This window comes from Streptococcus sanguinis, assembly GCF_050225395.1.
Classification (GTDB): Bacteria; Bacillota; Bacilli; order Lactobacillales; family Streptococcaceae; genus Streptococcus.
In genome coordinates, this window is sequence record NZ_CP071431.1 from 1,438,971 (window position 1) to 1,554,313 (window position 115,343).

Annotated in this window: 91 protein-coding genes, 1 pseudogene and 1 other annotated feature (2 of these 93 cut by a window edge); of the genes and pseudogenes, 15 read left to right on the forward strand and 77 right to left on the reverse strand. The window is 43.8% G+C overall.

Going from position 1 to position 115,343, the window contains the following annotated elements; translation table 11 throughout:
• The 28 genes from J1C81_RS07095 to J1C81_RS07230 form a co-directional block, all read right to left on the reverse strand.
• On the reverse strand, positions 1–776 hold the 5' portion of the coding sequence (locus J1C81_RS07095) for a hypothetical protein (protein ID WP_002915431.1). The gene continues 568 nt to the left of window position 1, outside the view; the window shows 776 of its 1,344 coding nt (coding positions 1–776); its start codon is at positions 774–776; its stop codon lies beyond the left edge, outside the window.
• A complete protein-coding gene (locus tag J1C81_RS07100; protein ID WP_032909734.1) occupies positions 767–1,396 on the reverse strand; it encodes a hypothetical protein in 630 nt (209 codons plus the stop codon). The genes J1C81_RS07095 and J1C81_RS07100 overlap by 10 nt, the downstream gene beginning before the upstream one ends.
• Before the next feature lie 265 nt (positions 1,397–1,661).
• On the reverse strand, positions 1,662–2,225 hold the full coding sequence (locus J1C81_RS07105) for a hypothetical protein (RefSeq protein WP_002915433.1): 564 nt from the start codon (positions 2,223–2,225) through the stop codon (positions 1,662–1,664).
• Between the two features lie 322 nt (positions 2,226–2,547).
• The gene (locus J1C81_RS07110) at positions 2,548–3,138 is read right to left on the reverse strand and encodes a hypothetical protein (protein WP_002915434.1); all 591 of its coding nucleotides are present in this window, start codon (positions 3,136–3,138) and stop codon (positions 2,548–2,550) included.
• Positions 3,139–3,296: 158 nt separating this feature from the next.
• On the reverse strand, positions 3,297–3,950 hold the full coding sequence (gene phoU / locus J1C81_RS07115) for a phosphate signaling complex protein PhoU (protein WP_002895767.1): 654 nt from the start codon (positions 3,948–3,950) through the stop codon (positions 3,297–3,299).
• A 14-nt stretch (positions 3,951–3,964) separates the two neighbouring features.
• Positions 3,965–4,723 (reverse strand): phosphate ABC transporter ATP-binding protein PstB, encoded by a 759-nt coding sequence (pstB, locus tag J1C81_RS07120; RefSeq protein ID WP_009660526.1) that lies wholly within the window; start codon positions 4,721–4,723, stop codon positions 3,965–3,967.
• A gap of 75 nt (positions 4,724–4,798) precedes the next feature.
• Positions 4,799–5,602 carry a phosphate ABC transporter ATP-binding protein PstB gene (gene pstB, locus J1C81_RS07125; RefSeq protein WP_002900574.1) on the reverse strand — a complete coding sequence of 268 codons (804 nt, stop codon included), beginning with the start codon at positions 5,600–5,602 and terminating at the stop codon, positions 4,799–4,801.
• A 10-nt stretch (positions 5,603–5,612) separates the two neighbouring features.
• The gene (gene pstA, locus J1C81_RS07130) at positions 5,613–6,497 is read right to left on the reverse strand and encodes a phosphate ABC transporter permease PstA (protein WP_002913666.1); all 885 of its coding nucleotides are present in this window, start codon (positions 6,495–6,497) and stop codon (positions 5,613–5,615) included.
• On the reverse strand, positions 6,487–7,404 hold the full coding sequence (pstC, locus tag J1C81_RS07135; protein WP_002895771.1) for a phosphate ABC transporter permease subunit PstC: 918 nt from the start codon (positions 7,402–7,404) through the stop codon (positions 6,487–6,489). The genes pstA and pstC overlap by 11 nt, the downstream gene beginning before the upstream one ends.
• Positions 7,401–8,282, reverse strand: coding sequence for a phosphate ABC transporter substrate-binding protein PstS family protein (locus J1C81_RS07140; RefSeq protein WP_002897767.1), 882 nt, complete (start codon positions 8,280–8,282; stop codon positions 7,401–7,403). Before J1C81_RS07140 ends, pstC begins: the two co-directional genes overlap by 4 nt.
• Before the next feature lie 131 nt (positions 8,283–8,413).
• Entirely contained in the window at positions 8,414–9,718 is a 1,305-nt protein-coding gene (locus J1C81_RS07145) for an RsmF rRNA methyltransferase first C-terminal domain-containing protein (RefSeq protein ID WP_002915435.1), read from the reverse strand.
• Positions 9,719–10,489 carry an inositol monophosphatase family protein gene (locus J1C81_RS07150; RefSeq protein ID WP_032909735.1) on the reverse strand — a complete coding sequence of 257 codons (771 nt, stop codon included), beginning with the start codon at positions 10,487–10,489 and terminating at the stop codon, positions 9,719–9,721. It lies immediately after the preceding gene.
• Positions 10,479–10,757 (reverse strand): UPF0223 family protein, encoded by a 279-nt coding sequence (locus J1C81_RS07155; RefSeq protein ID WP_002915437.1) that lies wholly within the window; start codon positions 10,755–10,757, stop codon positions 10,479–10,481. Before J1C81_RS07155 ends, J1C81_RS07150 begins: the two co-directional genes overlap by 11 nt.
• A gap of 2 nt (positions 10,758–10,759) precedes the next feature.
• Positions 10,760–11,161, reverse strand: coding sequence for a Spx/MgsR family RNA polymerase-binding regulatory protein (locus tag J1C81_RS07160; protein WP_002906786.1), 402 nt, complete (start codon positions 11,159–11,161; stop codon positions 10,760–10,762).
• Between the two features lie 111 nt (positions 11,162–11,272).
• The gene (locus J1C81_RS07165) at positions 11,273–12,202 is read right to left on the reverse strand and encodes a bifunctional riboflavin kinase/FAD synthetase (protein WP_328284756.1); all 930 of its coding nucleotides are present in this window, start codon (positions 12,200–12,202) and stop codon (positions 11,273–11,275) included.
• Between the two features lie 247 nt (positions 12,203–12,449).
• Positions 12,450–13,328 carry a tRNA pseudouridine(55) synthase TruB gene (gene truB / locus J1C81_RS07170; RefSeq protein ID WP_002915439.1) on the reverse strand — a complete coding sequence of 293 codons (879 nt, stop codon included), beginning with the start codon at positions 13,326–13,328 and terminating at the stop codon, positions 12,450–12,452.
• Between the two features lie 177 nt (positions 13,329–13,505).
• Complete coding sequence (locus J1C81_RS07175) at positions 13,506–14,303, reverse strand: hypothetical protein (protein ID WP_032909736.1); 798 nt, start codon at positions 14,301–14,303, stop codon at positions 13,506–13,508.
• A gap of 78 nt (positions 14,304–14,381) precedes the next feature.
• Positions 14,382–14,573 carry a hypothetical protein gene (locus tag J1C81_RS07180; protein ID WP_002915441.1) on the reverse strand — a complete coding sequence of 64 codons (192 nt, stop codon included), beginning with the start codon at positions 14,571–14,573 and terminating at the stop codon, positions 14,382–14,384.
• A 30-nt stretch (positions 14,574–14,603) separates the two neighbouring features.
• Positions 14,604–15,047 (reverse strand): GNAT family N-acetyltransferase, encoded by a 444-nt coding sequence (locus J1C81_RS07185; RefSeq protein WP_002915442.1) that lies wholly within the window; start codon positions 15,045–15,047, stop codon positions 14,604–14,606.
• Positions 15,048–15,056: 9 nt separating this feature from the next.
• Positions 15,057–16,328 carry a DUF2130 domain-containing protein gene (locus tag J1C81_RS07190; RefSeq protein WP_032909737.1) on the reverse strand — a complete coding sequence of 424 codons (1,272 nt, stop codon included), beginning with the start codon at positions 16,326–16,328 and terminating at the stop codon, positions 15,057–15,059.
• Positions 16,329–16,525: 197 nt separating this feature from the next.
• Entirely contained in the window at positions 16,526–17,500 is a 975-nt protein-coding gene (locus J1C81_RS07195) for a hypothetical protein (RefSeq protein ID WP_002915444.1), read from the reverse strand.
• Between the two features lie 97 nt (positions 17,501–17,597).
• Positions 17,598–19,343 (reverse strand): ABC transporter ATP-binding protein, encoded by a 1,746-nt coding sequence (locus J1C81_RS07200; RefSeq protein ID WP_002915445.1) that lies wholly within the window; start codon positions 19,341–19,343, stop codon positions 17,598–17,600.
• A complete protein-coding gene (locus J1C81_RS07205; protein WP_002915447.1) occupies positions 19,336–21,102 on the reverse strand; it encodes an ABC transporter ATP-binding protein in 1,767 nt (588 codons plus the stop codon). The genes J1C81_RS07200 and J1C81_RS07205 overlap by 8 nt, the downstream gene beginning before the upstream one ends.
• Before the next feature lie 18 nt (positions 21,103–21,120).
• A complete protein-coding gene (locus tag J1C81_RS07210) occupies positions 21,121–21,732 on the reverse strand; it encodes a TetR/AcrR family transcriptional regulator (protein ID WP_002915448.1) in 612 nt (203 codons plus the stop codon).
• A 322-nt stretch (positions 21,733–22,054) separates the two neighbouring features.
• Complete coding sequence (locus J1C81_RS07215) at positions 22,055–22,471, reverse strand: GNAT family N-acetyltransferase (RefSeq protein ID WP_002915449.1); 417 nt, start codon at positions 22,469–22,471, stop codon at positions 22,055–22,057.
• Positions 22,472–22,521: 50 nt separating this feature from the next.
• Positions 22,522–23,187 carry an ABC transporter ATP-binding protein gene (locus tag J1C81_RS07220; RefSeq protein WP_002915450.1) on the reverse strand — a complete coding sequence of 222 codons (666 nt, stop codon included), beginning with the start codon at positions 23,185–23,187 and terminating at the stop codon, positions 22,522–22,524.
• Positions 23,188–24,249 carry an ABC transporter permease gene (locus J1C81_RS07225; protein WP_002915451.1) on the reverse strand — a complete coding sequence of 354 codons (1,062 nt, stop codon included), beginning with the start codon at positions 24,247–24,249 and terminating at the stop codon, positions 23,188–23,190.
• A 67-nt stretch (positions 24,250–24,316) separates the two neighbouring features.
• Positions 24,317–24,925 (reverse strand): TetR/AcrR family transcriptional regulator, encoded by a 609-nt coding sequence (locus J1C81_RS07230; RefSeq protein ID WP_002915452.1) that lies wholly within the window; start codon positions 24,923–24,925, stop codon positions 24,317–24,319.
• A 109-nt stretch (positions 24,926–25,034) separates the two neighbouring features.
• Here J1C81_RS07230 and J1C81_RS07235 point away from each other — a divergent pair, with 109 nt between their 5' ends.
• Complete coding sequence (locus tag J1C81_RS07235; RefSeq protein ID WP_002915453.1) at positions 25,035–25,760, forward strand: hypothetical protein; 726 nt, start codon at positions 25,035–25,037, stop codon at positions 25,758–25,760.
• Between the two features lie 90 nt (positions 25,761–25,850).
• Here J1C81_RS07235 and J1C81_RS07240 read toward each other — a convergent pair whose 3' ends face one another.
• Entirely contained in the window at positions 25,851–26,888 is a 1,038-nt protein-coding gene (locus J1C81_RS07240) for a zinc-binding dehydrogenase (protein ID WP_032909738.1), read from the reverse strand.
• A gap of 180 nt (positions 26,889–27,068) precedes the next feature.
• Positions 27,069–27,539, reverse strand: coding sequence for an SP_0198 family lipoprotein (locus tag J1C81_RS07245; RefSeq protein ID WP_002915455.1), 471 nt, complete (start codon positions 27,537–27,539; stop codon positions 27,069–27,071).
• 234 nt (positions 27,540–27,773) lie between these two features.
• Here J1C81_RS07245 and J1C81_RS07250 point away from each other — a divergent pair, with 234 nt between their 5' ends.
• Positions 27,774–28,241: a GNAT family N-acetyltransferase gene (locus tag J1C81_RS07250; RefSeq protein WP_002915456.1), complete on the forward strand. Its 468-nt coding sequence runs from the start codon at positions 27,774–27,776 to the stop codon at positions 28,239–28,241.
• 132 nt (positions 28,242–28,373) lie between these two features.
• Entirely contained in the window at positions 28,374–29,519 is a 1,146-nt protein-coding gene (locus tag J1C81_RS07255; protein ID WP_032909739.1) for a cobalamin-independent methionine synthase II family protein, read from the forward strand.
• A gap of 124 nt (positions 29,520–29,643) precedes the next feature.
• Here the strand turns inward: J1C81_RS07255 and J1C81_RS07260 are convergent, their stop codons facing one another.
• The 9 genes from J1C81_RS07260 to trpX form a co-directional block, all read right to left on the reverse strand.
• Positions 29,644–30,471 (reverse strand): alpha/beta fold hydrolase, encoded by an 828-nt coding sequence (locus J1C81_RS07260; RefSeq protein ID WP_002915458.1) that lies wholly within the window; start codon positions 30,469–30,471, stop codon positions 29,644–29,646.
• A gap of 150 nt (positions 30,472–30,621) precedes the next feature.
• Positions 30,622–31,014 carry a YbgA family protein gene (locus J1C81_RS07265; RefSeq protein WP_002915459.1) on the reverse strand — a complete coding sequence of 131 codons (393 nt, stop codon included), beginning with the start codon at positions 31,012–31,014 and terminating at the stop codon, positions 30,622–30,624.
• A 171-nt stretch (positions 31,015–31,185) separates the two neighbouring features.
• Positions 31,186–33,591, reverse strand: a complete 2,406-nt coding sequence (gene pheT, locus J1C81_RS07270; RefSeq protein WP_002915460.1) for a phenylalanine--tRNA ligase subunit beta — start codon at positions 33,589–33,591, stop codon at positions 31,186–31,188.
• 246 nt (positions 33,592–33,837) lie between these two features.
• Positions 33,838–34,347: a GNAT family N-acetyltransferase gene (locus J1C81_RS07275; protein WP_002915461.1), complete on the reverse strand. Its 510-nt coding sequence runs from the start codon at positions 34,345–34,347 to the stop codon at positions 33,838–33,840.
• Positions 34,348–34,392: 45 nt separating this feature from the next.
• Positions 34,393–35,442 (reverse strand): phenylalanine--tRNA ligase subunit alpha, encoded by a 1,050-nt coding sequence (gene pheS, locus J1C81_RS07280; RefSeq protein WP_002915462.1) that lies wholly within the window; start codon positions 35,440–35,442, stop codon positions 34,393–34,395.
• Positions 35,443–35,723: 281 nt separating this feature from the next.
• Positions 35,724–36,458, reverse strand: a complete 735-nt coding sequence (locus J1C81_RS07285; RefSeq protein ID WP_002915463.1) for an ABC transporter permease — start codon at positions 36,456–36,458, stop codon at positions 35,724–35,726.
• Positions 36,455–37,204 (reverse strand): ABC transporter ATP-binding protein, encoded by a 750-nt coding sequence (locus J1C81_RS07290; protein WP_002915465.1) that lies wholly within the window; start codon positions 37,202–37,204, stop codon positions 36,455–36,457. Before J1C81_RS07290 ends, J1C81_RS07285 begins: the two co-directional genes overlap by 4 nt.
• Positions 37,205–37,424: 220 nt before the next feature.
• Positions 37,425–37,724 (reverse strand): AbrB/MazE/SpoVT family DNA-binding domain-containing protein, encoded by a 300-nt coding sequence (locus J1C81_RS07295; protein ID WP_002915466.1) that lies wholly within the window; start codon positions 37,722–37,724, stop codon positions 37,425–37,427.
• 110 nt (positions 37,725–37,834) lie between these two features.
• Complete coding sequence (gene trpX, locus J1C81_RS07300; RefSeq protein ID WP_002915468.1) at positions 37,835–38,842, reverse strand: tryptophan ABC transporter substrate-binding protein; 1,008 nt, start codon at positions 38,840–38,842, stop codon at positions 37,835–37,837.
• A gap of 125 nt (positions 38,843–38,967) precedes the next feature.
• Positions 38,968–39,201: a binding site (T-box leader), on the reverse strand.
• Between the two features lie 172 nt (positions 39,202–39,373).
• On the opposite strand from trpX, the gene fbpA reads away from it, so the two are divergent.
• Entirely contained in the window at positions 39,374–41,023 is a 1,650-nt protein-coding gene (gene fbpA / locus J1C81_RS07305) for an Rqc2 family fibronectin-binding protein FbpA (RefSeq protein ID WP_002915469.1), read from the forward strand.
• Positions 41,024–41,207: 184 nt separating this feature from the next.
• Here the strand turns inward: fbpA and J1C81_RS07310 are convergent, their stop codons facing one another.
• The 12 genes from J1C81_RS07310 to J1C81_RS07365 all read right to left on the reverse strand — a co-directional run bounded on the left by J1C81_RS07310 (position 41,208) and on the right by J1C81_RS07365 (position 69,133).
• Positions 41,208–49,220 (reverse strand): GEVED domain-containing protein, encoded by an 8,013-nt coding sequence (locus J1C81_RS07310; protein WP_002915471.1) that lies wholly within the window; start codon positions 49,218–49,220, stop codon positions 41,208–41,210.
• Positions 49,221–49,559: 339 nt separating this feature from the next.
• Positions 49,560–59,435, reverse strand: coding sequence for a CshA/CshB family fibrillar adhesin-related protein (locus J1C81_RS07315; RefSeq protein ID WP_002915472.1), 9,876 nt, complete (start codon positions 59,433–59,435; stop codon positions 49,560–49,562).
• Positions 59,436–59,605: 170 nt separating this feature from the next.
• Positions 59,606–60,097 (reverse strand): flavodoxin family protein, encoded by a 492-nt coding sequence (locus tag J1C81_RS07320; protein ID WP_002915473.1) that lies wholly within the window; start codon positions 60,095–60,097, stop codon positions 59,606–59,608.
• A 74-nt stretch (positions 60,098–60,171) separates the two neighbouring features.
• Positions 60,172–60,891 carry an acetolactate decarboxylase gene (budA, locus tag J1C81_RS07325; protein WP_002915474.1) on the reverse strand — a complete coding sequence of 240 codons (720 nt, stop codon included), beginning with the start codon at positions 60,889–60,891 and terminating at the stop codon, positions 60,172–60,174.
• 171 nt (positions 60,892–61,062) lie between these two features.
• Positions 61,063–62,292: a tetratricopeptide repeat protein gene (locus J1C81_RS07330; protein WP_002915475.1), complete on the reverse strand. Its 1,230-nt coding sequence runs from the start codon at positions 62,290–62,292 to the stop codon at positions 61,063–61,065.
• Positions 62,279–63,457 (reverse strand): AI-2E family transporter, encoded by a 1,179-nt coding sequence (locus J1C81_RS07335; RefSeq protein WP_002915476.1) that lies wholly within the window; start codon positions 63,455–63,457, stop codon positions 62,279–62,281. The genes J1C81_RS07330 and J1C81_RS07335 overlap by 14 nt, the downstream gene beginning before the upstream one ends.
• Before the next feature lie 170 nt (positions 63,458–63,627).
• The gene (locus tag J1C81_RS07340) at positions 63,628–65,001 is read right to left on the reverse strand and encodes a sensor histidine kinase (RefSeq protein WP_002915477.1); all 1,374 of its coding nucleotides are present in this window, start codon (positions 64,999–65,001) and stop codon (positions 63,628–63,630) included.
• Positions 64,998–65,654 carry a response regulator transcription factor gene (locus J1C81_RS07345; protein ID WP_002915478.1) on the reverse strand — a complete coding sequence of 219 codons (657 nt, stop codon included), beginning with the start codon at positions 65,652–65,654 and terminating at the stop codon, positions 64,998–65,000. The genes J1C81_RS07340 and J1C81_RS07345 overlap by 4 nt, the downstream gene beginning before the upstream one ends.
• Positions 65,655–65,675: 21 nt before the next feature.
• On the reverse strand, positions 65,676–66,893 hold the full coding sequence (locus tag J1C81_RS07350) for an ABC transporter permease (RefSeq protein ID WP_002897806.1): 1,218 nt from the start codon (positions 66,891–66,893) through the stop codon (positions 65,676–65,678).
• Positions 66,894–66,905: 12 nt separating this feature from the next.
• On the reverse strand, positions 66,906–67,580 hold the full coding sequence (locus J1C81_RS07355; protein WP_002895848.1) for an ABC transporter ATP-binding protein: 675 nt from the start codon (positions 67,578–67,580) through the stop codon (positions 66,906–66,908).
• Positions 67,567–68,832 (reverse strand): efflux RND transporter periplasmic adaptor subunit, encoded by a 1,266-nt coding sequence (locus J1C81_RS07360; protein ID WP_002915479.1) that lies wholly within the window; start codon positions 68,830–68,832, stop codon positions 67,567–67,569. The genes J1C81_RS07355 and J1C81_RS07360 overlap by 14 nt, the downstream gene beginning before the upstream one ends.
• A gap of 28 nt (positions 68,833–68,860) precedes the next feature.
• Complete coding sequence (locus tag J1C81_RS07365; RefSeq protein WP_002895853.1) at positions 68,861–69,133, reverse strand: hypothetical protein; 273 nt, start codon at positions 69,131–69,133, stop codon at positions 68,861–68,863.
• A gap of 242 nt (positions 69,134–69,375) precedes the next feature.
• Here J1C81_RS07365 and J1C81_RS07370 point away from each other — a divergent pair, with 242 nt between their 5' ends.
• Positions 69,376–70,386, forward strand: coding sequence for a lactonase family protein (locus J1C81_RS07370; protein ID WP_002915480.1), 1,011 nt, complete (start codon positions 69,376–69,378; stop codon positions 70,384–70,386).
• A gap of 68 nt (positions 70,387–70,454) precedes the next feature.
• Complete coding sequence (locus J1C81_RS07375) at positions 70,455–70,646, forward strand: hypothetical protein (protein WP_002900625.1); 192 nt, start codon at positions 70,455–70,457, stop codon at positions 70,644–70,646.
• A 47-nt stretch (positions 70,647–70,693) separates the two neighbouring features.
• Here J1C81_RS07375 and mgtE read toward each other — a convergent pair.
• A pseudogene (gene mgtE, locus J1C81_RS07380) lies at positions 70,694–72,059 on the reverse strand (magnesium transporter).
• 350 nt (positions 72,060–72,409) lie between these two features.
• Positions 72,410–73,714, reverse strand: a complete 1,305-nt coding sequence (gene eno / locus J1C81_RS07385; RefSeq protein ID WP_002915484.1) for a surface-displayed alpha-enolase — start codon at positions 73,712–73,714, stop codon at positions 72,410–72,412.
• 208 nt (positions 73,715–73,922) lie between these two features.
• Between eno and J1C81_RS07390 the strand changes: the two genes are divergently transcribed.
• On the forward strand, positions 73,923–74,372 hold the full coding sequence (locus J1C81_RS07390) for a YueI family protein (RefSeq protein ID WP_002915485.1): 450 nt from the start codon (positions 73,923–73,925) through the stop codon (positions 74,370–74,372).
• 1 nt (position 74,373) lies between these two features.
• Positions 74,374–74,712, forward strand: a complete 339-nt coding sequence (locus J1C81_RS07395; protein WP_002915486.1) for a nuclear transport factor 2 family protein — start codon at positions 74,374–74,376, stop codon at positions 74,710–74,712.
• On the opposite strand, the gene J1C81_RS07400 is transcribed toward J1C81_RS07395, so the two are convergent.
• The 11 genes from J1C81_RS07400 to J1C81_RS07450 all read right to left on the reverse strand — a co-directional run bounded on the left by J1C81_RS07400 (position 74,709) and on the right by J1C81_RS07450 (position 88,057).
• The gene (locus J1C81_RS07400) at positions 74,709–75,827 is read right to left on the reverse strand and encodes a glycerate kinase family protein (RefSeq protein WP_002915487.1); all 1,119 of its coding nucleotides are present in this window, start codon (positions 75,825–75,827) and stop codon (positions 74,709–74,711) included. The genes J1C81_RS07395 and J1C81_RS07400 overlap by 4 nt on opposite strands.
• A gap of 9 nt (positions 75,828–75,836) precedes the next feature.
• Positions 75,837–76,484: a phosphoserine phosphatase SerB gene (gene serB / locus J1C81_RS07405; protein WP_002915488.1), complete on the reverse strand. Its 648-nt coding sequence runs from the start codon at positions 76,482–76,484 to the stop codon at positions 75,837–75,839.
• Positions 76,485–76,580: 96 nt separating this feature from the next.
• Positions 76,581–77,267 carry a hypothetical protein gene (locus J1C81_RS07410; protein WP_002912175.1) on the reverse strand — a complete coding sequence of 229 codons (687 nt, stop codon included), beginning with the start codon at positions 77,265–77,267 and terminating at the stop codon, positions 76,581–76,583.
• A gap of 75 nt (positions 77,268–77,342) precedes the next feature.
• Entirely contained in the window at positions 77,343–78,011 is a 669-nt protein-coding gene (locus J1C81_RS07415; RefSeq protein ID WP_002915489.1) for a hypothetical protein, read from the reverse strand.
• 93 nt (positions 78,012–78,104) lie between these two features.
• Positions 78,105–79,829, reverse strand: a complete 1,725-nt coding sequence (gene ezrA, locus J1C81_RS07420) for a septation ring formation regulator EzrA (RefSeq protein ID WP_002912173.1) — start codon at positions 79,827–79,829, stop codon at positions 78,105–78,107.
• An 86-nt stretch (positions 79,830–79,915) separates the two neighbouring features.
• Positions 79,916–81,865: a DNA topoisomerase (ATP-hydrolyzing) subunit B gene (gyrB, locus tag J1C81_RS07425; protein ID WP_002915490.1), complete on the reverse strand. Its 1,950-nt coding sequence runs from the start codon at positions 81,863–81,865 to the stop codon at positions 79,916–79,918.
• A gap of 12 nt (positions 81,866–81,877) precedes the next feature.
• Positions 81,878–82,444 carry an HAD-IA family hydrolase gene (locus J1C81_RS07430; protein WP_032909807.1) on the reverse strand — a complete coding sequence of 189 codons (567 nt, stop codon included), beginning with the start codon at positions 82,442–82,444 and terminating at the stop codon, positions 81,878–81,880.
• 222 nt (positions 82,445–82,666) lie between these two features.
• Positions 82,667–83,215 carry a DJ-1 family glyoxalase III gene (locus J1C81_RS07435; RefSeq protein ID WP_002915492.1) on the reverse strand — a complete coding sequence of 183 codons (549 nt, stop codon included), beginning with the start codon at positions 83,213–83,215 and terminating at the stop codon, positions 82,667–82,669.
• 72 nt (positions 83,216–83,287) lie between these two features.
• Positions 83,288–84,520, reverse strand: coding sequence for an FtsW/RodA/SpoVE family cell cycle protein (locus J1C81_RS07440; RefSeq protein WP_002915493.1), 1,233 nt, complete (start codon positions 84,518–84,520; stop codon positions 83,288–83,290).
• 12 nt (positions 84,521–84,532) lie between these two features.
• The gene (locus tag J1C81_RS07445; protein ID WP_002915494.1) at positions 84,533–85,513 is read right to left on the reverse strand and encodes a YeiH family protein; all 981 of its coding nucleotides are present in this window, start codon (positions 85,511–85,513) and stop codon (positions 84,533–84,535) included.
• Positions 85,514–85,612: 99 nt separating this feature from the next.
• Positions 85,613–88,057, reverse strand: a complete 2,445-nt coding sequence (locus J1C81_RS07450) for a bifunctional DnaQ family exonuclease/ATP-dependent helicase (RefSeq protein WP_002915495.1) — start codon at positions 88,055–88,057, stop codon at positions 85,613–85,615.
• Between the two features lie 135 nt (positions 88,058–88,192).
• Between J1C81_RS07450 and J1C81_RS07455 the strand changes: the two genes are divergently transcribed.
• Positions 88,193–88,831: an MBL fold metallo-hydrolase gene (locus J1C81_RS07455; protein ID WP_002915496.1), complete on the forward strand. Its 639-nt coding sequence runs from the start codon at positions 88,193–88,195 to the stop codon at positions 88,829–88,831.
• 69 nt (positions 88,832–88,900) lie between these two features.
• On the opposite strand, the gene ftsX is transcribed toward J1C81_RS07455, so the two are convergent.
• The 3 genes from ftsX to prfB all read right to left on the reverse strand — a co-directional run bounded on the left by ftsX (position 88,901) and on the right by prfB (position 91,652).
• Positions 88,901–89,827, reverse strand: a complete 927-nt coding sequence (gene ftsX / locus J1C81_RS07460) for a permease-like cell division protein FtsX (RefSeq protein ID WP_002895888.1) — start codon at positions 89,825–89,827, stop codon at positions 88,901–88,903.
• A complete protein-coding gene (ftsE, locus tag J1C81_RS07465) occupies positions 89,820–90,512 on the reverse strand; it encodes a cell division ATP-binding protein FtsE (protein ID WP_002895890.1) in 693 nt (230 codons plus the stop codon). The genes ftsX and ftsE overlap by 8 nt, the downstream gene beginning before the upstream one ends.
• A 44-nt stretch (positions 90,513–90,556) precedes the next feature.
• Positions 90,557–91,652, reverse strand: a protein-coding gene (gene prfB / locus J1C81_RS07470) for a peptide chain release factor 2 (protein ID WP_097677707.1) whose coding sequence is annotated in 2 segments (ribosomal slippage) — positions 90,557–91,579 and positions 91,581–91,652 — 1,095 coding nt in all. Because the reading frame shifts where the segments join, the coding sequence is not laid out codon by codon here.
• A 310-nt stretch (positions 91,653–91,962) separates the two neighbouring features.
• On the opposite strand from prfB, the gene J1C81_RS07475 reads away from it, so the two are divergent.
• Entirely contained in the window at positions 91,963–92,823 is an 861-nt protein-coding gene (locus tag J1C81_RS07475; protein ID WP_002915497.1) for a metallophosphoesterase, read from the forward strand.
• A 153-nt stretch (positions 92,824–92,976) separates the two neighbouring features.
• On the opposite strand, the gene J1C81_RS07480 is transcribed toward J1C81_RS07475, so the two are convergent.
• Together J1C81_RS07480 and J1C81_RS07485 are read right to left on the reverse strand one after the other, a co-directional pair.
• Positions 92,977–95,673, reverse strand: coding sequence for a cation-translocating P-type ATPase (locus J1C81_RS07480; RefSeq protein WP_032909741.1), 2,697 nt, complete (start codon positions 95,671–95,673; stop codon positions 92,977–92,979).
• Positions 95,674–95,956: 283 nt separating this feature from the next.
• A complete protein-coding gene (locus J1C81_RS07485) occupies positions 95,957–96,343 on the reverse strand; it encodes a DUF1934 domain-containing protein (RefSeq protein ID WP_002915500.1) in 387 nt (128 codons plus the stop codon).
• Positions 96,344–96,458: 115 nt separating this feature from the next.
• On the opposite strand from J1C81_RS07485, the gene J1C81_RS07490 reads away from it, so the two are divergent.
• Genes J1C81_RS07490 through J1C81_RS07505 form a run of 4 tightly spaced genes read left to right on the forward strand, consistent with a single transcriptional unit; the run spans position 96,459 to position 101,035 of the window.
• A complete protein-coding gene (locus tag J1C81_RS07490) occupies positions 96,459–97,760 on the forward strand; it encodes an HD domain-containing protein (protein WP_002915501.1) in 1,302 nt (433 codons plus the stop codon).
• Position 97,761: 1 nt separating this feature from the next.
• Entirely contained in the window at positions 97,762–98,571 is an 810-nt protein-coding gene (gene yidA / locus J1C81_RS07495) for a sugar-phosphatase (RefSeq protein ID WP_002915502.1), read from the forward strand.
• Positions 98,571–99,785 (forward strand): aminoacyltransferase, encoded by a 1,215-nt coding sequence (locus J1C81_RS07500; RefSeq protein WP_002915503.1) that lies wholly within the window; start codon positions 98,571–98,573, stop codon positions 99,783–99,785. Before yidA ends, J1C81_RS07500 begins: the two co-directional genes overlap by 1 nt.
• A gap of 14 nt (positions 99,786–99,799) precedes the next feature.
• Positions 99,800–101,035, forward strand: a complete 1,236-nt coding sequence (locus J1C81_RS07505; protein WP_002897834.1) for an aminoacyltransferase — start codon at positions 99,800–99,802, stop codon at positions 101,033–101,035.
• 33 nt (positions 101,036–101,068) lie between these two features.
• On the opposite strand, the gene J1C81_RS07510 is transcribed toward J1C81_RS07505, so the two are convergent.
• The 8 genes from J1C81_RS07510 to pcrA all read right to left on the reverse strand — a co-directional run bounded on the left by J1C81_RS07510 (position 101,069) and on the right by pcrA (position 114,041).
• Entirely contained in the window at positions 101,069–105,250 is a 4,182-nt protein-coding gene (locus J1C81_RS07510) for a GBS Bsp-like repeat-containing protein (protein WP_002915504.1), read from the reverse strand.
• Between the two features lie 65 nt (positions 105,251–105,315).
• On the reverse strand, positions 105,316–106,074 hold the full coding sequence (tpiA, locus tag J1C81_RS07515) for a triose-phosphate isomerase (protein WP_002904207.1): 759 nt from the start codon (positions 106,072–106,074) through the stop codon (positions 105,316–105,318).
• A 280-nt stretch (positions 106,075–106,354) separates the two neighbouring features.
• A complete protein-coding gene (rfbD, locus tag J1C81_RS07520) occupies positions 106,355–107,209 on the reverse strand; it encodes a dTDP-4-dehydrorhamnose reductase (RefSeq protein WP_002897839.1) in 855 nt (284 codons plus the stop codon).
• 261 nt (positions 107,210–107,470) lie between these two features.
• Positions 107,471–108,955, reverse strand: a complete 1,485-nt coding sequence (locus tag J1C81_RS07525) for a glucosyltransferase domain-containing protein (RefSeq protein ID WP_002915505.1) — start codon at positions 108,953–108,955, stop codon at positions 107,471–107,473.
• Entirely contained in the window at positions 108,952–109,878 is a 927-nt protein-coding gene (locus J1C81_RS07530; protein ID WP_002915506.1) for a glycosyltransferase family 2 protein, read from the reverse strand. The genes J1C81_RS07525 and J1C81_RS07530 overlap by 4 nt, the downstream gene beginning before the upstream one ends.
• Before the next feature lie 100 nt (positions 109,879–109,978).
• Positions 109,979–111,259, reverse strand: a complete 1,281-nt coding sequence (locus J1C81_RS07535) for an O-acetylhomoserine aminocarboxypropyltransferase/cysteine synthase family protein (protein WP_002915507.1) — start codon at positions 111,257–111,259, stop codon at positions 109,979–109,981.
• A 98-nt stretch (positions 111,260–111,357) separates the two neighbouring features.
• Positions 111,358–111,756 carry an NUDIX hydrolase gene (locus tag J1C81_RS07540; RefSeq protein WP_002915508.1) on the reverse strand — a complete coding sequence of 133 codons (399 nt, stop codon included), beginning with the start codon at positions 111,754–111,756 and terminating at the stop codon, positions 111,358–111,360.
• Positions 111,753–114,041, reverse strand: a complete 2,289-nt coding sequence (gene pcrA, locus J1C81_RS07545) for a DNA helicase PcrA (RefSeq protein WP_002915512.1) — start codon at positions 114,039–114,041, stop codon at positions 111,753–111,755. The genes J1C81_RS07540 and pcrA overlap by 4 nt, the downstream gene beginning before the upstream one ends.
• 258 nt (positions 114,042–114,299) lie before the next feature.
• Between pcrA and J1C81_RS07550 the strand changes: the two genes are divergently transcribed.
• Positions 114,300–115,343, forward strand: partial view of a cation diffusion facilitator family transporter gene (locus J1C81_RS07550; RefSeq protein WP_002915513.1) — the 5' portion only. 144 nt of this gene lie beyond the right edge of the window; only the first 1,044 of its 1,188 coding nucleotides appear in the window; the start codon lies at positions 114,300–114,302; its stop codon lies off the right edge, out of view.

Genomic DNA, 115,343 nt, shown 5'->3' on the forward strand with positions numbered 1-115,343 from the left:
TTAAGTTTTGCAATCTTTTTGACTTGCTTTTCGGTCATGCCAGAGCAGAAAAGACCATTTTTTTCATACCATTCAAAATCTGGCCTATTACCTTTAATCTTTGGTAACCCAGCATTATGATGTTTTCCCTCTACAGTAAATACTTTTCCATACGGAATGTTCCCTCCATGACCATCCCAACTTGTTAAATCTTTCCCTTGATCACTGTATGAATGTAAGTGTTTATTAATATATGCTAATTCTTCATCACTAATACCTCTATAGTCGGCTGTATTTTTTGTCAACGAATTCCACGCACCCCAGTCCATGAAATTTGTAATCTTTTGGACTTTCATTTCCGCAGCTACTTTAGCAACTGCTGGTCCCGCTTGACTAAATCCCGACATATTACTGATATCAACTTCTTGTCCTTTGCCAGCCATTTTTTTAGCACTAGCTAATGATTGATTATAAAATTCTCGAACGTCCTTTGTCTGTTCTGTTAATTGATTTCTTGCCAGTACCGCATTAAATCCAGATTCTATAACATGGTTATTATTTTCGTTATTAGGTGATTGAGTACCAGCAACCACGATGGTCGTTTGACTGTAGTCTGGTTGTCCTTGCTTATTAAGAGGCGCAACGGCAATGGCTTGGGTGGTTTCGTTGACTTCGTTGATTAAGACATATTTTTGTCCTCCCCTTTTTAACGAAAAATCTTCACCAACATCATGGTCTTTAATTATTTTTAGAACTCTTGTTTGCAATTGCTGTACCTGTTCATCATTCAACGCCATTCCCACTCATTTCCTTTCCTAATTTCTGTATTATAGGCAACTTCTGCTTCTAGGCTGCCTTTTTCACTTTTAACCACATCTTTTAGTTGTCCATCTTTAACAAGTGCTTCAATATTTTCATCCATTGCGGGGTTGATTGTTAATTTAGCTTTTGGAGGCAAACTTTTGTAATTCGTTATATCAAGAAATTTACCATCTACATCAATTTCAATCACTTCCTCATCAAAACCATTAAAATCTAACCGTAGATCTCCTAAAAGACCGTAGCTTGCATATCCATGCTTACCAACTTTTCGCCCTAAATAAGCCTTATTCCCATGATTGTCATAAATTACGGGAACGATATTAGCATCGAACATAGTCTGCCCATCCCCACCTTGCACAAAAATTGGTGAAAACTCAATTTTACTAACTCCTGAATAGTGTTCTTTTATATAAGTTGCTAGTTGTTCTTCCAACAAACGAAATCCGCGTTTGTAAAGTTTTACTCCTTTATCGTCTAAAACATCACTAACATTATACGGCGAGTTTTGATGTTCAATCCATTTTGTCATACAGTATCCCCCTCCTGAAACTAAGGTAATTAATACAGCTATAATTGCAAGTTGTTTTTTCTTCATTAACTGTCACCTCTATATCTAAATGAAAACGAATCCATTTTTTCTGTTTATAGTACACAATATTGTATTTTTTGCCGAGTACTTCTGCCATATTATCCATAAACAGAAACCTCCCCATTTAATCAAAGATTATCCCCATTCTGAATAACTCCCTCTTTTAATTTATAAGTTGTAGTCTAATTTCGGCATTCGGACTTCCTACATCTGATGCCTTAACATCTTTTAGCCTTACTAAGTGTTATTTAATATAAACAATGCCATTCTGTCAACGCCATTCCAAATGGTCTCCTTTCCTAATTTCTGTATTATAGAGAATTTCCGCTTTTTGACTACCTTTTTCACTTTTTACCACATCTTTTAGGTGACCAGCATTGACAATCGCTTCAATATTTTCATCAATTTCTTTAACAGAATTAAGTTTTGCATTTTCAGGTAAACATTTACTATCAGATATATCAATAAATTCACTACCAACTCTTATTTCAATGATTTCTTCATCCCAGCCATTAAAATCGAGTCTAATACTACTAAAATCATCATAATGAGCAAATGTTTGATTTCCAATTTTTTTACCTAAATACGCCTTATCTCCATATTCATCATAAACTATAGGAACAATATTGGCATGAAACATATATCGTCCGTCACCTCCTCGAACTAGTATAGGTGAAAATTCTATTTTAGTGACTCCGGAATAGTGCTCTTTAATGTAAGTTGCCAGTTGTTCTTCCAACAAACGAAATCCTCGTTTGTAAAGTTTCACTCCTTTGTCGTCTAAAACATCACTAACATTATATGGAGAGTTTTTGTGTTCAATCCATTTTGTCATACAATATACTCCTCCTGAAATTAAAACTACAAGAACTGCAATGAGCGCAAATTTTTTTTCTTCATTATTTACCTACCTCACACCTTTATGAAAACGCTTTTATTTTTTAATTATAGTATATCATAATATTTCTAGTCATACCATTATTTCTGGTCTCATTCATTTTTTATAAAAGCGCTCTCAATTATCTGTTTATAATATCTGGATTCTTTTACATAAAAAAGTTTTATTTCAAATCCTATAAATAACTTCGCTTTCATTCTTTACGTCTTTCTTAAGATCTAACTACATTCTTCGAACCTCTTGATCAGACAAAGCCATATCATTCTTCCTCTTTACTTAGCTTAACATTGTAAAAGATTTTAGCTTCTGGGCTTCCCTTTTCATCCTTAATAACATCCTTTAACTGACCGTATTCAACTAATAATTCCATATTCAAATCAATCCCTTTAGCTCTTGTGAGTTTAGCTTCATCAGGTAAATGTTGCGCGTTAGAAACATCAATGTTATTCCCGTTTGAGTCCTTTAAATCTATAGCTTCATTTCCACCTCCATCAAAATTAAGAATTATATGTGAGACGATACCAAAGCTACTTGGATACACATTATTAACTTTAGTGCCAAGAATGGCTTTATTTCCATGCTTATCATAAATAGTTGGACGGATATAGACATTTGAGAAAGTTGACCCTTCCTCAGTAACGTAGATTGGGGAAAACTCAATCTTTTCAAGCCCTGAGTAATGCTCTTTTATATAAGTTCCTAGTTGCTCTTCCAGAAGTCTAAAGCCTCGCTGATAGAGCTTGGTTGTTTTGGGGCTAAAGTTAGGTTTGGTTAGTTTGTTGTATATATAGATTCCGCCTGAACCTAACATGACCAAAACAGTAATCATTATAAGGATCTTTTTCTTCATAAATATTCTCCATTATGTACCCATATAAAAATATATAAATTTTAACTCTACTCTTGTAGTATAACATAGTTAGTTGTAAGTTAAAACACAAAACAGAATGCTAACCATACTTGAGATTATACAAAAAAGACACGAAATAAATCGTACCTTTTTTATCATCACAACTCAATAATTTTACCTGTTTCAAAGTAAACAACCCATTCACAGATATTCTTGGCATAGTCGCCGATTCGTTCCAAGTAAGAGATAACTTGGAAGTAGTCACGGCCAGTCACAATCAGCTCTGGATTTTGTTTGATTTCCTCAGTAGCGAGATCGCGAATATCATCAAAGTATTGGTTGATTTTCTCATCCATAGCTGCTACAGCATAGGCTTGGTCTACATTTCCATTGAGGTAGACGTTCAGGGTTTCTTCGACGAAATTCTTAACATCGCGCCCCATCTTGCTGATGGCATCTTCTACGGACTCAATGCGAACTTCTCCCTTCATCCGAACAGTAGCTTTGGCGATAGATACGGCGTGGTCACCCATGCGTTCCAAATCACTGCTGGCTTTCAACACGGTAATAACGGTCCGCAAATCCTGAGACACAGGCTGCTGCAGGGCTATGATTTCTAGAGATTTCTTCTCCAGTTTCACCTCGTATTCATTGACTTCAGCATCGTCTTCAATGACCTGACGAGCCAGTTCACGGTCATGCGTGACAAAGGCACGAACCGTTCGGTTAATCTGCGATAGTACTTCGTTTCCCATCGCGTAGAATTGATTATGAAGTTTTTCTAAATCTTCTTCAAATTGTACTCTAAGCATAAGATTCCTTTCTGTTATCCGAATTTACCAGTAATGTAGTCTTCGGTCTCTTTGTGGGCTGGATTAAGGAACATCTTCTTGGTTTCATTAAATTCAATCAAGTCTCCACCAAGGAAGAAGCCGGTCTTTTCAGAAATCCGAGATGCCTGCTGCATGGAGCGAGTGACCAAAAGCATGGTATATTTGTCTTTCAGACTGTAGAGAGTTTCCTCGATTTTCCCAGCTGAGATTGGATCCAAGGCTGATGTCGGCTCGTCCAAGAGAATGATCTTAGGACTAGTAGCTAGCACGCGAGCCACACAAACCCGTTGCTGCTGACCACCGGAAAGACCGATAGCGGAATCATGCAGACGGTCCTTGACCTCATCCCAGATAGAAGCGCCAATAAGGGAACGTTCTACTGCTTCGTCCAAGACGGCCTTGTCCTTAACACCATTAATCCGAAGTCCATAGACCACATTTTCATAGATAGTCATAGGGAAGGGATTAGGCTGCTGGAAAACCATTCCGATTTCTTTGCGAAGCTCTACCGTATCTGTCCTCGGACCATAGATATTGTGACTGTTATAAATGACCGTTCCTGTAGTCGTTACTTCTGGATTCAGGTCGCCCATTCGGTTGATTGCCTTAAGCAAGGTTGACTTACCTGAGCCTGACGGTCCAATCAAAGCCGTAATCTCATTTGGCATGAAATCAAGTGAAACGCTATTAAGGGCTTTCTTTTTATTATAATAAACCGACAAGTCCTTGACTTGCAAAATAGGTTCTGTCATACGTTTTTCCTTCATTTTATTTTACATTCAACCAAAGACTAAGCTTGTTGAATCGTGATGAATACGGACGGCAGCTTAACCAAAGTGGCCTGAAACATAGTCATTAGTGGACTGAAGCTTGGCATTTTGGAAAATATTAGCCGTCTTATCATACTCAATCAAGTCGCCCAGATAGAAGAATCCAGTGTAGTCACTAGCACGGGCAGCCTGCTGCATATTGTGGGTCACAATGATAATGGTATAGTTGTTCTTAAGCTCAAACATGGTTTCTTCCAGCTGCATGGTCGCAATCGGATCCAAGGCTGACGCTGGCTCATCCATGAGCAGAATGTTTGGTTTGACTGAGATAGCACGGGCAATGCAGAGCCGCTGCTGCTGACCACCAGAGAGTGTCAGGGCTGACTTGTGCAAATCATCTTTGACCTGTTCCCAAAGAGCTGCTTGCTTAAGTGAGGTCTCCACAATCTCATCCAAAACCTTTCTATCTCTGACACCAGCCCGTTCATGAGCAAAGGTAATATTTCGATAGATGGACTTGGCAAAAGGATTTGGTCGTTGGAAAACCATGCCGATATGCTTACGCATTTCATAAACATTGATTTCAGGGCGGTTGACATCAATCCCCTCATAGAGAATCTCTCCAGTCACATTGGCAATATCAATGGTATCGTTCATGCGGTTGAGGCTGCGAAGATAGGTTGATTTACCTGATCCAGAGGGGCCAATCAAAGCAGTGATTTTGTTTTTTTCAAACTGCATATCAATGCCCTTGATGGATTCCTTTTTACCGTAGTAAACATGCAAATCCTTGGTCGACAGGGCTACCTTTTCTTCAGGAAAAGTAATGATATGTTTTTCATTCCAATTATATTCTGTCATTTCTTCTCCTTTAAGCAGAGGTTAATTTCTTATGCAGATAGCTGCCCAGTTTGCGGGCTCCCAGATTAAAAATCAAAATGAAGATTAGGAGAACCGCTGCTGAACCTGCAGAAACAGCCGTTCCATCAGGAATTGTTCCCTCGCTGTTGACCTTCCAGATATGGACGGCCAAGGTCTCAGCCTGACGGAAGATAGAGATAGGGCTGGTGACGCTGAAAATATTCCAGTTGGACCAGTCAAGAGCTGGAGCTGATTGACCTGCTGTATAAATCAAGGCTGCCGCTTCACCAAAGATACGACCGGAAGCTAGTACAATCCCTGTCACAATACTAGGCAAAGCTTCTGGGATGACCACATGCAGAACCGTTTCCCAGCGGGAAATTCCCAAGGCCAAACCAGCTTCACGCTGGGTGTGGTGGACATGGCGCAGGCTATCTTCGACGTTCCGCGTCATCTGAGGCAGATTAAAGACAGTCAGAGCCAAGGCACCAGAAATGATTGAGAAGCCATACTCAAACTGGACAACAAAGATTAAATAACCAAAGAGCCCAACTACTACCGAAGGCAGGGAAGACAGAATTTCAATACAGGTGCGGACAAAGTTGGTCACTGGTCCTTTCTTAGCATATTCTGACAGATAAACCCCAGCCCCCATAGAAAGAGGCACAGAGATAATCAGAGTAATCACTAGCAGAAAGAAGGAATTATATAGCTGAATCCCAATACCGCCTCCTGCTTGGTAAGAAGAGGATTTCCCTGTCAAAAAAGACCAGGAAACATGCGGAAGACCTCTAACTAAGATATAGAGGATAAGAGAGGCAAGGATGGCAACAATGATACTCGCTATTGTGTAGAGAATACCAGTCGCCAATTTATCTAATTTCTTAGCGTGCATAGTTTTTCTTACCTCTTTCTTTTGTAATTAGTTTAATCACACTGTTAAAGGCTAAGCTCATCATCAAGAGCACCAGAGCCAGAGACCAGAGAACGTTATTATCCACTGTTCCCATTACGGTATTTCCGATTCCCATGGTCAAGACAGAGGTCAGTGTAGCTGCTGGTGTAGTCAAAGAGGTTGGAATCACCGCAGAGTTACCAACGACCATCTGGATAGCCAGGGCTTCACCGAAGGCACGCGCCATTCCAAATACCACAGCTGTAAAGATACCTGAGCGAGCAGCCTTGAGTGTTACCCGCCAAATAGTCTGCCAACGCGTTGCGCCCATAGCCAGACTTGCTTCACGGTAATGACGTGGCACAGCACGCAGACTATCCGTCGTCATAAAGGTTACTGTCGGCAAAATCATGACAAAGAGCACAAAAATACCAGACAAAATACCAAAACCAGTACCGCCAAAGACTGTACGGACAAAAGGAACCACGATTTGCAGACCGATAAATCCATAAACAACAGACGGAATACCAACTAAAAGTTCAATAGCCGGTTGCAGTATCTTTGCTCCTTTTGGAGAAACCTCTGTCATAAAGACAGCTGCACCAATCGCAAAGGGAGTTGCTATCAGGGCTGATAGAATGGTAACAATAAAAGAGCCTAAAATCATTGGCAGGGCACCGAATTCCTTACCAGAGGGATTCCAGACACCACCAAAAAGAAAATCAAAAACATTAACACCGTTGACAAAGAAAGTAGATAGACCTTTCTGAGCAACGAAGATTAGAATCATAGCCACAATCACCACAATCAGTGACAGACAGGCAAAAGTCAGATAGCGGCCAAACTTCTCCAAGCGAGAATTTTTAGAAGGCGATAACAACTTTTTGGTTAATTCCTCATTTTTCATTTTGAATCTCCTTCTATTGCTGTGACATTCCCATCAGCGTCCTTGCTGACTTTCATATCGTTGATTGAGATATAGCCCATGCTAGTAACAACCCCTTTTTGAACATCATCTGACAGCATATAGTCTAGAAACTCAGCAGCCAGACCAGTCGGCTTGCCCAGTGTATACATATGCTCATAAGACCAGAGCGACCAGTTATTGGTAGCAACATTTTCTGCTGTTGGCTCGTAGTTATTAAGTTTCAAGGTTTTTACAGACTCGTCAACATAGGCAAAGGCTAGATAAGAAATCGCACCAGGAGTTTGCGAAACGATATTTTTGACCATACCGTTGGAATCCTGCTCTTGACTCTGCACAGCTGATTTCCCATCCATGATGACACTGTCAAAGGTTGCGCGGGAACCAGAGCTAGCAGCACGATTGATAATCGAAATCTCCAAGTCTTTACCGCCCAGCTCTTTCCAGTTGGTGATTTCACCAGTAAAAATTTTCTGCAGTTGCTCGGACGTTAGATTATCCACGTCAACTTCTTTATTGACAATCACAGCAATACCGGCCACAGCGACCTTATGGTCCACCAAGTCAGAAGCTTTGATTCCTTCCTTCTCTTCAGCGAAAACATCCGAGTTCCCGATTTCAACAGCTCCTGACTGCACTTGAGACAGACCTGTACCAGATCCACCACCCTGTACATTGACCGTTTTACCAATGTTGTTAGAGCCAAAGTCATCAGCTGCCGCTTCAACTAAGGGCTGCAGAGCAGTTGATCCTACTGCTGTCATGGATTCACCACGGTCAATCCATGATGAACAAGCTGATAAGGTGAGTCCTAAGCCCAGAGCTGTCAGCGCTAAAGCAAATTTTTTCAATTTGTTCAAAAGATTTCTCCTTTAATAAAATCAAGAGGATGGGAAGTATCTTTAGTATTTCTTACTTAGCAGAAAGAAGCCTTTTTTCAATACATTCACATCTTCAACTATATCATATAATACCAGCTTTTCCTAATATTTTATCTAAATCTCAGGCCTTTTGGGAAATAATTTTTCAGGGTTTTTCCAGTGACTTTTGCAAAGCCCAGACCGTTCCCGCCAAGGACTAGTTGGTACCAGCCGTTTGGCTGCGGTTTTGCCAGTTCAATCGTCTCACCTGCCGCATATTTCTTGAAGTCCTGATTATTGATTTCAACTCGATTTAGAACTTCGCTGGGCTTCATAGCCAATCCTAGGGCAAAGCTAGGCTCAAAGCGATTCTTCTTAAACGTTCCTAGATGCAAACCGTTACGGGAAATCTTTAGCTTGGACAGGTCTGGCAGGCCAGAAGGCAACAAATACAGATTGTCCCCAAAGATCTGCAGCTCTCCAGTCAAGATTGTTTTTAAATGCTTGCTCTCAAAGTCCTGCCAGAATTTTCTTTGCTCGCTCGTCAAACGATTCTTACCTGATTTAATTTTCTTACTGCTATTCTCACCAGTAAAGCGAAAGTGAGCTGCAAACTGACCTTCACCTTTGAAGCGATGCGGATACATCCGAGCTGTCTCAGGAAAGCCAATTCCTTCAGTCATTCCGTTTATCTTAGGAATATCAATCAGTTCAAGAGGAAATTCTTCCAGTAACCAAGTAACGATGTCTTCATTTTCTTCAGGAGCCCAAGTACAGGTCGAATAAACCAGACGACCGTCCTTAGCAAGCATGCTCATAGCAGCTGTTAAAATCTCTCGCTGGAGCTGGGCGCATTGGGCTGGATAATCCGGAGTCCAATACTGAGTAGCATCCGGCTGCTTGCGAAACATGCCCTCGCCCGAACAAGGAGCATCCAGCACAATCAAATCGAAATAACCTTCAAAGACCTGAGCCAACCGCTCAGCTGATTCATTGGTAACAAGCACATTTCTAGCACCATAGCGCTCAATGTTCTCCACTAAGATTTTAGAGCGTTTGCTGTTGATTTCATTGGAGACCAGCAGGCCCGTATTATCTAAAAAAGATAAGAGATGAGTTGACTTGCCACCTGGTGCTGACGCCAAATCTAAGACTTTCATCCCCTTAGTTGGTGCTGCTATCTGAGCCACCATCTGAGCTGCTGGCTCCTGCGAATAAACCAGACCAGTCACATGCTCAGCAGACTTGCCAGACACCTTGCCATAAAAGCCCCAGTCTGTCTGAGGAATGGCATCTGAGAAATTCTGCTGGCCTTCTTTCAGAGGATTGCTGCGAAAGGCCGAAATCGGCTCCTCGTCAAAGGTTGCAAAAAAATCCGCCGCTTCTGCGCCTAAAATCTGCTCATATTTTTCTTTAAAACCTTTAGGAAAGTCCATCTACTGCTTCCCCTTTTCTAAATAAGGCTTCAGAGCCGATAGTTTGCACTTAGGCGCCATCATGACAGGCTGCCGAGTCTGGAAATTTAGCTGACTGCCATCCAAGGTCTGGACGATAAAGCCTAGCTTCTCCGCCATAATCGAAGCCGCCGCATAATCCCAAGGCCAGTTGTAGGAAAAATAAGCCAAGAAACCGCCAGACAGTACCTTGCTAAAGCTAATCCCAGCACTACCATAAACACGAACCCCTAAACATTCCCGAGCCAAGTCTGCCAAGCCCCAATCATTGGCTTGCAGCATGCCGGCATTGGAAGCCATGAGAAAATCTTGAAAAGGCCGATCCTCAAAAGCAGGAAGTTTCCTGTCGTTACAATAGATATCAAAGTCTCCGCCACCATGATAGAGCTGGTCTCTGGTCACATCATAGATCAAGCCAAAACGACCAATGCCCTTTTCAAAATAGGCAATCATAACGGCAAAATCAGCCTTCTGAGTGATAAAGTTGGTGGTTCCGTCAATCGGATCAATCACCCAGACATTGCCATCAGCAATATTATGTCGGAGTCCATTTTCCTCCGCTAAAATAGCATCCTGAGGATAGCGGGCTAGAATCTTAGCCACCAAATCATCCTGAACCTTCCGGTCCATCTGGGTGACCAAGTCGGTAGCACTGGTCTTTTGACTCACATCCAAATCATCATAGAGATGTTCCCTCAAAAAAGCACCAGCTTGGTAGATGATTTCTTTAGCAAAATGAAATTTATTTTCCAAGAGAAATGCTTCCTTTACCTTTACTTTTTGCCTCTTGAACAGCACGATAAAGCGAATAACCGCTGACGTTTTCAAAGTCACGGCCGATTCGCTTCTCTTGGCCCTTGCTAGGAACAACTTGCTTGAAAGCCGCATAGGACTTCAAGAGCTTTTCCGCTTGGACTTTCTGTTCATAAGCTGCTTCTACATCATTAAAAAAAGAGAGCACCGAAGCAAGCTCTTCAGTGCTCCACGATAAATCTAGTGGGTAACTATAATTTTTGTTCATCTTTACTGAATATCTGCCCGCATGGTTGCGGATCTTAACTCTTCCTTACGATAACTCCGAGGCAGGAATGCACGAATTTCATCCTCGTTAAAGCCGATTTGCATCCGTTTGCCATCTAAAATAATTGGGCGTCGCAAAAGACTGGGATTTTCCTCAATCAACTGAATCAAGGTTGAAATGGACAAATCCTCCACATCCAAATCTAATTTCTGAAAAATTTTTGAGCGAGTTGAAATAATGTCGTCTGTACCGTTCTCTGTCAGAGAAAGAATGTGTTGCAATTCGGGAGCTGACAGAGGGCTCGTCATGATATTATGTTCCTGAAAGGGCACTTCATGATTTAGCAGCCAAGCACGCGCCTTACGGCAAGAAGTACAACTCGGCGATAAAAATAATGTAATCATGCGTTTCTCTTCTAATTCTGTATAATAACTACCTCTATTATACTAAATTTTATTTGGCTTGACTATATTTTTTTGAAAATTGCTGCCGAATGTCATGAAAATATAACTTTTTCAACTATTTCGATAACCAGTCCAACTTCTAGCGATCCGTTCATCACTCTGCAGCTGAGCAACCAAACTGTCAATACCTTCAAACTTAACCATCTCGCGAATCTTATGCAGCCAGAAAATCCGAATGGTATCACCATAGATATCCTGAGAAAAATCAAAGATATTAACCTCAAAACGAAGTTCATCCCCGTCAAAAGTTACATTTTTCCCAACACTAGCCATACCGCGATAGCGCTGACCATTGTGCTCAACATCCGCGACATAAACGCCATCTCCTGGAAGAAGGACTCGATCCAAAGGTGCTAAATTGGCTGTTGGATAGCCAATCGTCCGTCCTCTGGCATTGCCATGAACCACAATACCGCGAGTAGATAGAGGATATCCTAGCAATTCTTGAGTTTTCAGCATATCTCCGACAGCAATCGTCTCCCGAATCCGAGTGGAAGAAATTTTCCGATTATCCAGATTAACCGAAGGAACGATAACAATCTTGCCATTAAAATAATCTCTCAGCTCATGTGACTCTTTGCGGTCTGAGCCAAAATGATAGTCAAAGCCAGCTACCACGGCTTTGGCACGCAGACGAGATACATACTTCTCAAAAAAGTCCCGAGCTGTATTGCCCGCAAAATGGCTAGTAAAATCAATCAGGTAAAGATAGTCAACACCTAAACTTTCCAACTGCGCCATCCGGTCTTCAGGACTAGCCAGATGCAGCATGAGTTCAGGCTGATAGCGGACAAAGGCCAGCTTAGGAGACTCTGGGAAGGTTAGTACTGCAATCTTTAGGCCTTGCTCCGCAGCAATTTCTCTCGCTTTCTCAAAGAGTGCCTGATGGCCCTTATGCAGCCCATCAAAATAGCCTAGAACAAGGACCGTATCTTCTGTCTGATCAATCCCTTTTTCATCTATAATTCTCTTGGTTATCATCATTCCTCTATTTTACTACGCATTTGCTATTTTTACAATATCCGTTCCACGCGAAACTGCAAAACATTCAAAAAAATTTTACTGCTCTAGTCAGGACGTTTGTCAAAAACTGAAAAAAGCAAAACAAAAGGACAGCAGTTGTGCAGTTGCTGTCCTTTTGTGAGGTTTAATGAAATTATTATAACATGCAAGCGCACATTTCATATTACAAAAGAGTAACAATCTTTTGACATTTCTACTGCGGATATTAAAGGAAGACCTTGCGAGGCTTATAGGCTGCTTCTCGCTTTTCCAAAATGGCTACTAACTTCTCCTTATAAAAGCCAGCTAGCTCTGCTTCTTCTGACATCAAGCTGATAAAACGACCGTTCCTCACATCCTCAACCTGCTCGTCTGAGAGCTCAACCGTCACTAAATCTCCGATTCCTAATTCGAGTGGTTGGAGGAAGGAAAAATCATCTACTGCTACTCGCTCTGCTATTTCATCCAGGGTCAAGGCATCATCTAAACTCATACCCGCTGAGGAAGTCCGTGTCAGCTGGGACATGTGACTGGCAAAGCCAAGCTTGGCTCCCAAATCAACAGACAGGATTCGGACATAGGTCCCCTTGCCACACTTGACTCGAAAACGAAAGCGTGCTTGTTCACCTTCATAGGAAATCGGACTGGTGCGCTCGAAACTATATATGGTCACCTGCCGCTCTGGCCGCTCCACTTCTTGACCCGCTCTTGCATACTCATAAAGCTTGCGGCCATTGACCTTAACTGCAGAGTACATGGGCGGAATCTGGCGAATCTCACCGGTCATGGACTCCATCACTTCATCAATGAGAGCTTCTTCTAAAAGCTCCGTCACTGGCGTCCACTCTAGGATGTCTCCGCTGGCATCCTCTGTCGTAGTTGAGCAGCCTAGAGTAATCTCCCCCTCGTAGACCTTGCCTTCCTCCTGCATAAACTCGACCAAGCGCGTCGCCTTGCCCACAGCAATGGGAAGCACCCCGACCACATCCGGATCCAAGGTTCCCCCGTGACCGATTTTCTTGGTTTTTAAAATCTTGCGCAGCTTAAATACCGCATCATGCGAGGTCATGCCCGCTTCTTTTCTTAGGTTGATAATTCCGTTCATTGATTAACTTTCTAAAAATACTAAAACTCTCTTTTGGAAATCCTTGTCTGCTCTTGCATCATATTCTTGACAGGTCTGAGCCTGAATCAGCAGTCACTTTCTGTTCTTGATTTTCTCCAAAAATTTCATCAGTTTATATAGATGTTAATGATTGACTTCAAAAACTTAACGAAACCGTCACACTTCTATCCGACTTTCAAAAATCTGATAAAGCTGTTCAAGGCGGCAGTCCTCAGTAGTCGTTATTTCTTCCTCCGATAGGAGAACATTTTCCAATATTGGAAAAAAATCTTGAGCCAGTTCCCGACTGTTCAGCCAATCTGTCATCTGCTGGTTAAAGGTAGGATTGTCCGAAAAAATATAGTCAAAGTGGGCATAATCCTTTGTGTAATAGTAGTAAATCTCCTCCAGAGCAAGTAGTGCCTTGATGGGATCAGCTTCCTCCAGCCAAAGACTCCTATCTAGCAGATGGTCGGTTTCAAGGCCAGCCAGATCAAACATAACTAAATAAACCGCCACACCATCAGCTTGACTGGGTCTAAAATTAATAGTATCAAGGATAAACTGACGTGAGAAGCGACGCATAAAATCTAACTCCTGTGGCTTCCAACTGTCACTTTCAAAGTGACACCGATCCAGATTAAGAGAGTCATCGACTCTGATTTCAATGTAGTGAGCAATCATCTCTAAAATCCGAGGCAGAAAATGCCTGATTTGGTAGTCGTCATCACTCTTATTAACCACCGCGTTGAGGTATTCATAGATTAACACCTCACTCAGTTCCCTGACAGGAATGGTTTGCAAAGCTCTGATATTCTCCTCGGAGATGCAGACGGGGCAGGTACAAAGGGTCAGAGGAAAGAGCAATTCGCAATTAAACAGGGTGTAGGCCTCTTCTAAAAGGGCTTGCATAGCAGAGCTGAGGTCGGGCTCCTTCGGTATTTTCGGTCTAGTCTTAGCTTTTTTCTTTCCCATACTCATCCTCCTCTACGTTCATCGCAAAAGCTAGGCTAGTCTGACGAAAGCCATGGTTTTGGTAAAAAGCATACGCAGCTAACCGTTCATCATTAACGCTGTTGCTAAGCCCCTATAAGCTAGGGCAAGCATTTGCGCCATTCCCTTAACAGTCGCCAAACCATCCCCTAGACCTGGGATGATGACCAGTGGTTTCTTACCTTTTCCAAAGGTCACATAGTCCATGCTCTTATTGTTAAAATATAAGGTTTTCCCTTTTGTTGAAGACATTATTTCGTTTTCCTTACTATTTTATCATGTTTATTCATATTGACTTTTTAAATGCAGAGCAAAGCCGGCAGTCACTTTTTCAAATCCAACCGCCTGATAAAACTGATGTGCAGCATTTCGTTCAGCAGTTAATCCACTATTTAGAGCCAGTGCCTTAACTCCTTCTTTTACCGCTTGTTTTTTCAATTCATCAATTAGCCTACTAGCAATTCCTTGTCGTCTTGCTTCTTTTGCAACTGACAAAGCTAAAATACGATAGTAAGATCCATCTGCTTCAAAAAAGAAGAGCTTTGCATAACCTAAGAAACCTAAAATTTCTCCGTTTCTTTCAGCTAAAAGACAGCCATAATGCGGCTGAGAAAGAATCGTTTCTAAACGTCGAGCTAGCTTAGAAGCGGTCGTTGGATAGCCCAAGTCTTCGTATAAAGACAGTAAGGCTTCAGCATCTTTCGTGGTTGCTTTTCGTATCTGCATAGGATCCTCCTAGTCACCCTTCAAAGCTTCAAACTTAGCTTTCATGGTAGGGTTTTTGCGCGTCAGTTTCTTGACAGAGACATCGTCCAGCTTGTTGTTTGCCAAGCGCAACTGGTTTTCAGAGGTCGTCAGGAACTTCTTGACCTCTTCCATCCGGCGAATTGCCTTGTCAATCTCTTCGATTGCTTTGCCAAAGTTGGTCGAAGCAGACTGATAGTTCTTGGCGAAAGCTACTTTAAAGGCATCCAAATCTTCCTCAAAATGCGTAATATCAATATTCTGCTCCCGCACCAAGGCCAATTCCTGCTTGTACTGGAGCGAGTTAAGCGCAGCATTACGCAGGAGGGTAATCATGGGCAGGAAGAACTGAGGCCGGATAACATACATCTTCTCATAGGCATAGGACACATCGACAATACCCGAATTGTAGAGCTCACTGTCAGCTTCAAGAAGTGTCACCAAAATGGCATACTCACAGCCTTTCTCCCGCCGATCCTTATCCAACTCTTTGAAGAAATGCTCGTTTTTCTTCTTGGTCGCTGTCTCATCGCCTTCATTTTTCATCTCAAACATGATGGAGAGGATTTCCACGCCATTTTCATCTACCTCGCGGTAAATATAGTCGCCCTTGCTGCCTGTTCTTGCATCATTGTCCTTGCCAAACTCCGCTCGCGGGAACATACCCATACGGTTCTTGTTAAACTCATACTCGCAGTGCTGTTCCAAACTCTCACCAATCATCTTAGTAGACTGCTTGGCCTTAAAATCCTTGTAGAACTCTATGGTCTCATCTTTCTGCCGCAGCTCTACCTCATAGCGCTCTTTGAGCGAGGTCTGAGCCAGAGCCGCTTCCTTTTCTTGCAAAACTAGCTGGTTCTTAACCTCGTCGCGCTCTTTTTCCAGCGCATACAAGGTCTTTTGAAGCTGATTTTCATGCTCCAAGCGCAGAGTTATTAGCTGACTTTCCAATTGCTGAACTTCCTTATCCTTCTCCTGCAATTGAAGATTAGCTGTCTGCTCCGCCTCTTTCTTTGCCAATTCCTGCTGGGTCTCAAACTGCGCAATCTGACTTTGAAGATTATTAATTTCCTGATCTTTCTGCGATAGCAGGGCTTGTTGGGCATTCTGGGATTTTTGCTCTGCTAAAGCCAGTTCCTGCTCAATCCGAGCATGAATCTCCTTGTCAAACTCTGCAGTTCGAACCTGCGACAAAAGCTCACTGTACTGGCTCTCATTGACAGTAAAAACCTCCCCGCAGTTAGGGCATTTGATTTCGTTCATGGGTACCTCTCGTTTAAAATTAAAATCTTTATTCCTTTTCTTTGCCAAGCTGATAGATTATATCGCTATCATTTATTATTTGCTATTCTTTTTTTCATCATTCTCCCAAATTCACTAATCTGCTTTTCATGACTATCAACTATTATACCATTCCTGCCAATAAATGAAAAACAGCAAGCCAATGGCTTGCTCGATTTTTACGGAATTAAAATGCTATGTCCATGATCCCCTGGGAGGTAATAAGATATGTCTCCTGCACTGCTTCCTAGTCTACTCTTACTAAAAATGGAATATAGCTTTGAATCATTCTCAGAATCAATGACAAAACGTCCATTGTCAAAACTTATAGATGCAGACGCTGAAGAATCTTGAAAGATAGATTGTTCACTCTGAGAACGAACCACTCCTTTTATGGTTGCAACTTCTTCAGGATATTTTTCAAAGGATATATCGAAACTAAGTTCTCTAGAAGAAGATGGAAAATAGGACTGATATTCACTCAGACGAATACTTTGAATCTTTCCCAATGATTGTTCGAGTTCTGGAAGTTCCCTATACAGTTCTGATTGAATCGCTGATTTGAAATTTTCCTGATGTACTTGCAGCCATTCATTAAAGAAACGAGTCGCCCTTTCTTTTTGAACCCGATACACGATATTCTCTCCTGAATCAGCAAGAGCATTCGAAAAATTATACAAGACTTCCTTTGCCTCATCCTGCTCTCGCTTCCAATCCCAAGAAGAGTCTTCCGATATTTCAATCTCGCCCATATACCAGATACTCATATCCTGACTTTTGTCTTTATAAGGGTTTGGATGGATAAAAGTAAAGGGTGCAATGCCAGCATCTGGAAAAGACAATTCCGCTCTTAATGATTGTTCTTTATTATCATTGACGTAGGCTGAAAAATAGATATGATAATTCCCACTCACGTCACCGCCATTGTCATACTCTCCGCTAGCAGAACCTGGCAAAAGTGTCACAGACTTTATACGTTTCTTTTCGAAATCCAAGTTTTCAATTATCTTTTTTTTGATAGAATCTTGATGCTCAAGAATAAACTTACCATCGTTACTATATTGAGGCTTAGTCAAAAATGGTAGATTTATAATAAGAATCGGAAGGGCAATAACAATGAAAAGAATAAAAATCCACTTTTTCGATTTAAACATGAGACTCCCTCTTATTTTAATTAACAAAGATAGTTTTATTATACCATTCTTTTCTCAGATGAAAAACAGCAAGCCGTTGGCCTGCTGTTTCAGTTTATCAATCCGCCATCTCAATCCGCCAGCTGGCGGCTGTTTTTCTTTCTTGGATAAATTTACTGTAGATACCTTGTTTGGCTAGTAAGTCTTGGTGTTTGCCTTGCTCGACAATACGGCCTTGATCCAGCACCAAAATCTGGTCTGCATGCTTGACTGTCTTAAGTCTGTGGGCAATCATGATAATGGTCTTATCGCGAGTCAGAGCCTGAATAGCCTGCATGAGGGCTTCTTCATTTTCTGGGTCAACATTGGCTGTTGCTTCATCCAAAATGATAATAGGAGCATCCTTGATAATTGCCCGTGCAATGGAAATGCGCTGGCGCTCACCTCCAGAAAGACTGGCACCTCCTTCACCAATCTTGGTGTCATAGCCATCAGGCAGCGAAAGGATAAAGTCATGACAAACAGCTTTTTTAGCAGCCTCTATCACTTCTTCCTGACTGGCCTCTGGTTTGCCAAAACGAATGTTATTAGCAATGGTATCCTCAAAGAGATAAACGTTTTGGAAGACAAAGCTGAAATTGCGAATCAGGCTGTCATAGCTGTACTCCCTGACATCATGCCCATCCAAACTGATGCTTCCCTGGTCCACATCCCAGAAGCGGGCGATGAGGTTGCAGAGCGTTGTTTTGCCTGATCCAGATGGTCCGACCAGAGCAGTTGTTGTTTTTTCGGGAATGGTGAGGGAAACCTGGTCAATGATTTTCTTATTTCCATAAGAAAAGCTAACATTTCTCAGCTCAATCCTGCTGCTCTTAGGATCAATATCCTGACCGCTGATGTCCATCGGCTGGATAGCCAAGACTTGATTGACCATATCAACCGACAAATCAACAATGCGTAGGAGAGAAGAGAAAGAGCCAACGCCGTCTAGATTTTCATAAATCATAAAACCACTGACAATCATCATAATGGTTACCAGCAGCTCCATACTGCCATTGAGATAAAAGTAGATAGAGAAAAGCCCCATAAAGAGACCGGTCAGCTTGGTCACCATGCCCTGGAGGGCAATGTAAGGTGAGGTCACAAGTGTCATTTTGGTATCTAGCTGACTCTTGCCTTCAATAGCTTTGGACAGCTTCTTGGCAGAACGGTTGACCAGATTGTAGTTCTTAACTTCAGCAATCCCTTGGCTATACTCCAAAACAACGGCTACCAGGTTCATATCCGCCTGATACTTGTCATCAGAAACCTTGCCAACTTGCCAACGCATGAGGGTATTGGGCAGGAGAAAGAGAACGAGACCCACCAAGAGAACCAGACCAACCCGCCAGTCATAGAGAAAGACTAAAACGGTGATGAGACCAGTCGTCAGAAAGCCCTGCACAGTCATCATAACCACTCTGGTAGCTACATCAGACAACCCTTCCAGCGTATTAGTCGTAACACTGGTAATCTTGCCTAAGCTATTTTGATTAAAATAACCCATGGGTAGATAGCGCATGTGCTCGGCAATTTCAATCCGCTTCTGAGCACAGGTATGATAGCCTGCTTCCGTCTGAAGCATGGTAATTTTCAGGGTAATCCAGACGTTTAGCACAGTGGATACCAACATGATACCCAGAGCCAGCCAGAAGGTCTGCATAGAAAGATTCTTTTCAATCAGCCCCATAACGACTAGGCCGATTGCTGGAATACGCAGAGCAATGATAAAGGACTTGATGACGCCCAGATAAATAGATTGATAAAATTTCCTACGGTCCTCTGCCGTACAGAAATCAAAGAATTTCTTCAGTATATTAAGCATGAGTCAGCCCTCCTTCCATTTCACCACTATCCCTAGTAGCTATATGGGCTTGCCACATGGAAGCATAAAGCGAACTGGCTGCCAGCAATTCTTCATGTCGGCCTCTACCTTCAATCCGACCATTATTGACCAGAACTATCTGGTCTGCACTCACAATCGTAGACAGCCTGTGGGCAATGACAATCAAGGTCCGTCCCTCAATCAGACGAGCTAGACTGGACTGAATCCGCGCTTCATTTTCCGGATCTGTATAAGCAGTCGCTTCATCCAAGATAAGAATCGGCGCATCCTTAAGCATGGCACGGGCGATGGCAATCCGCTGGCGCTCACCACCAGATAGATGCCCGCCGCCAGATCCGACCTGCGTCTCAAAGCCGTTTTCTAAGTTCATGATAAAGTCATAACAGCCACAGCGACGGGCAATTTCGATGACCTCTTCATCAGAAGCTGCTGGATTTCCCATCCGGATATTTTCCATAATAGTCTCATCAAAGAGATAGTTACCCTGGGTCACGTAAGCAATCTGCCGACTATAATAGTCTAGCGGAAGCTGGCGAATGTCCAAGCCACCATAGGTAATCTGACCAGAACTGACATCCCAGAAAGAAGCTAAAAGCTTGGCAATTGTAGACTTGCCCGAGCCTGATGGGCCGACTAAAGCATTGATGCTGCCAGCCTTAATATCTAGCGAAATGTCGTGCAGTACTTCCTCTTCATCTGTATAGCCAAAGCTGACATCCGTCATGACCAGATCCCTTCCTTTTGGAAGTTCTCTCAGCTCCTGAGGCCTTTTCAAATCAGGCTTTTCCAAAATATCAATGACTTGACCAAAAATAGTCCCGATTTTCCGTAAATCGTCCATGTAGCTAGCTACTAAAATCAGAGGAGTCAGAAGACTGAGCGACAGAATAATCATTAGAATGAAATTGCCGGCAGTCAAGCTACCTTGCAGATAGAAATAACAGCCAGCCGGTAGTAGAAAGAGCAAGCCTGATGGCAGAAAAGCAGTCACAATCCCCATCTCCAGATTGAACTTGCGCATCCACTCAATAAAGCAGTCTGCTCCTTCTCTAGCAGCCGTCACAAACTTATCATAAGAAAATTTTTCCTTGCCAAAAACCTTGATGACTTCAATCCCATTGATGTATTCCACCGCTGTATCATTGAGCTTTTTGGTCTTGAGCAGAGTATTTTGATAGTCTGCTTCGCTATTGACAGCCATCCGAATATAGGCCAATACCACAATAGGAATAGTCAGGAGAGACAGCAAGGTCATCCGCCAATCGATGACTAGCATGGCAATGAGGACAATAATCGGACCAAAAATCCCAGCGGTAAACTCTGGAATCAGGTGAGCCAAGGTCGTTTCGGTCGCATCCACCCGCTCGACAATGATGTTTTTATAACTGCCTGATGACTGACTAAGCACTGTACCTAGAGGCAGCCTAGCTAGCTTGTTTGTCAGGCGGCGCCGCATTTCCGCTAAAATCTTAAAAGTAGCCGTATGCGACAGCATGGTAGAAATACCGTGGAATCCCCAGTAGCCAATCCAGGCCAGACCCACCCATGCTGATTGCTGCAGGTAGAAATCCCAGTTTTTATTGCCAGCCAAGAGCTGATTAATCATTCCACCAATAAAGAAATAAGGCAGAAATCCTGAAATCACAGAGGCAAAGGCAAAGATCAGACTGAGCACAAAATATATCTTATGAAGGGAAACAAAGTCCCAGATCCAAGTAAGGACAGATTTTTTCTTCATAGAATTTCCTTCTTTCTATCAAAAACCTAGCAAACCTCCCCAGTCAAACAAGTCCATGATGGAATGGCAAAATTCCAGCGCCTGCTCTTTGGGCCAGTCTTGAGCCAAGGGCTCAAATACAGCTGTGTAATAAGCTGTCATGCACGATCGCAGAAACTCGTGTTTGACCAGATGATTAATCTTCCCCTCTTTGTAAGCCAGCTCCAAATAGCGATAAGTCTCGTCTGCTGCCAAATGAGGCAGACACATCCTGAAGTCCGCTTGCGAAGAACCTTGAGATTTAAAGAGCAAGAGCTGCATAATATCCTTATGTTCATAGAGAATCCGCATCAGGGACTGGAGATCCTCCAAGCGATGGGCCCACATATCAGATAGGTGTCCCTCTTCTAGGAAAGCATAGTCACGTCGCTTCTGCTCTTGTCCATACTGTTCTAAAGCTGTCAGAGTAGGCTCAAGCAAAGCAGTAAAGAGACTGTCCTTACCCTCATAGCGCTTATAAAGTGCCCCAGTTGTCAAGCCAGCAGCGTGACAAATTCTCCGCAGTGAAGCATCTTGATAGCCATAAGCTAAGAACTCACTCCTTGCGCTTTCCAAGATTTTTTCGTTTAACTCATCTGTTTCTTTTTTCATGGTTTCAATTCGATAACACTGTTATCGCCTTTCTTCTTTTATTATAAATTCTGACAATTTAACTGTCAAGGAAAAACAAAAGAGACCAAGAAATATTTTCATCGGTCCATATCACTTCCTCTTGTAAACATGACAAAAGAGGGTGGGACAAAAGTCCTAGCCTCTCAATTGTCTTTGGATTGTCGAGCAAGACGCAGTGGTTGAGTGGGCTCTACTACGCTGATTTCATCAGCTTTTACAGTCCTACTCAACTGTGCGGAGGTGGGACGACGAAATCGAATTCTAACGAATTACCGATTTCTGTCCCACTCTCTCTATAATTTTACTTTTTATCAGGTGCATAAATCATACCGGTACAGTCAAAATCTTCCTGTCGGCGAAAGCCGAGCTCTTGATAAAACGCTAGATTTTTATCTGACTGCTCCGTTGCCAGCTGGATTTGGTAAACGACCTTAAATCTTTCCAACGTCTGCTGAAGAAGGCTTCGGCCAATTCCCTGACGCTGGTAGTGTGGATACACCAGCAAATCCTGAATAAAGACAATGGTAAGCCCATCTCCGACCACTCGGATCAAACCAGCCAACCTGTCTTCGTCATAGGCCGCCATCACAAACAAAGACTGATGGTATGCCTGCTCTAACTGCTGAGGACGATTGGTGTAATTGCTCCAACCAACCGAAGCATAGAGGTCTAGCACTGCCGCAAAATCTAGCTGCGGATTTGTTTTATAATGAATCATAGTCCTCTCCTTGTTTTTTCTCTGTTTGTTTGCAAAACACTTCTAAAGCTTTATCGAACTTGAGTCAGCACTCCGTCTTGCATCTCATAGACCTTGTCAACTTCGTCCAGCAGGCGGGTATCATGAGTAATCATGACCACGCTCTTATGGAATTTCTGGGTCACCTCTTTGAGCAGATGAACCACCCGCTTAGCCCGCTCTGTATCCAGACTAGCTGTCGGCTCATCAGCCAAGATAATATCTGGGCTATTGTAAAGCGCTCTAGCGATAGCAGCTCTCTGCCGTTCTCCGCCAGACAATTCTTTCGGATACTGCTTGAGTGTTCCTTTAAGATCCAGCAAATCAATCAGACTGTCTAGATCCGTTCTTTCCTTTTTAGATAAGCGGTCAATCAGCTGAAACTGGTCTTCGATTTTCAAAAAAGGTATGAGATTGGAGGCTTGCAAAATGAAGCCGAAATCATTGAAACGCAGGGCAGCCCGTTCCTTTTCCTTGAGCTGGGAAGTATCTTTCCCATGCAGGAGAATCTGTCCTTTTGAGGGAGTTTGTAAATGCCCCAGCAAGGTCAGAAGGGTTGTTTTACCCGAACCTGACGGCCCAATAATAGCTACAAACTGCCCCGCTTCCAATCGGAAATCAGTTGGTTTCAGGGCTTGAACCAGCGTATGCCCTTGACCATATTCTTTTGTAACCCCTTTTAGTTCTATGATTGACATTTATTCACCTCCAATCGCTGTGATAGGGTCAATTTTCAGAACCCGGTGAATGGACAAGAGTCCGCCAGCCAGTGACATGAAAATAATCAGGACAATCAATCCAGCATAAGCTCGCCAGTCACTGTAAAAAGGCATAGAAGCCGGCAAGACTAGCTGGGTTCCCAAGAGAGCCAAGACAGCTAAGCTGATTCCCAGAGTGGACAGGATGAAAATCTGCCAAAAAATAGAAGCAATAATCTTCCCACTGGCAATTCCTTGGGCGCGCATAATACCATAAAGATGTGTCTTTTGGATGGTAATGATGTACATGAAAATTCCCAATACCAAAAATGTAATCAGAACCATGGCCCCAATCATAAAGGAAAAAGTCAGTACCTGAGGCTGATAACCAGGGATATTTTCTATAAAATCACTCATAGAGAGCTGACTAAGTCCAGCTTCTTCAATCTTCTGACCATCCTTGACCACAAGTGCGCTGATATTCTTAACCTGACTAGAGCCGTACTTTAATTCCCTGAAATCATCTATATCCATAAAAATTACAGGTTGCGTAAAGAAGCTATTATCCTCTGTGAAACCAACAACCTGATAGAGGTGCTCACTTCCATTAAGCTGAAGCTGGTCGCCTAGTTTCACACCTTTTTGCTGGAGACGCTTATCCGCAATAACTTCATAAGCAGTTTCGGCAGGGCGTCCCTCAATAATGTCAGGCGCTAGAAAACTATCCCAAGAGAGACCAAAAACCTGAGCATTGAGTTTATCAGTCCCATCTTCATAATTGGCCACTGCTGACGTTTGTCCCAAAGCAGCGATTGAGTCCCCTTGAAGCAGGCGGCTGTATTCCTCTTCCTTGAGAGTCGAAGCTATTAGATTCTTATTTGCGTACTCCGACAAAACGATCGACTCAGCCTGCCATTGGTCCAAAGCCAAGCGATTGAGCCTAGCCAAACCGACGGAAAGACTAGATAAAAAGAAAACCATATAGGTAATGAGAAAGACCACAGCAACCACTAAACGATAACGCCCACGGCTATAGACAATCTCTTTAAAAGCTAAAAACAAAGCTGTCCTCCTTTGAGATATTCGAGACTATTATACCATAAAGAAGCAAGCTGGAAAAACTATCCTGTCAATCCCCCTGCATATGCTCTCTGACAAAACCTGCCAGACCGACAGAGGTCACCCTAGCATGAAAATCACTCATTTGCTGAGCCTTATAGCGAGGATGAGCCAGCCAGTAAGTCAGGGTTCCCATAAAGGACGCAGCTTGATGATTCAGGAGCAAATCCGCTTCTATCTCCTCTAAATGTGGATTCCCCAAGGAAATACTCTGCCAGAAAATCTCCCTCAGAGCTTCCTGCAACCGCCGCGAACTAGTTGGACTGCCATTTGGACCAAAAAGAATGGCCAAGTCTTCCAAGTGAGGCTCAAAAAAATGAAAAAGATTTTGTTTCTCATGAATATAGTCTTCCACTTTAAAATCCTTTTCTAACTTGAACAAGCAGGCAGAATCTAGAGCCTCTTGATAATAGGCCTGCAAATCATCTAGCAAGCGGTCTTCTATCTTCTCCAGCAGATCATATTTGTCCAAATAATGCCGATAAAAGGTACTGCGATTCACCTCTACCAAATCAATCAGCTGACGAATACTGATTGTCTCAAAAGTCTGCTCTTTCATCAACTGCAGCAAGCTAGTCTCTATCCGCTTTTCTGTCTTTCTTATTTTTTTCTCATACATGCCATTCACCTCAAAATGCAACAGTCTCTCTAAAATTGATGCTTGTATGCTATCCAGCTCCCACTATATAATAAATATAAGTAGAAGACAAGAACAAGAGGATTAAAAGATGAAGATTATGATCAATCAAAAGGAAGTTAGTCAAGAAAGAATTGAACAATGGAGAAAGCAAAGAATCCATAAAGCAGCTAAGATACTTAATCTACAGCTGCCTAATACTGACAACACGGAGATTTTAGACCAAGCCCTACTGGAAGCAAAAATGAAGCTGACATACGAGGAGCTAATCCAGCAAATCGGAACCAAACTCAAATGGAGTCAATATTTGATGAAATGGGCAGCCAAATGGTCCAAGAAACCACGAAAAAGAGCTGTTGTAACGATTTTTGCAAGTGGACTGACTGCCGCTTCTTTCAGTAAATGGCTAGAAAAGTTGATGTTAGAAAAGACAAATGTTCATAAACGAGTCAATCTTGGTGCCTGTCCGGATCATTATGCCTTGCAGCCGCACGGCGGCATACTTGAAGTCATTGAGACAGCAGGAAACAGCCCGCTGCCAACACAGTTTTTTCTTAATCTTGGTGGTGAAGCTGAGATAGAGGAGCCTCGTGATGCGTCTTATCCCTTCCAAACTGTCGGTGCCGCCAGTCTAGCGAATGGCTGCAATATCGGTGGAATTCGCCATCAGTTTCGCGATACAGAAAAAGGCCTAGAAGCCCGATTCTGTGTTGAATTCCCCAGCCTTTGTCCAGACAGCCTTATCAAAGAACACCAGCTCCACCTGGCTGCCGAATGGTCAAGATGGATAGCTTGGTGTAGAGAACATAAAGAATGAATTTCCTTTCCTAAAAATACCTATCAAGCCATGCAAAAACAGCCTACTGCCATCTTAAAGAGACCGCAGCAAGGCTGTTTTCTTCTTTACCTAATCAAAGACAATCAAGGACTTAATGGTCTTGCGTTCATCCATGTCTTTATAAGCTTGATCAATATCTTCCAGTTTGTAGCTTGAAGTAAAGACGCAACCTGGATTAATATCACCGTCAAGAACTGCCTTGAGCAAGATTTGCTTGTCATAAGTCGTCACAGAGGCTGCTCCACCTGCCACTGAAATGTTTTGAGCAAAGGTAGAACCGAGCGCTCGATTATTATAGTGAGGCACACCGACAAAGCCCAAGCGGCCGCCGTTGTGAAGGACTCCTAGAGCTTGATCAACAGCAGCTTCTGTTCCAACACATTCCAGAGCTGCATCTGCACCGCCACCAAGGATTTCACGGACCTTGGCAATTCCTTCTTCACCACGTTCTGCAACAACGGCTGTTGCACCGGATTCCAAGGCCATTTTTTGTCGATCTTCGTGACGACTCATGAGAACGATTTGGGAAGCACCACGCATTTTAGCAGCAATAACAGCGCATTGTCCAACAGCTCCGTCACCAATCACGACCACCTTATCACCAGGCTTGACGTCTGCCACACGCGCGGCATGGTAACCTGTCGGCATGACATCTGCCAGTGTCAAGAGTGATTTGAGCATACCTTCTGTATAATCAGAGGGCTGGCCCGGAATTTTGATTAGAGCCCAGTTAGCAAATTCGAAGCGCATATATTCTGCCTGCACCCCATTTGACCAGTTATTCCCAATATGAGAATCACAGGTGCCATCAAATCCTGCTCGGCAGGCATCACATTGCCCGCATCCATGAGTGAAAGGTGCGATAACGAAGTCACCAGGTTTAACAGTCGTTACTGCATCTCCGATTTCTTCGACAATTCCAATCGCTTCATGCCCGCTATTTTGATGGCCTGCTTCAATATCTGGACTGCGGTAGCGCCATAGGTCAGAGCCACAGACACAGGTCCGAACAATCCGAATAATGGCATCATCTGCCTCAATGATTTGCGGACGCTCAATGTCAGCGAGCCCAACTTGGCCTGCTTTTGTATAAACTGCTGATTTCATCGTTTCTTCTCCTTTGATATCTTTATAGTAACTATTATACAACTTAGGGAACCCCATAAGTCAAATTTTTGACATCATTTAAGATAAAAATCTTATAAAAAAGGAAACTCCTTTCTCAGAGTTTCCTAGTTTGATTCCCTCACTGCTCCTCCTGTTGTCCTGAGCAGAATGAGAAGCGCTTTACTGCTTGGTAAAGGTCAGAGTGTCTGGATCATCATCCAATTCGTCCACAATCAGCTGATTGCCATTTTGGCGATAGCTTTTAGCATCATCACCAACTATCAGTCTTTGGTTAGAGGCATCTACTTGTACCTGCTTGATTTCCTTACTGCCATCAACCTCGGTCTCAGTCCAAGTACCAGTCGTACCATTGATTTCTAGGACGTGCTGGTCACCATCATGGTCGGTTGCTTGATAGCGCCCGTCTAGATTAGTAGCCTGCCCTGCATTTGATGATGACGAAGGCTGATTAGAGGAAGATGCAGCTGATGACTGCGAAGTCTGATTTTGCGCAGATTGTGATGTCTGGTCTTGCGTATTCTGTGATGAACTAGTATTCCCTCCTTGGTTGGTATTGCCTGAGCAAGCAGCCAATAGGACTGCTGCTGTCAGAGATAGAATTCCGATAAAGGCTTTTTTTGTAATAGTCATATCACTTTCTCCTTTTTCTACATTTGTAGTTTATACTTATATTCTACACTTGTCTGTTTCATTTGTCAAGAAAAAGCAGTTTTTATTAAAAGGAAAATACATCTAAAGGAAATGAGTCACTCTGATTGACATTTGCAATTCAGACGCTACTTGTTCTCTTAGTCTTTTCGAACTCTCTTGACAAAATAGTTCCCTGTCGTATAATGATTCTTAAAAAGATAAAAGGAGAAGATCATGCCAATCAGAAAAGCCCAAGTCAGCGATATTCCTGAACTCCAAGAACTCCTTCAGCAAATCTTGCTTGTCCACCATCAGGCTCGTCCGGACATTTTCAAGGCCAAGGGCAGCAAGTTTAGCAATGAAGAATTAGAGAAGATTCTGGGTCAAGAATCCACCCCTATTTTTGTCTTTGAAAATGAAGCTGGAGGAATCCTCGGTCACCTCTTTTGCTCCATCAAGGAACCTGTCAGTCCTATACTCAATCCCATCAAAACACTTTTTATTGAGGACTTATGTGTGGATGAGAAAGCCAGAAGGCAAAAGGTCGGCGAGCAGCTTTATCGCTTTGCAGAAGACTATGCTCGGAAAATCGACTGCTATAATCTGACTCTCAATGTTTGGAACGACAATGTCGGAGCCCTGCGTTTCTATGAGCGATTAGGGCTTCAGCCTCAGGAAACAGTGATAGAGAAGATTCTTTGATCTTGAAAGACAAATTTCAGGAAGCGCTAGCAATAGTTTTCGGCTATACTCTACCAGTATAATTAACTATTTTATTTGCCGAGAAATTTTCGATACAATAGACCGTAATCCCTAATGAAAGTGAGAAATCTTATGACAAAATCAAAATTTCAACTGGTTGGATCTCTTCTGCGCCCAGAAAATCTCCGCCAGTATAAAACAGAAATTGAGCACCGCGACGACATTCAATACCCCTTCTACGACAGCTTCCCAGGCTACCATGAGACGGAGACAGCTGACATCAAGGAGATTATCGCTGAGCAAAAGGCTAAGGGTATTGACATCCTGACGGATGGAGAATACTCCAAGTCTATGTGGCATCTGGACTTTGTCTGGGGACTTAAGGGAATCGAGCGCTACATTGCTGACCACGGCTATACCTTCAAAGACCATGACGGCGGGCAATACGAGACCCGCAAGGATATTGGTATCCGCATCACAGCACCACTCTCTGGAAAAAATCATCACTTTATTGAGATTTATAAGCTAGTCAAGGAAGAGGCAGATGGTGAGGATACCAAGCTGACTGTCTGGGGACCTGCCCATGCTTATACTGAGTTAGCAGTCTTTGACCGCTTGGCTGGACCAGGACAAGTTTACGAGACCAATGAAGATTTGAAAAAAGGCTTGATACAGGCCTATAAGGAATTTTTGGACGACTATAAGGCTGCTGGCGGACAGATTATCCAGTTTGACGACTGCCTCTGGGAGCTTTTTGACGAGTCCAATCCTGCTAGCTTCTTTGCGGAGGGCAATGCTAGTCTGGCTGACCTGGCAGACGAGTTTGTCGCTATTAATAACGAAGTTGTAGACTATGCCCATGAGCTAGGACTGACTGTCTGGACCCACAACTGCCGTGGTAACTACGAAAGCCGCTCTGCTGCCGAGGGCACCTACGAAGCTATCGCGGAAAAATTCCTGCGCGACCAACACTATGATCGCTACTTTCTAGAATGGGACAGCGATGTAGCTGGTGATGTATCAGCCCTAGCAGCTTTGAAAGACAAGGATGCCGAAGTCGTTTTAGGACTGCTCTCTAGTAAGACGACAGGCTTGGATGATGAAAAGCGTGTCCTAGACCTGCTCGAGAAAGCAGCAACCGTTCTACCAAAAGAGCGTCTCCTGCTCTCCCACCAATGCGGCTTCGCCTCTTGTGACTCTGGAAATGAACTCACCATTGAACAACAATGGGCCAAAATCAAACAAGGCCAAGAAATCGCCCAGAAATTCTGGGGATAATAAGCAAAAAAAGCGGTGTGACCGCTTTTTTCTATGCTTTTAAAATCAATTGTGGACTGTATTAGATCTCTTAGATGAACTCCAGTTTCATCTGCATCTGTTCAACATATTAAATCTTGGAGTATCAGGAAAGTTCAATTCTCTTGAGCCAATTTTCAACCAAGGCCGTAAAGAGAGCCTCTTGATCTATCTGTGCATTGTGGCCAGCAAGATCCATTACAGCATGAGTTGTCCTTGGAAAATAGTGAGACAGCTGGGCTAACTGCTGGAAGCCCACGACTTGGTCCTGCTTTCCTGCTATAAAAAGGCTGGGCTTGTCATAGCTCTTTTCCTGTATCTCTTGATCCACTTCAAACGAAAAAGCATAGTTTTCTTGCAGCTTTTGGACAAAGGGAGCATTCATCATCTGAAGCCCTACTAGGATTTCTTTTGCAAACCGTCGATAAGTTTCTTTAGTCTGTAAAATCGCTAAATCAACGAAATCTTCGCTTTTGCCTGCTGTATCAAAACCTACCTCTCTAATTAGCAGGCTGTCTTTTGGCAGAATTCTTTCTTGCGGATTGGGTACAACTACTGGACAAATAAGCAGCAAACCATCAATCTCCGACCTTTTCTTAGCCAAAATTCCTCTAGCAAGATAGCCACCATAAGACTCTCCAGCTAAGAGAAAGGAGTGTCCGCTGATTACAGTCTCTATAAAGTTTAAGATCATCTCTAAAATCGCATCCGCGCTTGCAAAAGCAGGATTGGCATCAGACCTACCCATGCCAGGCAAATCTAAATAAATCCTTTTATAGTCAGCATGTTTCTCAAAAATAGGTTCCAAACATCCTTCCATCAATTCAGATGAACAGCCCAAACCATGAATTGCCAAGACTGGCTTTCCTTGACCAATCACTTTATAGTATAATTTATTTCCCTGATAAGTAAAAAACATTTTTTCTCCAATCATACCTTAAAGACACGTTTTGCTCGAGGTGGAGCCTTTATCGAAACCAGTCAAAATAATATTGTTTATGAGCCTAACAAATTATTCTTATCATCTACACCCCTCAAAGCTTCTAGACGAGCAAGCTTATTCTTTCCCCTTGATTTCAGTTCCTCATTCTTCATCACCAAATAACAAAGTGGAATTCTGCAGATAAGGATTGGGATACTTGACTAGCAGATCCCTTACAGCTCCTACCAAGTCTTTCTGCTCAGCCTGACCTGATTGGTAACGAAGCAAAAGATGCATAAAATCTTCTTTTTCAGTCGTACTCGCTTTTTTCTTAAAATAGCCCCATATATGCTGAAAGGCATTGCTGACCTGACCACGATTTTCAGGCAGGGCTATCGCCTGATCAATCAAGCCTTGAACACGTGCTGCTTCCACCGAGTCGCTTTTTAGATATTGGCGGATTTCCAGATAGATCTTACTGGAATGACTGAGAACCAGATACTTATTTCTAGCCCAAAGAGTCTGACATTGGGATATTTGGTTTGAATTTTCCATGATTACTTTCCCTACTGATTTTCAATTTCGAATTCTTCTCGTTTCGTCTACATCATTGCTCGCATCCTAGTAATAAGTTTGCCAAGATAGAAAGCAAATCAACTATGATTGGAATAAGATTTCGAAGAGTATGAATCAAAATCCCCAATCACATGACTGGGGAATAGTTCATTAACGCACCTCTGCACCGAGTTTTTCGATCAGAGATTTTTCGATTTTTTCCATATATTTAGCCACTTCTTCGTCAGTCAGGCTAGATTCTGTATTTTGGAAAGTCAGGCTGTAGGCCATGGATTTGAGGCCGACACCTAGCTTGTCACCAGAGAAGATATCAAAGAGCTTAATATCTGTCAAGCGCTTAACACCAGCTGCTAGGATTGCATCAAGGACCTCTTGGTGAGTGATTTCAGCCTTGAGCAAAAGCGCCACATCACGGCTGACAGCTGGGAATTTAGTGATTTCTGTAAATGGCTGTTCTGGCTGGAGCTGCTCTTCGATAGCAGACAGGTTGAGCTCAGCCACATAAGTTTCAGGAATATCGTAAGCCTTGGCTGTCGCAGGATGGACTTGACCGACAAAGCCGACAGGCTGGCCATTGATAGAGATTAAGGCAGTACGCCCAGGATGCAGGCTCTTAATCTGGTTGCTAGCTGCGTATTCAGCTTTCAAGCCCAACTTAGCAAAGAGTGCTTCCACTACACCCTTAGCATAGAAGAAATCAACTGCTACTGGCTTGGTCTGGAAGTCTTTTTCATTAACCAGACCTGTCAAAGCAAAGGCAAAGCTATTGATTTCGTTTGGCAGGTCTTCCTTAGGATTGCCAGTCTGCTCAAAGACTTTACCAATCTCATAGAGGGCTAGGTTCTTATTCTTACGAGCCACATTGTAGGCTAGGGAGTCCAAAATACCGGAAACCATGTTCTGACGAAGAACAGAGCGCTCCACTGTCATCGGCCACATGAGCTCAGTCAAGTTGCTAGGATTGAGAGTGAACTCAATCGCCTTTTCTGGAGTCGTCAAAGCGTAGGTGATGATTTCTGTCAGTCCAGCTCCCTCTGCTAAGGTCCGTACTTGACGGCGCAGTTGCTGCGTTGCAGTCAATTCACCAGCAGTCCCGTCATCTTTTGGCAGACTAGCTGGCAATTTGTCATAGCCGTAAATACGGGCAATTTCTTCATAGAGGTCTGCTTCGATTGAAATATCCCAGCGACGGCGAGGCACGCTGACAGTGAACTGTTCAGCACTTCCTGACAGGCCAAAGCCAAGTCTGCGGAAGACATCCACGATATCTGTATAAAGTAAATCTGTTCCCAGCACACGGTTGACATCCGCGAGACTAGACACTACTTCTACATCGCTAGTGTCTAAGCTACCAGCTGATGCGATACCAGCCTGAACAGTCGCTCCTGCCAAATCCGCAATCATACTTGCTGCGGCATCCAAAGCTTCATTGACAGTTGCTACATTGATGCCTTTTTCAAAGCGGGAGGATGATTCTGAGCGCAGGTTAAGGCGACCGCTGGTCTTACGGATTGATTTTCCATCAAAAACAGCTGCTTCTAGAACAACACGAGTGGACTGGCCAGAGATTTCAGTCGCTGCTCCGCCCATGACACCAGCCAAAGCCACTGGCTTATCTGCCACAGTGATAACTAAATCGCTGACTTCCAGCTCGCGCTCTTCGCCGTCCAGCGTCACCAGTTTTTCACCAGCACGCGCTTCCCGCACGACAATCTGGTCACCCTCAAACGTATCCAAATCAAAGGCATGCATAGGCTGACCAAAGTAGAGCAGGATGTAGTTGGTCACGTCCACTACATTGTTAATCGGACGGATTCCTTCGTTCATGAGGAGATTTTGTAGCCACTGAGGACTTGGGGCAATGGTGACATTTTCCAAGATACGAGCTGCGTAGTAAGGGGCTTTCTCTGTCTCAAGGGCTACTGAAAGACTTTCAGCTGCCTGCTTTTCATTTTCCACCAGCGGAAAATCTTTGAAATGTACTGACTTGTCATAGATGGCAGCCACTTCATGAGCCACACCACGCATAGACAGAGCATCTGCCCGGTTTGGTGTGATGGAAAGCTCGATAATCTCATCGTCCAAGTCCAGATAAGAGAAGACTTCCTCACCTGGCACTGCTTCTTCAGGCAGGATTTGAATTCCATCCGCAAATTCCTTTGGCACAACAGAATCTGAAATACCCAGCTCACCCAGAGAGCAGATCATACCCAGTGACTCCAAGCCACGGATTTTTCCTTTTTTAATCTTATAATTGTCAGCAATGCGAGCACCTGGCAAAGCCACCATAACCTTGATGCCTGCGCCAATATTTGGAGCACCACAGACAATCTGACGGTTCTCCTCTTCTCCGACATTGACTTGACAGACATGCAGATGGGTATCAGGAACATCCTCACACGATACCACCTCACCAACAACAATTTTAGACAGGCCAGCAGCTGGTGATGTCACACCTTCCACTTCAATTCCTGTCGTTGACATTTTCTCAGCCAGCTCAGCGCTCGCCACATCAATGTCTACTAACTCTTTTAACCACTTATAACTTACTAGCATATTTAAGATACCAAGGGTGTCAAAAACAACTGAAAAATAGGAGATTACCCAAGCATTCGATGAATGCTCGCAAATCTATCTTTTTTCCGAGTTTTTAGCCCGGGTTCAATTCCTTTCTCTATTCTATCGCTGAGGAACTTGACCTACCAAATGTTAGGGACCTGTCTGAAATCCTGATTTCAGAAACAAATCATCTAAATTTAAAGCTTTTAGGTCGTATCATTTCCTCTCTTTAAATTTTCTTGTTTATTTCAATTTCTTGCGCAGCAGCCAGTCTGTGTCTACTGTCTCACCAGTGATATAGTCGTGCTGGCTGAATTTTCCAAAGCCGTATTTGAAGTAAAAATCTTGAGCTCTAAAATTCTTTTCCCAAACGCCCAGCCAGACCCAGTCAAAGCCTCGTTTCTCAGCTTCTTCTAAGGCAAATTCAAACATTTCCTTGCCCAAACCTTGACCATGATAAGCTTTCAAAACATAGATTCGCTGAACCTCAAAGGCTTGTGGCAGTTCTTGCTCCGTTTGAGCATGTCCCCAGTTAAACTTGAGAAAACCAGCAATTTCACCGTCTTTGACAACAAAATAAGTCTCTGACTCAGAGTCTGTCAGTTCCTTTTCGATGGTCGCAAGCGACAGCTCATTATCAAAATAATGAGCCATATCAGCTTCCTTGATAAATGGACCAAAGGTTTCTTGATAAGTCGCGACCTCCAACTCTCGTAAGAGACTCGCTTCTTCTTTTTTGACTCTGACTAGCATACTGCACTCCTTTCTCAGAAAAGCTGCATCTATGAATACAGGTTTCTAAATAAACTGCTGAGAAAAACGAATATCTCCTTGGTAGAAGCCACGAATATCGTTGATACCGTAGCGAAGCATAGCTACCCGTTCTTGACCAAGACCAAAGGCAAATCCAGAATATTTCTCCGCATCAATGCCGCTCATTTCCAGCACGCGCGGATGCACCATACCAGCTCCCATAATCTCAATCCAGCCTGTCTTCTTACAGACATTACAGCCGGCACCGCAACACTTGAAGCAGGAAACATCCACTTCAACAGATGGTTCAGTGAACGGGAAGTAAGACGGACGCAGACGGATACTGCGATCTTCGCCGAACATCTTCTGTACAATCAGCTGCAGCGTTCCTTGCAGGTTGGCCATGGAAATATTTTCTCCAACCACCAAACCTTCAATTTGATGAAACTGATGGGAGTGAGTCGCATCATCAGTATCCCGACGGAAGACACGTCCTGGTGAGATCATCTTGAGTGGCCCTTTAGAAAAGTCATGAGCATCCATAGCTCGCGCCTGTACCGGACTGGTGTGAGTTCTGAGCAGAATCTCCTCTGTAATGTAGAAAGTATCCTGCATATCCCGTGCTGGATGATCCTTAGGCAGATTCATCCGCTCAAAGTTGTAATAATCCTTCTCCACTTCAAAGCCGTCCACGACCTGATAGCCCATCCCGATGAAAATATCTTCGATTTCCTCACTAGTCTGACTAAGAATATGACGGTTTCCTACTGGAATTTGACGGCCTGGCAGGGTCACATCCAAGGATTCCTCAGCTAGTTTCAGAGCTACTAATTGCTCTTCCATCTCTTGAGCAGTCTTTTCAAAGGCTGCTGTCAGAATATCACGCGCTTCATTGACGTGCTTCCCGATAATCGGCCGCATTTCAGCTGAAATATCCTTCATCCCTTTCAGGACTTCAGTCAGCGAACCTTTCTTACCCAAGACAGCTACACGCAAGTCCTGCAGTTCCTTTTGATTCTCAGCCTTGAGCTGCTTGAGAGAAGCTAGAGTCTCTTCACGCAGGCTTTTTAGTTGTTCTTCAATCGTTTTCGTCATTTTCCCTCCAAAATAAAAAGCGCGCCAATCTCCATAAGCGGAGCGTTGACACGCGGTACCATCCGTTTTTTATCTGGCAAGCCAGACCTTACTTATCAATCCTAGAGCAAGTGAATTCGCCTAGCTTTCATCTAGAGAGCTTTCAGTCGCTGGCTCCCCTCCCTGTTAAACTTCCCCTAGGTTACTGGTCTTGCGGATTGCTATTTAGTTATATTTCATTCTAACAGATTTCTAAACATTTCGCAAGTTAATCCAGCTGATTTCTACATTGAACTAAACCTCTACCCTTTCATCCTCTTTTTGAAAATCCAGACAGAAGGGATAAAGAATAGGAAAGCATAGAGCAGAACCCAAAAAAGATGAGGCAAAAGTGAATTCAAATCTTGAGCCAATGCCAACTGAACAGCCTTTGCTGCATGGGCAAATGGCAAGGCATTACAAAATGCTTCAAAACCACCTCCTATCATCTCAATCGGAAGCACTGCTCCACTTAGAAAAACCGTGGCATTGACAAGAATAGTTCCAAAACCACTGACTGCATTACTGCTAGAGAAGGCTGAGCCTAGCAGCAGTCCCAAGGAAATAAAGAGCAGAGCTACTGGGATCAAAACCAAGAGGGCGTAAAAAGTTCCCAGATTTAAGGATAAGCCAAAAATCATGGCAGTCGCAAAACTGGCTATGCCTTGCAAGAGCGCCAGAGGCAGCACCGGAATCGAATAACCCAAAATGTAATCCACGCTCCGAAGCGGAGTTGATAGGAGACGCATGAGAAAAGAACTGTTGCGATCCGTGGCCATTAAACTGCCGACAAAAATAGTCAGCCAAGAAGCACCAAACACCATCATACTAGGAGCAAAATTTTCAATGGAAAAGATAGCTGGCATCCCTTTGAGGCTCTGTTTCATAAGGGACAGGGCGATAATCAGAAAGACAGGAAAACCAATTCCCATCAGACTGCTGACATAATCACGCATGATTTCTTTGAAATTGCGATTTGCAAAAATGAAGGCTCTCATGCTAATTCCCCTCCTTCCGTATAGGACAAAAAGGCCTCTTCAAAATCCTTCTTGCCGGAAGCTTGGATAATTTCCTCCGCTGTCCCCAAGATCTGCACCACTCCCTTATCCATAATGCAGAGTCGGTCGGCCAAAGCCTCTGCTTCTTCTAGATAATGGGTGGTTAGAATTACTGTAACTTTTCCCTTTAGTTGCTCAATATTCTTCCATAACTCCCTTCTAGCCCGTACATCCAGCCCCAAGGTCGGCTCGTCCAGAAACAGAATCTTGGGCTGACTGATTAGAGCCATTGCAATACTGAGCTTGCGCTGCCAGCCACCTGACAAGGACTTGGCCCGATCATGCTGCCTATCCGTCAGGTCAAATGCCTCCATCAGATGCTCTGTCTTTTGCGCCGCTTCTTCCTTAGAAAATCCATATAGACGAGCAATCATCTCCAGATTTTCCTTGACTGTCAGCTTGGGAGCAACAGCTGTTTCCTGAGGTGAAACATTAATTATTTCCTTGACAGCATCTTCCTCCTTGCGAACGCTATGATCTAGCATCATGGCATCTCCTGCTGTCGGTTCAACTAGACAGGACAGCATCTTAATCGTTGTTGTCTTCCCCGCACCATTAGAGCCCAGCATGGCAAAGAATTCACCCTCTTCAATTTTTAGATTCAAACCATCAACAACCGTTTTTGAGCCGTATTGCTTGGTCAAATCCTGCATCTCAACTGCATACATAAGGACATCTCCTTTCATCAGATATGAGGAACTAAAAAACGAAATGTTATGTAAAGATATGACTTTGACATCTAAAGCTAGTCACAACTTACTCATTTAGCTAAAAACTAAGCTATTTTAACTCAATCTCAAAAGAGTTTGGTATAATTTGTATAACTTCTTATACTTATTATACACCTATTCATTAGTAGTAGCAAATAAAAGCAAAAGAAAAAATCTGCTTGAGCAGATTCCGATTTTATAAATCACTTTTTGAACTTTTGTCTCCATTGAAGGTCTGATTAAATAGATCTTCATAGAGCTCGTAACGCTGGATGGCAATGCCTTGCTGGGCATCTGCAAAGAGGACCAGAGCATCCCCAGGTTGAATTTCAAACATATCTCTCACTTCTTTTGGAATGACAATCTGCCCCTTGGGGCCAACCTTGACCGATCCCATATAGCGGTTTTTTTGAATATCTTCTTTCATTCTTTCTTGACTAACTCCCTTTCCGCTTCTATCTCTTCGTAAAATCCACTGGAGCAAACTGAACTTCATTCGCTCTTCCCATTCACTTGAGCCAATTCTATTATACAACTGCGAGAAAGGTTTTACAAGAAGAGACGATCGAGAAAAAGAAGCCTGTCAAACAACAGACTTCCTTCTTTTTATTTGATAACCTGACCAGCTTCTTTGAGGACATCTTCTGGTACAGTAATGCCAAGTTCTTTGGCATTTTTGGTATTGATAACAGATTTACCTGTATCGAAAATATCTACTGCAGTGTCAGCAGGTTTAGCACCTTTAAGGATTTTCGCTGCCATTTTACCAGTCGCAACACCTAGGTCATACTGGTCTACAACAACAGAGGCAAGACCGCCCTCTTCTACCATGGCCGTCGCACTTGGATAAATCGGTTTCTTAGCTTCTTTATTGCTGGACACAACTGTCGCAAAAGCTGACGCAATGGTATTGTCAATTGGAATCCAGATAGCATCAACCTTGCCAGTCATGACATTCATGGTTGATGCAATTTCATTGGTCGAAGGAACAGAATATTCCTCTACCTTGTAGCCTGCCTCTTCAGCTAATTTTTTGAATTCTTCTACCTGAGCTTTGGAGTTGTCTTCGCTGCTAGAGTAGAGCGCACCGATAGTTTTTACATCTGGAGTTAATTTTTTAATCAGCTCTAGCTGTTGCTTAGCTGGATTGCGGTCAGAGACACCAGTGATATTGCCACCTGGCTTGTCCAGATTTTTCACTAGATTTGCTCCAACTGGATCTGTGATAGCTCCCATGACAATAGGCTTGTCCTTAGTAGCTGCAGCTAGTCCTTGAGCAGATGGAGTCGCAATCCCAATCAGCACATCGTTGTCATTGGAAACCAGCTGCTTACTCATAGTAGAGACCTTACTCTGATCGCCCTCAGCATTCATAAAGTCAATCTTAATCTTGTCTCCCTTATAGCCTTCCTCATCCAAACCATCCTGAATCCCCTTGTAGATCAAATCCAGCGATGGGTGACTGACATACTGCAGCACGCCGACCTTGACCGTCTGACTGTCGCTGCTAGTCTTTGTGGTGTTACCTTTGCTGTTCAAGCTGGAATAGACAATCACACCGATTGCCAAAACGGCCAAAAGGCCTAAGATAGTCATTAATCGTTTGTTTTTCATGTTCTTTCTCCATTTCTATGTTCTATATTTTTTCTGTTTAATCCCTAGGGACGCCATCGTTTAAACATAGGTAATTCTCCTTGTTTTTTATAATAAGCAACAAAAAACCTCACACAGGTACTCTGTGTGAGGGCGTAAATCGCGGTGCCACCTCAATTATGGAAAATAGCTAACATTCCCCATATCTCTGTCTTGTCATCAAACAAGCTGCACTGTAAGGTGTGCCTACCGAATTCTTATTGTTTCAAATTCATTTTATCCATTAGCCCAATTTCGTAAAGATTTGCTGCTCATTTCCACCAACCACAAGCTCGCTAAAAACAAATTCATCTACTACTTTTCTAATTTCCTATATTTTAAGTTTTTCCTGAAAAGATGTCAAGACCTTTTTGAAAATTTTTATAAAATATTCGGATTTGATTTATAGAGGCAGTTATAGGAAAAAATTAAATTGCTTTTTGACGAGACTTTAGAAGCTTTTAGCTTGGTTTTTTGTTATAATTTTCTGTAGCAAGTTTCAAGGAGAAAAGCATGTCTTTCGACGGATTTTTTTTACACCACATGACAGAGGAGCTGCGCCGCGAATTGCTGGGCGGCCGCATTCAGAAAATTAATCAGCCCTTTGAACAGGAGCTAGTTTTACAGATTCGCAGCAACCGCCAAAGCCACAAGCTGCTCCTATCAGCCCACCCGGTCTTTGGGCGCGTCCAGCTGACAGATACCACTTTTGAAAATCCAGCTGTTCCCAATACCTTTATCATGGTCATGCGCAAATACCTGCAGGGCGCCGTTATTGAAGCTATCCAGCAGGTAGAGAATGACCGGATTTTGGAAATCAGTGTCTCCAATAAGAACGAAATCGGCGATAGCGTGGCTGTGACTCTGGTCATCGAAATCATGGGCAAGCACAGCAATATCATTCTCTTGGACAAGGCTAGCGGTAAGATTATTGAAGCCATCAAACATGTCGGATTTTCTCAGAATAGCTACCGAACTATCCTGCCGGGCTCAACCTATGTCGCGCCGCCTCAAACAGGTAGTCTCAATCCTTTCACTGTGGGCGATGAAAAGCTCTTTGAAATACTGCATACTGAAGACTTAGAGCCCAAACGTCTGCAGCAAATTTTTCAGGGATTGGGTCGGGATACGGCTACTGAGCTTAGTGGCCGTCTGACAGCTGATAAGCTCAAAACTTTCCGAGCCTTCTTTGCCAGTCCGACTCAGCCAAGCCTGACCGAAAAATCCTTCTCTGCTCTGCTATTTTCTGACAGCAAGACCCAAATCTCCACCTTATCCGAGCTTTTAGACACTTTCTACAAGGACAAGGCGGAGCGCGATCGGGTCAACCAGCAGGCCAGCGAACTGATTCGTCGGGTAGAAAATGAGTTGGAAAAGAACCGGAAAAAGTTGGGCAAGCAAGAGGAAGAGCTCCTAGCAACGGAGAATGCAGAAGAATTCCGTCAAAAAGGGGAGCTCTTAACTACCTTTCTCCATCAGGTACCTAACGATCAGGACCAGGTTGAGTTGGATAATTACTATACAGGTGAGAAGATTATTATCTCGCTTGATAAGGCCCTGACTCCCAACCAAAATGCCCAGCGCTATTTCAAACGTTACCAGAAGCTCAAGGAAGCCGTCAAACACCTGACCAGCTTGATTGAGGAGACACGGACTACGATTCTCTACCTAGAGAGTGTAGAAACAGCCCTTGCTCAGGCCAGCCTGACTGAAATCGCGGAAATTCGGGAGGAACTAATCCAGACTGGCTTTATTCGCCGACGCCAAAGAGAGAAAATCCAGAAAAGACAGAAACCGGAGAAATATTTGGCAACAGATGGCCAAACCATTATCCTAGTTGGACGCAATAATCTACAAAATGACGAGCTGACGTTTAAGATGGCCAAGAAGGACGAGCTTTGGTTTCACGCCAAGGATATTCCAGGCAGTCATGTGGTCATCACAGGCAATCTTCAGCCCAGCGATGAAGTCAAGACTGACGCTGCCGAGCTAGCAGCCTACTTCTCTAAAGCCAGACTCTCTAATCTGGTCCAAGTAGATATGATTGAGACTAGAAAGCTCAACAAACCAACCGGTGGTAAGCCAGGATTTGTCACCTATACAGGCCAGAAAACCCTACGTGTCACACCAGATGAAGAGAAGATTAAAGGTATGAAGATGTAAAATTATCCTCTTTAACTATGAAACAGACTTAAGAGAATGACACTCATTAGCCAGCTTAAGCTTTTTACTATCTCCATCAGCTCTAATAATTTTTTATAAAAAACAGGTAGAACTTATGTTCTACCTGTTTTTGCGCTCTCCCGAAATTCTTCTAGTTCATTAACGTAATTTCTTCAAGCCTATGTTAGTCTTCAGACTTTTTCTTTCTCTTCTCTAATCCAATCAGTCCTAAACCTGATACTCCCGCAAGTAAGCTTGCAGCCAAGTATGAGGTTTCTTCTGTACCGGTCTTAGGAAGGGATTTTGCACCCTCACTCTTGGAAAGAGACGGTGGTGCAGGCGTAATCGTCCGCTCTGGCTGAACAGGATTTTCTGTCACAGTAGGAATGTAAACCGCTGAAATCGTCTGACCATTGCGGTCTTTGCGAATCACTGTCACACCATCAGCTTGGCCGACAAAGCCAGCTTCCGGTACAAAGGTCACAGTGCCATCTGGCGCAATCGTGTAGGTACCTTGGCCTGGAACAACCTTTTCAGTACTGCCATCCTCGAAAGTTGGAGGAACGGTTGGATCCACATCTCCTTCAAAGATTGGTTTACCAGTCTGTGGCTGGCCTTTGAGACCGGTGCTGCCGGTATCTTCTGTGGCCGTGCTTCCCAAAACAGTTGGGGTATAGGTTGCCGTCACGGCATTGCCATAAATATCTGAACGTTTCACGACAACTCCGCGAGCAGTTCCGACAAAGTCTGCTTCCGGCACAAAGGTCACTGCCCCCAGCATATTGAAACGATAAGTTCCTTCACCTGGGACAACCATTTCGGTGCTGCCGTCCGCAAAGGTCGGTGCCACTGCCTGGTCAATCGCCCCTTCAAAAGTTGGCGCGCCCGTTTGAGCTTGGCCCTTGCGACCACTGGACACACTGTCCTGACTGGTTGATGGTTCAACTACGGTCGGAATATAGCGAGCTGTCACTGAGGTGCCATTCTTATCACGACGGACAAGGGTCACACCGCTTCCCTGACCAAGGAAATCAGCTTCTGGAGTGAAGGTGACTGTCCCATCTGACGTGATGGTATAAGTCCCCTCACCCGGAATAGTCTTTTCCTTGCTTCCGTCTTCGAAGGTTGGTGCAATCGTCTCATCAATTGGAACCAATGGATTACCTGACTCAAATACAGGTTTGCCGGTTTGAACATGACCTTTGATATTCGTAGAGGTCGCATCTTTACCAGTTGGAGTAACCTTGGCAAACTCTGGACTGTAGGTAGCTGTTACTGGAGTGCCATTTTTATCGACACGTTTTACAGTCACTGAATCTGGCTTGCCTACAAACTGCTTCTCTGGCGTGAAAGTCACCGCGCCATCTGGAGCAATCGTGTAGGTTCCTTGACCTGGAATCTTTTTCTCCTTGCTTCCATCTTCGAAAGTTGGCTCTACTGATTCATCAATTGGAACTAGTGTATCGCCACCTGTGAAGGTTGGGGTGCCAGTTTGAGGGACACCTTGAGGACCTGTGCTAGTCACATTGGTGCCAGTTGGAATCACTTCTTTCACTACTGCTTGGTACTTAACTGTAATAGGGGTGCCATTGGCATCAGTGCGTGTCAATTCAAGCTCTGGTGTTTCACCCTTGAATTGTTTGTCTGGAGTAAAGGTCACCTTACCATCTGCATCCACTTCGAATTTACCGACATTTGGAACTTCTTTCACTGTTGAATTGTTATCAAACAGCGGAGTTGAACCAGCTGGGAATGGAACAGCGTCATGGCCTGGGGTGAAGCTTACTTTACCTTCTTGGACTTGACCTTGAAGACCTTCTGTCTTATCACCAGTACCAGTTGGAGTTACCTTGGTAAACTCTGGACTGTAGGTCGCTGTCACTGGTGTGCCGTTCTTATCCACTCGTTTTACTGTGACTGGGTCTGGTTTACCTACAAATTGCTTGTCTGGAGTGAAGGTCACTGCTCCATCCGGAGTGATGGTATACGTTCCTTGACCTGGAATGGTCTTCTTCTTGCTTCCATCTTCAAAGGTCGGTTCAACTGTTTCGTCAATCGGAACCAATGAATCACCACCTGCAAAGGTCGGTGTGCCGGTTTGCGGAACACCCTGAGGACCGGTGCTAGTCGCTGTGGTGCCAGTTGGAGTTACCTTGGCGAACTCTGGACTGTATGTCGCAGTTACTGGAGTGCCATTCTTATCAACACGTTTAACAGTGATTGGATCAGGTTTGCCTACAAACTGCTTGTCTGGAGTAAAGGTCACTGAGCCATCTGGAGCAATGGTATAGGTTCCTTGACCTGGAATGGTCTTCTTCTTGCTTCCATCTTCGAAGTTTGGCTCTACGGTTTCATCAATCGGAACTAGTGGGTCGCCACCCGCAAAAGTCGGAGTGCCCGTTTGTGGAACACCTTGAGGTCCTGTACTTGTTACGTTAGTGCTGGTTGGCGTTACCTTAGTAAACTCTGGGCTGTAGGTAGCCGTTACTGGTGTGCCGTTCTTATCAACACGTTTCACAGTAATTGGATCTGGTTTACCTACAAATTGCTTGTTTGGGGTGAAGGTCACTGACCCATCTGGAGCAATCGTGTAAGTTCCTTGGCCTGGAATGTTCTTCTCTTTACTTCCATCTTCGAAAGTTGGCTCTACTGATTCATCAATTGGAACTAGTGGATCACCACCCGCAAACGTTGGAGTACCGGTTTGTGGAACACCTTGAGGACCTGTGCTCGTTGCACTATTACCAGTTGGAGTCACTTTCGTCACTGTCGGAGTATAAGTAGCGGTTACTTCTGTACCATTCTTATCCACTCGCTTAACGGTAACTGGATTTGGGGTACCCACATACCGTTTATCTGGAGTAAAGGTGATAGAACCATCTGAGTTAATAGTGTATACCCCTACTCCTGGAATGCTATTCTTAGACTGACCGTCTTCGAAGGTCATTGGAGAATCCATATCAATCGGAACAGCAGAGTCGCCAGGAGTGAAAGTAGGTGTCCCATTTTGCGGCTGACCTTGAATGCCAGTTGATTCAGCATTGGTGCTGATTGGAGTTACCTTGGTAACTTCTGGGGTATAAGAAGCAGTTATTTCTGTACCGTTAGCATCGACTCGTTTAAGCATAACAGGTGTCGCCTTGCCAGTAAATTGCTTAACTGGTTGGAAGGTAACGAATCCATCTGAATTAATGGTATAAGTTCCTTGATTAGCCACTACCAAAGTGTCAGTCCCATTTCCAAAGGTCATTGGTTTGGTCATATCGATTGGAACCGCTTGGTCTCCTGGGCTGAAAGTTGGCTTGCCACTTTGCGGCTGACCTTGGAGGCCGGTTGATTCAGCATTGGTACTAGTTGGCGTTACCCGTGTTACCGTTGGCGTATAGGTGGCAGTAACTTCCGTGCCATTCTTATCTACACGTTTAACAGTCACTGGAGCTGGGGTACCCACATACCGTTTGTCTGGGGTAAAGGTGATAGTACCGTCTGAGTTGATGGTATATTCTCCTACTCCTTGAACCGTCTTCTTAGGTTGACCATCGTCAAAAGTCATTGGAGAATCCATATCAATCGGAACTAGCGGATCACCACCTTGGAAGCTTGGGCTACCTGTTTGCGGAACACCCTGAGGGCCTGTGCTAGTCGCGTCGGTTCCTCTTGGAACCACTTCTTTCACTACTGCTTGGTATTTGACTGTAACAGGTGTGCCATTGGCATCGGTGCGAGTCAATTCAAGTTCTGGTGTTTCCCCCTTAAACTGCTTGAGTGGGGTAAAGGTAACCTTACCATCAGAGTCCACTTCAAACTTACCGACATTCTGTACTTCTTTCACCGTTGAATGGTTATCAAACAATGGAGTCGAACCAACAGGGAATGGAACAGAGTCGTGCCCTGGTGTGAAGGTCACTTTACCTTCTTGAACTTGACCTTGCAGGCCTTCTGTCTTATTTCCAACACCAATTGGCTTTACAGCTGTCACTGTTGCTTGATATTTTGCCTTAGCAAGAGTACCATTGACATCTGCACGACTGACTTCAATTTCAGGTGTTTTACCTACAAATGTCTTAACCGGTGTAAAGGTAATATTACCATCAATATCCACTTCAAACTTACCAACATTTTCAATTTCTTTCACATTGGTACCAGTGTCAAAAACTGGGGTACTGTCTGCTGAAAAGCCTACTTCTGGTCTTCCAGCTTCAAAAGTAATCTTACCATTCTGAACCAATCCTTGTGGACCTTCATTCTGATCGCCAGTTGCGTTTGGAATAACTTCTTCAACAGTAGGAGTGTAAGTGGCCGTCACCTCTGTGCCATTTGTGTCAACTCGTTTAACCTTGACTGGAGTCGCCTTGCCAGTAAATTTCTTCTCTGGCTTAAAAGTAATGGAAGCATCTGAATTAATAGTATAAATTCCTTGATCAGCTACTACCAACGTGTCAGTCCCATTTTCAAAGGTCATTGGTTGGGCCATATCAATCGGCACATCTTGGTCACCTGGGGTGAAAATCGGCTTGCCGCTTTGCAGTTGACCTTGGAGACCGGTTGATTCAGCATTGGTGCTGGTTGGTGTGACACGCGTCACGGTTGGTGTGTAAGTGGCCGTCACTTCGGTACCATTTGTGTCTACGCGTTTGACCGTCACTGGAGCTGGCGTGCCCACATATTGCTTTTCTGGAGTGAAAGTAATCGTACCATCTGACTCAATGACATAAGTCCCGACCTTGTCTATCTTCTTAGTTGTTTGATTATCTTCAAAGGTCATTGGTTGAGCCATATCAATAGGCACAGCTTTGTCACCTGGTGTGAATGTCGGCTTACCACTTTGTGGTTGTCCTTGCAGGCCACTTGAAACGGCATTGGTACTGCTTGGTGTAACCTCCGTCACGGTTGGCGTATAGGTTGCTCTTACTTCTGTGCCATTTTCGTCAACTCGTTTGACAGTAACGGGTGCTGGGGTTCCCACATATTTCTTATCTGGAGTAAAGGTAATAGAACCATCTGAATTAATGGTGTATTCCCCTATGCCAGCAACTGTCTTCTTAGGCTGACCGTCGTCAAAGGTCATGGGCTTGGTCATATCGATTGGGACCGCTGAATCACCTTCCTCGAAGACTGGCGTCCCTGTTTGTGGAAGACCTTGAGGACCTGTCGAAGTGGCTGGCTTACTAGTTGGTGTGACCTTGGTCACGTTCGGTGCATAGGTAGCAGTCACTTCTGTTCCGTTGGCATCGACGCGTTTAACCGTAACTGGTGTCGCCTTACCAGTGAATTGCTTAAGCGGCTTGAAGGTAATGGTATCATCTGAATTGATAGTATAAGTTCCTTCATTGGCTACTTCCAAGGTGTCCGTCCCATTTTCAAAAGTCATGGCTTTGCTCATGTCAATTGGGATTTGTTGGTCACCTGGACTGAAAGTTGGCTTACCACTTTGTAACTGACCTTGAAGACCAGTTGATTCAGCATTGGTACTTCTTGGCGTTACTTGGGTTACCTTAGGTTGATAACGTGCTCGGTGTGCTTTACCGTCGGTATCACTGACTTGAACTACCACTGGGTCTGGCGTGCCATAAAAAGTCTTGATAGGCTTGAAGGTCACTTGGCCGGTATTTGGATCCAATTCATAGGTTCCCACTTGCTGGCCATTGGCCATGGCAGGCACCGTATTTTCTGTTACCAGTCGTCCATTCGCATCCACGAAGCTAGCCGGACGAGTAACTTCTGGCATGACAGGGGTCGTATTCGCATCATCATCATTAAAGACTAACGTTTTATTTTGTTCCAGTCCCTGAAGACCACTTGATTCGTAGTTTGGAATCTTACGGACTGTTGGCACATAACGGCCGTCCATGTTATTCAACTGATCATTTTTATTAGGGTCAGAAGCATCCGTCGAAGTCCAACCAGTCGAGGTGCCATTGCTGTCAGTCCAACGAATATTAATTCCATCAGCAGTTCCAGAAAAGTCCGCATTTGGCGTGAAGGATACTTGCACATCATTGCCATTGTTGGTCACCACATAGGTCCCTTCTGGACGAATATAACTCGTGCCATCCGCTGACTGCAAAACATTGCCCTGATTGTCTAAGACTTGAGGCGCTTGGCTACTCATAACCGCATTAACACTGTCGTCTGAGCGATCCGTTCCTTTAGGTGTGAAGTGAAGGACAGCAGTTTGAGTCTCGCCTGTAAAGCCATCCGTAGTCTGCTTCTCCCCCTTAGGAGGATAAATGCGATGCAAGAGCATATCTTCTACTTCACCACTAAAGGCAATACCTGTTGGCTTCTCAATATCGCCTTTATTAGTCGCAATTCGGAAACGCATACCCAATTTGTCCACTTGACCGCCACTAATATTTGGGTTGGCATTGAAGGTCAAGGTATAGTCACCAGCAGCTGTAATCTCTTGTAGGTTGCTACCTTCGCTTTCATTGAAGACTCCATCATTATTGAAGTCTATCCAGGCCTTGACATAGGATTTAGCATTACCATTTGGATTAGCTTTGATTTTAATTGTGTAAGTTCCGTTTTTGGCTTTATCTAAATCTAGCAAATCATTAGAAGTACTTAATTGATCGTCTGCTAGTAATTGGCTGGCTCCCTCGTCCTTATGCTCCTTTTTATCGTCCAGAACCCAGTCATTGGATGACTCAACATCTATATCAGCTGGCGTTGTCCCTAAATAAGGTTGATTAATAGGAGCGTTGGTCACCGAGTCACGTCCCGAAATGGTATGGAAGGCTTCGCCATAACTCTCAGGCCCATCACTCCCATCTACCACGAGGAAGCCCATCATCATGGCTTGTTGCCCAGATGAAGCTACATAGAATCCTACTTCAGAGGCCCCACGCGTTATCACGACAGGAACCGTCCGTTCGTTAGAACGATTTGGTCCGAAGACCTGAGTACCCAGACCTCCTGTCACAGTATCTGGACTGAGATATTTATACCAGTCTACGCTCTTATCTTTTAAGATTAAAAGACCCCTTAACTTAACGTCCTCATCATCCAACATTTTTTTGGTGATAACCGTATAGGCTTCTTTGGCCGGGCTCTTCAACTTCCATTCACCCATGTATTCCCAACCCGTACCGTTAGTGGTAAAGATTGCGAATTCACCTGGATTGGCATCTTCACCATCGGCCATAACCACCGTAGGGGCCACCCGCTTACCAAGATAGGTAGCCTCAATATCGAATTTTACCCCCCAGTTGGTAGAGTTTTTTGGATAAACCAATTGGGTCTTTCGATTCTGAGTATTGAAGCCTTGGGCACGTATGGTCGTCCATTGGTTCTGGGCTGCCCCTGTAACTGATGGAGGTGTTTTACCATAATCTGGCGCAGATTTTAAGAAGCCATTCTCAGCGTTGGGGTTATAGGTCCCCTCTGTTGCAGTACCTGCGACCCGTTTTCTATAGATTTCAGTCGAGTTAAAAGGCTTGAGCTCTTTGACCGTTAAGGTCACTACATAGCCAGGTGAAATTTCCTTGGTGAAAGTAGTCCCTACCTGAAGGCCACCGCTTTGATTCAAGTTTTTCCAACTTGAACTATCTGAAAAATCAAGCCAACTAATCTGTTTGGCTAATTGGGTACTATCTTTCTTGACAGATTCCTCCAAGTTTGGTTTAGGTACTCGTGGCGTGGAAGTAGCATCATCAGCCCCAGCTGGTCCAGTACCTATCGGAACTCCTGTTGTTACGCTGTTCTGTTGTCCAGTAGTTGCCGCATCTCGTCTCACGCGACGAGAGCGATTAGGCTGAGCTAGATCTGAGGTTGCTTCTGACTTTTCAGCCACGACAGCCGCGTTAGATATTTCTGGGTGAACAGTGATTGGTTGAGTATTCTCAACTGATTTAGTTGCTGTAGATTCAGTAGATCCTTCAACCTTCTCAGGCTCTGAGCTTCTTGGACTAGGATTATCATCTGATTGAGGAATCTCAGTAGCAGAAGCAAGTGCTGAACTTTCTTTTGCTTGTATATGTTCAGAAGCAACAGTTTCAGCAGAATTCACTGATGATTCGGCTATTCCTGTTTGCGAAACTTCGTTTTGGACACCAGAATCACTAGCTTCGTCAGCACTAACTTGTGCCGCTGCTCCCAAAAGAAGCAGGGTTGACAAGAGCACAGAACAAACACCGACGTTTAGTTTTCGAATCGAAAACTTACGCAGGTGAGGATTAAATAAATCTTTTCCCATAATAATCTCCTAAATTATCATCTAGTTACAATAGTTTTATTATACAACATTCCGTTTTAATTAGCTATATATATAACTATAATTATATAAAATTTTTTAAAAATGGACATAAAATACTTTGTAGTCTATTTTTTAAAACAAAAGAAAAAATAAAACATAGAAAAATCCTTATAAATTAAACAAATCTGGGAACATTTCAGATTCTACTTTAATGTTTGGTATTTTAAAAATGCTATTATGAAGTTTTTTAAGATTTATTCCCTTGGATATAAAGAAAAAAGATTCACTAATGAATCTTCCCTCTTTTAATTTAGGAGTTAAAACCTAAGTTCCTACCTCTTAGTCTTCAGACTTTTTCTTTCTCTTCGCTAAGCCAAGCAGTCCTAAACCTGATACTCCCGCAAGTAAGCTTGCTGCCAAGTAGGAGGTTTCTTCTGTACCTGTCTTAGGAAGGGATTTTGCACCCTCGCTCTTAGAAAGTGATGGCGGTGCAGGCGTAATCGTCCGCTCTGGCTGAACAGGAGCTTCTGTTACAGTCGGAACGTAGACTGCTGAAATCGTCTGACCATTACGGTCTTTACGAATCACTGTCACGCCGTCAGCTTGACCGACAAAGCCAGTTTCCGGTACAAAGGTCACGGTGCCATCTGGTGCAATCGTGTAAGTACCTTGACCCAGAACAACCTTTTCAGTACTGCCATCCTCGAAAGTTGGCGGAACAGTTGGATCTACGTCGCCTTCAAAGATTGGTTTACCAGTCTGCGGCTGGCCTTTGAGACCCGTGCTGCCGGTATCTTCTGTGGCAGTACTTCCCAAAACAGTTGGGGTATAGGTAGCCGTCACGGCATTGCCATAAATATCTGAACGTTTCACGACAACTCCGCGAGCAGTTCCGACAAAGTCTGCCTCCGGTACGAAAGTCACTGCCCCCAGCATATTGAAACGATAAGTTCCTTCTCCTGGGACAACCATTTCGGTGCTGCCATCCGCAAAGGTAGGTGCTACTGCCTGGTCAATCGCCCCTTCAAAGGTTGGCGTGCCCGTTTGAGCTTGGCCCTTGCGGCCGCTGGACACACTGTCCTGACTGGTTGATGGTGCAACCACGGTCGGAACATAGCGAGCCGTCACTGAGGTACCGTTCTTATCACGACGAATAAGAGTCACACCGCTTCCCTGACCAAGGAAATCAGCTTCCGGAGTGAAAGTGATTGTACCGTCTGGTGTGATGGTATAGATTCCCTCACCCGGAATAGTCTTTTCCTTGCTTCCGTCTTCGAAGGTTGGCGCAATCGTTTCATCAATTGGCACCAATGGGTCACCTGCTTCGAAGACAGGTGTGCCAGTTTGAACATGGCCTTTGATATTCGTAGAGGAAGCATTTTTACCAGTTGGGACTACTGCTTTCACTATTGCTTGATATTTGACAATAACAGGAGTTCCGTTAGCGTCTAAACGAATCAATCCCAGTTCTGACGTTTCACCCTTGAATTGTTTTATCGGGGTGAAGGTCACCTTGTTATCCGCATCCACTTCGAACTTACCAACATTTGGCACTTCTTTAATATTCTTTCCGTTACCAAAGAGTGGAGTCGAACCAGCTGGGAATGGAACTAATTTATGTCCTGGCGTAAAAGTCACTTGACCTTTTTGAACCTGACCTTGCAGACCTTCTGTCTTGGTACCAGTACCTGTCGGAGTTACCTTGGTGAACTCTGGACTGTAGGTCGCAGTCACTGGTGTACCATTTTTATCTACTCGTTTCACAGTGATTGGGTCCGGTGTGCCTACAAATTGTTTGTCTGGGGTGAAGGTCACTGCTCCATCCGGAGTGATGGTATACGTTCCTTGACCTGGAATGGTCTTCTTCTTGCTTCCATCTGCAAAGGTTGGCTCAACTGTCTCATCGATCGGAACTAGTGGGTCTGCACCTTTGAAAGTTGGAGTGCCGGTTTGCGGAAGACCTTGTGGGCCAGTGCTCGTTGCGGTGGTGCCTGTTGGAGTTACCTCTTTGACTACCGCTTGGTACTTAACTGTAACAGAGGTACCATTGACATCAGTGCGAGTCAATTCAAGTTCTGGCGTTTCACCCTTGAATTGTTTGTCTGGAGTGAAAGTAACCTTGCCGTCTGCGTCCACTTCAAACTTTCCAATATTTGGTACTTCTTTAACTGTGGAACCATTGTCAAATAACGGAGTCGAACCTGCTGGGAATGGAACAGAATCATGGCCTGGAGTGAAGGTAACTTTGCCTTCTTGAACTTGGCCTTGCAAGCCTTCTGTTTTAGTGCCGGTACCTGTTGGAGTCACCTTAGTAAACTCTGGACTGTAAGTCGCAGTTACTGGAGTACCATTCTTATCCACACGTTTAACAGTGATTGGATCAGGTTTGCCTACAAACTGCTTGTCTGGAGTAAAGGTCACTGAGCCATCTGGAGTGATGGTGTAGGTTCCCTGGCCTGGAATGGTCTTCTCTTTGCTTCCATCTTCGAAGCTTGGTTCAACGGTTTCATCGATTGGAACTAGTGGATCACCGCCAGCAAAAGTCGGAGTGCCCGTTTGCGCAATACCTTGAGGACCAGTGCTGGTTGCGTTGGTGCCTGTTGGAGTCACTTCTTTCACTACCGCTTGGTACTTGACGGTTACTGATGTTCCATTGGCATCAATGCGAGTCAATTCGAGTTCCGGTGTTTCACCCTTGAATTGTTTGTCTGGAGTGAAAGTCACCTTGCCGTCCGCATCCACTTCGAACTTACCAACATTTGGCACTTCTTTAACTGCGGTACCATTATCGAATAATGGAGTTGAACCTGCCGGGAATGGAACTGAATCATGGCCTGGAGTGAAGGTGACTTGTCCTTCTTGAATTTGACCTTGCAAGCCTTCAGTCTTAGTACCGGTGCCTGTTGGAGTTACAGCAGTCACAGTCGCTTGGTAGTTAGTCTTAGCTACTGTACCATTGACATCGGCACGGCTGAGTTCGATTTCTGGAGTTTTGCCTACAAAGGTTTTGACTGGAGTAAAGGTAACATTACCCTCCATATCAACCTCCAACTTACCGACTTTGGCAATTTCTTTGACATTCGTGCCAGTATCAAAGACTGGCGTGTTATTCTCAGGGAAACCTACTTGCGGACTTCCCGCTTCAAAAGTAATCTTACCTTTTTGAACCTGGCCTTGCAAGCCTTCTGTCTTATCACCAGTTCCAGTTGGAGTTACTTTCGTAAATTCTGGACTGTAAGTCGCAGTCACTTCCGTGCCGTTCTTATCTACACGTTTCACAGTGACTGGATCTGGTTTACCAACATATTGTTTTTCAGGTGTGAAAGTCACTACGCCATCTGGTGCAATGGTGTAAGTTCCTTGACCTGGAATCTTTTTCTCCTTGCTGCCATCTTCGAAAGTTGGCTCTACTGATTCATCAATTGGAACTAGTGGATCACCACCCGCAAACGTTGGAGTACCGGTTTGTGGAACACCTTGAGGACCAGTGCTAGTCGCATTGGTGCCAGTTGGAATCACTTCTTTCACTACTGCTTGATATTTGACGGTGATAGGAGTACCGTTGGCATCCACACGAGTTAATTCGAGTTCCGGTGTTTCACCTTTGAATTGTTTGTCTGGTGTGAAAGTCACCTTTCCATCCGCATTCACTTCGAACTTGCCGACATTTGGAACTTCTTTCACTGTTGAATTGTTATCAAACAGCGGAGTTGAACCAGCTGGGAATGGAACAGAGTCATGGCCTGGGGTGAAGCTTACTTTACCTTCTTGGACTTGACCTTGAAGACCTTCTGTCTTATCACCAGTACCAGTTGGAGTTACCTTGGTAAACTCTGGACTGTAGGTCGCTGTCACTGGTGTGCCGTTCTTATCCACTCGTTTTACTGTGACTGGGTCTGGTTTACCTACAAATTGCTTGTCTGGAGTGAAGGTCACTACGCCATCTGGAGTAATGGTGTAAGTTCCTTGGCCTGGAATCTTCTTCTCCTTACTTCCATCTGCGAAAGTTGGTTCAACTGTTTCATCAATCGGAACTAGTGGGTCCGCAGCTTTGAAGATTGGAGTTCCTGTTTGTGGGATACCTTGTGGACCGGTGCTCGTAACGGTAGTACCTATCGGAGTTACTTCTTTCACTATCGCTTGGTACTTGACTGTTACTGGAGTTCCGTTGGCATCCACACGAATAATTCCTAATTCTGGTGTTTCACCCTTGAACTGCTTGTCTGGAGTGAAAGTTACAGTGCCATCAGCATCTACTTCGAACTTACCGATATTTGGTACTTCTTTAATATTTTTTCCGTTACCAAATAGCGGAGTCGAGCCTGCTGGGAATGGAACTAATTCATGACCTGGTGTGAAGGTGACATGACCTTTTTGAACCTGACCTTGCAAGCCCTCTGTCTTGTCACCAGTACCTGTCGGAGTCACAGCGGTCACAATCGCTTGGTAATTGGCTTTTGCTGCTGTACCGTTGATATCTGTACGGCTGAGTTCAACTTCTGGTGTCTTACCGACAAACGATTTGACTGGTGTGAAGGTAACATTACCATCCGCATCAACCTCGAACTTACCGACTTTGGCAATTTCTTTGACGTTCGTACCAGTATCAAATACCGGTGTGCTGTCGATTGGGAAGCCGACTTGCGGACTTCCTGCTTCAAAAGTAACCTTGCCTTTTTGAACTTGGCCTTGAAGCCCCTCCGTCTGAGCACCTGTCGCTCTTGGAGTCACTTTCTCAACAGTTGGCGTATACTTGGCTGTCACAGGAGTGCCATTTTTGTCCACTCGCTTAACAATAACCGGATCTGGTGTGCCAACAAATTGCTTATCTGGGGTAAAGGTGACAGAACCGTCTGGTGCCACTTCAAAGATACCGACATTTGGAACAACCTTGCGCTTGCTTCCGTCATCGAAAGTAGCCGGAGTATCATTATCCAGTGGAACTCCCGGAGTGCCGCTCACGAAGTTTGGCTTGCCTGTTTGTGGACGGCCTTGCTCACCAGTGCTGGTGATATTTGTTCCCGTTGGAACCACTTCTTTCACTACAGCTTGGTATTTGACGGTGACAGGAGTGCCATTCACATCAGCTCGAACCAATGTCAGCTCAGGAGTGGTTCCCTTAAACTGCTTGTCTGGCGTGAAAGTAACCTTGCCATTGGCATCCACTTCAAATTTACCAACGGTTGGAACCTCTTTAACAGTCAAACCATTGTCAAAGAGCGGAGTTGTTTCAGCCGGGAATGGTACAGAGGCATGACCAGGTGTGAAGGTAACATGACCTTCTTGAACCTGACCCTGCAATCCTTCAGTCTTATCACCAGTACCAGTCGGAGTGACTTTCATGAACTCTGGACTATAAGTCGCAGTTACTGACGTTCCGTTCTTATCGACACGTTTTACAGTAATTGAATCTGGCTTTCCTACAAACTGCTTCTCTGGCATGAAGGTCACTGCGCCATCTGAAGTAATGGTGTAAGTTCCTTGACCTGGAATAGTCTTTTCCTTGCTGCCATCTGCGAAGGTTGGCGTGACTGCTTCATCAATCGGAACTTGCGAATCACCACCTTGGAAAGTTGGGGTACCAGTTTGCGGGATACCCTGAGGACCGGTGCTAGTCACATTAGTACCAGTTGGAGTTACCTTGGTAAACTCTGGACTGTAAGTTGCAGTAACCGGTGTGCCGTTCTTATCAACACGTTTTACAGTAATTGAATCTGGCTTTCCTACAAACTGCTTCTCTGGCATGAAGGTCACTGCGCCGTCTGGTGCAATGGTGTAAGTTCCCTGACCTGAAATAGTCTTTTCCTTGCTTCCATCTTCAAAGGTTGGCGTGACTGCTTCATCAATCGGAACTAGCGGATCACCACCTTGGAAAGTTGGGGTACCTGTTTGCGGAAGACCTTGAGGACCTGTGCTAGTCACATTTGTCCCTATTGGAGTTACTGATGTGACCGTCGCAACATAAGTGACTTTTGCGGCAATACCATTTGCATCTTTGCGAGAAATGCTAATTTCTGGTGTTTCACCCTTGAACTGTTTGTCTGGCGTGAAGGTGACATTGCCCTCTCCATCTACTTCAAACTTACCGACTTTAGCAATTTCTTTGACATTCGAACCCGTGTCAAAGACTGGGGTGCTGTTGGCTGGGAATCCTACTTTTGGATCGCCAGCTTTAAAAGTTACACGGCCCTTTTGAACTTGGCCTTGCGGACCTTCTGTCTGATCTCCAGTTCCCGTCGGAGTCACAGCGGTCACAGTCGCCCGATATTTGGCCTTGACTACTGTGCCATTGACATCTGCGCGGCTGAGTTCAACTTCTGGTGTCTTACCGACAAACGTTTTGACTGGAGTAAAGGTGACATTACCCTCTCCATCCACTTCGAACTTACCGACTTTGGCAATTTCTTTCACATTCGTGCCGGTGTCAAAGACTGGAGTGCTGTTCTCTGGAAAACCAACTTGCGAACTTCCTGGTTCAAAAGTAACTTTTCCTTTCTGAACTTGACCTTGTGGGCCTTTTGTCTGAGCACCTGTTGCTCTTGGGGTTACTTTCTCAACAGTAGGCGTGTACTTAGCTGTCACAGGAGTGCCATTTTTGTCCACTCGCTTAACAAGAACTGGATCTGGTGTCCCAACATATTGCTTGTCTGGTGTGAAAGTGACAGATCCATCTGGTGCCACTTCAAAGATTCCGACATTTGGAACGACTTTGCGCTTACTTCCATCATCGAAAGTCGCTGGAGTATCATTATCCATTGGTACATCTGGGTTGCCACTTACAAAGTTTGGCTTACCTGTCTGTGGACGGCCTTGTTTACCAGTGCTAGTGATGTTTGTTCCAGTTGGAGTAACAGCAGTGACTGTTGCCTTGTAGATAGCTATAGCTGTGCTGCCATTCGTATCTGTACGAGTAATCCTGATGTCCGGCGTAAGGCCTTTAAATTGTTTCTCTGGAGTAAAGGTTACATTTCCATTCACATCCACTTCAAACTTACCAACAGTAGCCACTTCTTTAACAGTCGAACCATTGTCAAAGAGCGGAGTTGAGCCAGCTGGAAAGGCCACCGTTTGTTTTTGACCATTGACTTGCGCAGAACCTTCTGTGAAGCTGACTTTTCCTCGCTGAACTTGGCCTTGTATACCACTGGTTTCAGCATTCGTTGCACTTGGTGCTGCTGCTTTCACATCAGCCTGATAGGTAGCTGTTACTTCTGTTCCATTGACATCTAGTCGCTTGACAGTCTCTGCCGCTGGCCGTCCAGTATAAGTCGGCAGTGGAGTGAAGGTAACTAAGCCTTGATTATCCACCTGATAAGTGCCGACACCATCAACTGTTTTAGTTTGGCTGTCATTATCAAAGGTTGGCAACTTCTTGCTATCAATAGGCACACGATTATTGCCTGCATTGAAGGTCAATTGCCCTGTCTGAACTGCACCTTGAATGCCCTCGCTGCTGGCACCTTGAGCAGTCGGTCTAACAGGAGTCACCTTTGGCTGATAAACAGCTTGATGCGGAATACCTTTACCATCAATCATTTGAACAGACACAGGGTCTACAGTACCAACAAAGTTTTTGTTTGGTTTGAAAGTAATCTTACCTGTTGCAGATTCGACTTCAAAACGACCGACTTCCCGACCATTTGATAAAGCTGGAACTCTAGTATCATCTGTAGTCGCTCCATCCGCTTTCACAAATTTTACAGGATTTTCTGTACTTGGACTTGCCGGAGTTTTGCCAGCATCACCATCATTAAAGACAGGCGTCTTTTCTTGCGTCAGTCCTTGAGCATCCGTTGTTTCATACTTAGGAACATTCAGCACGGTTGGTACATAACGTCCATCCATGGTATTGAGTTGGTCATTGATGACTGCTTCAGCCTGATTCTTGGCAATCCAATCTGTACTTGCGCCGTTAGTATCAAAACGACGGATGTTAATCCCCTGAGCTGTGCCGATAAAGCCTGCCTTAGGCTCATATACCACATCTACATCAGCACCGTTTGCAGTTACTTTATAACGGCCTTCAGCAGTATTGTACCAGCCTTCTGCATCAGCTGTCAGGGCATTTCCTCTCGCATCCAATACAATCGGAGCTTTAGTAGTATCAATCGCTACTCTCTTATTTTCAGTATTTTGAGCAATCCCCTGCGGAGTGAAATGAAGAGTGGCTGTCTGTCTCTGATCACGGATTCCAGTACTTTCCTTCTTCTCGCCTTTTGGTGGATAGGTCAGTTCAACTTCTAGGTCTTCCACCTCACCACTAAATGCAGTTCCGGTAGGTTTTTCAATATCTCCCTTGTTCAAGGCAATACGAACCCGCATTCCCAGCTTGCTAAGTTCAGGATTGGTCATGGCTGGATTCTTCTTAAAGTTGACAGTATAATCTCCCGCAGTTGTTACTTCGGTAAATTCACTGGCTTCATCTTCATCAAAGACACCATTATTATTGAAGTCAATCCAGGCACGGACATAGGCTTTTTCGTATCCGTTAGCTGAAGCATGGATGCGGAGAGAATAATCTCCGTCGTGCAGACGGTTTACTGGAAAAAGACCATTAGTTTTCCCGACTAAATCATCAGACAAGAGCTGATTAATACCTTCATCGGCTAAATCATTCTGATCGTCATGCTTCCAGTTGTTTCCAGATGTGGTATCAATATCAGCCGCAACACGGCCCAAGAATGGCTGTGGATTTTGACCGCCAGTTTCTGCATTGTATCTTGAAATAGCATGGATAGCTTTTCCATAGGAATCCGGTGCATCACCTTCATCGATTGCCATAAAACCAATCATCGCAGCCTGCTGACCAGAAGAAGCTATGTAAATACCAACCTCTGATGCACCACGAGTCATCACAAGCGGAATTGTATTGTTTCTAGAAACGTTCGGTCCAAATACTTGACTTCCCAATCCGCCTGTCTTTTGGTCAGGACTGACATAGGCTTGCCAATGAACCCCAGTACCGTCATTTCCAATAAATTGTCCTTCTGTAGTAGGCTTCATCGGCTTATAGGTTTCTGTAATCTCAGTAGTCACACCATTTGCGTCTGTAACTGTACGCTTCCACTCAGCCAAATGTTCCCAACCCTTACCATTGGTTGTAAAGATAGCGTACTCACCAGGGTTTGCCTCTTCTCCATCAGCCATGACAACAGTTGCTTTAACTGGCTTCCCACGATATCTAGCTTCAACTTTGAACTTCACACCATAGTTGGCTTCATCTTTAGGAACCTGCAGTTGGGTCTTACGCCCTTTGGTATCAATCCCTTCTGACTTAATAGCAGACCATTGGTTTTGAGCAGCACCAGTAATTTTAGGACGGTAATCATCACCATACCAATACTGATAAGCATAATTATTACTATTGTTATATTGAAGCCAAGTATTTTTTGCATTGGGATCATAACTGCTTTCGTACTCAGTTCCCTTTACTCGATCACGATAGATCTCTGTCGCATAGAAAGGTTTCAATTCCGTCACGGTCAGTTTGACCACATAGCCCGGCGAAATTTCCTTTTCATATACTGTTCCAACTTTAAATGAGCCATCTTTATCTAGATTTCTCAGTGATTTAGTATCACCAAAATCTAGCCAGTTCACCTGCTTCATCAACTCATCAGAGCGTTTTCTTACAGATTCTTCCAGTGTTGGTTTAGAAACTGTAGGATTGGGTGTTGCATCTTGTATAGCAGAGCTAGCTTGCCCAGCAGGACTTGTAGTACGAAATGATGTTCCTGTCTCCATTGGCTGACCATTACGCTCCGACCTAGGCATAGCTGCAGAACTTGGTTTTGGCGTATATTGAACTGAATAAGAGCGCGTCCGACTAGCTTCAGCAGGTCTTGCTTCATTAGAGATCTCAGCTGTCTGATTAGCTTCTTGCGCCTTTTCAGGTGTCGCTTGCTCTGGGGCAGCAGCTGGACTTACCAGCTGATTTTGATCAACACTTGCTTCTAAGTTAGCTGTTTCTGAAACAGCAGATGTTGCTGTATTCTCAAGAACAGGCTGACTTACTGGCTGACTGACAGCAGACTCCGTCGGTTTTTCTGGCAGTGAGATATTATCATCTACAGATCCGTTGGCAGTTTCATCTGCATTGACTGTAGCCGCAGTACCTAAAAGGAAAACGGTAGATAATAATACCGAGCAAACTCCAACATTTAATTTTCGAATTGAAAACTTGTTTAAATGGGGATTAAATAATTCTTTTCCCATAGAATCTCCTATATTAATATTTAATAGCAACTGGTATTATACAACATTTATATTTAGTTAGCCATGGATATGACTGTAGTTGAGGGCTATTGTGTCCAAAAATGGACACATAAAAAAAAGGCTCCATTTTTATAGTAAAAAAGAAGATCCGCAAACGAATCTTCTTACTTTTAACCTTCTGATAAAACCTTATCTAATTTTTCCTGCAGGGCTGCTAATTCCCAACCTTCGATTTCTTTTAGCTTATGATTGGTCACTGCCAGCCCCTCATATTTGAGTCCGCAGTTCCGGCAAAAGCGGCTCATTACGTAGTCCAGCATTTCAATTTCTTTGCTGGGCTGAGAACCTTGCAAGAGCAAGAACACCTTTTTGCCCTTAAGTGCTTCTTGCGGCTCATGCACATTAGCTACTCGGTCCAACAGAGTTTTTAGCAAGCCTGAAAAAGACCACCAATAAATAGGACTGGTAAATACCAAAACATCGGCTTGGCTCAGCTGCTCATAGACTTGAAAGAACTGATCGTTTTCTGCCGACTGGCCATATTGCTCAATATGGTAATCCACTAATTGAAGAGCCTCATAATCTCTATCTCGCAGAAAAAAGTGCCCCAGCTTAAAACTATTGCCATTCATATTTGGGCTGGCGTTTACCAAATAAATCATAGCTTCACTTCTCCTCTATTCTTTTTCCAATTATATCAAAAAAGAGGGCAGCAAACAATGCTAGCCCCTGCTATTTATTCCGACTTTTCCATATCTTCTTTCATCTCATCCATGTTAAACTTAGCAAAGAGATACTTGCGATCTTGTACTGGGAAACGCTGATCCAGCTGGTCTACAGCACCCAACTCGACGACACCTTCTTTGATAACAAAATCCATAACATGTCCGCCAAAAGTCAGATCATCCGATACAAAATGCAGATGATAACCTGCCAGACTGACTCCGTGGAAAATCTCAGGCGTCCAGATACCGACGATGGTGCCTGTGATATTTTCCTTACAGTACTCAGGCTGATTAACCGCTACTTCTGCAAACTTCCGCTCCGTTGTAGACTTGGGAATCATCCGGACGTGCATGCGGGCGAAATCACCATGAATCTTGATAGAGCGGAAAAGATTTTCCCCATCATAATAAGACTCAATCCGCTTCTCCAGTTCCTTGTCATCCATCTCAAAACGCTGACGGAAAATGACTTCCGCTTGGTGAGGAACCACTGCTGCATAAGGCACAGTCATATCCGGTGACACTTCAACCACTTCTGGCACCTCTCCAGATCCCTTTGCCTGATAAGCCTTACCATCGAGAATAATGAGCTCACCATCAATAGAGTCCAGCGTTCCCAAGCCCAAATCTCCATACTGCAGCAGCTCTCTAACAGTCATACTGCCATCGTAAAGACCAGCCATCAAAGCTCCCAAAGTATTATATTGAAATAATTTGATTGGTTCTGCCATTCTTTTTCCTTTTTCTTTTATTAGATTATTCGTTCAGCTAGCTAATACATCCTTATAAACAGCTGCTATCTTTAAAAGAGCCTAAAGACTAAGCATCGTTACATGTGCTTACTGAATTTCTACTGCCAATCATTATACCATAAATCGCGGGAAAGGGCTGAGCGATTGCTCTTATAAGCTTTCATAAAGTTCCTGCATACTAGCATCATCAGGTACTAGTCTCAAGTAAGAAGCAGCAGCCCTTTTAGCTTCTTCGAATCTGCCTAGTTCACGCAAAAGATAGACATACTGCTCCAGAAACTCTGGATTATCTTGCAGTTCATGAGCCAGTTGGTCATAGAGTTCCTCTGCTTTTCCCAGATTTTCCAAGGCCTGATAAGCACGCGCCAGATTCCAGCGGGTCAAGGCATTATCGACTTCTTGCTCTGCAAATTCTAAAATCTCCTCATAGCGCTCCTGCTCCAAATAAAGAGTCGTCAGTCGCAAGGCAATCTCTTCCAAATCATCCGCATCTTCCTGAGCCTGCAAGAGATAATGTTCAGCCGCTTTCTCATCATGAAGTTCATAAGAAAGCTGTGAGGCTAGGAGCAAGAGCCGAGTCTCAAAAGGATTCTTAGCCAAGCCCTGCTGAGCAAGAGTCAGGGCTTCAGCTGTCCGATGCTCCGCATGAAGAGATAGGGCATAGCCATATTCGTAGCCTTCAAAATCTGGCGACAGAGTATCAAGCTGCTTGAAATAAAGATTGGCCTTCTGGTATTCTTCCTGATCCGCTAATATAGTTGCCAGCTCATAAACCGCAGCATCATCATATTCCAGCTCAACAGCTTTCTCCAAAAACTCAATGGCCACTGCAAATTTCCCAAGACTAGCATAGCAGACTCCAATCCGCTGATAGGTCGAGACACCTGTCTGCTCAAAGATTGTACGATTGTCTAGCTGAGCATATTCCTTAATCGCCTGAGAAAAATCCCCCAGCTCCAAATCTATCTCAGCTAGACCAAAGGTTACCAAAGGCTCATCAGTCAGCTCTGCTGCCTGAGCCAGTTTTTCTCGAGCTACATCAGGCAGCCCCTCTAGCTGATAGAGGTCAGCCTTAGCCAAGAGAGCAGCAACATACCAGTCACTGTCTGGCTGAATCTCCTCCAGATAGGCAAATGCCTGCTCCAACTCTCCATCATCACTGGCAATAGCTGCCAAGCTGATATAAGAAGCCGGATAGTCAGGAGCCAACTTTTCAAAAATACGCTTGGCCTGAGGGAAAAAGCCGATACTCTCTAAGTAATCGGCCAAATCCAATAATTCTTCTTCGCTGTCTGCAGTCAGGGCTTGCTCGAAATAGCGATCAGCCAGAGCTAGGTCCTGCTCCTGTAAAGCTGCCAACATTTGCTCACTCTTGCTCACTGATTTCTCCTTCTTGTTCAAAATCGGCTTCGTAAAGTCCACTTACTTTCTGATACCACTTAAAGATGGCCGCAATGGCAACCTTGGCTGAAGCATAGGCAGGAATTCCCAGGAAAACGCCCCAAATGCCAAACATAGTACCAGAAGTCAATAATACGAATAAAATCGTAATCGGATGAATGCTGAGCTGACTGCCCAAGACCAGAGGAGAAACAAAACGCCCCTCAATAGTTTGTTCAATGATGAAAACGACAATGACCTTAGCCAGCATCACTGGACCGCCAGCAATCAAACCGATTGCCAGAGCCGGAAGCATGGCCAAAAAGCTGCCCAGATAAGGTACCAGATTGAGAACGCCCGCAATTACTCCAAGAGTGACACCATAGCGAAGGCCAATAATCTTGAAGAAAACGATAAACATCAGAGCTACAATGATAGCGACCGTCACCTGACCACGCACATAGTTAGCCAGCTGGCTGTTGATATCCGTCATCACTTGACCAAAGGAAGCGCGGAATTTAGTCGGCAGAAACTGGGTCACATAGCCTTTCAGATTTTTCCCGTCTCTCAGCAGGTAAAAAAGGATAAATGGCATGATGATAATTGCCACGATGATCTGCGAAGTTGTACTAATTAAGTTCCCCGCCCAATTGACTGCCCTAGATGAAAAATTGCTGGCCCAATCAGTAATCTGGCTAGACAGATTGCTAGTATATTCCTCAATCTGTGGCTTGAAATCTGCCGAAATATGCTTGGTCACGACATCGTCGATGAACCTGTCAGCCTGCTTCAGATAAGCCGGAACATTTCTGACAAAGGCCATGACCTGATGCTGCAAACTAGGAATAGCAACAGCCAAGCCCCAGATAATCAAAAAAGCAATTAAGACAAAGACAATGGTAATAGCAACCAGTCGATTAATCTTGTGCTTTTCCATCCAGTCGACGATGGGATTTAACAGATAATAAAGCAGGCCAGCTAAAATAACCGGCAACATGATTACTCCCAAAAATTCAATGACTGGGCTAAAAATAAAACTGATTTTACTAAGTATAAAAATATTCAGTCCCATCAAAAGGGTTACTAGAAATACTGTAATGGCCTTGTTATCCAAAAACCATTTAAAAAACCAAGATAGGCTAAAATCTTTTTCTTTGTGCTCCATATTCTCCTCCTTTAACTTGTCATTTCATTGTAACATTTTTCAGAGAAAAATTCTCTGCTCAACTATAGGGAAAAGCAAAAAAAGAGAGGAGCCAGAAGACTTGTATTTTTCGTAAAATACAGCATCTGACTTCTCTCTTCGGCTCCTGCAGGGCCAGCTAGAATGCAAGGCTATTTTTCGACAGCTGGCAGAGAAATGCTAAAGCGCATCTTCCGCCCATCAAGGGCTTCAAACTGATATCGCAGACCATGCTTGTCCAAAATCTGCTGAACGATAAAGAGTCCCAGACCTGTCCCGCCATCCTTGCGATTGCGACTGTAGTCTGGCCGGTAGAAAGGCTGAAAAATCTGCTGGATTTGGTCTTTGTTTAAGACTCGTTCTGCTTCATTTTCGATGACTAGCTTACGCTCTTCCAGCCTAAGTAGAATCTGTCCACCTTCTACTGTATAATGAAAGGCATTGTCCAGAAGATTCTTGATAGCCTTGAGCAGATAGGTGCGGTTACCCTTGACCTTCGCTTCTATCAGCTCAACCTGAAAATGGTAGTGTCTGACATCTGATAAAACTCGATAGGTGCTCAGATTTTCCTCCAAGACCTGCTTGAGTGAAAAGACTTCCTGTTCAGTTTCAGTCTTCATCTCCAGTTTAGAAATGGCTAAGATAGACTGGACTAACTCCGACTGCTCCTCTAGAATTTCTCGGCACTTCTGCAGGTACTTGTCTCGATCCTTGAATTCTCCTACTCCATAGATCATGCCATCGACCATCCCCATCATACTGGTAATAGGGGTCTTAAGCTCATGCGAGGTCATCCGCAGAAACTCTGCCTTTTCCCGCTCACTTTCTGCCACCTTTTCATTCTCTAGGCGCAGCGCCTCGATACTGGTCAGTAGATTAGCATAGAGATGGTTGATGTCTTGGGCCAACTCAGCAATCTCATCACGCCCCTTAACCTGACAGGTCACATCCGGAGCCAGACTCGTCATTTGACGGGTGCTATTAGAGATGGCTTTGATCCGCTGACTGGAAGTCCGGCTATAGAGATAGGCAGCCAGACCGCCCAGACTCAGAGATATGATCAAGACAAATGGATAGAGATTGAGCAAAATCCGACTCGCATCAGAAACCGGCTGTAAGGAATATTCCCCTCTCAGGACAACTTCTTTACCATCTGAAGTTCGAAAGCTTTCTGATAAACTCTTGCTCTCATAGTCGCTGTTGGCAATCGTTGGGACGATGGTCAGCTGCAGAGAACTTTCATCGCCAGTTTCGAGTGAAGGATAGAGAATCGTATTGTCTTTCGCCAGCAAGGTAAACCAAATCAGATTGCTCTTTTTACTATAATCACTCAACAGCTCGCCGATTTCCTGACTGGACTTTCCCTTGACCTGCTTGGAAACTTGGTCAAATTCTCTCTTAGCTTCTCCACTCTTAACCTGCTGATAATACACCGGCATGGCAAAGTAAAGACTGGCTAGAACGATAGTCACCACCACGAAAATGATGGACGAGGTCAAGAGAAAGTTCTTTTTGACAATTTTCACTTGTCTTCTCCTCCAAGCTGATAGCCCATACCTGTAATGGTTTTCAGCGGCACACCAGGAATCTTTTTACGGATGTTCTTGATATGATTATCCAGCACCCGGCTATCCAGCTCGCTGTAGCCCCAAATGGTATTCATCAGCTGATCACGGGTCACCAAGTGGCCCTTCCTCTTAGCCAGAGTCTGCAATATTTCATATTCTTTCTTGGTCAGAGGCATTTTCTCACCTTGCCAGTAAACCGTGCAGTCATCAATAGAAACCGTCAGGTCGCCAACAGCAATCTCTGAAGCAAGAGTATTTCTGCGCAGAATATTCTCAATCCGTTTGACCAAGATTAGCGGTGAAAACGGCTTGGTTACATAATCACTGATGAGATGGTTAAAGCTGACCAGCTGGGTATACTCGTCATCAAGTGCTGTTAAAATCATGACCGGAATCTGAGAAGTCTTGCGGATTTCCTTCAGTACTTCCAGACCGCTCTTGGTTGGCAGCATCATATCTAAGATGACCAGATCGAAGGGCTCTTCTTCAAAAGCCTGCAAGGCATCGCCTCCGTCAAAGACTGGCCTCACCTCATACTGACTTTCCTTTAAAAACTCACAAATCACTTGATTAATCGTCGTATCATCTTCCACCACTAGAATCTTGTGCATACTCAGATTTTTCTCCTTTACCTATTCAAATCGCAGGGCCTCGATTGGATCCAGCTTGGATGCTTTTACTGCTGGCAGGAGCCCAAATACTACTCCTATTATACAACAAAAGAGCAAACTTACAAAGACAGAAAAGAGGGATAGGATATACGGATAAGCTAGAGACTGAGTGATGGCAAAGCCAGAGGCGATACCAGCCACCACGCCAATAATTCCTCCCATCAGAGTTAGGATAACTGCCTCAATCAGGAACTGCTTGAGAATGATCTTCCGTCTAGCTCCCAGAGCCTTTTTAATCCCGATTTCACGAGTCCGCTCTGTCACTGAAACCAGCATGATATTCATAACACCGATACCTCCGACTAGGAGGGAGATGCTGGCAATACCTGCTAGCAAGACGAAGTTAGATTTGTTGAGATTGTCCAGCTGTCGTTCAAATTCCTGCAGGTTGAGCACACCAAACATATAGTCTGACGGTGGCATTTGCTGATTGAGATAATCACTGACCTTCTTGGCCACCTTCTTCAAATCATCGGCCTTGTGGGTTTGGACAGTCACTTCAGGACTGACATTAATGGTATCAAAAATCCGATGCCACTGCTGCAGGGGAATATAGGCCACCTTTTCCGCACCAGCTGTTAAGCCACTCTGCTCAGTTGACTCAAATACGCCAATAACCTTAAAGGGATTTCCTAAGACTTCCACATATTTGCCAATGCCATCCCCCTTTGGAAAAAGACTATCATAAAGCGACTTTTCCAGATAGGTCACCTGCTCTTGATTTTTAAAGGCTTCTGAGTCAAATCCTTCACCTTCTAGCAGACGCTGCTGCTTGATGTCAGCGGCTGTTTGCGAAACAGCCTGAATCTTCCCAGACGACTTTTGGCTCAGGTAGTAAATCTTCTCATCTGTACCATAGGTCAGCAGAGCATTCTTTACCCCAGAGATTTCCTTAATCTTACTCAAGACATCCTCTCCCATAAAGGGAATATAAGAAGGTTTCTGAGCTTGAGATTTCTCTGGAATGGTTGGATCGATGGCGCTTTTCTTGTCATAGACGACCTTGATTGTGTTATTATTCCCGCCGATGAGCTGACGCTTGGTATTTTCCGTATTTCCCTCAATGATAGAAAAGATAGCAATGATAGCGCCTATCCCGATGATAATCCCCAACATGGTCAGCATAGAGCGCATTTTATGCGACAAGATTGAATTCAGAGCTACAAAAATATCTTCCATACAGCTTCCTTTCTATCCTATCGCTTTGCTCTCTATATTACCGTCCCGCAGGATAACCGTCTGCTTGCAGAGTTGAGCTACTTCCGGCTCATGGGTAATGATGACAATAGTCTTTCCCTCATCATTAAACTGCTTGAAAAGGTCCATAATCTGCACACTGGTCTTGGTATCCAGAGCACCCGTCGGTTCATCGCCAAGGATGAAGCTAGGGTTGGTTACCAAGGCTCGTGCAATGGCTACCCGCTGCTTTTGACCACCAGACAACTCCATCGGCTTGAAATCACTTCTTTCTTCCAGTCCGACCAATCGCAGCATTTCCAGTGCCCGCTCCCGTCTCTCTTTTTTAGGAATTTTCATGTAAGTCAGAGGCAGTTCCACATTTTGGCAGGCAGTTAACTTGGGCATGAGGTTAAAATTTTGAAAAACAAAGCCAATCTTCTGATTGCGTAGATCAGACAGCTGATTGTCGGACAGCTCAGACACATCTGTCCCTTCAATATGATAAGTCCCTGAACTTGCCTTATCCAGACAGCCGATAATGTTCATCAGAGTGGACTTGCCAGATCCAGACGGTCCCATGATAGCCAGAAAATCCCCCTCTTTCACATGCAGATCAATTCCTTTTAAAATTGGGAATTCCTGACTGCCCTGCTGATAAGATTTGTGGATATCCTTAAGCTTTAACATGCTGTCCTACCTCCATCCCTTCTTCCATACCTGCTCTTGGGGTCGAAATGGTATCTTGCATAGTCAAACCTTCTGTAATCTCCACCAAACGGTCAGAAACTTTCTTGGTCTTGACTTCATGCATTTTCAGAGTCTTGCCCTCTACCTTCCAGACATAGGTCTTGCCATTTTTACTGAAAGTATATGCCTTATTGACAACTACCTTTCCTGCCTCGGGAGCATTCTCCACGATGTTGACATAGGAATGGGAACCCACCAGCGGCATTTCACCACCCTGATCCAGCTCAACTGTATAAGGATACTTACCTTGGTTAGGATTTTCCTGTTGCTTATTCCCACCATTATTATTGGAAGTATTTTCTGCTGTCAGGCTGCCGACTTGAGTTACCGTACCACTCCAGCGTTTCTTAGGATCCTTGCGATCCACCACTTCCACTTTCTGGCCGACACTCAGCTTCTCACGGTCAAATTCACTGACAGTACCTTTGACCAGAGTTTTGGACTTGTCCATAATCTCAATAAAGTTTTCTTCTTCCTTTTTGGCCTTGGACTGATTAGGCAAATCTTCATTCATAGAGGTAATTGTTCCTGCTGTATCGGCAGTCACAGTATCATACTTCATCCGGTCTGATTCTGTCTGAGCTGTCACTTGAGCCTTTTCAGCCTCAATCTGAGCTGTCGTTACTTCATTATCCGCAGTCTTAGCATCGCTCAGCGCTTGAGCCAACTCGTCTTCAGCTGACTTTATCTGCTCCAGCAATGACTCATCCTGACTGGAATTGTATTTGTCCTTGAGTGAGTTAAGACTGGCCAGCTTGCGATTATAGGTTTCCCATTTAATCGCAGCGCTGTTTTGAGTGGCCGTGATGCCATTAGCCTTGGACTTGGCATCATATTGAGCCGACTGGGCTGTCAATTGCTGCTCTGTCGCATAGGAAAAGAGTGGCTGTCCTTGTGTAACGGTATCACCATTTTTGACAAATACTTCCTTGACTTCCCCCTTAGATGGGTCAATCTTGACCTTACTGCTATTGTTGGCAACTACTTCCCCAGATAAAACCAGGCTTGTTTTTTTACTGTTGTTGACAGCTTCTTGGACTGTCAGCGAATCAATCGTCTTATCTGCCATTTTCATGGCCTGTTGTTGATTGATCTGTCTAAAATACAGATAGCCTCCCAGCCCAGCACAAGCAAGAATGACCGTGCTGCCCAATAGAATGGTCTTACGATTCATTTTTTTTCTTCGAAACATATTGCCTCCAACCTACATGTTTTAATCTTTATTCAGCTTCTGAGCTAGATCCTGATCCATCTTCTGGAATTTCTTCACCATCTGCTGGGATTTGGATAACATTTCCATCAGGCATTGTGTATTCTGTCACTTCTTTGCCATCAACTGTCTTGGTCTTCTTATCAACAGCATCCTTCTGGAAGTCCACTTGTTTCCCATCCTTAATTTCTGAGTTATCAGCTTCTTTATTTCCGCATGCGGCTAAAAAGAATCCTGACATTCCGATAAGGGCAACGAGCATAGCAATTTTTTTAACGTTCATTTGATTTCTCCTTTGTTTTAGCAAGCAGGAAGTTTGTTGCTTCCTGACAGTATTTGTTTTTTTGAACAATTCTATTCTAACAAAGCCATCTATCCCCTTCCTACCCGCTATCTGTTTTTTATCTGTTTTTTCGAATCAATACTATTCTTTTGAAAATCAAGCATATCCTTCGCTCTCAGGCCTATTATCTGCTTTTATGATATAATAGTAGCAAGCAATTTAAATATATAAGAGGTAATGTCATGACACAAACGGTTTACTTTGGAACCTATACTCGCAGAGATTCCAAGGGAATTTACAAGGCAGATTTTAATTCTAACAAAGGAACTTTAGAAAACTTGACCTTGGTTGCTGAAGAGCCCAGTCCAACCTACCTAGCCTTTGATAAGGCTGGGCATCTCTATTCTGTTGGAGCAAAGGACGGACAGGGGGGGATTGCAGCCTTTGACCAGGCAGGTCAGCTCCTCAACCATGTCGTTGAAGAAGGAGCTCCGCTCTGCTATGTGGCAGTTGACGAAGAACGCGACTTGGTTTACGGTGCCAATTATCATAAGGGACAAGTCTTGGTCTACAGACGCCTAGCTGATGGCAAACTGGAACTGGCTGACTCAGCAAGCCATCAAGGTCAAGGACCACATGCTAACCAAGCGTCTGCTCATGTCCACTATGCTGACCTTACACCAGATCAATACCTGATTACCTGCGACTTGGGAACTGATGAAGTCACCACTTATGATGTTACTGAAGATGGAAAGATCGCTCCTCTGAATACCTACAAGTGTGCCGCTGGAGCTGGTGCCCGCCATATCGTTTTCCACCATCATTATAAAATCGCCTATTTAATCTGTGAGCTTAATTCTACTATTGAAGTCCTGATTTACGATGGAGTCGGCCATTTTGAACACCTGCAAACTATCTCCACCTTGCCAGAGGACTTTGAAGGAGCCAATGGAACAGCTGCTATCCGCCTGTCTGCTGACGGCAAGTTTCTCTACGCTTCCAACCGCGGCCATGACTCTCTTGCTGTTTACAAAATCTTAGCTGATGGCAGTTTGGAGTTAATCCAGATTGCACCTACCAATGGCCAAAATCCACGAGATTTCAACATCACACCGGATCAAAATCATATCATCGCTGTCCATCAAGACTCAGACAATGCAACCATCTTCAAACGCGATGCGGAAAGTGGAAAATTGGCAGAAATCTCCCATGATTTCTACGTTCCCGAAGCTGTTTGTGTGACCTTTAAATAATCAAATTTCTTGTCTTTCTATTAGAAATTTGATTAAATAGTATAAAAAATTACTAAGGAGCAACAACTATGAATCCAGTAGATTTATTTAACCAAGTAAAAGAAATGATTGAAAAGAAAGACTTTGATGGCGCCAAAAAGTTTATCGAAGAAAACAAAGACAAACTCGGTGAATACCTTGAACAAGCTAAAAAACTAGTAGCTGGAAATGAAATGGCCAGCGGTGCTATTGATAAAGTTAAAGGTTTGTTCGACAACTAAGAAAACAAAAACGCTTGAAAAATCAAGCGTTTTTTGTATATCATTTTTTATACAATCAATGGTAAGAAAATTTGTGCTAAGCCTAGAAAAGCTAGATAACCCAATACATCTGTTGCTGTGGTAATGAAAATGGTCGAGGCTAGAGCTGGATCCTGCTGCAGTGTCTTGATAATCAGTGGTACAAAGTAACCAAATAGAGCCCCACATGCTAGATTGATCATCATAGCCAATACCACAATAACAGACAGATAGAAATTTTGATAGAAGACAAACATAACAATCGCTGCAATCAAACCAGTAAAGAAACCATTAACCAAAGCTAACACGATTTCTTTGAATACTAAATTCCGATCTTCTTTCAGATCCAGTTTCCCCAAGGCAATTCCCTGGATAACTAAAGCAAGTGTCTGAGAGGCAGAATTTCCTCCCATTCCTGTGATAATAGGACTAATCGCTGCTAATGCTACAACTTTTGAAATCGTATCATCAAAAAGTGCCACTGTCGCAGAAGCTAGAAAGGCTGTCACTAGGTTAATCATCAACCAGGGTAAGCGTTTTTTGAGTGATTCTTTGAAAGGTCCTCCAATTTCTTCGCTTTCTTGGACACCACCCATCCGCAAGATATCTTCTTGATACTCTTCTTGCAAAACATCGACGATATCGTCAATAGTGATGATTCCTAGCAATACCTGCCGATGATTGACGACCGGTACGACAGATAAATTATATTTGGCAGAAAGTTGTGCCACTTCCTCTTGGTCAACCTCTGGCGTTACACTCACTATCTGAGTATTCATAAATTCGCTGAGTTTCATCTCCGCATCATGAATAAACAAATCACGGATATCAATCCAGCCAACTAGCGAATGATGCACATTTCTAATAAATAAGGTGTCAATAACTTCCGTATTGGGCGAAATCTCCCTCAATTTATTGAGAGTTGCTGAGACGGTCAGATTTTCATTTAAGGTGATGAATTCTGTCGTCATCAGACCACCAGCTGTCTGAGGATCGTAAGCCAACATAGCTTTCAAATTCTCTTGACTGGTATTTTTCATCATACTCTTGACTGGTATTTTTCATCATACTTAAGTATTGCTTACGCAAGTCCACACTCAAGTAACCCAAAATATCTACTACATCATCATCTGGCATAAGATGAAAAAGAGTGCTAGTACGTTTGAAAGAAATCGATTGGATAATCTGTCGTTGCAACTCCGGCTCGGCTTCTTTTAAAATCTCTACCAATTGATCATCACTAGCCATTTCCGTAAAGGTTTTGAGGAGATTCCCTTCCTCATCCTCCAAGGCCTCCAAAGAAAGAGCAATATCAATGGGATAGTAATCATCAAATATCTGATTGAAAACTTCACTATCCTGTGATAGTAAGACCTGATTTAATAATTCTTCCATTGTACTCCTCCTTCCACTTTGCTAGTATACCATAAAAGACTGATTTTGATACAAGAAAGCTATAAAATCTTCAATAAATCACTCACTTTTTCAAGCATGTAGCCACAAGGAAACGCAGGGATCTCTTGATTATATTTTCCGAAAGAAAAACTGTCATCTTGTCCTCCAATTTTTCAAGGGAAAGAGCATGACCAGCCCTACACACTACTTCTAGGCAATTTTCTAGGAAAAGATGATAAATCTCCCTCTCATCAATTAGGGTTGATCCTAAATCAAAAATATCCATTGTTATATCTTTACACATCAAAAAAGCTAGGACTAAGTCCTAGCTCCTCTTATATGCTGTTAGATTATTTTTTCAAGTTATAGAAAGCTTGAAGACCTTTGTATTGAGCAACTTCACCAAGTTGATCTTCGATACGAAGCAATTGGTTGTATTTAGCAATACGGTCTGTACGTGAAAGTGAACCAGTCTTGATTTGACCTGCGTTAGTTGCAACTGCGATGTCAGCTATTGTTGAATCTTCAGTTTCACCTGAACGGTGTGATACAACTGCAGTGTAACCAGCTTCTTTAGCCATTTCAATAGCTTCAAAAGTTTCAGTAAGAGTACCGATTTGGTTAACTTTGATAAGGATTGAGTTAGCAGCACCTTCTTTGATACCACGTGCAAGGTAGTCAGTGTTTGTTACGAAGAAGTCGTCACCAACAAGTTGTACTTTCTTACCAAGACGTTCAGTAAGAGCTTTCCAACCTTCCCAGTCATTTTCATCCATACCATCTTCGATAGTGATGATTGGGTATTTGTTAACCAACTCTTCAAGGTAGTCGATTTGCTCTGCAGATGTACGAACAGCAGCGCCTTCACCTTCAAATTTAGTGTAGTCGTATACTTTACGTTCTTTATCGTAGAATTCTGATGATGCACAGTCAAATCCGATAAATACATCTTTACCTGGAACATAACCAGCAGCTTCGATAGCAGCGATGATAGTTTCTACACCATCTTCAGTTCCTTCAAAGCGAGGAGCGAATCCACCTTCATCACCAACGGCAGTTTCCAAACCACGAGATTTAAGGATTTTCTTAAGAGCGTGGAAGATTTCAGCACCGTAACGAAGAGCTTCTTTGAATGTTGGAGCACCAACTGGCAAAATCATGAACTCTTGGAAAGCGATTGGAGCATCAGAGTGAGATCCACCATTGATGATGTTCATCATTGGAGTTGGAAGAACTTTAGTGTTGAATCCGCCAAGGTAGCTGTAAAGAGGGATTTCAAGGTAGTCAGCAGCAGCACGAGCTACAGCGATAGACACACCAAGGATTGCGTTCGCACCCAATTTACCTTTGTTAGGAGTACCGTCCAAAGCAATCATTGCACGGTCGATAGCTTGTTGGTCACGAACATCGTAACCGATAATAGCGTCAGCGATAACGTTGTTTACATTATCAACTGCTTTTTGTGTACCAAGACCACCGTAACGAGATTTGTCGCCATCACGAAGTTCAACTGCTTCGTGTTCACCTGTAGAAGCTCCTGAAGGAACCATACCACGTCCGAAAGCACCTGATTCAGTATAAACTTCTACTTCAAGTGTTGGGTTACCGCGTGAGTCTAGGACTTCGCGAGCGTAAACATCAGTAATAATTGACATTTCTTACTCTCCTTATTATTTAAAATTATTTACTAGTCTATGATACCTCAAAAACGCTTTTTTTTCAAGGAAAAATAGAGAATCTAAGCAAATTTGAGAAATTTTGCACAAGAAAACGATTCCAAATTTACTATATAAATGCTTTTCCAGCAAATCAGAACAGACATTCGAGCTTTTAGAATTTCTCCTTTTATGGTACAATTTTATTATGACTGATATTAATAAAGTAATCATGGAAAAAGCCCAGGGCGGAGTCAAGCTCAACCCTGATGAACAGCGTAGATTTTTAGGGACTTTTGAGGAGCGAGTGCTGGCCTCCTGCTCTATTGAGCAAGCCAACGAGACCCTCATTCGCAGTCATTTCAAGGAAATGATCAGTAGCATCATGAAAAACTGCCAACCTGTAATTGTCAAAATTTCCCCAGAAGTCGAGTCAGGCAATCAAATCTTTTATCTAAAAACCTCCAAGGAGCTGGGCTGCGAGGCAACTATTGTCTCTAGCGATTACCATTCTTCTCCTTTTGGCCTAATTGTCCATAGCGACCATCTGGTCCAAGTAGATGATAAGGACATGAGCCAACAGTTTGCTAATCTCCTTCAGCCAGCAGAAAAACCAGCAAAAGAAAAGCGCTCCCTCTGGAAAAAATGGTTTGGATAAAATGACAAATTTAGAAAAACTTTTTGCCTTTTTTGAAGCTGAAAACCAGCGTGATTGGCAAACCTATCAGACCTTTCTTTCTGATCATGTTAGCTGGGAATTAGAGGGTGACACAATCGAAATCATCAAAGGTAAAGCAGACTACTTGACTAATATTCAAAAAGTCTACCATAACAACCCCGTTCAGTTTCGTTGTACTTATTATCAGCTTAGTCCTGACCAGAATCGGATTGTGACTCTTTTAGAAAATGACTTTGGTGACCTGTCTTGTGATATCTTCTTCTTTGAAAAGGGTATGATTGTCAAAGAAATTGAATACCTACTAAAAAAAGCGGACTAACCGCTTTTTTTCATCTTCAGAACATTGCTAATATTTCTGGCTGTGCGAATCAAATTTTGCTCCGCCTGCTCTAGAAGCCTATCCAAACTATCTGCTCGCGCAATGATAGGAAAAGCTGCCTGAATATTCTCAACTGGGAAATCCGGTAAATCATCAGCCAGGCTACCGCAAATCGCCAGTACAGGAATGCCTTCAGGTGTTCGCCTTGCGACTCCGACCGGTGCCTTGCCCGCCAGAGACTGACGGTCCATCCGTCCTTCGCCCACTACGACCAAGTCCGCTTTTTTGACTCTGTCATCAAAATCCAGTAAATCTAGACAGGTTTCGATGCCCGAAACGATTTTTCCTCCAGCAAAAGCAACTAGTCCTGCTGCCATTCCTCCACCAGCCCCAGCTCCATCCATATCAATCACCTGAGGATTGACCAACTGATAGAAATCAGCCATGGCTTGGTCTACTTGAGAAAATAGTAGGGGAGATAGACCTTTCTGACCTCCGAAAACAGTTGTCGCACCGCGCGCTCCACAAAGAGGATTGTCTACATCCGTCAAAATCTCAATCTTAACTTCTTTCAAGAAATCAGGAACCTGCTCAGCAGATATTCGGGCGACCTTTTCCAAAGATGAGCCAATGGGGCGCAATCTATGATTGTCCGCATCGAAAAATTCATAGCCCAGGCCCGCTGCTAGTCCAATCCCACCGTCGTTGCTAGCCGAACCTCCAACACCAACTAAAATTTTTCTAACACCGTCTTCAGCCAGATGCAAAATTAATTCCCCTAATCCTTTGGTTTCTATGGCCAAGGGATTTCGTTTTTCCTCCGGAATAGAGGCAAGTCCTACCAAGTCAGCCATTTCAAAAAGCGCTTGCTGACCATTTCTGGCATAGGGCATTTTTACTGGCTGGCCAAAGGGCCCGGTTACGGTGTGGTAAAATTCAGCCCAGCCTAAGGCTGCTGTCAGCGCAGCCATTGTCCCCTCGCCCCCGTCACCGACCGGCAGCAAGTCAAAGCTGGCATCTAGCAAGGCCTGAGAAAAGCCCGTCTGAAGAGCTTGAGCAACCTGAGGAGCTGACAAGCTTTCCTTGAAAGAATCCGGTGCAATAAGAATATGCATGCTTCTCTCCTATTCTTTTCTATTGTCTAAAAGATCAATGACCCGATAGAGATTGCATTCTTGAATCTGATAAGGAGCCTGCTCTCGCACAATTGGCTTGGCCATAAAGGCAATTCCTATCCCTGCTGCTTGAATCATAGGCAGATCATTTGCGCCATCTCCCATAGCAATTGTTTGATTTAATTCCAACTTGTTTTCAGCTGCCCATGCTTTTAGCATGGCAAGCTTGGTATCCTTAGTGACAATCTCTCCTAAGACTTGTCCTGTCAAAAACCCCTGCTGGATTTCCAAACGATTTGCCTTGACGTAGTCAATTCCAAGTTGCTCAGCCAGTCTGTCCACGGTCTCATGAAAACCACCTGACACCAAGCCTACTTTATAACCACGTTTATGCAGCTCCTTGACCAAGTCCTCAGCTCCCGGAGTGAAGTGGATCCTTTCAGCAATTCGAGCAAAAATATCCTCCGGCAGGCCTTTTAAAAGAGCGACACGCTCACGTAAGGCAGCTTCAAAGTCCAACTCTCCTCGCATGGCACGCTCGGTAATAGCCGCAACCTGAGCTCCTACACCCGCCTCCTCTCCTAGCAGGTCAATCCCTTCTTCCATGATTAAGGTGCTGTCTACATCCATGACTAAGAGACCTTTAACTTTATCCATCTCTTGACTCCTTTTCTATTGACATCTATAGCAGCAGCAGATAGGACTGCCGACATTTCAACTCGTCGGTTACTTTTTCCAATTGGATTCATAAATTCACTTCCTTTTAACTAAATAAATTGCTGTACTAATTTGTATCACCTTTTGCTTGGATTCAAAATTTAATAAGACATCATATCTATTATAGTATGCATGACTAAGACTAACCGAAAGTTTCGTATCCGATGGTAGATTATATTTTTCCACTATTTTTTTATATAATACTGACTGATTTTCAGCTTTATAAATAATGTCACTCAATTCAGTTTCTGCACTCTTAAAGGTTTCTTTAACCTCAAGCGCTTCGAAATAGTTCCTGTCAATTAAAAGATTGAATATTTCTTCATCAAATAGTGGCTCCAATTCTCCCTCGTATTGCAGTTTCCCATCAGTATAAGTCACACCAACTTCTTGAGCATCTTTTTTATACTTCCCTTTGCTGATGGTATATGTACCTTTACCAGAACCAGCTTGGAGCTTTAAAAAAATGTCATATGTTGTCATTTCACCATTTGAGTCAATTATAGTCAATGATGGAGAGTAAGTTTCAATCTCCGTAAAATCCTTCTTTTCTTGCTCCAAAAATTTAAACATTGGTTCAAATGTGCCTTCAAAATCATACTGTTCTCTTGTTCTGTTTTTTGGAATAGTTTCGCAGCCAAAATCACATCCATGTAGTGATACGACAAAAAATAGGAGAAGCCCTGCTATCACTATCCCTAATAACCAGTTCTGTTTTTTCATTCTTTGCTCTCTACCTAATCAGACATTTCAACTCGTCGGTTACTTTTTTCAATTCCATTCATTGATTATCCCCACCTATTTTTTAAATATAGTTAAATCTATTTGAACAGCCTCATCCTTAGATTCCATTCGTATTGAAATCCCATAGATTGTTCCACTAGAGTGATCTAATCTTATTCGACAGGTAGTATCCTCTGACATATTATACTTATTTTTGAGATATTTAAAGAGTTCAGAGTGATTTTCTGGCTTGTAGATGATATCACGAAGCTCTGTTTCTGCACTCTTAAAAGTCTCTTTCACATCCAAGGAAGCGAAATAATCTCTTTGAACAACTAAATTAAGAATCTCTTCATCAAATAAAGGAGTTATCTCCGAGCTGTAAGTCAGCTTACCGTTAGAATAAGTAACAGGAGCAATCTCTTCTTTATCACCGATTGTTATTGTGTAGTTACCCTTAAGATCAGATTGTATAATATCTAAGTCCACTGAATATTTTTTGACTTCGTCTCCATGTTCTATATAAACACGACTTATGTAACCTTTTAATCCAGTAAAATCCTTTTTCTCTTGTTCTAAAAACTTAAACATTGGTTCAAAAGTGCCTTCAAAATCATACTGTTCTCTTGTTCTGTTTTTTGGGACAGTGTAATCATCCAGACGCCAGCCATTTATCAACGCTATCGATAAAACTGCTACACCTCCAAGAAAAATGAGAGTAATATATTTTTTAATCTTTTTCATTTTTTTAGACTTTCTACTTTAATCTGTCCCTCTATTATAACATAAGACCCTTTTTGCTGAGAATGGAAAAAGAAGCTCCCGAAGGAACTTCTTTTAAAAACGAATATTCTCGCGTGTTTTTTCGTAGGATGTCACAAAGCGCTCTGTCACGCCTGGCTCGACAAGATCCAAAGCTTTTGAAATGATTTCCAATGATTGAGCATAGTCGTAGTCATGTTCAAAGACATACAAGGACTTGTTGAAGGCTGCTTGTACATTATCGTCAAAGGAACGATAGCGGTTTGAATACTGCAGCAGCTGCTCAGTCAAGGTAGCATCTTGGACGATACGATAGGTTTCTTCTTCCAATTGCTCCATATCATTTCCTAGAATTTCCAGCCAACGGTTAACTGATTCTATGTTTACTCGTGTAGCTTCCAATTCCTTCACCAACTCTTCAATATTGTTGCTGGTTGAGAAGAAAATTTCTAAGAAAGAATCTGGAATACCCGGCAAATTGCGTTTTTCCATATATCTCTTAATGGTATGCAATTTGTTAGCATAGATATTGACTTTCTGACGAGCATTGGCATCATCTTTTTCAATCTCTGCCAGTGCTTCGCCAAGAGAAATCTGCTCATCTTCGATTTCTTTCAAACGCTCTTGGATAGCTTCCAACTCTTCCTGAACCACAGAATAAGCTTGCTTGGTTTCAGAAGAATCTTCTACCGCGCTAAGCACCACATCTTCCTGGGCAGAAAGCTCAGCCTGCAACTCCTTGACATGAGAAGTTTCCGTATCAGAGAGAAGGAAGGTTTGAGATAAACGTTCTATCTCTTTTTGGAGTTGCTGATTGTTTTCCTTTGTATGAGCCAGATAGCTAGGCAAGTTTTTAATCAGCTTCTCAACTACTTTGTGAGCTTCAATTTCCCGAGTGAAGATTTCATAGAGAGCGTTAATCTCTTCTTGCGCTTGCTCATTTTCATACTCAGCATTATCCAGCTCTAGGGCTGAAATATTAGCTTCGTTGCGTTTGAGACTTGCATGAAGCTGCTGAAAACGAGACTCTATATCTGTTTCGATAAAGTGATAACCAGATTCCAAGAGCTTACGGTGACCAGATTCTAAGTCTTCCAACTGATCTGGCAATTTCACAGTCAACTCTTCGACAATGGCAGGAACTTTCTCAACGATATGTGTCAGAGCAAGAATATGATCCTCAGCCTTGTCCAAGATTTCAGCTGCTTCAACTGGGTCACCCGAAGAATTAAGAGTTACAAACTGAGAAAACTCTGACTGGATATTTTCCAGCTGTTTTTCAATCTCAGCTAGGGCTTGCCCATACGAGTCTGCATTCTCCGCCACCTGAGTTTGCAGTTTTTCAAACAAATCCAAGGCATGGAGCACACGACCGCTATTCTTAGACTCTTGCTCTTTAAGATCTTCCAAGGCAGCACGAATCATCTTGATATCTTCGTCAATCAAATCAATCTGACTCTCAATATTGCCGATGGCATGCTTGGCTTTTATGAAACGGAAAGAATTATTGTACCCTTCTGCTTCAAATAGATTATTTTCGATATCAGCAAATGAATTTAAGGACAAGTCTACCCATTTTTGATTCCATTCACGGAAGGCTACCTGACTCTGCCCAATCAAATGCATATTTTTTACTTCTTCAACTTCATCATTCACAGGGAGATTATAGAGTGCTTCTTTTCTCTCCTCCAAATTTTGAAGTAAAGCTTCATTTCTCTTTCTCATCAGAACTGCAGTACCATAGCCGACAACCAAAAGCAGAGCTACCACAGCAACGAGAATAACTAGTCCAATAGACATATAGAACTCCTTCACATTGTTACTATAAAGCAAACATAATGATTATATCATATTTTTGCCCATAATGGTTGATTTTTCTGATTTTTTTAGACGTCGAGCGTACTGTATACAGCATTTTCTTCGATAAATTCACGACGAGGTTCAACGCGATCCCCCATCAGCATGTCAAAAATCTTGTCAGCTTCCGCTGCATCATCCACTGAAACCCGTGCCATCAAGCGATGTTCAGGATTCATAGTTGTCTCCCACAGCTGATGGTCATCCATCTCTCCGAGCCCCTTGTAGCGTTGAATGGTTGGCTTAGAGCGACCTTCACTGTAACGAGCCAAAGCAGCTTGAAGCTCTTCTTCCTGATTAGCACCTGGCTGGATGTATTCTTTGACATCACTTCCTACCTTGACGCCATAGATTGGCGGCTGAGCGATATAAACAAATCCAGCTTCAAGAACCGGCTTCATATAGCGGTAAATCAAGGTTAAGAGCAGGGTTCGAATGTGAGCGCCGTCTACATCGGCATCGGTCATGATGACCAATTTTTGGTAGCGGGCCTTGCTGACATCAAAGTCAGCGCCGAAACCAGTTCCCATGGCAGTAAAGAGACTGCGGATTTCTTCATTGGCCAATATCTTGTCCATGCTGGCTTTTTCAACGTTGAGAATCTTACCGCGAATTGGCAGAATGGCCTGAAATTCACGGTTACGGCCGGACTTAGCTGAACCACCCGCAGAATCTCCCTCCACGATGAAAAGTTCAGTTTCCTGAGGGTCGTTAGACGAGCAGTCGGCCAATTTACCTGGCAGATTGGAGATTTCCAAGCCAGACTTCTTGCGGGTTACTTCCCGAGCTCGCTTGGCAGCAATTCTAGCCTTAGAAGCCAAAATTCCTTTTTCAACGATTTTTCGAGCCACCGCAGGATTTTCCAAAAGGAAATCTGAGAAAGCTTCGCTAAAAAGTCGATTGGTAATCTTGACCACTTCGCTATTGCCCAGCTTGGTCTTGGTTTGACCTTCAAACTGAGGGTTAGGGTGCTTGACAGAGATGACCGCTGTCAAGCCCTCACGAACATCTTCCCCAGTCAGATTGTCCTCGTTTTCTTTGAGAAGCTTATTTTTCTTGGCATAGTCATTGATAACCCGTGTCAGGGCAGTCCGGAAGCCTTGCTCATGCGTTCCACCCTCGTGGGTATGGATGTTATTGGCAAAGCTCATGACTGTTTCGTGGTAGCCAGTCGTATACTGCATAGCGACTTCAACCGTAATGTCGTCCATTTCACCATCGGTATAAATCGGCGTTTCAAAGATTACATCCTTGTTTTCATTGATGTATTGGACATAGCTGACAATCCCACCCTCATAGTGGTAATCCTTGACCTGCTCCATTCCATCTCGCTTATCAGTAATGGAAATTCTGAGACCACGATTGAGAAAGGCCAATTCTTGCACCCGCTTATTGAGCTTTTCAAAGTCAAATTCTACTGTTTCAGTGAAAATCTCTGGATCTGGTGTAAAGTGAACTGTTGTACCAGTACGGTCTGTCTCACCGATGATTTCTAGATCAGCGACTACATGACCGCGACGGTATTCTTGGTAATGAATCTGACCGTTTTTATAAACGCGGACATCCAGCTGAGTGGACAGGGCATTTACTACAGAAGACCCCACACCGTGCAGACCCCCTGATACCTTGTATCCGCCACCGCCGAATTTTCCTCCGGCATGGAGAACAGTAAAGACTGTTTCCACGGCTGGACGGCCTGTTTTCTCCTGAATATCAACGGGAATTCCCCGACCGTTATCCACTACTGTGATGGAATTATCTTTTTCGATAAAGACCTGAATGTGACTGGCAAAACCAGCCAGCGCCTCATCAATCGAGTTGTCAACAATTTCCCATACTAAATGGTGCAGACCTTCCTTGGAGGTCGAACCGATATACATCCCTGGACGCATACGAACGGCTTCTAAGCCTTCTAAGACCTGAATCTGACTGGCATCATATTCCTGGGCCTGTATATCTTGCTGCTTTTCTTCTGTCATAGTGTTCCTTTTCTAATCAATATCTATAAATTCTTCAAGATGCTGCATATTATCAAAGAGATAGGTATCAAAGCCAGCTGCCTGACCTGCTTCAATATCCAGAGGACGGTCACCAATGACCAAGCCAGAGGAAATCTGATACTTGTCTTTTAGATAGATCATGGAGTCTGGTGAAGGTTTCCTTGGAAAGCCATTCGCCGATGTCACCACTTCTGTAAATGCTGATGAAATAGCAGTCTTTTCCAAGATTTCCAGCACTTGGTTGTCCCGGTGGGAGACCAGAAAGTTCCGACCACCCTTGGCCACAATCCGCCTAAGCAACTCTGCCGCGCCGTCAAATAAGACAGGATGAGTCAATTCTTCTGCTTCATTGGCCTTATAAAACTTTAAAAAGTCTTTTTCTTGGGGAGCAAACTGCTGGACAGCATAGTCTGTAGACACCTTGAGGGCCTTATAAACTTCGTCGTGACCAGCTTGCAGACCAAACTCTTTCAAGGTTTGAACAAAAGCTGCTGTCGAAGTTTCATAATTATCCAAGAGTGTTCCACCTAAATCCCAGATGTAATCTTGATAATTCATACCTTTCATTATACCATAATTTTCATGAAAAAGGGGCTAATATTTGCCCGAAACCAGCACTTTTCCGACTTTTTTCAACCCTTTTTCTAAACAAAATATCTCAAAGAATCTAAAATTTAAAAATGGCTGCTGATTTCGTCCTTCCCACCATCTCTATACCGACGACAAAGATGAATAAGGGTTCAAAAAAGCTGGGACATATTTTGAGTCCCAGCATCTTCTTTAGTTTCCAAATACATCTGTATAAAGCATGGCATCAGCCAACTGGTCAGCGTCTCCTCCCAGCTGACGAACCAGCTCATAGGCGAAAGCCAAGGCAGTCGATGGACCACGGCTAGTAATCAGCTTCCCATCAACAAGAACTGTTTCTTTACGGTAAGTTCCATTTTTAATATTGTCTTGCGCACCGTCATAGCAAGTGAAATACTTACCAGTCAAGATACCTGCGCGGTCAAGAGCAATGGGAGCGGCACAAATGGCAGCAATGAACTTGTCCTCTTGCTGAAAATCCTGCAAAAGCTTCATCAGGCGGTCATCATCACGGAGATTAGCCGCCCCTGGCATCCCTCCTGGCAAGATGACCATATCGTAGTCATCTAGTCGGCCTTTCCAGACCTGATCCGCTTGAACAGTGATGGCATGAGACCCAGTTACTGCTTCATCAAAACCAATCATATCACAGACAAGACCTGCACGGCGCAAGACATCCACAACTGTCAGGGCCTCGATTTCTTCAAAGCCGGGAGCTAAGAGTAAAGCTGCTTTTTTCATGAAAATATCCTTTCTGATATGAGCCAATCACAAAAACACATCTGATTTGTGAGTCAAAAACTTACTTTATCTTTATTTTAATTTCTTCAGTACGACTTTTTTTCGGACAGCTGGAATTCGCTCCTTCTTTTCATCCGTCAGGCTGTTCTGATAGGAGACGGACAGCAGGAGACCAACACCGATAAGATTACTGATGATGGAAGAGCCGCCCTGTGAAATAAAGGGCAGCGGAATCCCTGTCAGAGGCAGAATCCCTGTCACCGCTCCAATATTTTCAAAGATATGGAAGAGCAGCATCATGATAAAGCCAGTTGAGATATAGGTATAAAACTGGTTGTTGGATTTAATCGTAATCTTGAGCATGCGATAAATCAACAATAAATAGAGCATGATAACCAAGGTCGAGCCCAAAAAGCCAAAATCTTCTGCAATGACGGTGAAAATCATATCGCTTTCCCGAACAGGAACCAAGAGATTAGAAACATTAAAGCCTTGACCAGTCAGACCGCCGCTTCCGACAGCGATTTGTCCCTGTGCTTGCTGGAAGGTGGTCGTCTGAGCGTAGTCAAAGGGATGAAGCCAAGCCAAAATCCGATTGATTTGGTAGGTTGGCATGCCTAGGTTATGCAGAAAGGCACGGCCGCCATCGGAAATAAAGATAAAGAGAAATCCTCCCAACAGCAAGACTCCTGTCAGAAAAACTGGCAGGATAATCTTCCAAGAAACACCTGACAGTAGAATGATGCCGCCGTATATAGCAACAAAAACCAGAGCTGTTCCCAAATCACTCTGAAGAGTTAACAGAACCAGAACAGGCACAGTGTAGAGCCCAAGCTTCAGGATCAGAAAAAAGTCTAAAGTCAAGGTTCGCTCATCCTGCTTGTGTTGCTGGAGAAAATGAACCACCAGCCGCGACAGCATGAGGATGTAAGAAATCTTCATGAATTCCGAAGGCTGAAAGAGGGTCACACCACGAATAGCAATCCAGTTTTTAGCACCAGTGGAGGCTACCAGAGATTGGCTGTAAAAAATCAGAGGCAAGACCATGAGGCCAAGACCAAAAACATAGAGATAAGGGGTGATTTTCCAGAGAAACTTGGTGTTAAAGAACATGAGGATAAAACTGAGCAGGAAGCCCACCGCAATCCAGGCGATTTGCTGACCAACCATGGGCCAGGCATTGTCAGGATAATCATGACTAACAGCAATGTAAATAGCTACAACTCCGATTGAGAGCAGCATCAAAACGGGCAAAATTAAACTATAATCAATCCGAGACTCAAACGTCCGTCTTTGATAGGGCATAGTCCCTCCTTTTTAGAAAAAATACTGGATAATCAAGCTAGAAACAGCGACGCAGAACCAAGCAAAGGCACCAGTCAGCAAAGGCGCTGCTCCTGCTTGCTTAAACTGCTTAAAGGAAACCTTGGCGCCAATAGCTGCCAAGGCCATAGCCATCAGCCACTGAGAAATGAATTTTGTATAAGGGATGACAGCAGCAGGTAGAAATCCAAGACTGCTGATAAGTGAAGCTAGGACAAACCAAGCTATAAACCAAGGAAAAATCTGTTTCAAGTTTGTCTTTTGTGATGACTGCTTAGACTTGATATAGCGATAAGCTGCGAAGATCAAGCAGGCCGGTACAATCATCAGAGCCCGACTAAGCTTAACAATGGTCGCCAAGTCGCCAGCTGACGGGCTATATGTATAGCCTGCCGCCACTACTGACGAAGTATCATTGATGGCTGTTCCAGCCCAAGTCCCGAAAAAGGTATCCGACATCTGCAACAAATGCCCTAAAAAAGGGAAAATGAATACTGCTAAAATATTGAAAAAGAAAATAGTGGAGATAGACAGAGCGATTTCCTCTTCATCAGCTTCCAAGATTGGTGAAGCAGCCGCTATGGCAGAGCCACCGCAGATGGCTGTTCCAAAACCAATTAAAATAGTCAAGACACGATTCATCTTAAAGAAACGGCCAGCCAGATAGGCCGCCAGAAAGGCTATCAGAATCGTAATAAGACTGATACGAAGAGAAGAAATCCCTGTCTCAGAAACCTGACCAATGGACATGGAAAATCCCAAAAAGATGATGGAATACTGCAGCAATTTCTTCCCTGAATAGCTGAGTCCTTCCTGAAAAACAGCCGGCAGCTTCATGCTGTTGTTCAAAACAATCCCAAAGACAATAGCCAAAACACTAGAGCCTATCAAGGGAAGCAAGCCGCCTAAAAAGATAGAAACAGCCGCTATGCCAAAGGATAACAGAATTCCTGGTAAATATTTTTTCACGAGCACTCCTTCTTTCTTATGCCTCTCATTATAACAAATTCTTTCCCAAAAATCTGAATGGAACTAAAAAATCAGCCAATAAAACTCAGCTGATTTGAGATAGCTTCAGTCAAAAAAGTCTTGTAATTCATGCATAATGGCTGCCTCTGGCAGAATATCCAAAGAAGCCAATTGTGATAGATGATGCTGAATCTGCTTGCCATAGCGTTTACTAGAGATGCGATTGTCCAAAAGAATGACAGCTGACCTCTGATACTCATTACGCCGAGTCCGGCCAATAGCCTGCTTAAGCCGTAAGATGGCAAGAGGCAGTTGATAATCATAAAAGGCATTCTTACCTTCCGCTTTCAGGCGGCTGTTAATCTTCTGTACAAAGAAATCCTTGGGATTGTCAAATGGAATCCGCGTGATCAGCTGAATAATCTGGTCTTGCTCAGCAAAATCCGCCCCCTCCCAGAAGCTGCCAGAGCCTAACAGAATACTTGCTTCTCCTCTATCGAAACGCCGCTTGATATTACCTGCATCGCCATTTTTATATTGGGCCAAATGCGGCAGAGCCAGCAAGTCCGAAACAGTCAAAAGCAAGTCTTTAGAGGTGAAGAGGACGACGATAGGCAGACCGAGTTCCGCCACTTCTTGCAGGCAAGCCACAATCTCTCGAGCAAAATCCTCAGTTGACAAATCCACTACTGCTGGAAAACTTTCATCTAAAAAGAGCTTCTGCAGTGGCTTCTTTTTACTTCTCAGCTTGTAAAAGTGATAACTTTCAAAGCCTAGCAACTGCGCCAAATTGACCTTAGAGCTGATTTCCAGAGTAGACGAAACCAAGATAACCTTGGTACTTTCAGGCAGGAAGTCGGTAAAATGCAGTAATTCTGAACGGCCAGCATGCAGAGTCATCAAGCGATGATCTGCCAAAACTTCATCAACCAACCAATAATACTGGTATTTGCCACTGAACAAGTGCTGTAGCTCAGGCAGTGCACTAGTCTTTAACTCGGACACATCCTGAAGCAGTCGGGCAATCTTTTCCGGACTTAGCTCAGATGCTTTCTTGCGATGCTTCTCTGCGGCATCAGCCAGCTCAAACTGAATGCTTTGCAAAAGCCGTTGCCGCAGAAGTTCCCCTTCTTCCTGAAGGAGATGATTTATCTGCTGCAGCGTTTTAGTTAGATTTATACTGGCCTGAGAGAAACTTTCCAAGGCGAAAAACATCTTCTGAGCCTCATCAACTACCAGAACACGATTGTCCAGCAAAGACTGGTCATCCTCTAAACGCGTCAGCAGGTAAGCATGATTAGTAATCACGACTCGACTAGTAGCCGACTTGACCTGTCCCAACCGCCAAAAATCTTCCTCATAAAAAAGAGAATGTTTGCTTAGCTTGCCATCATGACGGATTTCATTGAAGTAGCTTGAGAAGCGATGAGCCTGCCCGATTTCGTTCAAATCACCTGTTTTAGTTTCTGTCAGCCAAACCAAGAGTTGCAGCTTACAGCGATTAACCAGACGGTTGTCATATTCCCTGTCCAGTGTCTGATAGAAATGGTCCAGCTTGATATAATTCTCCGGACTCTTGAGACTGTGAAAGGAAATACCAAATACTTCCTCCAACAATCGCCCTTCCTTTTGCAGCAGCTGGTCCTGCAGGATCTTAGTCGGAACCGTCACTAGTACTTTTTCTTGACCTCTAGACAAGATAGGCAGCAAGTAGCCAAAGGTCTTACCTAAGCCTGTCTGCGCCTCTAAAAAACTAGCCTCCTGCTGGTCCAGAGCTTCCTCCATAAAGCGAGCAAACTTGAGCTGTTCTGGCCGCTCTTCTAAGCCCAGCAGGTATAGATTGGTCAGGAAATCCTGCGACAGCTTCTTTTCCGAAGTCAGCTTTTGGGGACGTCGCAGGAAAATACCATGGCAGGATTGCAGTTCCTTATCTTGCTGATCCGGCATTGTCTGATAAACTTCCTCGATAGCCAGACGCGACTCATAGATAATGCTATCCGCCAAAGTTAGCATTTTCTCAACCAAGACCTTGGGCAGGCTCTTGATTTTGTCTTGTATTTTTAAAAATAGCTGAGCCGTTGCTTGAGCATCTGCCAGAGCAGTATGGGCGTTTTCCAAAGAAATATCCAGCAAATTGCAAAGATTGCCCAAGGAGTATTTATCAAAAGTCGGGTAGAAGACCTGAGCCAACTCTACCGTGTCCACACGCGGTGTCAGCAAGTCAAACCCTTCCCAGAAAAGGGCCTCTGCTAGTAGATTAGCGTCAAACTTGACATTATGAGCGACAAAAATCGCATCCTGAATCAACTCATATACCTCAGCTGCTACCTGAGAAAACTCCGGTGCTCGGCCAAGCCGCTCATCATCCAAACCTGTCAGCTCTTTGATATGCTCATCCAGTTCCTCATGAGGATTGACATCTGTTTCATAAGTCTTGGTAATGATTCCATTCTCAATCAGAACAATGCCAATCTGGATAATCTTTGCACTGCTGCCCGTTCCTGTAGCCTCCAAGTCCACAACGGCATACTTATAATCATTTTGTGTCATACTGCTATGATTATATCATAAAAGCCATTCTGAAACATCTGAAAATTTTCAGCCATAGTCTATGAAGCAATTCTGTGCAAAAAATTTTCTTTTCTGTTACACTCAATAGCAGAATACATTTTCCGAGGAAATCAAATGAAGATTCATAAAATTATCAACCTTGTTGCTTTTGAAAACACCTATATCTTAGAAAATAACCAGGGCCTCCTAGTCGTCGATCCTGGCAGTGACTGGAAAAAGATTGAGCGCAAGCTAGAGGAACTCGCCAAGCCTGTGATTGCTGTACTCTTGACCCATACCCATTATGACCACATTATGAGTTTAGAAAAGGTCCGAGAGCACTATGCTGCCCCACCTGTCTATGTGGCTGAGAGTGAAAGCAGCTGGCTCTACACACCGACAGATAACCTATCTGGTCTGGCGCGCCATGCTGATCTGGATGATATTATCTGTCGACCAGCAGAAGAGTTTTTCTCCTACGAAACAGACTATGATCTTGGAGGCTTTCACTTCTATGTGCTTGCAACACCTGGCCACTCCATCGGAGGTGTCTCTCCAGTCTTTCCAGATGACCGCCTTGTTTTGACGGGCGATGCCCTCTTTCGGGAAAGCATCGGACGAACGGATCTTCCTACAGGAAACATGGAGCAATTGCTGACATCCATTCGCGAGAAACTTCTGGTATTACCTAAAGACTACGCTGTTTATCCTGGGCATGGTCATGATACCACTATTTCACATGAAAAAATCTTTAATCCATTTTTAGCTCAGTAGCCATTAAAGCAATTAACTATAACAAAAATAGAGTTTGAAATTCTTCAAACTCTGTTTTTTTATGATTTGTTAAATCTTCAAGAAGCGTCTCATAGAGATGATAGATCCCAATGATCCGATAAGAATTCCCAACACAAAGAGTGCTGCTATCATAATCGGACTAAAGAGTTTTGGATCAATCATAGAAAGTCCTTGACCTACCAAGCTCTTATTCATAGTCTGGTAGGCTATACCATATGTCAAATACACTACAAGTGACGGAACTGTCGCTCCTAGCAAGCCAATCCACGCTCCTTCAAACAGGAATGGTCCGCGGATATAGCTATTCTTGGCACCAACCAAGCGCATGATTTGAATCTCGCGACTTCGGGAAATAATGGTAATCCGAATAGTATTGGAAATGAGAAGGATAGCAATGAAAATCAGAAGCGCTGTCCCAATCAATCCCCATGTTTGGATGAAATTAGAAAATGCAAAGAGATTTTTGGTATTGGTACCCCCATTTTGAACCTCTGATACACCATCAATCTTACGAGCATCTTTTGTAACAGATTCTACATACTTAGGTGCCTTGGTCTCAACAATATAAGCATCGTAAAGAGGATTATTTTCTTCATCAAAAACATCCCACTCACTACCCATGGTCTCTGTTAGCTTATTATACTGCTCTTGCTTGCTAGAAAAAGTAACCTTCTCTACATTTTTCATAGAAGTCAGAGCATCATAGACTTTGTGATAGTCTTCATTCTGAACTGTTTGACCTTCTTTTACAATCGTTTCGCTATTATCGAAAACATCCTTACGCATGTATACCATAACGCGGACATTATTGGAAATATCATTTGCCAGCTTGGCTGTATTTAAAATTACTGAAGCAAAGACAGCCACTAAGCTCAAGGTAATCATAACCGAGCTGACAGCCGCTACAGTCATCCAACCATTCCGCGTAAGACTCTTAAGCGACTCAATCAAATGACGAAAAAATCTTCTAATCATCGTATCCGTATTCTCCTTCCGCTTCATCACGTACCACACGGCCATTTTCAATAGCAATAACGCGGTGACGCAGAGTATTTACAATCTGGCTGTTGTGGGTGGCCATCAGGACAGTTGTTCCCTGAAGGTTAATCCGCTCCAGCAGGTTCATAATCTCCCATGAATTATCTGGGTCTAAGTTTCCTGTCGGCTCATCCGCAATCAGGACTTTAGGGTTATTGGCAATAGCACGCGCAATGGCAATCCGCTGCTGCTCACCACCGGAAAGCTCATTAGGGAATGAGCGGACTTTATGCTTAAGACCAACCAAATCCAGCACTTCCATAACCCGCTTTTTAATATTGCGGCGGCGCTCACCGATAACTTCCATGGCGTAGGCAATATTCTCATACACCGTCTTTTTAGGAAGAAGTTTATAGTCCTGGAAGACTACTCCAACCTGACGGCGCAGCATTGGAACATCACGCTTCTTAATCTTAGCTAAGTCAAAATCAGCTACTTTCAGACTTCCCTTATCCAGCTTTATCTCCCGGTAAAGCAAACGAATAAAGGTTGACTTTCCCGCTCCTGAAGGGCCTACAATATAGGCAAACTCCCCAGGTTCTACGTTAATAGACACACTACGCAGGGCAGTGGTCCCGTTGCCATACTTCTTGACAACATCTTTCATTTCAATTATTGACATCTATTGAAATTTCCTTTCAATCTAATTCTAATCTCTTGCATTTCCTAGTTCAAACGCCATTTCAAATAAGCGTCGATGAAACCATCCAAATCTCCGTCCATCACCTTGTCCACCTGTGCTACTTCGTAACTAGTCCGATGGTCTTTGACCATGGTATAAGGCGTAAAGACATAGGAGCGGATTTGGCTGCCCCAGGAAATTTCCTTCTTATCTCCCTTGAGTGAATCGACTTCGGCTGCTTGTTTCTCTTGCTCTAGCTGATAAAGCTTGGCCTGTAGCATCTTCATCGCCCGATCGCGGTTTCCATACTGAGTCCGGTCAACGGTAGACTGCACCACAATTCCCGTAGGAATATGGGTCAGTCGCACACCAGTCGAAACTTTATTGACATTCTGCCCACCGGCTCCTCCCGAACGGAAAGTGTCCATCTTAATATCGTCATCGCGAATTTCCACCTCAATGGTGTCATCCAGCTCTGGCATGACCTCTACTGAGGTAAAGGAAGTATGGCGACGCTTAGCTGAGTCAAATGGCGAAATCCGGACCAAACGGTGGACTCCCATTTCTGACTTGAGCAAGCCATAAGCATGCGGCCCTTCAAATGAAAGAGTCACTGACTTGATGCCTGCTTCATCACCAGCTTGATAGTCCAAGACCTCTACTTTGAAGCCCTTGGCATTGCCAAAGCGTGTATACATACGCAGCAGCATATCTCCCCAATCCTGGGCCTCTGTACCACCAGAGCCCGGGTGAATTTCAAGGATAGCATTGTTATTGTCATAAGGCTCAGATAGGAGCAGGGTCATTTCATAGCTGGTCATCATTTTCTCGAGTTCGGCCAGCTTTTCTTCTAACTCACCCTGAACCGACTCATCTTCAGCCAGAAAATCAAGCAAGATTTCCGATTCATCAAAAAGTTCGGTCATCTGATGGAAATTTTCATAGGTTTGCTTGAGTTCATTCAGCTCTTGAGATGTCTTCTGGGCTGCAATGTTGTCATCCCAAAAGTCGGGTTCTGTCATCTTATTTTCTAAGATGGCAATTTCTTCTTCCAGACCTTCTAAGTCAAAGAGACCCCCTGAAAGAAGCTAATTTTTCACGATTTGCGTCAATCTTTTGACGAATTTCTGAAATGTCCATAAATACCTCTTTTCACATATCGTTTAATTATAACATAAATTAAACAGTTTGCCTAATCTCACATTCAGCAGCTTACATTTTATCGGATTTTCCCTAGCTAGGCAAGGCAAGCGACTCCTTGTCACCTAATTGTTAGAAAAGTAATATAATGACATGGGGTTGGAAGAATTATTTCAAGACTTCCTAGACTTCGTCTATGAATAAACGAAATACATGGTTACGATAATTTATGAGGTATTCAGATAAAAGGGAGACTCTCCATGGGTGCTTAAGCATTTCCAAGTTTTGAAAAATATGCTAGACTAAAACCATGACAAGAATCGGATTTATGAGCGACCTCCATCTGGACTCCAATCAGTTTGGGGATTTTGAGCACCAAGCTCTTCTCCAGCTTTTAAAAGAGGAAGGGATTGACCACCTACACATTGCTGGGGACCTGTCCAACGACCTGACCAAGATTAGTTTGCCCTTTATTGAAACTTTGAAGCAAGAGATTCCCCTTTCTTTTAATCTAGGAAATCACGATATGCTGGGACTTTCTGAACAAGAAATTTCAAACTATGATTTTCAGATTCAGCAATTTGGCCGGACCAAGCTCGTCAGCTTTTCTGGCTGGTATGACTACAGCTTTGTTCCAGAAAAAAGCAAGGAAGAGCATCTGAGAACCAAGACAAATTTCTGGTTTGACCGCAGATTGGAGCGTCAACTCAACGACCCTAGCATTACAGCTCAGACACTGCAAGAGTTAGAAAAACTGCTGATGACTTTAGATGGTCCCATTATTGTTGCTCTGCATTTTGTTCCCCATCAAGACTTTCTATACGACCATCCCTATTTCCAGCGCTTCAACGCCTTCCTAGGAAGCCAAGCTTTTCATCGACTCTTTGTCAAATACAGAGTGAAAGAAGTCGTTTTCGGCCATCTTCATCACCGCCACAAAAGCCGTGTCATCGAAGGTGTCCGCTACCATATGCGTCCTCTAGGCTACATCCGTGAATGGGAACTGACTCGGAACTTTTTTAATGACTTTCCTCAGTATAAGATTCCCCAGATGTATCGCCTGCACAAGCGTTATAACGCTGTTAAAGATTTAGCCGAATTTCGAGACTATAAGAAAAAACACCTAGCAGCTGAACTGCGAGATGCTTTAACAGTGATTGAAGTTCAGTAATGGAAATGTTGAATTGCAGCTCTCAGCTCATCTGAGAGCTGTTTTTTGCTGTCCAACTGCACATAGACTTCTAATAAACAGGAACGAAAATTGGAAAAAGCTATGAAGTCTTGGTTGCTATAAAAAAAGCCATCCGCAGATGACTTTTTGCTGTTAAATAGCATTTTTATCCATACCTAATTTACGTTGGATGAACTTAACAATTTCAACAATAACAATCATGGCAAAGCTACCAATCAGAACAACTGCCCATTGTGACAAGTCTAGCTTGGTCACATGGAAAATCTTTTCCAGTGGGTCAATTACAATAGTTGAAATCAATAGGATGAAAGAAACCAGGATAGACCAGTTAAAGGTCTTAGACTTGAATGGCCCAACTGTAAAGATAGACTGGTAAACAGATTTTACATTATAAGCATGGAAGAGCTGGATGAGGCCAAGCGTTGCAAAGGCCATTGTCAGAGCGTCCGCATGGATAGCCTTTATATCACCAACATGAACGGGATTAGAGATAGCATAACCATAAACCGCCAGAACTAAAGCCCCTTGCAGGACACCCTGATAGATGATAGAGCTCATCACTCCACCTGAGAAGAAGCTAGACTTACGGCCACGAGGTTTATGACTCATGACACCTGGCTCAGCAGGCTCAACTCCCAGAGCAATAGCTGGGAAGGTATCTGTTACTAGGTTAATCCAAAGCAGATGAACTGGCTGCAACACATCCCAGCCAAAGAGGGTTGCCAAGAAAATAGTCAGTACCTCAGCTGTATTAGCTGAAAGGAGATACTGGATAGTCTTTTGAATATTAGAGAAGACCTTACGTCCTTCTTCCACGGCTACAATGATGGTCGCAAAGTTATCATCTGCCAGAATCATATCAGAGGCACCCTTAGATACTTCTGTACCTGTAATACCCATACCAATACCGATATCAGCTGTTTTCAAAGCTGGTGCGTCATTGACACCATCACCTGTCATGGCTACGACCTTACCTTGGTTTTGCCACGCTTTGACAATCCGTACCTTATGCTCAGGCGAAACTCGGGCATAGACAGAGTATTGACCAACAACCTTTTCGAATTCTGCATCAGAAAGCTCATTGAGCTCTGCACCAGTCAGGACATGGTCTTCAGTATCTCCCTCTTCGATGATACCCAAGCGCTTAGCGATAGCTTCAGCTGTATCCTGATGGTCACCGGTAATCATAATCGGACGAATACCTGCTTCCTTGGCGACACGAACAGCTTCTGCCGCTTCTGCACGTTCTGGGTCAATCATACCGATTAAACCAGTAAAGATTAAATCATTTTCTAGATTTTCAGATGTCAGGTCAGTCGGAACTGCATCAATAATCTTGTAGGCACCAGCCAGCACGCGCAGAGCTTGGTGAGCCATCTCTGAATTGTTAGACTTAATCAGCTGTGAAGTAGGATCATCAATCGCTGCAACATCTCCATCCTTATCACGGGCAACACAGCGTTTCAAGAGTTGATCTGGTGCTCCCTTGACTGCCACAAGGAATTTCCCATCTGGCAATGGATGGACAGTAGACATGAGCTTACGGTCTGAATCAAAGGGCAGCTCAGCTACACGAGGATATTTCTCTAAAAAGGCCTTCACATCATAGCCCTTGTCCAAAGCATACTGGATAAAGGCTGTTTCCGTTGGGTCACCAATCAACTTCCCTTCTTGGTCAATCTTGGTATCATTGGCCAAAACAACCGAACGTAAGAGCGGCAGCTCCAGTCCAAGTTCAATATCTTGTCCAGCTTCATTCAGGACTCCGTCATAAAAGACTTTTTCGACCGTCATCTTATTCATGGTCAGGGTACCGGTCTTATCTGAAGCGATAATCTCAGTTGATCCCAAAGTCTCAACAGCCGGAAGCTTACGGACAATCGAATTCCGCTTAGCCAGAACCTGAGTTCCCAAAGCCAGCACGATGGTAACGATAGCAGGCAGACCTTCAGGGATAGCCGCAACTGCCAAGGCTACAGAAGTCATCAGCTCATCCAGTGGATTTTTACCTTGAATGAAGACACCGACTACAAAAGTCACTGCAGCAATCACCAAGATAGCATAGGTCAGAACCTTAGACAAGCTATTAAGATTTTGCTTGAGCGGTGTGTCTGTTTCATCCGCATCCTGCAACATACCCGCGATGTGGCCTACTTCCGTGTACATCCCTGTATTGACAACCAATCCAACCCCACGACCATAGGTGACATTTGAGTTTTGGAAGGCCATATTCACACGGTCGCCAATACCAGCATCTGCAGCTACCTCAACAGTCAAATCTTTCTCAACCGGAACAGACTCACCTGTCAAAGCTGCTTCTTCGATTTTCAGTGAATTAGCTTCCAAAAGCCGCATATCTGCTGGGACAACATCACCGGCTTCCAGTCTAACGATATCACCAGGTACCAACTCCTTAGAATCTACTTCTGTGACATGGCCATCACGAAGGACACGTGCAGCTGGGCTGGACATAGATTTGAGTGCCGCAATGGCTTCTTCAGCCTTGCCTTCCTGATAGACACCGAAAATGGCATTGATGATTACGACCGCTAAGATGATTAAAGCATCTGCGATGTCTTCACCACCTGATGTGACAACAGACAAGACCGCTGCTACCAACAAGATGATAATCATCAAATCCTTGAACTGCTCCAAAAACTTCATTAAGAGAGATTTTTTCTCCCCTTCATCCAGTTCATTACGACCATAATCAGCTAAACGCTTGGCTGCTTCTTGACTGGACAAACCTTGCTCTGAAGCGTCCAAAGTTTTGAAAATTTCCTCAGGACTATGGGTGTAAAAAGCTTGGCGCTTTTGTTCTTTTGACAATGTATTCCTCCTCTTGGCCTCTTTTATTTCTGAAATTTTCTGACCACTAGGACTCATCATCTCAAGTCGCACCAGCCATATCCAAAAGTCAGAAACAAAAAAGAGACCTGTTTATTAACAAGTCTCGCTATTTCATACAAGGCCGGAAATTTCTTTCGTATTGACGACCTTGTAACGGTTATTCCGTTAGCTACTCCCTTGAGTAAAAACTATTATACCAAATTTTCAAGCTTTTGCAAGGGGAAACATTATGATTTTCAAGAGTTTTCTTGGAGAATAGCAATTAACCCCAGCTAATCTCCATTTCATAGCTGGCAAAAATCTGCTTTCCATCAACTGTTTTCAGCTGATAATGAAGTTGTAGAACCTGTTTTGTGAAATCAACCTTATAGAAAGGAGTATCGGTCACAAACTGCTGCAAGCCCACAGGTGTATGGATACCAACCAGCGCCTGCCCTTGACTGATGAAGCGCATGATGGACTTGGGCTCAGAAAAGCGCGTCATAACCAACTCTTTATCATGAAATTTCAGAACTACTTTCTCCCCTTCCTCATTCTTGTATAGCAGATAATGATAGTCTCCCTTTTGCGTCCAGTCCGTATCGTAGGCCTGATCGATCAGCTCGGTATGACCGTCCAGCTGGATTTGATTTTTTATTCTGATTTGCATCTTTATCTCGTTTCTCTTTTTCTCTCCCTATTTTATCAAAAAAAGGACAAAATTGCTCTTCTTTCAGTTGCAGCTTTGATTTTTTTCCTACTATGATTTGTGGTATAATGGTAGCATGATTGAAAAAGTATTTCGGGACCCGGTTCACAATTATGTCCATGTGGACCATCAGGTTATTTATGATTTAATCAATACCAAAGAGTTTCAACGGCTGCGCCGCATCAAACAGCTGGGTACCTCCGGCTATACTTTCCACGGTGGGGAGCACAGCCGTTTTTCGCATTGTCTGGGAGCTTACGAGATTGCTCGGCGCATCACCAAGATTTTCAATGAAAAATACCAAGCCAACTGGGACAGCCATGAAAGTCTGCTGACCATGACAGCCGCTCTCCTGCATGACTTGGGACACGGAGCTTATTCACACACTTTCGAGCGCCTTTTTGATACCAATCACGAGGACATTACGCGGCAAATCATCACCAGTCCAGAAACAGAGATTCATCAGGTACTGGTGCAGGTTTCGCCGGATTTCCCAGAAAAGGTAGCTAGCGTCATCAACCATACCTATCCCAATAAGCAGGTGGTCCAGCTGATTTCCAGCCAAATCGATGTAGACCGGATGGATTATCTCTTACGCGATTCCTTCTTTACTGGCGCTTCCTATGGACAATTTGACTTAACCAGAATTTTACGAGTGATTTGTCCAGTAGAAAACGGCATCGCCTTCAAGCGCAATGGCATGCATGCGGTGGAAGACTACGTAGTCAGCCGCTACCAGATGTACATGCAGGTTTATTTCCACCCGGCTAGCCGTGCTATGGAAGTTCTGCTGCAAAATCTGCTCAAGCGAGCCAAGTTTCTCTATCCGGCTCAGAAGGATTACTTTGCGCTGTCATCGCCCAATCTCATTCCATTCTTTGAAAACAGAGTGACACTGCAGGATTATCTGGCCTTGGATGATGGTGTTATGAATACCTATTTCCAAGTTTGGATGACTAGTCCAGACAAGATTTTATCTGACCTGGCTCAGCGTTTTATCAACCGCAAGGTCTTTAAGTCTATCGTCTTCTCTCAGGAAAACGAAGCGCATTTGGATATCATGCGAGACCTAGTTGGACAGGTTGGTTTCGACCCTGATTACTATACTGCTATCCATCGTAATTTTGATTTACCTTATGATTTCTACCGGCCTGACGTTGAAAAACCCCGGACCCAGATTGAAATTCTGCAAAAAGATGGCAGCCTAGCAGAACTGTCCAGCCTGTCTCCTATCGTTCATTCGCTAGCCGGGACCAGACAAGGCGATAATCGCTTTTACTTCCCTAAGGAAATGCTTGCAGAGACCGGACTTTTCAGCGAAAAAAACCAGACCTTTATGCACTATATCAAAAACGACCAATTTACCTACGGAGAATAATATGTCTATCAAATTAGTTGCCGTTGACATTGACGGTACCCTTTTAAATAACCAAAAAGAAATCACTCCTGAAGTCTTCAGTGCTGTTCAGGATGCCAAGGCTGCTGGTGTCAAAATCGTCATTGCAACCGGCCGTCCTATTGCAGGAGTTCAAAAGCTTCTCGAGGAGCTAGAGCTTAATCAGCCAGACAACTATGTCGTTACCTTCAACGGCGGACTAGTACAGGATACTGTTACTGGCGAAGAATTAATCAAAGAAACATTGACTTATGAGGACTATCTGGATATCGAACTGCTCGGGCGAAAATTAGGCGTTCACATGCATGCCATCACCAAGGACGGCATTTATACAGCCAATCGCAACATTGGCAAGTACACTGTTTACGAGTCCAATCTGGTCAGCATGCCGATCTTCTACCGTACACCTGAGGAAATGGCCAATAAAGAAATCGTCAAGTGCATGTTTATTGATGAGCCGGAAATTTTGGACGCGGCCATTGCTAAGCTGCCACCGGAATTAGCAGAAAAATATACACTGGTTAAATCAGCTCCTTTCTATCTGGAAATTGTCAAAAAGACTGTCAATAAAGGGGCTGCTATCCTTCATCTGGCTGAAAAACTTGGCTTAAGCAAGGAGCAGACTATGGCTATCGGTGATGAAGAAAACGACCGCGCCATGCTGGAAGCTGTTGGCTCTCCTGTTGTCATGGAAAACGGTAAGGAAGAACTCAAGAAAATCGCCAAATATATTACCAAATCGAACGACGAATCCGGCGTAGCACACGCCATTAGAGAGTGGGTTTTAAAATAATGTTTAATTACAAAATTGGAATTTCAGCTCGGGAACACGACGATTTTGTCACGGCTCATCCGCAGGCCAACCTTCTGCAGAGTTCAGCCTGGGCTCAAATTAAGGATAACTGGGCCAATGAGCGCTTGGGCTTCTATAAAGATGACCACTTGGTTGCCGCAGCCAGTGTCCTAATTAAACCACTGCCCTTGGGGATGACCATGCTTTATATCCCGCGCGGCCCTATCATGGACTATAGTGACAAGGAGCTGCTGGCCTTTGTTTTGGCGTCACTCAAGAAATTTGCCAAGGAGAAAAAAGCGCTCTTTGTCAAGTTTGACCCCAGCCTCTTTCTGGCAGAAAGCAAGATGGGCGGTGAATTGCAAGACAATACAGAGACTGTTGAGCTGATTCAACAGTTGCAGCAAGCCGGAGCTGTCTGGGTCGGACGGACTGAGTCTCTGGACGAAACCATCCAGCCTCGCTTGCAGGCCAATATTCATAAAAAAGATTTCAGCGAAGAGTTGCTTTCTAAAAGTACTCGCCAGGCTATTCGTACATCCCGAAACAAAGGCATCCAAATCCAATTTGGCGGAGCAGAATTACTGGATGACTTTTCAGACTTGATGAAAAAGACAGAAAACAGAAAAAACATCCACCTACGCGGCAAAGACTATTACCAAAAACTCTTGGATACTTATCCTGAGCACTCCTACATCACCTTGTCCAGTATTGATCTAAAGGCACGATTGGAAGACTTGCAGGCTCAGCTGACCAAGACACTCAAGGAAGCAGAGAAATTTACCGAGAAAACCAAGCCTGGCAAGATTGAGAATAACCAGCAAGAACAGAAACGCCTCCAAGAAGAGATTGACTTCCTGCAGGACAAAATCAGCCAAGGTGCTACTGTCGTTCCCCTGTCTGGCACACTGGTCTTGGAATACGGCAAAACCTCTGAAAATATCTATGCCGGAATGGACGAGGAATACCGCCGTTACCAGCCAGCCATTATCACTTGGTACGAAACGGCCAAACATGCTTTTGAGCGCGGAGCTGATTGGCAAAATATGGGCGGAATCGAAAACGATCTCAAGGGTGGTCTCTATAGCTTTAAATCCAAGTTCAATCCGACCATTGAGGAATTCGCTGGTGAGTTCAACCTGCCAACTAATCCCCTCTACCACCTCTCTAATCTGGCCTACACACTCAGAAAGAAACTGCGCAGCAAGCATTAACAGAAAGGAAGCCTATGACCTTTAAACTTCTCAGCCAAGAAGAATTCATCCAGCATACCTCAGCTAGCTCCCAACGCTCTTTCATGCAGACCGTAGAAATGGCAGAGCTGCTGAGCAAGCGTGGCTTCAGTACCCAGTATGTTGGCTACACTGACCCACAGGGACAGGTAGTGGTGTCTGCTGTCCTCTACAGTATGCCGATGACTGGCGGCCTCCATATGGAAATCAACTGCGGCCCTGTCTCTACCGATGCTCAATACTTGACTCCCTTCTATCAATCTTTGCAGGCTTACGCTAAAAAAGAAGGCGCTCTAGAGCTCATCATCAAGCCCTACGAGACTTATCAGACCTTTGACAGCAATGGCCAGCCCACATCTGATGAAAAAGTCGAGCTTATCCAGCAACTGACTGACTTGGGCTTTGACTTTGACGGTTTACAGACGGGCTATCCAGGCGGGGAGCCTGATTGGCATTATGTCAAAGACTTAGCTGGTCTGACGGAGAAAGACCTGCTCAAATCCTTCAGTAAAAATGGTAAGGCGACTGTCAAAAAGGCGAATACCTTTGGTATCAAGCTAAAAAGGCTGGAACGTGACCAACTCAGCATTTTCAAAGACATCACAGCTGCTACTTCTGACCGGCGGGAATATGATGACAAGCCACTAGACTACTATCAAGATTTTTATGATAGCTTTGGTCAGCAGGCGGACTTTATGACAGCCAGTCTCAACTTCAAGGACTATCTTCAGAACTTACAAAAAGACCAAGAGAAACTGGGCCAAAAAATCCAGAAACTGCAGGCTGACTTGGAAAAAAATCCTCAATCTGAAAAGAAGCAAAATCAGCTGCGAGAGCTTTCCAGCCAGTTTGACAGCTTTGAAACCCGCAAAACTGAAGCCCAAGAACTAATTGATAAGTACGGCGACCAAGACCAAATCCTGGCTGCCAGCCTCTTTATCTATACCCCCCAGGAAGCAACCTATCTCTTCAGCGGCTCCTATCCTGAGTTTAATAAATTCTACGCTCCAGCCCTGCTACAGGAATACGTTATGACCGAAAGTATCAAGAGAGGCATTCCATTTTATAATTTCCTCGGCATTATGGGAATTTTCGACGGTTCTGACGGTGTTCTGCGCTTCAAACAAAACTTCAATGGCTTCATCGTTCGAAAAATGGGAACTTTCCGTTATTATCCTAACCCTCTCAAGTTTAAGTTGCTTCAGCTTATAAAGAAAATTCTAAGACGTTAAAAAACCAAGGTTTCCCTTGGTTTTTTTGTGTGTTTATCTATAACGAGGTGTCGCAAAACCACGGATATTTCCATGACCAATGCGGTAAGTATTTCGTTTAACTACGTTATTGCTGTTGCCTTCAATCGTGTGAATGATACCATTCTCAACTTTTTCGACAATACCGATATGATCAGCCCAGCCATCGTTTTGCTGGGTATCTTTGTCCCAGTTAAAGGTGATGATATCGCCTGCGCTAGGAGTCGAATTGCCATCTTCATTCCAGATACCTAGTCTTTGGAAAATATGAATATGGCGCTCTACACCGCACTCACGGCCGATAAGATCGCTCAAGCCTTCTCTTTGGAAAATAACCGTCGTGAAAATGTCGCACCAGTCATCTGTGTTTTTCACAGCATAGCCAACTGGCAGCGGTCTGACACTGTTATAATCGTTGACCAAGCGCTGATGCTCAGCACTGCCTCCCTTGACACCTACCATAGCAGCTGCCGCCGCAAGAACACGGTCTCGTTGACTAGCTGCCTGAGGACGGTTCACAGAGATAGAGGTCTTTTCTCCACCAGCTCCTTGCAGCTGATTTTGATTATTTAAGTAATACAAGTGAACATTGTACTCGCCTGCATTATTCTTATGGTCACGTGCGTAAACATGCTTACGATAAGTACCGTCAGCCTGACGATCCGCTGTGTACCACTGGACATCATCTTGGCCATTCGCTTCTGACCAAGTCGGCAAGTAAACTGTCTTGAGACCTTCTGGTGCCACAATGCCTGATACTACAATGTCAAACTCTCCAGTATCATTATTTTTATTTTGAATACTGATTTTACCCTGCGGCTTACTGATAGAAACGTTGGTCTTGATGCCGCCTGCTCCTACCAGCCTGCCATCATTTTGCACATAGTAGAGATGCACATTATACTCGCCCTGAACGTTGTTATGGTCACTAGCACGAACTCGTTTCCGATAAGTTCCATCCGGCTGACGTTCCGCGTTGTACCACTTGATATCATCCTGACCGTTGGCCTCTGACCAGGTTGGCAGGGAAACAGTCTTGAGACCGCCTGGCGATACAATATCTGAAACCACAATATCAAAATCGCCATTTTCGCTGTTACGATTTTGGATACTGATTTTGCCCTGTGGTTTAACTGCTGACACATTGGTTGTAGTACCACCAACACCGACTAACTGCCCGTCGTTACGGACATAGTAAAGATGGATATGATACTTACCAACTGAGTCTTTATGTTTACTAGATTCAACAGTAACTTTATAGGTACCATTAGCCTGCTGAGTAGCTGTATACCAGATAATATCGTCTTGACCGTTAGCTTCAGACCAAACCGGAACACTGACAGCAGACACTTCATAAGGGGCAGAAACGTTTGAAATCACAACATCAAAACTGCCGTTGACATTATTCTTATTTTGGATACTGATGTTGCCCTTTGGCTTACCTAGAGAAACATTAGTCTTGATGCCACCAGCACCAACCAGCTTGCCATCATTTTGCACATAGTAGAGATGAATATTGTACTCGCCCTCAACATTTTTGTGATCACTCACACGGACTCGCTTACGATAGGTACCATCCGGCTGACGTTCTGCGTTGTACCACTTGATATCATCTTGACCGTTGGCCTCTGACCAGGTTGGCAGGGAAACTTCCTTCAGACCGCCTGGAGATACGATACCTGAAACTACAATATCAAAATCGCCGGTTTCGCTGTTGCGATTCTGGATGCTGATTTTGCCCTGCGGCTTGCTGATAGAAACGTTGGTCTTGATGCCACCTGCTCCTACTAGCTTGCCATCATTTTGCACATAGTAGAGATGCACATTATATTCGCCTTGGACATTGTTATGATCGCTCAGTCGAACTCGTTTCCGATAAGTACCGTCAGCCTGACGCTCAGCATTGTACCACTTGATATCATCTTGGCCATTGGCCTCTGACCAAGTTGGTAGGGAAACAGTCTTGAGACCGCCTGGCGATACGATATCTGAAACCACAATATCAAAATCGCCAGTTTCGCTGTTGCGATTCTGAATACTGATTTTGCCTTGAACTTTTGGTTTTTCTATAGAAATAGTCGTTTTAGTGCCATTTACACCTACCAAGCTGCCATCATTTTGAACATAGTAGAGATGGACATTGTACTCGCCCTGCACATTATTGTGGTCGCTTATGCGGACTCGCTTACGGTAGGTGCCGTCAGCCTGACGTTCAGCAGTATACCATTTGATATCATCTTGGCCGTTGGCCTCTGACCAAGTCGGTAGAGAAACAGTCTTAAGACCGCCCGGAGATGAAATACCTGAAACCACAATATCAAAATCGCCGGTTTCTTTATTTCGATTTTGAATACTGATGGTGCCCTTAGGTTTTCCAAGAGAAACGGTCGTTTTAGTGCCGCTTACACCAACCAAGCGGCCGTCATTTTGAACATAGTAGAGATGGACATTGTACTCGCCCTGCACATTATTGTGATCGCTTATACGTACTCGCTTACGATAGGTGCCGTCAGCCTGACGTTCAGCAGTATACCATTTGATATCATCTTGGCCGTTGGCCTCTGACCAAGTTGGCAGAGAGACAGTCTTAAGACCACCCGGAGATGAGATACCTGAAACTACAATATCGAAATCACCAGTTTCGCTGTTGCGATTCTGAATGCTGATTTTGCCCTGTGGCTTGATGACAGATACATTGGTTGTAGTACCGCCAACACCGACTAATTGGCCGTCGTTGCGGACATAGTAGAGATGGACATTGTACTTGCCAACTGAATCTTTATGTCTGCTAGACTCAACTGAAACTTTATAGGTACCATCTGCCTGCAGATTGGCTGTGTACCAGATAATGTCATCTTGACCATTAGCTTCAGACCACACTGGAACACTAACAACAGACACTCCATAAGGAGCAGAAACATTTGAAATCACAACATCAAAGCTTCCGTTGACATTATTCTTATTCTGAATACTGATGTTACCCTTTAAAGGCTGCTTAGCAAGAGCGGACTGCTGGGTAAATCTTCCAGAGTAGTCAACGCTATGGTCAAATACATGTTTGCCAGCTAACAGCTGAGCCTGGGCTGTAAACTGCCATGCTCCAGCGCCACTGTTGTATTTGAGAGATTTAGCTCCATCAAGATTTAAATTAGAAGACGGATACTGGGCCACCCAAAAATTGCTATAGCCAAATTGCGATGTATTAACCGGTCCCTTGCTGCGAAGATTATTTTGATCCAGCCAGCTGGCACTGGTATAATACATCAGGTTAGAATAACCCAGTCTGCGCATCTCATCCGCCCAAGCCTGAGTATGCTGGTTAATCCCATTTTGCATTTTAGGATCTTCCATGTCATTGACCATAACTGTATTTTTAGGCAGGCCTAGTCTATTAGCAAAGGCAGCGTAATAACGAGCTTCGGCTCTCGCTTCTTCATCGTTAGTATAGTGCGAGAAGGCATAGGTCGATACTTGTAAACCAGCTCCCTGCGCATTTCTTACCTGAGACTCGGCAAATGGATTAGTGTAATGGGTTCCTTCTGTCAGTTTGACAACGACACCTCCAACCCCTTGCTGGGCCAATTTACGATAGTCGTCTACGCTGATATGGCCATTGTGGCTGCTGACATCTACAAAGGAAGTGCCTTTTATCTCCGCTTGGGAATTCCCGCGGGCTGCCTGAGCCTTTGAACCAGCATTGTAAAATACAGTTTTTCCAGCATTACTAGCTTTTGGTGCTGATGCTACAGCAGGACTAGCCTTGGTCTCCGAAGCAATAGCAGAATCTGCAACAGAAGAGCTTGCTTTTGCTGACTGATCAGCTGCAGTTTCATTCTGATTAGAAGCATTTGCATCTGGCTGACTTTGCCCTTCTGGCTTAGCAGGGGCCACCTGAGTTTCTACAGGATCTGATTGAGCTGCTCCTCCAGACTCAACAGCTGTTCCTGTAGCGTTCGTTGCTTCCTCCTCTTGCTTAACAGCTTGAACTGACTGTTCTGCAGATGATACTGCTAGAGTCGGCTGATTAGACGTTTGTGATGCGCCCGCATTCACTGTCTGATTCTGGGAACTAACAGACCTTTCTGTTTTTAAAACTTCTGACTCAGCGATAGTATGTTCCTCGGCTTTTGCAACATTGGCAGTCGCTGCCAGCAAAATAGCCGTACTCGCTAAATAAACTAATTCTTTCGATTTCAACTTTTCTCTCCAATTTTTAAAAAACTTGTCACCTTTGGGAGGACAAGTCTTTTTTCAACATTTTTTTATTTTACAAAATCAAGCAATGCCAAGAAGCTTTCAGCTTCAAGTGATGCACCACCAACAAGAGCACCGTCAACATCTGGACAAGCCATGTAAGACGCAACATTTTCAGGTTTAACAGAACCACCGTACTGAACACGAACCTTGTCCGCTACTTCTTGACCAAAGTCAGCTGCTACAACATCACGAACTGCTTTACACATCTTTTGAGCGTCGTCTTGAGTTGCTGACTTACCAGTACCGATAGCCCAGATTGGCTCATATGCGATAACCAATGATGCAACCTGCTCAGCTGTCAAGTCTTTCAAAGCAGCTGATACTTGAGCACCAACGAAATCTACTGCTTTACCAGCTTCGTAAGTTTCCAGTGATTCACCACAGCAGATGATTGGCACCAGACCATTGCGGAAGATAGCATGCGCTTTTTTGTTGATGTCTTGGTCTGTTTCATGGAAATAATCGCGGCGTTCTGAGTGACCGATAACGATGTAGTCAACTCCAACTTCTGCAAGAACTTTAGGGCTGTTTTCACCAGTGAAGGCACCTGCATCTTCAAAGTAAGCGTTTTGGGCTGCTACCTTAAGATTGCTTCCTTTAGCTGCTGCCAAAACAGTTGTCAAATCAAGTGCTGGAACAGCGATACCAGCTTCTACCAAATCTGAAGAAGGTAGCTTAGCAGCAACCGCTTCTACAAAAGCCTTGGCTTCTTCAGGATTTTTGTTCATTTTCCAGTTACCAGCAATAAATGGTTTACGTGACATATTCACACACCTCTTCTATTTTATTTATAGTAACATTGTAACATAGTTGAATGAAATAATAAAGGTTATCCACAGAATTTCATCAAATTGAAACATCTTTATTTTAAGGGGATAAGATCTGTGGAAAATTCTTCTCATTATCATTTTCCCCTCGCATCTTCAAGCCAGCTATTTCTACAGCAGAGCATGCACCTGAAACCACTTCCCCAACTAGCTAGAAGAAAAAAACAGAACCTAGTCTGAGACTACATTCTGTCGCTGTTATAAACGTCAAAGAAAATCACTGTTTCTTCTCTTGCTTGTAAAACTCTTTTAAGGCATCCTGCCAAGTCGGAATGACAAAGCCTGTAGCCTTAGCCTTGGCCAGGCTCATAGTTGAGTTGAAAGGCCGCTTAGCCTTGGCCGGGAATTTGCTGGAATCAACCGGCTGGACTTCCACATCTGTATCTTTGAGAATTTCCACTGCAAAGTCATACCATGTCGTGTCCTCAGCCGCATCATTAGACAGATGGTAGTAACCAAATTCCTTTTGATTCTCAGCCAGATGAGTCATAAATTCAGCCAGAGTGCGAGTCCATGTCGGACGTCCATGCTGGTCATTGACTACAGTCAGAGTTTTGTGCGTCTTGGCAAGATTTTGCATGGTAAAGACAAAGTTTTTACCGTAGTTACCAAAGACCCAAGCAGTACGGACAATATAGAAACGGCTAGAATATTTCTCAACCAGCTCCTCGCCCATGCGCTTGGTACGGCCATACTCAGTCTGCGGATCCGGCCGGTCATCTACTTCCCACTCCTCACCGACAGGCTTTTGACCGTCAAAAACATAGTCTGTTGAGATATAGACCAAGGTCGCTCCGTGAGCTTCTGCAGCTTTTGCGACATTTTCGGTACCGGTCACATTGATGGCATAGTCCAGCTCTTTTCCTTCGTCCTCAGCCGCATCAACTGCAGTATAGGCTGCGCAGTGATAGACCAAGCTTGGCTTGACTTCCGCAAAGACCTTGTCCACCATTTGGGCATTGGTAATATCCATTTCTGCCACATCAACAGCCACATACTCCTCATTGCGCTCATCCAAAAGATAGCGAAGCTCTGTACCCAGCTGTCCATTCGCACCTGTAATTAAAATCATTTGTCTTTCCTTTCACATCATAAACATTCAATGAGTTTATTATAACAAAAAAAGCAGAAAAAATCTGCTTGGTCGAATCATGCCTCTAGTCATTTTTAGAAAATAAAATCTCATACTTTTTATACTCCATATATAAATGATGCAAAATTATGCAAGTGATAATCAGAAAACTTAGCATCATTTCAAATTGACAGTATAAACTTTAACAATGCATAATCACATTAAAATGAATCTTTTCTTTATTTCTCTCTTAGAAAGATTCTACTTCATGATAATAAATAATTCATTATTTTCAAGATAAATATTATATAACTTTGTTTCTTCAAGTAATGTATAATTTTCACTACTAAAATCTATATTAGCAATATCGATTAATTTGAAATCGACGTTTAAGTTTGTTATGCTATTAAATCTCAATGTCATATCCCAAGAAACATTTGTATTTGGCATAATCAAACTTTTTAACATTGGATAAACAGAAGCTGTATTGCTAAATACTGGCGAATCAGAAAGAAAGCGGTTCACATTAATAACTGTTTTTTCGGGTGTAATGTACTTGTTTAGAGAGGAAGCTAGCAATATGCTCTGCGCTTTGAACATTTCATTTTGTTGTTTTAAACTGCTCACATAAGTAAAAGAGAAAGATAAGAAATAAAAAACTAATAATCCCGAGACGAAGGACTTCCCTCTACGTAGAATTTTACTCTTGTCAACGCACTCTAAGCTAACAATTAAGATAATCGCTAAAAAAATTCCGAAACCATATTCATATCTTGGTCTCATAAGATAATAAGGATTAGACAAAATCAAATAGGTTCCATAGCTAAACACACTTCCTAAACTTAGCCAAATCAGCATGTAAACAAAGTTTAAAAGGAATTTAGTACTGGATAAGCGAATCACACTGATAGTTAAGAGAAATATAGCAATTATCGTTAATAAAACCCAGATAGTTGAACTTTGAAAAAATATATTGTTCAAATATCCTGTAGCATTCACCCCAATTATTTTAATCATCTCTAATCCCTTTGGAATATCAGCTTGATCAGCAAAAATCGGTGGCTTTATAAAAATTTGTATACGATATAAAAGCAAACCAATTACATATGACAACATTGAGATGAAAATTTTAGGAATTTTTTCTTTAAAATAACTTCCTTGCAATAATTCTAAAAATATTAGCGTCATGGTTACAATAATGTACACTCCTGAAGAAGCTTGGTATGAATTGCACATTAAGAATATACCAACAACTGACATAACTCCAAATATTTTTTTATTATCCCAGAAAATAAATGGAATGATGGAAACTAATATACTTAAAGTCATAAAAGGATTGTCAAATCTAAAACTTAATGGCTCTAAAAACCACGGATTAATCCCTATAATAGTTGAAACAGATGCTGTTATAAAAGAAATCTTCTTATTGGGATATAAGACAAACAATAAAATTAAGCTCGCTAAAGTTAAAAAACAAGCTGACAGAATATTTGAAGTCAAGCCTAGTTCTGTCAGATGATCCCCACCTTGTATTAAACGAGCGGAATACTCACTTAAATATCTTGAATAATGTTCAGAGAATTTTGAATAGCCTTGTAATTGTCTTCCAATATCATCAATATAGGGATACTCAGCTAAACCGATATTAATATTGACTACTGAATAAATAATAAAAATAACTAGGGCAGACGATTTATTTAAAAGAAGATAGTTTTTAAAATCAGAAAAACGTTTCTGGAAAATCATTTACTCTTCTCCTTAATCACATAAATCGGCCGATGCTTGGTTTCCATAAAGATTTTGCCAATGTATTTACCCAGTATGCCGATGGTCAGCAGCTGGAAGCCGCCGATAAGGAGAATGACGGTCATGAGCGACGGCCAGCCGGATGTCGGATCACCAAAAACCAAGGTACGAATAATAATCACTGCCATCAGGATGAAGGCTAAAATCCAAGACAGGATACCTCCTAAAAAGGCGATGTTGAGCGGCGCATCAGAGAAATTGACGATGCCTTCCAAAGAATAGTTGAAAAGAGACCAGAAATTCCAAGAGGTCTTGCCAGCTACTCGTTCGACATTTTTGTATTCCAAGTACTCGGTATTAAAGCCAACCCAGGCAAAAATTCCCTTGGAGAAGCGATTGTACTCTGAAACATCCAGAATAGCTTCTACCATCTGACGGCGCATCAGTCGGAAGTCACGCGCACCATCTACCATCTCTACCTGACTAATCTTGTTAATCAGCTTATAGAACAAATTGGCAAAAAAGCTTCGGATAGGCGGCTCTCCCTCGCGAGTAGTGCGACGGGTACCCACACAGTCCAACTCAGGATTCGAGTCCAGCAAAGCCTTCATCTCAATCAGGAGCTCGGGCGGATCCTGCAAGTCCACATCCATTACCGTCACAAAATCCCCACTCGCCTCTTGCAAACCAGCATATAGAGCTGCTTCTTTTCCGAAATTGCGAGAAAAGGACAGATAGTGTACATCTGGACAGCGACTGCTGAGCTCACGTAAAACAGGCAAAGTCTGATCCGTCGATCCGTCATTGACAAAAATATATTCAAACTGGTCACGGATTTGATATTTGACCGCTTCCATGGCTTCATGAAACAGAGGAATAGACTCTTCTTCATTGAAACACGGAACAATCACCGAAATTGTCATTTTAATCTCCTACTATTTTATATATTTCATCCTATTATAACAAAAAACTAGGCGAAAACCTAGTTTTATTCTCATTTTCACAGTCTAGAGGCATTGAAAATTAGATAGATTCCAAGGCGATTCTCAAATCCTCTATCAAGTCATCCACATTTTCCAAGCCGATAGAGAGACGAATTTGATTTGGTGTAATGCCTGCTGCCAGCTGAGCTTCTGGTGACATCTGACCGTGAGTCGTCGTAGCTGGATGGACGACCAGGGACTTAGCATCTGCTACATTGGCCAAGTCAGAGAAAATCTCTAAGCTGTCAATAACCTTACGAGCTTCTTTCTCTCCACCTTTGACATTAAAGGTGAAAATAGAGCCCACACCTTTAGGGAAATATTTTTCTGCCAAAGCATGATAAGGACTGTCAGCAAGCTTGGGATAATTGACCTGCTCAACCTTAGGATGCTCCGCTAAGAATTCCACAATCTTCTCTGCATTGGACACATGGCGCTCTACACGCAAAGAGAGAGTTTCCAACCCCTGCAGGAAGAGAAAGGCATTGAAGGGTGACATGGCTGCGCCGGTATCGCGCAAGAGCTGGGTCCGCACAGCAGTGACAAAAGCTGCTGCTCCGACATCGCGCGTATAACTAATATCATGATAGCTCGGATCTGGATCAACAAACTGCGGAAACTTGCCAGAAGCTTCCCAGTCGAAACGACCGCTGTCCACAATCACACCACCGATGCTAGTTCCGTGACCGCCGATAAACTTGGTCGCAGAATGCACCGCGATGTCCACTCCATGAGAAAAGACATTGATCAGATAAGGAGTGGCAAAGGTATTGTCGGAAATCAGCGGAATTTTATGAGCATGAACCAGCTCTGCCAAAGCATCAAAGTCAGGGATATTAATCAGAGGATTGCCCAAACTTTCAATCAAAACCAGCTTGGTATTGTCCTGAATGGCTGCTTCTACTTCAGCCAGATTTTCAATATCCACAAAAGTCGTGGTAATGCCATAGCGAGGCAGGGTTTCCTTGAGCAGATTAAAGGTACCGCCGTAAATGGTAGAGGCTGCTACTACATGGTCGCCAGCATGCGCCAAAGCTAGAACGGTATAGGTAAGGGCCGCCATACCAGAAGCTGTCGCTAATGCTCCGATTCCACCCTCCAAAGCCGCAATCCGCTCCTCAAAAGCAGACAGGGTCGGATTGGTAATCCGAGTGTAGATATTGCCCGGTTTGCGTAGGGCAAAAAGATCTTCACCCTCCTGAGTATCGTCAAACACATAGGAAGTTGTCTGATAAATAGGCAGAGCCCGGGACTTAGTTGTCGGGTCAACTATCTGTCCGGCATGAAGCTGCAGAGTTTCAAATTTAAATTCACGTGTCATAAGGTCACCTCACTATAGTTATCTGATAAGTCTACCACTAAACGCCCCACTTGACTAATAGAATTTCCTTATCAAAAGAAATAAAGAGAAGCTATATCTTATAGCTTCTCGGTTATAATCTCAAAAGTCGCTTGATTGCTGGGCCAGTACAACTGCGACGAAACTTTGTCTAAAGCTACCCACTGAGCTCCTACATGCTCATCTGAAAGCTGGATTTCCTTTTGTTCAGTCAGAACTAGAAAGAGATTTTTGTGGATGGTCAGATGTTCATCAATCTTTACCATAAAATCTCCAAGGCCCGTCAGACTTGAACAAGCTAAGAGCAAGCCGGTCTCCTCTTTTATTTCACGAAGGCAGGCCTCTTCTGGACTCTCGCTACTCTCAATCCCACCAGTAATGGGCTGCCAAAAGGAAACTTTCTCATCCTCAACTTTCAAGAGCAAGATTTCTCCATCCTCTGGATGATAGATCCAGGCTTCAATCGACTGGCTCATCATGATTTTTTCTCAATCGGTGCTATGCTGGCCAGCACTTTCTTCAGACCGACTTCTGGGAAATTGATCTTAAGCTCTTGACTATTTCCACTGCCAGAGACTGCCAAAACTGTCCCATCGCCCCATTTCTTATGATGGGCAATATCTCCGATAGCCCAAGCAACTTCTGGCTTAGATGGCTGGCTCTGACTGCTTTTTCCAAAAGGCAGACTGCCTGTAGAAATCGAACTAGGTGCCGCCTGACGCTTCCGCTCCTGTAGAGCCTGTGCTAGACTCATGCCCTGACCGAATTTGCTAGTATCGCTATTGGTGTAACTGACCTTAAAGGAGCTATTTACCGGTCGAGCCAGTCCCTGATAGTCTAGCAAGTCTGAGCTGATTTCTCTCAAAAAGCGAGTAGGATGATTATAATTGGTTTTACCATAAAGCATACGGGAATTGGCATTAGTCAGATAGAGAATCTTCTCTGCTCGGGTAATGCCGACATAGGCCAAACGCCGCTCCTCTTCCAGCTCATCCTCATCTTCAGATGCTCGGCTCAGAGGGAAGACATTTTCCTCCATACCAACCAGAAAGACGACTGGAAATTCCAATCCCTTGGCTGCGTGGAGGGTCATCAGAGTCACTTCGGAACTCTCCGTATCTCCGTCATCTGTGTCTGCAATCAAGGCTAAGTCATTGAGGAAGCGGCTAAGCTTATCCAGGCCAGACTCATCACTAGGATTATCTGGACTTTCATCAAAGTTCTTGGTTACAGACAGAAATTCTTCGATATTTTCAATCCGTGCTTGGCTTTCCAGGGTTGCCTGGGCAGCCAAGACTGTAGCATAACCTGTCTTTTCCAATACGGCTTCTACCAGCTCCGTCACTGTAAAGTCGTCCAAGCGCTCTCGCAAATCTAGAATCATATTGGCAAAATCATAGACTGCCTGAGCCGCCTTACCCTTGACTGGCGACAGCAGGATATTGGTCGACGCATCCAGTAAAGAGATTTCCTGATTGAACGCAAAATTCCGAATTTTCTCAACCGTTCCTGGACCGACACCACGCTTGGGCTCATTGACCACGCGCTCATAGCTGATATTGTCACTAGGATTTGCGATGAGATTGAGGTAAGAAATAACATCACGGATTTCCTTGCGGCTGTAGAACTTGGTTCCACCGACCATGGTATAGGGAATATTGGCCTTGAGCAGGGCTTCTTCCACTGTCCGTGACTGGGCATTGGTCCGGTAAAGAACTGCAAAATCCTTATGACTGTATCCTTCTCGGCTCAGCTGATCAATAGTTCGGGCGACAAAGAGAGCCTCGTCCTGCTCGTCATTAGCCCGATAGTAGACAATTTCCTCACCGTCTTCGTTTTGAGTCCAGAGATTTTTAGGACGGCGGTTGCGGTTGTTTCGGATGACTTCATTAGCCGCCTGAAGGATGGTCTTAGTAGAGCGATAATTTTCCTCTAGCAGGACTACCTTAGCTTCTGGATAATCCTTTTCAAAGTCCAAGATATTCTGCATATCGGCTCCCCGCCAGCCATAGATAGACTGGTCAGCATCCCCGACCACACAGATATTCTTAAAGCGAGAAGCCAAGAGTTTGACCAGCTGGTACTGGGCATGGTTGGTATCCTGATACTCGTCTACATGGATGTACTGGTAACGTTGCTGGTAGTAGGTCAGAACATCAGGATTTTGATCAAAAAGCCGCAGGGTCAGCATAATCAAATCATCAAAATCCATAGCCTCAGACTGGCGCAATTCCTTTTGATAAGCCTTGTAGCACTTGGCCACAATCTCTGTATACATATCACCAGCTAGATTCGCATAGGCCACCTCATCAATCAGGTCGTTCTTAGCATTGGAAATAGTACCCAGAATGGCGCGCTCATTCCACTTTTTAGGATCTAGATTGAGATTTTTAAGAATCCGTTTCATCAGAGTCCGCTGTTCGCCTGGATCAACGATTGTGAAGTTGCGGTTGTAGCCAATATGGTCTGCCTCTCGCCTCAGGATGCGCACACACATGGAGTGGAAGGTGGCAATTAAGCAGTCTTGGGCCTCCGTTTTAAGTTTTTCAGCCCGTTCTCTCATCTCCCTCGCCGCCTTATTGGTAAAGGTAATGGCAAGGATATTCCAAGGATTAACCATCTTCTCATCAATCAAATAGGCAATGCGGTGGGTCAGGACACGGGTCTTACCCGAACCAGCTCCCGCCATAATCAGCAAAGGCCCTTCTGTTGTCTGAACCGCCTCAGCCTGACGGTCATTCATACCGTTTAATAAAGGATGCATATTTCTTCCTCTTTCAAAGTCAATGCTACTATTATAACAAAAATCCTGATGAAGCTAAACCAGAAAGAAGAGGAATTTCTGGTTTTAGATTAGATTTTCGACAAAGTCATTTAAGTCGCCCTACGTCCGACGCAAATTGAAAATCAGGTCTATTTTTGCTATAATATGCCCATATGAGACTTAGAATATCTTTCCAGAGATGACTTTTTCACAAGTCTCTTTTCCATTCTGCTGCCCCACTTAGAAAGAAAGGCTGTCATGAAAAATCCTAGTAACAATCTGAAGCTAGCAGAGAGAGGAGCCATCCTGTCCATCGCTACCTATCTGATTCTCTCTGCGGTCAAGATTATCGCAGGCTCGACCCTCCAGTCCTCCAGTCTGACGGCAGATGGCTTCAACAATGTCTCTGATATCGTGGCTAATATCGCCGTTTTAATTGGCCTGCGTATGGCCAGAAAACCAGCAGACCGTGACCATCGCTTCGGCCACTGGAAGATAGAAGATTTGGCCAGTCTCATCACATCTTTCATCATGTTTTTCGTTGGATTTGATGTCTTGATTGAGACCATTCAGAAGATTATCTCCAATCAAGAGACCAAGATTGACCCAGTTGGTGCCGTGGTCGGAATCCTCTCGGCAATCATTATGTTGGGTGTTTATTTTTACAATAAAACACTGGCTAAAAAAGCTCACTCCAGGGCTCTGGATGCTGCAGCCAAGGACAACTTGTCAGATGCTGTCACTTCTATCGGCACTTCAGTTGCTATCATTGCCAGCGCCTTTAACTTTCCAATCGTTGATAAGCTGGCAGCCATTGTCATTACCTTCTTCATTCTCAAGACGGCCTATGATATCTTTATGGAATCTTCTTTCAGCCTGTCCGACGGATTTGATGAAAGCCTGCTCCAAGACTATAAGCAAGCTATCCTGGAAATTCCTAAAATCACTCAGGTTAAGTCCCAGCGGGGTAGGACCTATGGCAGTAATATCTATCTGGATATTATCTTGGAAATGAACCCAGATTTATCTGTCTATGAGAGTCATGAGATTGCGGACCAAGTTGAGGATATGCTTATGGAGCGCTTCGGGGTCTTTGACATTGACATTCATATCGAGCCCGCTCCCATTCCTGAAGATGAGAGATTGGAAAATCTTTACCCAAACCTACTCATGCGTGAGCAGCTCGTGGACCAAGGCAGCCAACTGGATACGCTTCTGTCCGCCGAATTTCTCTATATTTCCCAAGATGGCCGACAACTGAACAAAGCTGAGTTTCAGGCAGAAAGAGCCTCAAAAACACCT

Coding starts and splice junctions, on each gene's coding strand:
- J1C81_RS07415 (WP_002915489.1), bottom strand. CDS start 78,011: ATGAAAAAGATTAAAAAATATATTACTCTCATTTTTCTTGGAGGTGTA.
- pstB (WP_009660526.1), bottom strand. CDS start 4,723: ATGACAGAACCTATTTTGCAAGTCAAGGACTTGTCGGTTTATTATAAT.
- J1C81_RS07200 (WP_002915445.1), bottom strand. CDS start 19,343: ATGCTTAATATACTGAAGAAATTCTTTGATTTCTGTACGGCAGAGGAC.
- J1C81_RS07220 (WP_002915450.1), bottom strand. CDS start 23,187: ATGTCAATCATAGAACTAAAAGGGGTTACAAAAGAATATGGTCAAGGG.
- J1C81_RS07160 (WP_002906786.1), bottom strand. CDS start 11,161: ATGATTACATTATTTTTATCGCCGAGTTGTACTTCTTGCCGTAAGGCG.
- J1C81_RS07210 (WP_002915448.1), bottom strand. CDS start 21,732: ATGAAAAAAGAAACAGATGAGTTAAACGAAAAAATCTTGGAAAGCGCA.
- pheT (WP_002915460.1), bottom strand. CDS start 33,591: ATGCTAGTAAGTTATAAGTGGTTAAAAGAGTTAGTAGACATTGATGTG.
- J1C81_RS07430 (WP_032909807.1), bottom strand. CDS start 82,444: ATGAATTATCAAGATTACATCTGGGATTTAGGTGGAACACTCTTGGAT.
- J1C81_RS07290 (WP_002915465.1), bottom strand. CDS start 37,204: ATGAAAGGAGATGTCCTTATGTATGCAGTTGAGATGCAGGATTTGACC.
- J1C81_RS07180 (WP_002915441.1), bottom strand. CDS start 14,573: ATGTCTTCAACAAAAGGGAAAACCTTATATTTTAACAATAAGAGCATG.
- J1C81_RS07265 (WP_002915459.1), bottom strand. CDS start 31,014: ATGGAAAATTCAAACCAAATATCCCAATGTCAGACTCTTTGGGCTAGA.
- J1C81_RS07400 (WP_002915487.1), bottom strand. CDS start 75,827: ATGCATATTCTTATTGCACCGGATTCTTTCAAGGAAAGCTTGTCAGCT.
- J1C81_RS07355 (WP_002895848.1), bottom strand. CDS start 67,580: ATGTTAAAGCTTAAGGATATCCACAAATCTTATCAGCAGGGCAGTCAG.
- J1C81_RS07275 (WP_002915461.1), bottom strand. CDS start 34,347: ATGCTAGTCAGAGTCAAAAAAGAAGAAGCGAGTCTCTTACGAGAGTTG.
- J1C81_RS07410 (WP_002912175.1), bottom strand. CDS start 77,267: ATGAAAAAACAGAACTGGTTATTAGGGATAGTGATAGCAGGGCTTCTC.
- J1C81_RS07440 (WP_002915493.1), bottom strand. CDS start 84,520: ATGCCCTATCAAAGACGGACGTTTGAGTCTCGGATTGATTATAGTTTA.
- J1C81_RS07100 (WP_032909734.1), bottom strand. CDS start 1,396: ATGAAGAAAAAACAACTTGCAATTATAGCTGTATTAATTACCTTAGTT.
- J1C81_RS07195 (WP_002915444.1), bottom strand. CDS start 17,500: ATGTTTAAATCGAAAAAGTGGATTTTTATTCTTTTCATTGTTATTGCC.
- J1C81_RS07450 (WP_002915495.1), bottom strand. CDS start 88,057: ATGACACAAAATGATTATAAGTATGCCGTTGTGGACTTGGAGGCTACA.
- J1C81_RS07190 (WP_032909737.1), bottom strand. CDS start 16,328: ATGAACGAAATCAAATGCCCTAACTGCGGGGAGGTTTTTACTGTCAAT.
- J1C81_RS07315 (WP_002915472.1), bottom strand. CDS start 59,435: ATGGGAAAAGAATTATTTAATCCCCATTTAAACAAGTTTTCAATTCGA.
- J1C81_RS07360 (WP_002915479.1), bottom strand. CDS start 68,832: ATGTTTCGAAGAAAAAAAATGAATCGTAAGACCATTCTATTGGGCAGC.
- pstC (WP_002895771.1), bottom strand. CDS start 7,404: ATGAAAAATGAGGAATTAACCAAAAAGTTGTTATCGCCTTCTAAAAAT.
- trpX (WP_002915468.1), bottom strand. CDS start 38,842: ATGAAAAACAAACGATTAATGACTATCTTAGGCCTTTTGGCCGTTTTG.
- pheS (WP_002915462.1), bottom strand. CDS start 35,442: ATGACGAAAACGATTGAAGAACAACTAAAAAGCCTGCGTGAAGAGACT.
- phoU (WP_002895767.1), bottom strand. CDS start 3,950: ATGCTTAGAGTACAATTTGAAGAAGATTTAGAAAAACTTCATAATCAA.
- rfbD (WP_002897839.1), bottom strand. CDS start 107,209: ATGATTTTAATTACAGGTGCGAATGGACAGCTGGGTACAGAGCTTCGC.
- J1C81_RS07375 (WP_002900625.1), top strand. CDS start 70,455: ATGAATCCAGTAGATTTATTTAACCAAGTAAAAGAAATGATTGAAAAG.
- J1C81_RS07245 (WP_002915455.1), bottom strand. CDS start 27,539: ATGACTATTACAAAAAAAGCCTTTATCGGAATTCTATCTCTGACAGCA.
- J1C81_RS07295 (WP_002915466.1), bottom strand. CDS start 37,724: ATGAAGTTCAGTTTGCTCCAGTGGATTTTACGAAGAGATAGAAGCGGA.
- budA (WP_002915474.1), bottom strand. CDS start 60,891: ATGGCAGAACCAATCAAATTATTTCAATATAATACTTTGGGAGCTTTG.
- J1C81_RS07370 (WP_002915480.1), top strand. CDS start 69,376: ATGACACAAACGGTTTACTTTGGAACCTATACTCGCAGAGATTCCAAG.
- fbpA (WP_002915469.1), top strand. CDS start 39,374: ATGTCTTTCGACGGATTTTTTTTACACCACATGACAGAGGAGCTGCGC.
- J1C81_RS07435 (WP_002915492.1), bottom strand. CDS start 83,215: ATGAAAAAAGCAGCTTTACTCTTAGCTCCCGGCTTTGAAGAAATCGAG.
- ftsE (WP_002895890.1), bottom strand. CDS start 90,512: ATGTCAATAATTGAAATGAAAGATGTTGTCAAGAAGTATGGCAACGGG.
- J1C81_RS07145 (WP_002915435.1), bottom strand. CDS start 9,718: ATGGACTTTCCTAAAGGTTTTAAAGAAAAATATGAGCAGATTTTAGGC.
- J1C81_RS07500 (WP_002915503.1), top strand. CDS start 98,571: ATGTTTAATTACAAAATTGGAATTTCAGCTCGGGAACACGACGATTTT.
- J1C81_RS07505 (WP_002897834.1), top strand. CDS start 99,800: ATGACCTTTAAACTTCTCAGCCAAGAAGAATTCATCCAGCATACCTCA.
- J1C81_RS07260 (WP_002915458.1), bottom strand. CDS start 30,471: ATGATTGGAGAAAAAATGTTTTTTACTTATCAGGGAAATAAATTATAC.
- J1C81_RS07320 (WP_002915473.1), bottom strand. CDS start 60,097: ATGATTTATTTGGTAAACGCCAGCCCAAATATGAATGGCAATAGTTTT.
- J1C81_RS07175 (WP_032909736.1), bottom strand. CDS start 14,303: ATGGGAAAGAAAAAAGCTAAGACTAGACCGAAAATACCGAAGGAGCCC.
- J1C81_RS07345 (WP_002915478.1), bottom strand. CDS start 65,654: ATGCACAAGATTCTAGTGGTGGAAGATGATACGACGATTAATCAAGTG.
- J1C81_RS07110 (WP_002915434.1), bottom strand. CDS start 3,138: ATGAAGAAAAAGATCCTTATAATGATTACTGTTTTGGTCATGTTAGGT.
- serB (WP_002915488.1), bottom strand. CDS start 76,484: ATGGATAAAGTTAAAGGTCTCTTAGTCATGGATGTAGACAGCACCTTA.
- J1C81_RS07230 (WP_002915452.1), bottom strand. CDS start 24,925: ATGTATGAGAAAAAAATAAGAAAGACAGAAAAGCGGATAGAGACTAGC.
- J1C81_RS07350 (WP_002897806.1), bottom strand. CDS start 66,893: ATGGAAGATATTTTTGTAGCTCTGAATTCAATCTTGTCGCATAAAATG.
- ezrA (WP_002912173.1), bottom strand. CDS start 79,829: ATGTCTATTGGACTAGTTATTCTCGTTGCTGTGGTAGCTCTGCTTTTG.
- J1C81_RS07215 (WP_002915449.1), bottom strand. CDS start 22,471: ATGATTCATTATAAAACAAATCCGCAGCTAGATTTTGCGGCAGTGCTA.
- J1C81_RS07185 (WP_002915442.1), bottom strand. CDS start 15,047: ATGCAGATACGAAAAGCAACCACGAAAGATGCTGAAGCCTTACTGTCT.
- J1C81_RS07525 (WP_002915505.1), bottom strand. CDS start 108,955: ATGATTTTCCAGAAACGTTTTTCTGATTTTAAAAACTATCTTCTTTTA.
- J1C81_RS07335 (WP_002915476.1), bottom strand. CDS start 63,457: ATGGAGCACAAAGAAAAAGATTTTAGCCTATCTTGGTTTTTTAAATGG.
- J1C81_RS07475 (WP_002915497.1), top strand. CDS start 91,963: ATGACAAGAATCGGATTTATGAGCGACCTCCATCTGGACTCCAATCAG.
- J1C81_RS07250 (WP_002915456.1), top strand. CDS start 27,774: ATGCCAATCAGAAAAGCCCAAGTCAGCGATATTCCTGAACTCCAAGAA.
- J1C81_RS07240 (WP_032909738.1), bottom strand. CDS start 26,888: ATGAAATCAGCAGTTTATACAAAAGCAGGCCAAGTTGGGCTCGCTGAC.
- J1C81_RS07390 (WP_002915485.1), top strand. CDS start 73,923: ATGACTGATATTAATAAAGTAATCATGGAAAAAGCCCAGGGCGGAGTC.
- J1C81_RS07485 (WP_002915500.1), bottom strand. CDS start 96,343: ATGCAAATCAGAATAAAAAATCAAATCCAGCTGGACGGTCATACCGAG.
- ftsX (WP_002895888.1), bottom strand. CDS start 89,827: ATGATTAGAAGATTTTTTCGTCATTTGATTGAGTCGCTTAAGAGTCTT.
- gyrB (WP_002915490.1), bottom strand. CDS start 81,865: ATGACAGAAGAAAAGCAGCAAGATATACAGGCCCAGGAATATGATGCC.
- J1C81_RS07310 (WP_002915471.1), bottom strand. CDS start 49,220: ATGGGAAAAGATTTATTTAATCCTCACCTGCGTAAGTTTTCGATTCGA.
- J1C81_RS07105 (WP_002915433.1), bottom strand. CDS start 2,225: ATGACAAAATGGATTGAACACAAAAACTCTCCATATAATGTTAGTGAT.
- pstA (WP_002913666.1), bottom strand. CDS start 6,497: ATGCACGCTAAGAAATTAGATAAATTGGCGACTGGTATTCTCTACACA.
- J1C81_RS07205 (WP_002915447.1), bottom strand. CDS start 21,102: ATGAAGAAAAAATCTGTCCTTACTTGGATCTGGGACTTTGTTTCCCTT.
- tpiA (WP_002904207.1), bottom strand. CDS start 106,074: ATGTCACGTAAACCATTTATTGCTGGTAACTGGAAAATGAACAAAAAT.
- pstB (WP_002900574.1), bottom strand. CDS start 5,602: ATGACAGAATATAATTGGAATGAAAAACATATCATTACTTTTCCTGAA.
- J1C81_RS07455 (WP_002915496.1), top strand. CDS start 88,193: ATGAAGATTCATAAAATTATCAACCTTGTTGCTTTTGAAAACACCTAT.
- J1C81_RS07255 (WP_032909739.1), top strand. CDS start 28,374: ATGACAAAATCAAAATTTCAACTGGTTGGATCTCTTCTGCGCCCAGAA.
- J1C81_RS07285 (WP_002915463.1), bottom strand. CDS start 36,458: ATGAGAGCCTTCATTTTTGCAAATCGCAATTTCAAAGAAATCATGCGT.
- J1C81_RS07540 (WP_002915508.1), bottom strand. CDS start 111,756: ATGATGAGCCAGTCGATTGAAGCCTGGATCTATCATCCAGAGGATGGA.
- J1C81_RS07490 (WP_002915501.1), top strand. CDS start 96,459: ATGATTGAAAAAGTATTTCGGGACCCGGTTCACAATTATGTCCATGTG.
- J1C81_RS07165 (WP_328284756.1), bottom strand. CDS start 12,202: ATGATAACCAAGAGAATTATAGATGAAAAAGGGATTGATCAGACAGAA.
- pcrA (WP_002915512.1), bottom strand. CDS start 114,041: ATGCATCCTTTATTAAACGGTATGAATGACCGTCAGGCTGAGGCGGTT.
- J1C81_RS07535 (WP_002915507.1), bottom strand. CDS start 111,259: ATGACACGTGAATTTAAATTTGAAACTCTGCAGCTTCATGCCGGACAG.
- eno (WP_002915484.1), bottom strand. CDS start 73,714: ATGTCAATTATTACTGATGTTTACGCTCGCGAAGTCCTAGACTCACGC.
- truB (WP_002915439.1), bottom strand. CDS start 13,328: ATGAACGGAATTATCAACCTAAGAAAAGAAGCGGGCATGACCTCGCAT.
- J1C81_RS07155 (WP_002915437.1), bottom strand. CDS start 10,757: ATGAACAAAAATTATAGTTACCCACTAGATTTATCGTGGAGCACTGAA.
- J1C81_RS07235 (WP_002915453.1), top strand. CDS start 25,035: ATGAAGATTATGATCAATCAAAAGGAAGTTAGTCAAGAAAGAATTGAA.
- J1C81_RS07395 (WP_002915486.1), top strand. CDS start 74,374: ATGACAAATTTAGAAAAACTTTTTGCCTTTTTTGAAGCTGAAAACCAG.
- yidA (WP_002915502.1), top strand. CDS start 97,762: ATGTCTATCAAATTAGTTGCCGTTGACATTGACGGTACCCTTTTAAAT.
- J1C81_RS07530 (WP_002915506.1), bottom strand. CDS start 109,878: ATGACAATTTCGGTGATTGTTCCGTGTTTCAATGAAGAAGAGTCTATT.
- J1C81_RS07365 (WP_002895853.1), bottom strand. CDS start 69,133: ATGAACGTTAAAAAAATTGCTATGCTCGTTGCCCTTATCGGAATGTCA.